The organism is Terrabacter sp. R4-6 (assembly GCF_057529065.1).
Genome location: NZ_CP197224.1, coordinates 1,306,360 through 1,419,841, shown reverse-complemented (window position 1 = coordinate 1,419,841; position 113,482 = coordinate 1,306,360). Strand labels below are relative to the sequence as shown.

The following is a 113,482-nucleotide window of genomic DNA, read 5'->3' as shown; positions in this document are numbered from 1 at the left end:
GCCGGGGCCGGGGTGGTCCCGCTTCTTCGGTGGCCGCGGACGCATCGACCGGGGGAGTTGCCTATCCTCGGCAGCGTGACGACCGCGCAGACGACCGAGCAGACGGCTGACCAGACGGCTGACCAGATAAGGCCCGTGGCCCTCATCACCGGGGGTGGCACCGGCATCGGCGCCGCGATCGCGCGGCGGCTGTCGCGCGACGGCTTCGACGTCGTCGTCGCGGGCCGACGCCGCGGGAAGCTCGACGAGGCCGTGGCGGACATCGAGCGTGCCGGGGGCTCCGCCCGGGCGCTCGTCATGGACGTCACCGACCCGACGTCGGTGACCGAGGGCGTCGCCTCCCTCGGCCGCTGCGACGTCGTCGTCAACAACGCCGGCGGCGCGCTCGGGGTGACGCGCGTCGAGGACGGCGACCCGCAGGAGTGGGAGCGGATGTTCGCGACGAACGTCGTCGGGACCCTTCGCGTCACCCAGGCGGTGCTGCCCCTGCTGCGGCGCTCCTCGCACGCCACGATCGTCGACATCAGCTCGATCGCCGGTGAGCGCGTCTACGAGGGCGGCGCGGGCTACGTCGCGGCCAAGCACGGCACGTCCGTCGTCTCCGAGACCCTGCGGCTCGAGCTCAACGGCGAGAACATCCGCGTCGTCGACATCCGGCCCGGCATGGTGCACACCGAGGAGTTCTCCCTCACCAGGCTCCACGGTGACCGGGCCGCGGCCGACAAGGTGTACGACGGGGTCGACCGTCCGCTCGTGGCCGACGACGTCGCTGAGTGCGTCGGTTTCGTCGTCGGGCTGCCGCAGCACGTCAACATCGACACGATGGTCATCAAGCCGGTGGCGCAGGCCGCCCCGCACAAGATCCACCGCGGCCCGATCGACTGGAAGGACGCCTGATGGCACACCTCCCGCGCGTCGGTGTGGGCGTCGACGTCCACGCCCACGCCCCCGAGGGATCCGAGCGCGAGCTCTGGGTCGCCGGGCTGCACTGGCCGGGGGAGCGCGGTCTCGAGGGCCACTCGGACGCGGACGTCGCGGCCCACGCGGCGTGCGACGCGATCTTCTCGGCCGCCGGCATCGGTGACCTCGGTGCGCACTTCGGCACCTCGCGTCCCGAGCTCGCCGGAGCGTCTGGCGTCACGCTGCTCGCCGAGGCGGCGCGGCTCGTCCGTGAGGCCGGCTTCGAGATCGGCAACATCGCGGTCCAGGTCGTCGGCAACCGGCCCAAGGTCGGCACCCGTCGTGCCGAGGCCGAGGCGGCGCTCTCCGCCGCCGCAGGGGCACCCGTCTCCGTGAGTGGCACGACGACCGACGGGCTCGGCCTCACCGGTCGGGGCGAGGGCGTCGCAGCCGTCGCTACCGCGCTAGTCTGGCCGCTTGAGTCTGGGTCTCGGTGAATTCAAACCGATGCCCTACAAGGTCCTCTCGACGGCCATGAAGGTTCAGCCTCTACCGATCTAGTGAATACCGAGGGAGCGATGGAACATCTTCGAGACTGCAAATGTGGATGCCTGATTCAGGTCCACGCGCGGGTCCTCTGGCGAGCCTGGTCGCATGCCCATCGCACCATCCTTCTCAATGTCCACAGTCAAGAAGCCCGTGCGGTGGAGAACGCGCGCAATTTCCCCTGGATCGACTGACTCGAACCAGGACTCCCGTTTGCCTGGGCTAACTGACTCACCGATTGAAACCTCATACAATATATCGAAGAGCTCGTCGTTCGTTAGTCGTGCCTTTGATTTGCGGAAGGCGTTGAGGACCTGATCCAGATGAGGATACTGATGCTCATACTCAGCCACAATGTCTTGAAATCTTTGAGTTGAGTACTCGAGCTCAGCGCTTAGTATTGCCTCAGAGGTGATTGGTAGCGAGTCCGCATACTCGATTTGCCGTTCAAGCGACATCTTCGCGAAGAAGAGAAGTTCGCGCGGCCTGTACAGCGTTCTATCTATGAGGTACTCGAAGTTGTCTTCAGCGCTAAAGATCGCAGCTATCACGTCCGCGTCAGAACTAGCTTTCAACTCAGGGAGGGAATGCTGGATGCGCTTGATGATCAATTGGCGCAGGCGCGCGTGGTCCCAATGAATGTAATCAAACAGATCGATATGCTTTTGCTGGTCCTGGAAGAGTGCTGGAATATTTTCGTAGAGCTCTTGGCGAAGGGACACGAACACGCGAAGGCGGTCTGGCTTTTGGCGATTGAGGAATGCGGCCGCCTGAAAGAGGCCGGCAACGAACGACTTCGCATCATCAGACGCGTCCCAGCCGTAGTCCAGCTCATCAACAAATATTGATACGCGAGTCCGCTCTGTTAGGTGAAGCATTATTGGAATCTGGGGCTCAAGCTCTTCGACCTTGAAGAGCCGGCGAAGCTCTACCTCCCGGACTCCACCCTCGCCCGGCTGCAAAGATGCGTGTTCGACCCTCTGCAGGTATCCGATGAGTACGTCGATCGGGTGCTCAGCCGCCTCTTCTAGGTACTTCTCTTTCGAGAATCGGATTAGTTTTCGTTCCTCCTTATTGAAGCGCTCCTTCGTCTTGGGCAGAGTTGCGAGCTCCTTAATGACCAGTAGTTGGATCAGATACTTCCAAGCGGCTGCATATGCACCCTGCTTTACCCAGCCAGTGCGGGTATCACTCGACATTATGCTGGTCAGCATTTGGTATGAGTAGTCATCGGGGCGGAGCTCAATGACCACGTTGGTTGCAAGTCGTTCTCTATTTGCGAGGACGCGGAAGATCGCACTCTTTCCCGTTCCTCGGTTTCCGAGCAGGAATCGTTTGGCCCCAGACGTAAGCCTGTCGAAATATGGGCTCTCGATGAAGTAGTCCTGCAGTTTGGTTTGGTCGTCTTCGGCGCTCAATGCGCCAAAGTCCAGATTGCTGGCCTTCAATCGTGACTCCTGGGTTGTAGGTGCGGTATCCTGCACCCTATCGAGGAGCGCGTCCATTTTCAATAGGGGACTTATGGCTGATATAACTTTGGTTGACTATGTAACTGTGAGCGTAGCCGGCATATCGTTGCTGATTAGCTGCGCTGCTCTACGTTACTCGAAATCGCAGGCGGACTCCGCTCGGCGTGTTGCCGAAATTGAGGGCGTCAGGGAATCGCGCGATTCGGCAGCTCAGCGCGAAGCTCGAAAGGCGGAATTAGTGGCCTCCGTGGCAACCAAGGCGCCTGGTATTCGAATCCTTCGTATTCGCAACGATGGCATCCATCGAATTGAAGAAATAGACGGCACGGTGAGTGGCGGCAGTGGGGATTTGGGGCATTTTAACAGGAAGCTTGCGAAACTTACGGAGTTGAATGCCGGAGATGTTCGCGAGTTTGCATTCTCGACGGAGGTGTCGCCGGCCAGCGCCGTATTTTATTGGCGGGACGGGACGGGGATCCGGCGAGAGTCGTTTGACTTGAGATAGGATCGGTTCAAGAATTCACTCAAACTTCAAACTGTGAGGTAAATTTATGCCGCAGACCGTCAAGGGTGTCATCAGCCGCAGCAAGGGGGCCGACGTCGAGGTCGTCGACGTCGTCGTGCCGGACCCCGGGCCGGGTGAGGCGGTCGTCAAGATCGAGACCTGCGGCGTGTGCCACACCGACCTGCACTACCGCGAGGGCGGCATCAACGACGACTACCCGTTCCTCCTCGGGCACGAGGCCGCCGGCTACGTCGAGGCCGTCGGCGAGGGCGTCACCGACGTCGCCACGGGCGACTTCGTCATCCTCAACTGGCGCGCCGTGTGCGGGCAGTGCCGCGCCTGCGCCAAGGGCAAGCCGTGGTACTGCTTCAACACGGCCAACGCGACGCAGAAGATGACCCTGGCCGACGGCACCGAGCTGACGCCCGCCCTCGGCATCGGCGCCTTCATCGAGAAGACGCTCGTCGCCGCGGGCCAGTGCACGAAGGTGCCCGAGGCCGATGCGGCCGCGGTCGGGCTGCTCGGTTGTGGCGTCATGGCCGGCTTCGGTGCGGCCGTCAACACCGGCGGCGTGGGCCGCGGTGACTCGATCGCCGTCATCGGCTGCGGCGGCGTCGGCAATGCCGCCATCGCCGGGGCCAAGGTGGCCGGCGCGACGACGATCATCGCCGTCGACGTCAGCGACGCGAAGCTCGAGCAGGCCAGGCACTTCGGCGCGACGCACACCGTTAACAGCACGGACACGGACGCGGTCGAGGCGATCCGCAGCCTCACGGGCGGCAACGGCGCCGACGTCGTCGTCGAGGCCGTCGGCCGCCCCGAGACCTACGAGCAGGCCTTCTACGCCCGCGACCTCGCCGGCACCGTCGTCCTCGTCGGCGTCCCCACGCCCGACCAGCAGGTCACCCTGCCGATGATCGACATCTTCGGTCGCGGTGGCAGCCTCAAGTCGAGCTGGTACGGCGACTGCCTCCCGAGCCGCGACTTCCCGATGCTCGTCGACCTCTACAAGCAGGGCCGTTTCGACCTCGACGCGTTCGTCACCGAGCGCATCGGCCTCGGCGACATCGAGGCGGCCTTCGACAAGATGCACGCCGGTGAGGTCCTCCGATCGGTGGTCGAGCTGTGAGCGCCGACGCGGCAGCCGACCGGGTCAACCCCTCGCAGGGCGGCGTCCGCATCGACCACGCCACCACCGAGGGCACCTTCAGCCTCGACGGCGGCACGTGGGAGGTCGAGAACAACGTCTGGGTGGTCGGCGACGACACCCAGTGCGTCGTCATCGACGCCCCGCACGACGCCGGACCCATCCTCGAGCTCGTCGGTGACCGCCGTCTGACCCACGTCCTGCTGACGCACGCGCACGACGACCACGTCACCGTCGTGCCGGAGCTGCTCGCGGCGCACCCCGGCGCGAAGATCGCGCTCCACCCCGACGACCGCGTCCTGTGGGAGCAGAGCCACCCCGACCTCGCCCCGACGCTCGACCTCGCCGACGGCGACGTCGTGCAGGTCGGCGACGTCGAGCTCTTCGTGCTGCACACCCCGGGCCACGCCCCCGGCGCGTGCTGCTTCCACGCCCGCGACCTCGGTGTCGTCTTCACCGGCGACACGCTCTTCCAGGGCGGCCCCGGCGCGACCGGCCGGTCCTACTCCGACTTCCCGACCATCGTCGAGTCGATCAGGGACCAGCTGCTCTCGCTCCCGCCCGAGACGACGGTCCTCACCGGTCACGGACGCGCCACGACCATCGGCGACGAGAAGCCGGACGTCGAGGAGTGGATCCGGCGGGGGCACTGACCCCCCGCCGAGCAGCGTGACCACGGCACACGGCATACGCCGTCGTGCGTATGCCGTGTGCCGTGGTCGGCGCACCCCGCCCGCTCAGTCGCGGGGTGCGTCGCGCAGCAGGCTGATCTTCTGCCAGATCTTGCGGCTCATGCCGGTGGTGAGGTTCTCGATCTCGCTCACGGTGTCGAGCACGAGGGCGTCGGTCGACTCCTCGGCGCACAGGGCCGCGGCCTTGGAGGTCATCGAGAGCAGCTCGGAGCAGTACTCGAGGTAGAGCGCGTAGTCGCGCACCGACATCGTGCGGGGGCTCACGACATCGTCACCGGCGACCGTCCCGGGCCGGGTGTCGGGCAGCAGCGCCGCGGGGTCCTTGCTCATCTGGTGCATGTCGATGATGTGCGCGAGCGAGCGCAGGCGGTGCAGCCGGCGGATGAGGTCGTTGCGCACGACCCGGTCGGCGAGCGAGAGCAGGAACCAGATCGCGATGCCGGCGAAGACGAGGTCGTTGATGAGGCTCTCGACGACCGGCAGCCACTCGAAGGCGGCGATCGAGCCGGCCCGGGCCACGGCGTCACGCACCGCGATGCCCACCGCGACGAGCGACACGGCGAGGACGACGATGAGGGCCCGCGACGTCCACAGCAGACCGGCCCGCTGGGCCGGGGCCCGTCGGCGCCGGTCGAGCAGGGCGTCGACGACCTTGCCGAGCTCCTCGGTGGCCGCGCGGAGGCCCGGGTGGCGGGGGAGATAGGTGTCGATGCGCTCGCCGAGGTAGCTGATGACGGCGCGCACCTCGGAACCGTCGAGCCGCTCGTAGCTCGTGAGCCGCGGTTGCGCCATGGGCCGAGCGTAGCCGCGTGGCGCCCGGGGAAGGGCTCCGTCGTGGGCCGGCCGGACGGCATACGTGCTCCTGCGTGCATGGTCGGGTGCGCGGCGACGCGCCGATAGACTTCGGCGGGTGAGCCTACGACTGTTCGACACCGCAACCCGGGAGCTGCGCGACTTCACGCCGCGCGAGGCGGGCAAGGTCGGCATGTACATCTGTGGGCTCACGACGCAGGGCGCGCCGCACATCGGGCACATCCGGTTCGCCGTCGCGTTCGACGTGCTCCGCCGCTGGCTCGAGACGGGCCACGGCTACGACGTCACGCTCGTGCGCAACGTCACCGACATCGACGACAAGGTGCTGCGCAAGGCCGCCGAGGCGAACGAGCCGTGGTTCGCCCTGACCTACCGCAACGAGCGCCTCACCTCGCAGGCGCTCGACGCGCTCGGCGTCATCCCGGCCACCTACGAGCCCCGGGCCACCGGCCACGTGCCCGACATGGTCACGCTCATGGAGACGCTCGTCGAGAAGGGCCACGCGTACGCCGCCCCCGACGGCAGCGGGGACGTCTACTTCGACGTGCGCTCCTGGCCGGAGTACGGCTCGCTGACCGGGCAGTCCCTCGACGACATGGCGAACGCCGACGACGCCGACCCGCGCGGCAAGCGCGACCCCCGTGACTTCGCGCTGTGGAAGGGCCACAAGTCCGACGAGCCCGAGAGCGCCTCGTGGCCGACGCCCTTCGGTGCCGGTCGACCGGGCTGGCACCTCGAGTGCTCGGCGATGGCCCGACGCTGGCTCGGCGACGAGTTCGACATCCACGGCGGCGGCATCGACCTGCGCTTCCCGCACCACGAGAACGAGCAGGCGCAGTCGCGCGCGGCCGGGCTCGGCTTCGCCCGCTACTGGCTCCACAACGCGTGGGTCACGGTCAAGGGCCAGAAGATGGGCAAGTCGCTCGGCAACGCCCTCGAGGTGCGCCACCTGCTCGAGCAGACGCGGCCCCTCGTCCTGCGCTACTACCTCACCGCCGCGCACTACCGCTCGATGATCGAGTACCACCCCGGCTCCCTCGAGGAGGCCGCGGCCGCCGTCGAGCGCATCGAGGGCTTCCTCGAGCGGGCCTCCCGGCGCGGCGCGGTCGTGCCCGTGGAGGCCGGTGCGCTCCCGGCCGCCTTCGTGGCCTCGATGGACGACGACCTCGGCGTCAGCGGGGCGCTCGCCGTCGTGCACGACACGGTGCGCGCCGGCAACAGCGCCCTCGACGAGGACGACGACGAGGCGGCCCTCGAGGCGGCCGGCGCCGTCGTGGCCATGACCGAGGTGCTGGGCGTCAACCCGCTCGCTGCGCACTGGGGCTCCGGCGGGAGCCGCGAGGACGCCGCCTCCGAGCTCGCCCTCGAGGCCCTCGTGCGGGCCCAGCTCGACGCGCGCCAGGTCGCCCGCCAGGAGCGCGACTTCGACCGGGCCGACGAGATCCGCGACACGCTCACGGCGGTCGGCATCGAGATCACCGACACCCCGTCCGGCGCCCAGTGGTCGCTCGCCCGCCCGCCCCGCGGCGACGCCGGCCCCTCCACCGACACCACCACCGACCACCCCACCGCGGCCCTCGGGGCCGAGAAGGCACAGGGCTGACATGCCAGGCAACTCCCAGCGGCGCGGCGCCATCCGCAAGAACAGCAAGGGCGCGACCGTGGGCTCCGGCGGCCAGCGACGCCGCGGGCTCGAGGGCAAGGGCCCGACGCCCAAGGCCTCCGAGCGCGAGTACCACCCCGCGCACAAGCGCGCCAAGGTCGCGGCGAAGCGGGCCGGCTCCGGTGCGCCCGGACCCGGTGGCCGCGGCCAGACCCGGTCCAAGAGCCGCAGCAAGGCCTCGAGTGAGATGGTCTACGGCCGCAACTCCGTCGTCGAGGCGCTGCGCGCCGACGTGCCGGTGGCGACGATGTACATCGCCACCCGCATCGACACCGACGACCGCGTGCGCGAGGCGCTCAAGATCGCGACCGAGCGCGGCCTCGCGATCCTCGAGACGCCGCGCGGCGAGCTCGACCGGCTCACCGACGGTGGCGTGCACCAGGGCATGGCGCTGCAGGTGCCGCCCTACGAGTACGCCCACCCGAACGACCTCATCGACCCCGAGATGCCCGGCATCCCGCTCGTCGTGGCGCTCGACGGCATCACCGACCCGCGCAACCTCGGCGCCATCGTGCGCTCCGTCGCGGCCTTCGGTGGCCACGGCGTCGTCGTGCCCGAGCGCCGTTCGGTCGGCATGACGGCGTCGGCGTGGAAGACGTCCGCCGGTGCGGCGGCCCGCATCCCCGTGGCGCGCGCGAGCAACCTGACGCGCGCCCTCGAGGAGTTCAAGAAGGCCGGCTTCTTCATCCTCGGCCTCGACATGGACGGCGACGTCGAGCTGCCCGACCTCACCCTCGCGACGGAGCCGCTCGTCATCGTCACCGGCTCCGAGGGCAAGGGCCTCTCGCGCCTCGTCCGCGAGACGTGCGACCAGATCGTGTCCATCCCGATGAGCTCGGCCGTCGAGTCGCTCAACGCCGGGCTCGCCACGGGCGTCACGCTCTACGAGATCGCCCGCCAGCGCCGCCGCTGACCGCTGCCGGCCCACGGCGGAGGTCACGATCCGGCCACCGGACACCGTCCGGCACGACTTCCGGGAACTCCGCCGGCCCGCCCGACGCTGGTCAGGTGGTGCTCGGTAGAGTGCTGTCGACCTCAACTACGCCCTGTAGTACGCCGCTGACCGGCGGTGAGGGCGCGCAACCCAGCGCTGCGGCTCCGCAGCGGGACCGACCGAAGGACAGATTCGTGGCGAAGAGCAACCGGGCCGAGACGGCCGCGAGGGCAGCGCAGCTGCGCGCCGAGGCCGCCCGCAAGGACCGTCAGCGCACGCAGGTCATCGCCGCCTCGGTCGCGGTGGTCGTCGTCGTCATCGCCGTCGTCCTCGGGATCGTCATCTCCAACCGTCCCGAGGACGCGCCCGCCGCGACCGGCGGGGCAGCGGCGCTCGCGACGCTCGAGAAGCTGCCCGCGTCCGTCCTCGACTCGGCTCCCGCGCCGACCCCGGAGCAGGCACCCGCGAAGCTCGCGGGTGGCACCGCGCTGACCCAGGACGGCAAGCCGAAGGTCCTCTACATCGGCGCCGAGTACTGCCCTTTCTGCGCCATGGAGCGCTGGGCGCTCATCGGGGCGCTGTCCCGCTTCGGCACCTTCACCGGGGTCACGGAGACGACGAGCTCGAGCACCGACGTCCACCCGAACACCCCGACGTTCTCCTTCAAGGACGCGAAGTACACGAGCGACGTCGTCGCCTTCGAGGCCGTCGAGACGCAGGACCGCGAGGGCAAGCCGCTGCAGACGCTCGACGGTGAGAACCTCGCGCTCTTCCAGAAGTTCAACCCCGGCGGCGGCATCCCGTGGATCACCTACGGCGGCACGCACGCCACCGACGGTGCGACGGTCGACGCCAACGCCTTCGAGGGCAAGACCTACGACCAGATCATCGCCGGCATCCAGGACCCCACGTCCGACATCGGCAAGACCGTGACCCCGGCGATCAACATGATCACGGCCCAGATCTGCGACCAGACCAAGGGCAAGCCCGCCGACGTCTGCACGAGCCAGGGCGTGGCCTCCGCGTCCGTGCTGCTCAAGCGGTGAGGTCGGCGTGAGCCCCCAGCGTGACGACGTGACGACGGCCGACGGTGCACCGGTCCGTGCCGGGCGAGTCCGGCCAGGCTGGCTGCCACCGGTGTCCGTCGGTCTCTCCGTCGTCGGGCTGCTCGTCTCCGTGTACCTGACCTTCGAGCACTTCACGGCCAACGCCACCCTCGCCTGCAGCATCGGCGGTGTCGTCGACTGCGCCAAGGTCACGACGAGCGCCTGGAGCACCTTCATGGGCGTGCCCGTGGCCCTGCTCGGGCTCGTCTTCTTCGTCGTGGCGCTCGGCCTCTGCCTGCCGTCGGTCTGGCGGCGGCCGGAGGCCTGGCTCGACGCGGTCCGTCTCGCCTGGCTCACGATCGGCCTCGGCATGGCGCTCTACCTCGTGTGGGCCGAGCTCTACCGGATCCACGCGATCTGCCTGTGGTGCACGGCCGTCCACGTCGTGACCTTCCTGCTGTGGATCGTCGTGCTCTTCGGCCAGATCCTCTCGCGCCCGGCCGACGAGCTCGCGGTGGGCGCCGACGAGGACGCCCTGACGGGCTGAGGTATGCCGTCGCGCCGCGTCGCGACGAACCACCTCGACCCAGCAGGGCCCGGTCTCAGGACGTCGACGAGCGGGAGCACCGTGCGGCGGGACCGGGCCGTCCACGCGGACGGGCCGGACGGCATACGCCCTCAGTCGAAGCGGCTGATGACCGGCATCTCCTCGGTGTCGACGCCGAGCACGGCCTTCTCCTCCGGCTTGGCCGGCAGGACGGTCGCGACGTAGTCGCGCAGCGCGTCCTCGATGGGGGTGTCGTGCCCGGCACGCTCGCTCATGTACCAGCGGTGCTCGAGCACCTCGTGGAAGATCTCGGCCGGCTCGAGACGACCCGTGAGCTCGCGGGGCACGGCACGCGTCACGGGCTCGTAGATCTTGGCGAGCCAGTCGTGCGCGACGATCTCCTCGTCGTCGCCCTGGCGGTCGGTCGCGGCGGCGTACGCGTCGAGGTCGTTGAGCAGGCGGCGGGCCTGGTTCTCGCCGACGTCGAGGCCGGTGAGGCGCAGCAGGCGGCGGGAGTGGTGGCCGGCGTCGACGACCTTCGGGGTGATGACGATCTCGGTGCCGCCGATGTCGGTCGTCATCGACAGCTCGTCGACGTCGAAGCCGAGCTCGTTGAGACGCCGGATCCGCTCGTCGACCCGCCAGCGGTCACCGAGCTCGAAGCGTTCCGTGCCGGTCAGGGCGTCCCACAGCGTGTGGTAGCGCTCGATGACCGAGGCGGACACGTCGAAGGGGTCGGCGTGCTCCTCGAGGAAGCCGCCGGCCGCGAGGTCCATGAGCTCGCCGGCGATGTTGACGCGCGCGATGTCGAGGTCGTGCTCGCGCTGCCCGTCGGACAGCCGGGCGTGCAGCTCGCCGGTCTCGGCGTCGACGAGGTAGGCGGCGAAGGCGCCGGCGTCGCGCCGGAAGAGGGTGTTGGACAGGGACACGTCGCCCCACCAGAACCCCTCGAGGTGCAGGCGCACGAGCAGCACGGCGAGGGCGTCCATGAGGCGCACCGCGGTGTCGGGCCGGAGGTTCTGGCTGTAGAGCGCGCGGTAGGGCAGCGAGAACTGCAGGTGGCGCGTGATGAGGCAGGCGTCGAGCGGCTCGCCGTCGACGGTCGTGCGGCCGTGGACGACGCCGAACGGCTCGACCGACGGCACGTCGAGGCGGCGCAGGTTGCGCAGCATGGCGTACTCGCGGTCGGCGATGTCGTCCTTGATCTCCTTGACGGCCAGGACACGCGGTCCGAGCTTGACGAAGCGCACGACGTGACGGGAGATGCCGCGGGGGAGCGCGGCGAGGTAGCTCTCGGGCCACTCCTCCAGCGGTGTCGACCACGGCAGGTCGAGCAGGGCGGACTCGGGCCTGGCGGTGGTGATCTCGAGCGTCACGCGTTCATCGTGGCACGGTCGCGCGACAGGCGTCGATCAGCCCAGAGCGCAAGGGCCGCCAGACCCAGGAACAGCACGGCGATGGCGGCGCAGTTGAGCAGCGTGCGACCGACGCCGATCCGGTCGACGTTGAGGAACGGGTAGGGGTACCAGTCGACGAACGGACCGAGCGCGAGCGTCGACGCGAGCCACAGCACCGGCCAGATGAGCGAGGGCAGGAGGTCCTCGCGCGTGACCGTGCCGCGGGGGCCGAAGACGGCCCATCCGACGAACGCGAGGACGGGCACGACGATGTGGAGCAACCGGTCACAGACGAGCGAGCCCGTCGTGTAGTCGGGCGACGGGGGGAGTGCGATCGCCGCGACGATCCCGGTCACGGTGATGCCGACGAGCGACGCGAGACGGACGACACGGAAGACCTGCGACTCGATGCGTCCCCGGACGATGAGGAATGTCGAGACCGCGACGAGGGAGTTCGCCTGGATCGTGAAGTAGGAGAAGTAGCGCCGCACCTGCTCGGGCCGGGTGGTCGTCACCGCGCTCGAGTCGAGGATGTTGTCACCCGTCGCAACGAGGTAGAGCTGGAAGACGAGCGCGAAGACCGCGACCGCGAGCGTCACGACGTGCCAGTACCGCCCGATCGTCGACTTCGTCACACGCGGAGCCTAGGGCTTGCCGTGGTCCCAGTGCCGGATGTTGTCCAGCGTTGCGCCGGAACGCCGCTGGGTCGGCACCCACGAGGGTGCCGACCCAGCGGCATGATGCGGTGGTACGCGTGTGGCTCAGTCGCCGACGCGCAGCCCCGACTCGGCGTTGAAGACGTGGACGTGACCGGCCTTCGGCTTGAGGTAGATCTTGTCGCCCTTCTCCGGGGGGCGACGGCCGTCGACGCGCGCGATGAACGGCACGTGGCCGGCGTTCTCGCCGGTGGCCTCGAGCAGCTTCTGCTCGGTCGAGCCGTAGATGTACGCGTCGGCACCGAGCTCCTCGACGACGTCGACCGTGACGGGGATGCCCGACTGGTCGGACGACAGCTCGAGGTCCTCGGGACGCACGCCGAGCGTGACGTTCTTACCGACGTTGGCGAGGTCCTCACGGGCCACCGGGACCGTGTGACCGTGGAGGTCGACACCGCCGTCGGTGACCGGCACGTCCATGAGGTTCATGGCGGGCGAGCCGATGAAGCCGGCGACGAAGACGTTGGCCGGGTGGTCGTACATCCGGCGCGGGCTGTCGCACTGCTGGAGGATGCCGTCCTTGAGGACCGCGACGCGGTCACCCATCGTCATGGCCTCGACCTGGTCGTGCGTGACGTAGACCGTCGTGACGCCGAGGCGGCGCTGGAGCGAGGCGATCTGCGTGCGGGTCTGGACGCGGAGCTTCGCGTCCAGGTTGGACAGCGGCTCGTCCATGAGGAACACCTGGGGGGAGCGCACGATCGCGCGACCCATCGCGACGCGCTGGCGCTGGCCACCCGAGAGGGCCTTCGGCTTGCGGTCGAGGTACGGCGTCAGGTCGAGGATCTTGGCTGCCTCCTCGACGCGCTTGCGGATCTCCGCCTTGTCGACGCCGGCGATCTTGAGCGCGAAGCCCATGTTGTCGGCGACCGTCATGTGCGGGTAGAGCGCGTAGTTCTGGAAGACCATCGCGACGTCGCGGTCCTTGGGGGACAGGTTCGTCACGTCGCGGTCACCGATGAGGATGCGTCCGCCGTTGACCTCCTCGAGGCCGGCGAGCATGCGCAGGGAGGTGGACTTGCCACACCCGGAGGGGCCGACCAGGACGAGGAACTCCCCGTCCGCGATCTCGATGTTGAGCTTGTCGACGGAGGGGACCGGGTTCCCGGGGTACTGCCTCGTCGCGTTGTCGAACGTCACTGTTGCCATGGCTTCATTGCCTTCCTTCACCGGCAGGAACGTGCCGGACGATCCGTTGTAAAGGTGTGCCTGCCCGGGTGAGCAGGCATCGACATCATGTCCCACTCCGGGCACGATGACCACCCCTCGCCCACGGGCGGGTCGCAGCCGGCACGGGCCGGGCGGCGGCGGTCCGGACGATCCGTCCCAGTGGGACGGATCCGGGATGTGTCCAGAACGTTGCAAAAAATTGCAGCATGCGGGTTCCCGCTCTCTGCAACTTCTTGCTAGATTCCGGGGCACCGGTGGCGGCGTGTGCCACCTGGCTTCAAAGGAGAATCCATGCACAAGCGTGCGCTCGGCGCTGCTGCTGTCACGGGTGTTGCCGCCCTGGCCCTCAGCGCCTGCGGTGGGTCCAGCCCCACCACCCCGTCCGACACCGGCGCCGCCGGCACGAGCAAGGCGGCAACGACCACCGGTGTCCCGGAGACGCCGAGCGGCACCGCTGCTCCCGTCCGTGACGCCAACGTCGACCTCGTCATCTGGACCGACGCCGACCGCTCGAAGGCCGTGCAGAAGTACGCCGACGAGTTCGCCGCCGAGAACGGTGTGACCGTCAAGGTCCAGATCTCGACCGACACCCGCGCCCAGTTCAAGGACGCGACCAAGGTCGGCAAGGGTCCTGACGTCATCGTCGGTGCCCACGACTGGCTCGGTGAGCTCGTCCAGAACTCGACGGTCGCTCCGGTCAACCTCAGCTCCGACGTCGCGGGCAAGTTCCTGCCGAAGGCCATCGAGGCCACGAAGTTCAACGGCCAGTCCTACGGCGTGCCCTACGCCGTCGAGAACATCGGCCTCATGTACAACAAGGACCTCGTCCCGAACCCGCCCAAGACCATGGACGAGCTCGTCGCCACCGGCGAGAAGCTCGTCAAGGAGGGCAAGGCCAAGCAGGTCCTCAGCCAGTTCGTCTCCAAGGTCGGCAACGCGTACTTCGCCTACCCGTACCTCTCGGCCTTCCCCGAGGGCGGCATCTTCGCCATCAAGCCCAACGGCGACTACGACCCGAACAAGGTCATCGTCAACACCCCCGACTCCGTCAAGGGTGGTGAGGTCCTCGCCGAGCTCGGCAAGAAGAAGGTCCTCTCGACCAACGTCGACGACACGAACCAGGACGCGCTCTTCGACACGAAGGCCGCCCCGTTCATGATCTCCGGCCCCTGGAGCGTCGCGAAGGCCAAGGAAGCCGGCATCAACTACGGCATCGCCCCGCTGCCGAGCCTCACCGGTGGCGGCGCCATGCGTCCGTTCCTCGGTGTCCAGATGTTCTACGTCTCGAGCAAGGCCAAGAACGCCGCACTCGCGCAGGAGTTCGTCACGAACTACATCCCGCGCAAGGACGTCCAGCTGGCCCTCTTCGAGGTCGGCAAGCGTCCGCCGGCCCTCAAGGAGGCCTACGCCGAGGTCGCCGCGAGCGACCCCGACGTCAAGGCGTGGTACGAGGCCGGCGTCGACGGCTCGCCGATGCCGAACATCCCCGCGATGAACTCGGTCTGGGGCCCCTTCGGCCAGGCGACCGCCGACATCATCGCCGGCAAGGCCGGCGCCAAGGAGCGTCTCGACGCTGCCGCCAAGGAGATCACGGCGAACATCGCCAAGGGCTGAGCTCCTTAGTCTGACAAGGGTTTCCGGGGTCCGTCCTGAGGGCGGACCCCGGGATCCAGGCCCGGGCACGGGCCATCGGGGAGCTCCGCGAGGGCTCCCCTTCGTGCACCTACGGCAACGGCGCCGGGTCGGCGCAAAAGGACGTGTCACATGACCAAGCCCCTCGCTCTCGCGATCAAGTGGGTTCTCATCGTCGCGACGTTGGCCGGCATCCTGTGGATCGCCACCAAGCTCGCGCAGGCAGGCAACACGATGGCCGTCGTCATCGCGGGACTCGTGGGGATGGGCATCCTCGCGGTCTACTCGACGCGGCGCTCGGTCCCCCTCAAGTACCTCGTCCCGGGTCTGCTGTTCATGATCCTCTTCCAGCTGTGGCCGGTGCTCTACACCGCGAGCCTCTCGACGACGAACTACGGCGACGGGCACCTCTACAGCAAAGAGGAGTCGATCACCGACATCATCGCCCAGTCGGTCCGTGAGGTGCCCGACACGCCCCGCTACAAGATGTCGGTCGCGATCGTCGAGGGCGGCGACCCCGTGACCTCGGACCTCGTCCTGCTGCTCACCAAGCCCGACGGCAGCACCTACGTCGGCGACACGACCGGCCTCAAGCCCCTGCCCCCGACCGGCGTCGAGAAGACTCCCGTCGGCAAGATCACCAAGGCTCCCGGCTACACCGTCCTCACCGCCAAGCAGGCCAACGCCCGCAGCAAGGACCTGTCGGCCATCGCCGTGCCGACGAGCGACGGGGGCGGCATCAAACCGGTCGGTCTCTCCGAGGCCTTCGAGGGCAAGGCGACGGTCACCTACGACGCGGCGGCCGACAAGCTGACCGACGCGGGCACGACGCCACCGACGGTCTACGCGCCGAAGGATGCCAAGTGGGTCAACGTCGCCGACCAGACCCAGTCCTTCCCGCAGGGCTGGAAGGAGAACATCGGGCTCGCGAACTACTCCCGGATCTTCACCGACAGCACGATCCGCAGCGGCTTCCTCAGCATCTTCATCTGGAACATCGCCTTCGCCATCCTGTCGGTGCTGACGACGTTCCTGCTGGGCATGCTCATCGCGCTGCTCTTCAACGACCCGAGGCTGCGCGGCAAGGCGATCTACCGGTCGCTGCTGATCCTGCCCTACGCCTTGCCGGGCTTCGTGACGGCGCTGGTGTGGAAGGGCATGTTCAACCAGGACTACGGCATCATCAACCAGACGCTGGGCCTCTCGGTCGACTGGCTGGGCACGCCCGCCGGGGCCAAGGCCGCGATCCTCATCACCAACCTCTGGCTGGGCTTCCCGTACATGTTCATCGTCTGCACGGGCGCGCTCCAGTCGATCCCGCAGGACGTGCGTGAGGCGGCGACGATCGACGGCGCCAACGCCTTCCGGACGCTCCGCTCGATCATCATGCCGCTGCTGCTCGTGGCCGTCGGCCCGCTGCTGCTCGCGTCGTTCGCGTTCAACTTCAACAACTTCGGACTCATCTACCTGCTCACCAAGGGTGGTCCGTTCAACGGCGCCGACACGAGCATCGGCTCCAGCGACCTGCTCATCACGTACGCGTTCCGCCTGGCCTTCTCCGGCAGCGCGCCCAACTACGGCTTCGCTGCGGCGGTGTCCGTGATCATCTTCCTGCTCGTGGCGCTGATGAGCATCCCGGGCTTCCGTCGCACCAAGGCCCTCGAGGAGGTCAACTGATGGCGACCGTCAACGCTCCCGTCCCCGCCGACCCGCGCATGGACTCCCGCATCGCGGAGGAGACCGGCGCCGGCACGCCGGCCTCGCCCAAGCGCGGGGGTCTCGGCGGCTCGGTGTGGTGGCGCCACGCCCTGGGCATCCTCGCCCTGATGTGGGCGCTCTTCCCGATCCTCTTCATCTACTCGGCCGCGACGAACCCCAGCGGCACGCTCAACACGGCGAGCCTGTGGCCCTCGGGCTTCTCGACGAAGAACTTCACCGACCTCTTCAACGACAGCTCGCGCCCGTTCTGGACCTGGTACAAGAACTCGATGATCATCTCGTTCGTCGGGGCGCTCGGGGCGGTCTTCCTCGGCGCGTGCGCGGCGTTCGCCTTCTCGCGCCTGCGGTTCAAGGGCCGTCGCGGCGGGATGATGTTCCTGCTGCTGACGACGTTCTTCCCGGCGCTGCTCGCCATCGTCGCGACGTACATCATCTTCGCGGCCATCGGTGACGTGCTGCCGGCTCTCGGCCTCAACACCGTCACCGGCCTGATCCTCGCCTACCTCGGTGGGGCGCTCGGGGCCAACGTGTGGCTGCTCAAGGGCTACTTCGACACGGTCCCGCGCGAGCTCGACGAGGCGGCGATCGTCGACGGCGCGAGCCATGCCCGGATCTTCTTCACGATGACGCTGCGACTGGTCATGCCGATCCTCGTGACGGTCTTCATGCTCGTCTTCGTCGGCCTCTACGGCGAGTTCATGCTGGCGAGCGTCTTCCTCACCGACGTCGACAACCAGACGCTCGGTGTCGGGCTCTACGGGATGACGCTCGGCAACGACGCGAACACCCTCTTCGGGCGCTTCACGGCCGGTGCGCTGCTCGGCTCGATCCCCGTCATGCTGCTCTACCTCGCCTTCCAGCGTCAGCTGGTCGGTGGCCTGACCACGGGGTCCGTGAAGTGACGCCTGCCCCGACCCGCCAGCAGACGTGGCTGAGCCAGCCGCACCACGACGGGTCGGGGCGGTACGTCTCCAACCAGGCTCCGCGCCTCGGCGACCGCGTCGACGTGCTCGTGCGCGTCCCGCTCGACGCCGGGGTCGAGGCGGTCCACGTGCGGACCTCGCCCGACGGCGAGGCCACCTTCACGGTGGCCCGCAAGGTCCGCACGACGGGCGTCGACGACTGGTGGCGTGCCACCCTGACCTGCCACAACCCGGTGACGAGCTACCGTTTCCTGCTCACCGGCGGCCCGACGAGGTATGCGTGGCTCAACGGCACCGGCGTCCACGAGCGGGACGTGCCCGACGCGAGCGACTTCCGGCTCGTGGCGCACGCGAGCCCGCCGCCCGAGTGGGCGCTGGGGTCGGTCGTCTACCAGATCTTCCCCGACCGCTTCGCGCGCTCGAAGGGAGCCGACCGGCACGAGACGCCCGACTGGGCCGTCCCCGCCGCGTGGTCCGACCCGGTCGACATCAGCCCCAAGGGCGTCGCCCACCAGCTCTACGGCGGTGACCTCGACGGCATCACCGAGCACCTCGACCACCTCGAGTCCCTCGGCGTCGACGTCGTCTACATGACGCCCTTCTTCCCGGCGCGCTCCAACCACCGCTACGACGCGTCGTCGTTCGAGCAGATCGACCCGCTCCTCGGCGGCGCCCCGGCGCTGCGCCGGCTCACCAAGGCCGCCCACGAGCGAGGCATGAAGGTCATGGGCGACTTCACGACGAACCACACGGGCAACGCCCACGAGTGGTTCCTCAAGGCGGCCGGTCCCGGTGGGAAGAACACGCCCGAGCGGGACTACTACATCTGGGAGGACGGCACGTACGTCGCCTGGCTCGGCGTCCCGTCCCTGCCGAAGCTCAACCACCTCAACGCCGCACTGCGCCACCGCATCTTCGAGGACCCCCAGGGGGTCGTACGCAAGTGGCTCGGCCGGTCGGGCGGGCTCGACGGGTGGCGCGTGGACGTCGCGAACATGACGGGCCGGTGGCGCGACACCGACGTCAACCACGACGTGGCCCGGCAGATGCGTGACGTCATGGGCCGGGTGGCCCCGGACGCCCTGCTCGTCGGGGAGCACTTCCACGACTACACGCCCGACATGCCCGGCGACGGCTGGCACGGCGTCATGAACTACGCCGGCTTCTGCAAGCCGGCGTGGACGTGGCTGCGCGAGGAGCCGAAGGATCCGCGCTTCCTCGGCGCCCCCGTGCCGCTGCCCCTGCTCGATGCCGGCGCTGTCGTCGAGACCATGCGTGACTTCACGTCGCGGATCGCCTGGCAGTCGCTCGTCCACTCCTTCAACCTCGTCGGGTCGCACGACGTGCCGCGAATCCGGACGCTCGTCGGCCCCGACTCCGTCGAGACGGCGGTCGGCCTGCTCATGACCTTCCCGTCGATGCCGATGATGACCTACGGCGACGAGATCGGCATGGAGGGCACCTTCGGCGAGGACGGACGCCGTCCGATGCCGTGGGACGAGAATGCCTGGGACGCAGAGACGCTCGCGGTCTATCGAGGGCTCATCCAGGCGCGCCAGCGCTCGGTCGCACTCCGGCGCGGTGGCTTGCGCTGGGTGCACGCCGAGGGCGACGTCATGGTCTACCTGCGCGAGACGCTCGACGAGGTGGCCCTCGTCCACGTGGCCCGGGCCGCGCACGAGCCGGTCGTCCTCGACCCGCGACACCTCGCCGGCATCGAGTCCGGCGCACCGCTATACGGACCCGCTCCGAAGGTCGGCAAGCGGGCTGTCACACTGAGCGCCTCGGGACCGGGCGTCAGCATCTGGACGTGGCGCCCCACCGACGACGGTCCACGGCACGTGCGACGAAGGGGGAGGTGAGATGAAGGCACGACTGCGCGACATCGCCGACCAGGCGAGCGTGTCCGAGGCCACCGTCTCGCGCGTCCTCAACGGCAAGCCCGGGGTGGCCGAGTCCACCCGTCAGGCCGTGCTGACGGCGCTCGACGTCCTCGGCTACGACCGGCCGAGCCGCCTGCGCCGCAAGAGCGCCGGGCTCGTCGGCCTCATCGTGCCCGAGCTGACCAACCCGATCTTCCCGGCCTTCGCGCAGATCATCGAGAACTCCCTCGCGCAGAACGGCTACACCCCGGTGCTCTGCACGCAGGTCGCCGGGGGAGTGCACGAGGACGACTACGTCCAGATGCTCCTCGAACGCGGCGTGGCCGGGATCATCTTCATCTCCGGGCTGCACGCCGACACGACGACCGACTCGGCCCGCTACGTCGCGCTGCGCGACCGCAACCTGCCGCTCGTCCTCGTCAACGGCTACATCGAGGGCGTCGATGCGCCCTTCATCAGCAACGACGACGTCGCGTCGATGGGGCTCGCGCTCGAGCACCTCGTGAGCCTCGGGCACCGAGAGATCGGTCTCGCGGTCGGGCCCGACCGCTACGTGCCGGTCATCCGCAAGATCGCCGGGTTCCGCCACTCGATGCAGGAGCTGACCGGTCGCTCCGACGTCGACGACCTCATCGAGCGCTCGCTGTTCAGCGTCGAGGGCGGTGCCACCGCGGCCGGACGGCTCCTCGACCGCGGCGCTACGGCCGTCGTGTGCGGCTCGGACCTCATGGCGCTCGGCGCGATCCGCGAGGCCCGCAAACGCGGCCTCCACGTGCCGCGCGACTTCTCGGTCGTCGGCTACGACGACTCGACGCTCATCGCCTTCACCGACCCGCCGCTGACGACCGTGCGCCAGAGCGTCAACGCGATGAGTGCGGCGACGGTGCGTGCCCTGCTCGACGAGATCGCCGGGCAGCCCTCTCCCCGAGCGGAGTACGTCTTCCGGCCCGAGCTCGTGGTCCGCGGCTCGACGGGCGCCGTCCGGCGCCACTGAGCGGCGTCACCCGAGCCGGACGGCATACCTGCTCTGATCGCCGGACACCGGCGAAACCCTGCCCCGGCGGAGTTGTCGAGGGGATGAGCCTCGCGGGGCCGCCACACATCCGCCCGGGCGGAGTTGTGGAGGCGGGCGTATGCCGGGTGGGACGGTCGCGTGCGTCAGCCCGGGACGTGGGCGGCCGAGCAGAGCTGCTCGAGACGCGTCAGCAGCGCGGCCACGGCCTGCTCGTCGTCCACGCGGTAGCGAGCGGCGGTGGAGCCGGTCCCGACCTTGACGGTGACGTCCTCGGGACGACGCATGCGCATGAACGCGTCCTCGTCGGTGACGTCGTCGCCGAGATAGACGCGCGCCACCGCACCGACGTGGCGGCCGAGCGCCGTGACGGCGGATCCCTTGTCGGCGTGGGAGACCGAGAGCTCGAGCACCGACTTGCCCTTGAGCACCTTGACGCCGGGGTGGTCGAGGGCGACCCGTCGGGCGTCGGCGATCGCGGCGTCGCCGGTCTCACGCGGGAGGCCGCGGACGTGGACGACGACGGCGGCCGACTTGTACTCGATGCCGGCCTCGGGGTGGTGCTCCTTGACGAGGGCCTCGATGTCGGTGCGGAGCTCGGCGAGGGTCACCTCGTCGTCGGGCGTGACGGCGGCCGCCTCCATGGCCTCGCGCACGGCCTGGCTCGACGACTCGGCGCCGTGGCTGCCGATGAGGACGATCGGCTCGTCCTCGGTGATGCCGGTCAGCTCGCGCAGGGTGCCGAGGTCACGCCCCGAGACGACGGCGACGTGCACGCCCGGAAGGCTCGCGAGGGACCGCAGCGTCTCGATGGTGCCCTCGACGGGGGTGGCCCGCATCGGGTCGGCGTCGAACGGGGCGAGCACCCCGTCGAAGTCGGTGGCGACGAGCAGGACCTCGGCCGAGGCCGCGGCCTCCAGCGTCTCCGTGGTCGGGGCGGCGGCGCTCACGACCGGGTCCCGTCCGGCGCGCCGAGCGAGCGGTCGCCCGACCCCGCGCCCGACCCCGCGCCCGTCTCGGCTGGCGACTCGGCTGACGACTCGGTGGGGGCCGGCATGAGCGGTGTCTCCTCGGCGTGCGGGGTGGGCCGCTGGCGCGACTCGGCGCTCGGCAGCTCGGGCGCCGCGGCGAGCGCGGCGAGGTAGCGGGCCGCCCAGCGCTGGACGTCGTGGTCGGACACGCGGCGGCGCAGCGCCTTCATGATCCTCTGCTTGTCCTTGGCCGGGGTGTTGATGGCGCGCAGGATCGTCTGCTTGAGCCCCTCGATGTCGTGCGGGTTGCACGCGAAGGCCTGGTGCAGCTCGTGCCACGCCCCGGTGAACTCCGAGAGCACGAGGGCGCCGCCGAGGTCGTGGCGACACGTGACGTACTCCTTGGCGACGAGGTTCATGCCGTCGCGCAGCGGGGTCACGAGCATGACGTCGGCGGCCTGGAAGAGGGCCGCCATCTCCTCGCGCGGGTAGGAGTGGTGCAGGTAGTGGACGGCCGGGGCGCCGATCTTGCCGAGCTCGCCGTTGATGCGACCGACGGTCTGCTCGATCTCGCTCTTGAGCTTGCGGTAGGCGTCGACGCGCTCCCGGCTCGGGGTCGCGACCTGCACGAGCGTGACGTCGGGCGGTCCGATGCGCCGCTCGCCCAGCAGCTCCTCGTAGGCCTTGAGCCGGTGCCGGATGCCCTTGGTGTAATCGAGACGGTCGACGCCGAGCATGAGGACCTTGGGGTTGCCGAGGCTCTCGCGGATCTCGCGGGCACGCTCCATGACGTCGGGTCGCTTCGCCAGCGCCTCGAGACCCTGGAAGTCGACGGAGATCGGGACGGCGGCCGCCCGCACCTGGCGGTGCGCCCCCTCGACGGTGACGCGGTCTCGCTTCGTCTGCGCGCCGAGCAGCTGGCGGCAGGCGCGCACGAAGTTGCGGGCGTCGGCCTGGCGCTGGAAGCCGAGGAAGTCGGCCCCGAGCAGGCCGTCGAGCAGCTGGGCGCGCCACGGCAGCTGCGCGAACAGCTCGACGGGCGGGAAGGGGATGTGGTTGAACCAGCCGATGCGCACGTCGGGACGCAGCGTGCGCACGATCGCCGGGACGAGCTGGAGCTGGTAGTCCTGCACCCACACGGTGGCGCCCTCGGCCGCGACCTCGGCGACGGCCTCGGCGAAACGCTGGTTGACCGCCTGGTAGCTCGACCACCACTCACGATGGAAGGTCGCCGGCACGATGACGTCGTGGTAGATCGGCCACAGGGTGTCGTTGGAGAAGCCCTCGTAGTAGTCGCGGATCTCGTCGGTCGACAGCGGCACGGGGTGCAGGTGGATGCCGTCCTCGTCGAAGGGCTCGGGCGCCTCACCGGCGTCGCCGGCCCAGCCGACCCAGGCGCCCGGCTGCGTGCGCATCACGGACTCCATCGCGGTCACCAGACCACCGGGGCTGCGTCGCCACTCGACCTCGCCGTCGTCGGTGACGACCTTGTCGACGGGCAGTCGGTTGGCGGCGATGACGAGGTCGTAGGTCGGCCGAGGGGTCGACACGCAATCAGCTCCTGCTGCTCGAGGGGAGGGTACGGCCCTCGACGTACCCAGACCCGGGGGGAGGGGCGCCGTGGGGCGCGGTCGGTCTCACTCTAACGAGCGAACGGTGGCGCCCGGTGCGGTCCCGCTCTAGGGTCGAGACAGGGCATCTCTGGTGGAGCGGGTGGCCGCCTGAGGGCATCGCGCCGAGGTGAAGGAGTCGCCGTGAAGATTTCCGACGTGCTGCGCAAGAAGGGCAGCGAGGTCATCACCGTCAAGCCCGACGAGACGGTCGCCGGCCTGCTCGGCCTGCTGGCCGAGCACCGCATCGGTGCCGTGGTCGTGAGCACCGACGGCTCGAGCGTCGACGGGATCGTGAGTGAGCGCGACATCGTCCGGCACCTCCACAGCACCGGTACGAGCGTGCTCGAGGCGCCGGTCTCGCAGATCATGACGAGCGAGGTCACCACGGGCTCGGCCGACGACAACATCGCCGACCTCGCCGGGACGATGACCGAGATGCGGGTGCGGCACGTGCCCATCGTCGACGCCGACGGCAAGCTGGCGGCGATCGTCAGCATCGGCGACATCGTCAAGCACCGGCTCTCCGAGCTCCAGTCCGAGCGCGACCAGCTGCGCGACTACATCAGCAGCTGATACCTCCGGTACACCGGACCAAACCGACGAGACGGGACACACGCGACACCCGGCGGCGCGTTGCCGCAGGGTTCCAGTCGTGGCGCCCCGGTCGCATACCGTAGGGGCATGACTGCGTACGACCGGACCGAGCGGGTGCCCACCCCGCGGCCCGGCGCGCGCACCGGTGGGGTGCCCGTGGCCCCGCGCCCCGGCATCCCCGGCTCCCCGCAGCGGATCGGCCCGTACCGCCTCGTCGAGGAGATCGGCGAGGGCGGCATGGGCGTCGTCCACCTCGCCCTCGACCCGCGTGGCCGGGCCGTCGCGATCAAGGTCCTGCGCGCCCACGTCGCGCACGACGCCGACGCCCGGCAGCGCCTCTCCCGAGAGGTCGACACGCTCTCACGCATCCGCGACGCGCGGGTCGCGAGCGTCATCGACGCCGACGTCATGGCGCCCCGCCCCTACATCGTGACGCGCTACGTGCCCGGGCCGGCGCTCGACGAGGTCGTCGAGGAGCACGGCCCGCTGGCGCCCGCAGACCTGCTGCGCCTGGCCCGCGGCATCGCCGAGGCGATCCGCGCCATCCACGCGTGCGGTGTCGTCCACCGCGACATCAAGCCGGGCAACGTCCTCATCGAGGACGGCGACCCGGTGCTCATCGACTTCGGCATCGCACACCTGCAGGACGACGTGCGCCACACCGTCGGCGGGCTCGTCATGGGCACGCCGGGCTACCTCTCGCCCGAGCTCGTCGAGGGTGCCGCGATCACCGACGCCACCGACTGGTGGGGCTGGGCCGCCACGATCACGTATGCCGCGTCGGGTCGTCCGCCGTTCGGCCGAGCCCGCATGGACGCCGTGCTCACCCGCGTGCGTGCCGGTGACGTCGACCTCGAGGGCGTCGACCCGCGCCTCGTGCCGCTCCTGCGCGCGTCCCTCTCACCCGACCCACGGCTGCGCCCGCACGCCGACGAGGTCATCGGGGCACTCGAGCTCTACGCCGCGGGACGCGCGGCGACCGTGCCGACCCCGAGCGGCAACCCGTGGGACGACGACCGCCCCACTGCGGCGCCCGGTGACACCCAGGTCGTCCAGCACGGCGGCACCGCCGTCATGCCGCCCGTCGGGGCAGCCGGCGCCCTCGTCGAGGCCTCGACCACAGGAAGTCCGGTGCGGTGGGCCCCACCCCCGACCGGCCCCAGGGCACCCGATCCCGACCCGGCGGCATACGACCACGGCTGGGACGACGAGCCCGCCTCGCCGGACGACTGGGGCGGCGCGCAGGCCTACGACGCCCGGCACGGGCGCGGTGGGCAGGACGTCGAGCAGGGGCCGCAGGGCTACTGGCCCGAGGAGGAGTGGGACGAGGAGGACGAGCCCGTCCAGCGCGAGGGCGACCCCCGCATCGGCCTGCCGATGCGCACCGGTCTGCTCGCCGCGGTCGGGATCGCCTGGGTCGGTGCGCTCATGGCGTGGCCGGGCATCGCCCTCGTCGTGCTCGTCGTGCTCTCGGCCCTCGCCCGGGCCACCGACCGCTCGGTCACGGCGCTCGTCCTGCGCCGCTACGACTTCGGCCGACGGCGCAGCGACGTGCCCTTCGCCGTCGTCTCGAGCCCGTGGCACCTCGTCGTCGGCATCATCGCGACGGGGGTCGGCCTGCTCCTGCCCGTGGCGGTGGCGCTCGCCGGGATCTTCGCCGCCGCCCTGCTCCTCGCCGGCACGCAGGGCACCGACCTCGGGCCCGGTGCGCCGATCACGCTCGCCGTCGGCGGCGTCCTCGGCCTGCTCATGCTCTGGTGGGGCCCCGGTGGGGCCTCGCTTCGACGAGGGTCCCGCTCGATGGCGCGGCGGCTCGTGCCGGCCGGCCTCACCACCCAGATCGTCTCCGTGCTGCTCGCCGTCTTCGGAGTCGTGGCCGCGCTCGTGGCCCTGCAGCACGGCTCGAGCCTGACGTGGGACCCCTTCACGACCAACCCGTTCGCGCCGTGAGCGCCGGGTCTCGGTGATCCGAGGTCCCGTTCGCGGGTCCGTGGGGCCTTCGTGCGGTCTCCGTGCGGTCTCTGTGCGGGACCTGTGGCCCTAGCGCATCAACCCCTGCAAACGGCTGGGAAAAAGATCACGGAAGTATCTCGACGTGTCTTGTGCGCTGCAGGAACGTCCCGTACCGTCAGTGCTCGGCGGCCTCGACTCTCGGGTCGAACGGGAGCATCACCACTCGGCTCCCGGGTCGCTTCGTCGCGTCCGGCTCCACACGAACGCTCCCACAACTTCACATGGACACCCATCAATCCGTTTCCCTGAGCGCGCCGAGCCTCGCCAGCCAGGGATGTAGCCCACATCCGTGGGCCGGGCGAGGACGGGGGACCCAGTGTGACCAGTGAGTGCATGTGTGTTCGAGCGCATGGCAAGAGGACGAGATCTGGTCTCGGGGTGAAGTCGCATCCGCGACGGGGCACCTGACGCCCCAACCCGACAGCTAACCCCGCAGGCGCGCGTCAGGAAGGATCACCCATGCAGTACATGTCCAAGCATGCTGCGGCCAAGAAGGTCTCGGCCAAGCAGCGCATCGCGGGAGTCGGAATCGCTGGAGCCGCCACCATCGTCGGTGGCATCGCCACGGGCGGGTCGGCCAAGGCCGCGTCGGTCTGGGACCGCGTCGCCGCGTGCGAGTCGAGCGGCAACTGGCACATCAACACCGGCAACGGCTACTACGGCGGCCTCCAGTTCGTGCAGAGCACGTGGCGCGGCTACGGCGGCACCGCTTTCGCACCGCGAGCCGACCTCGCCAGCCGGGCCGAGCAGATCGCCGTGGCGCAGCGCGTGCTCGCCTCCCAGGGCCCCGGCGCCTGGCCGGTGTGTTCGAAGCGTGCGGGCCTGACGCGCGCCAACGGCGGCGCCACGACGACCCCGGTCTCGCGGTCGACCGTCCGCAAGCCGGTGACGACGAAGAAGGTCGTCAAGAAGAAGACGTACGCCACCAAGCCGGCGGTCACGAACACCGCCAAGGGCGCCAAGATCACCGTGCACCGCGGCGACACGCTCGGCAAGATCGCCGCGCGCTACCATGTGTCCGGCGGCTGGAAGGCGCTCTGGAAGGCGAACGGCGCCCGCGTCACCAACCCGAACCTCATCTTCGTGGGCCAGACTCTGCGACTCCCGTGAGTTCCTGATAGAACTGTGCCGGACGGCCTCGCGCGACCAACCCCTGGGTTTGCGCGGGGCCGTCCTTGTCGTTCCGCGGCCGGGTCGTGCTCGCGGTTTGGGCGTATGCCGTCCGGCTCGGTTACGCTTTCGCCCGTCCGCGGCGCTCGCGCCCAGACGTGCTGGCGTGGCGCAATTGGTAGCGCACCTGTCTTGTAAACAGGCGGTTAGGGGTTCGAGTCCCCTCGCCAGCTCTCTGACCTGTATGACTTCGCCTGATGCCTGACGTTCGGGCTTCGCCTGATGCTTGTCAGTGTTTCGGGTGATGCTTGACAGCTACTTCGGCTGATCCTTGACGCTCTCTTCATGAAGGAGATGAGCGTGGCTGAGCAGCGGTACAAGGCGGTGCTGGCCGTGATCGGTGACGGCCGACAGGTGTCCGAGGTCGCCGCGGCGTGGGGTGTCTCGAGGCAGACCCTGCACGCGTGGCTGGCCCGGTACGAACACGATGGCCTCGAGGGGCTGGTCGACCGGTCCCATCGCCCGGCGGTTGTCCGCACCAGATGGACCCGGCCGTGGAGGTCGCGGTCCTTGAAACGCGACGCCGGCATCCCGGGTGGGGTCCTCGCCGGATCGTGTACGAGCTGAAACGCCGGGGCCTGTCGGCGAGTGAGTCGGGGGTGTACCGGGCGCTGCGCCGGGCCAACCTGATCGATCCCTCGGGTCGGCGCGGGCGTCAGCGGCAGTGGCGTCGGTGGGAACGCTCGCGCCCGCACGAGCTGTGGCAGATGGACGTCGTCGGCGGGATCCTGCTGCGCGACGGCACCACCCTGAAGTGCCTGACCGGTGTCGATGACCATTCCCGGTTCTGTGTCAGTGCCCGGTTGATGCCGCGGGAGCGGACCCAGCCGGTCTGTGACGCGTTCACCTTGGCGCTGGACACCCACGGGGTCCCGGAACAGGTCCTGACCGACAACGGGAAGGTGTTCACCGGCCGGTTCAACACCCCACCGGTCGAGGTGCTGTTCGACGCGATCTGCCGACGCAACGGCATCGAGCACCTGCTGACCAAGCCCCGCTCGCCCACCACGACCGGCAAGATCTGTGAAGACTTGGTGTGGCGCGGCACCGGCCCGGTCTGACTCAGGTCAAGGTGTGACCGAGGTGTCCTGCGTTCGATTTGTCGACCGGGTCGCGGTGTCGCGTCTGACAAACCGGCCCGACGGAAACTGACCTGATAGGAGCCTGGCTTAGGAGCCCCGTCACAGACGTGTCGCTCCGCCAGGCCGGTTTGCCCTCCCCAACGACGATCTATCGGAGGAGCAACACCAGCACGACCACATCAACGACTGCTGTCATCGGTGGCATCGGTGTTCGGCGACGGTCGGGAGCTTCTCGTACAGGCCCTCGAGGACCCGGTCGAACTGGCCGTTCACGCTGTCGGCAGCGGGCTGGTCGTACACGCTGTGCAGCAGCGCCCGCACCCAGCCCCACTGCGACTTCGGGGTGACGGACATGAGGTTTGCGGCGTAGTGGGTGCGGCAGCGCTGCCACGAGGCCGCGGGCAGGGTCGCCCCGATCGCCTCGACCAGGCCGGCGTGCGCGTCGCTCGTGACGAGTGCGACATCGGACAGCCCGCGGGCGGTCAAGTCCCGGAAGAAGCCGAGCCGCCCGGCACCGGATTCGGTTGTCGCTGTGTGGGTCCCGAGGACCTCCCGGTAGCCGTCAGCGTTGACGCCGGTGGCGACCATCACCGCGACCTTCACCACCCGGCCGGCCTCGCGGACCTTCATCGTGAGCGCATCGGCCGCGACGAACGTGTACGGCCCCCCGGACAGCGGACGGGTGCGGAACGCGGCGACCTGCTCGTCGAGGTCGCGCGCCATCACCGACACCTGGGACTTGGACAGACCGGCAATGCCAAGCGTCCGTACGAGCTTGTCCATCCGGCGGGTGGACACCCCGAGCAGGTAGCAGGTCGCGACGACCGTCGTCAGGGCCGCCTCCGCGCGGCGGTGCCGCTCGAGGAGCCACTCGGGGAAGAAGGACCCTTCGCGCAGCTTCGGGATGGCCACCTCGAGGGTCCCGGCCCTGGTGTCGAGGTCATGGCGGCGGTAGCCGTCGCGGGAGTTGACGCGATCCGCCGAGCGGACGCCGTACTCGGCGCCGCACACGCTGTCGGCCTGCGCGCTCAGCAGGGCGTTGATGAAGGTGCCGAGGAGCTCCCGCATCAGGTCGGGACTGGCCGGGGCCAGCTGCTCGTGAAGGAAGACGGCAGGGTCGATACTGGTGTTCGCGGTCATCGCGACGCTCCATTCGAGGGTGCTGTGAGAGGTTCACTCGAAGGATCACGCGGTGACCGCACCTGCATCCAGCAGGGACACGCTCACCGGTGTCGTCGTACACCAACGCTATGGACTCAACTTGACCGGGCCCGTCATGGGCCGGGGACTCTACTGCTCGGACGCAGGACTGCTCTCTAAGGTTGTCACGGCCCCAGCTTGAAGGTTCACCCTGAGGTGAAGGCAAACGCGCGAGCGCGACCAAATCCTCAGGGCCGTATGCCGTCCGCCGCTCCCAGGTGGACCGTGGCCGCCGGGCAGGTCGGGCTCAGCGGACGCTGGGCGACGAGAGCCGGACGAGGCACGCGGCCTCGCGGGCGAAGGGCACGAGCCGCACCTCCGTGTCGGCGGCGCCCGACCGCTCCAGGGTCGCGCGCAACATCTCCTCGTGCATCGTGCACACGACACCGGGATGGGCGCGAGCCGACGAGAGCACCGGGCACGTGCGCAGTGCGACCTCGCCGTCCGGCTCCACGTGCGGCGAGAAGCCCGCTGTCGTCAGGAGCCCGACGACGAGCTCGAAGGGCGGTGTCGCGCGCGTGCCGGTAGACCGCGGCGCGCTCAGCTGGTCGGCCCAGCGGCGTCCGATCGCGCGGGCATGGAGCTCGGGGTCATCGGTGGCAGCGAGGTGCTCAGCCATGGCCGTGACGAGCTCGTCGGTCGAGACAGGCCGTGACACGCGCAGCGCCTCGACGACGAGCCGTCCGCGGTCGGTCAAGCGGTGGCCGAGTGAGGGGCGTCCTCGCGTCCCGGCCCCGACGGGCGTGCGCGCGACAAGGCCGTCGTCGACCAGCCGGGCGAGGTGAGCGCGGGTCGTGTTGGGGTGCCCGCCGAGGACCTCGACGAGCGCACCGATCGTCGCCGGTCGCTCCGGCTCGTAGCCCGCCAGTGCCTCGAGCACGCGCTGACGCGCCGCCGGAACCTCGGGCAGGGCCTCCGGGCCACGCTGTCGGCCGGACTCCGGGCCAGGCTGCCCGACCTGCTCCGGACCGGACCGCCGCACCTGCCCTGAAGCCGGGTGGAGGGCTCGGGTTGGCGCGGCGCGGTTAGTTGGGCTATTTTTCACATGGGCAGTGTAATAAACAGTTGCCCCCGCCGCATCCCCAGGAGCCACCGTGAGCACCCACGAGTCCCTTCCCGTGTACGACGTCAGCTCGACCGGCTGCACCTGTGGGTGCTCGGACGAGGGTGAGCCGGAGCTCGACGTGCGCGCCATCCCGCACGCGATCCGCCACGCGACCGTCTTCGGCGCACTGAGAGCCGTGCCGGCCGGTGGGTCGCTGCGGCTCGTCGCACCGCATGACCCGAAGCCGCTGCTCGCCCAGATCGAGGATTGCGAAGGCGGCACCATCGAGGTCGACTACCTCGTGCGTGGCCCGCAGGCCTGGACTCTGCGGCTCACCCGTCAGGCCTGACCTCAGCTCCGACGCCACCTTCTGACAGACGCCGCGATGAGCATGCGCCAGCTCGAGCGCTCCTCCGCCGCAGCCCTGCCGGGGCGAGGGGTGTGGCCGCTGCGCGACCACCCGACGACGTTGTGGCTGACCGCGGCCCTCGTCGTGGCGGCGCTCGGCCGAGGCATTCCGGCAGCCGATTGGCTCGTCGTGCACCTCGTGCTCCTCGGTGCGGTCAGCCACGCGGTGATGGTGTGGAGCACGCACTTCGCGCAGGCGCTGCTCAAGACGCCACCGACGCTCGACGGTCGTCGGCAGCAAGGGCGCCGCCTCGCCCTGCTGCTCGTCGGCTCCACGCTCGTCTTCGTCGGCGTACCGACCGGTTGGTGGCCGATGACCGTGGCCGGCGCCTCGTGCGCGGCCGGGGCCGTCGTGTGGCACGGCGTCCAGCTCTGGCGCCGCCTCCGCGCAGCCCTGCCGGGTCGCTTCCGGATCACCATCCGCTACTACCTCGCCGCAGCGACGGCCATGCCGGTGGGCGCCTTCTTCGGCGTGCTCCTCGCGCAGCAGCCGCCCGACCCGTGGCACGCCCGCCTCCTCGTGGCCCACTCGATGACGATGGCGCTCGGCTGGCTCGGCCTGACCGTGACCGGCACCCTCGTGACCTTCTGGCCGACACTCCTGCGCGCACGCATGGACGACCGCGCCGAATCCCTCGCGCGACAGGCTCTTCCGGTGCTTCTGGCCGGCGTTGCCCTCGCGGTCGCCGGGGCTCTCGCGGGCTGGCACCTGCCCACGTCGCTCGGCCTGGTCACGTATGCCGCCGGCCTCGTCTGGTGGGCCCGCGCACTCGTCGCCCCGGCCCGTCGCAGCGTGCCGCGCCGCTTCGCCACCGTCTCTGCCGCCTGCGCCCTCGCGTGGTTCGTCATCACCGTCGTGGCCGTCGCCGGGCTCGTCCTGGTGACGCCGGACTGGACCGAGGTGGGCGCCCACTACGAGCTCGTCGCCGCCGCGCTGGCCGTCGGTTTCGCTCTGCAGCTCGTCCTCGCGGCCCTTAGCCATCTCGTGCCGAGCGTCCTGGGTGGGGGCCCGGCCGCCCTCCGCGCCGGGCTCGACTGGTTCGAGCGCGGCGCGCCCTTCCGGGTCGTCGTTCTCAACCTCGGGCTCGCGCTGTGGCTGCTGCCGCTGCCCAGCCCGACCCGGATCGCGCTAGCTGTGCTCGTGGCCCTCGCGGTGGCAAGCTTCCTGCCGCTCGCCGCCATGTCGGTGCGAGAGTCGATCCGGGCACGCCGGGCCGCAGGGACCGACACCGTCGAAACGACCCGAGCTGCGGCCACCTCGCGAGTCCCCCAAGGCGAGAGGGCCTTCTGGACGTCCGTTCAGCTCGCCGCTGCCGTGTCGGTCATCGGCCTCGTCGTCGCTGCCAGCCTTGCCCTCCCGTCAGCCGCCGGCGGAGGCGGCGCTGAGGTCCCGCCCACCGGGCACACGACGACCGTCGAGGTGGCCGCGGGGGACATGCGCTTCACGCCCACCTCGATCACCGTGCCGGTCGGTGACCGCCTCGTCATCCGCGTGACCAACCGCGACGAGACGACGACCCACGACCTCGTCCTCGACACGGGCGGACGCACGGCTCGCCTCGCGCCGGGAGCCATCGGCGAGGTGGATGCAGGTGTGGTGGTTGGGCCGGTCGAGGGCTGGTGCTCGGTCGTCGGCCACCGCCAGATGGGAATGGTGCTGCACGTCGTCGTCGCCGGCGCAGCGTCAGGGGACGCCGCCGCCAAAGCCCCGCTCGGCTCGGTGGCCGTTGGTGCACCGGGGGCTGGCCACGCCGGGTCGGGCACGACGATCCACGACGCCCGCGTCCACGCTGGTGACGGCGCGCTGGGAGCCGGCTTCACGGCATACGACCCCGTGCTGGCGCCGCTCACATCCGAGCGGGTCCACCGGACGACGCTCACCGTCGAGGAGCTCGAGCTGCAGGTCGCGCCGGGGGTCTGGCAGCGGCGGTGGACCTACAACGGCACCTCGCCCGGGCCCACCCTGCACGGGCGCGTCGGCGACGTCTTCGAGGTCACCCTCGTCAACCACGGCACGATGGGCCACTCCATCGACTTCCACGCCGGGTCGCGGGCGCCCGACGAGGTGATGCGCACGGTGCCGCCGGGTGGCAGCCTCACCTACCGCTTCACCGCGACGCGGGCCGGCGTCTGGATGTACCACTGCTCCACCATGCCGATGTCGGCGCACATCGCGGCGGGGCTCGTCGGGGCCGTGGTCATCGAGCCGCCCGACCTGCCGGCCGTGGGCCGCAGCTTCCTGCTCGTGCAGTCGGAGCTCTACCTCGGGGGGAGCACGGCCCATGGCTCAGCCGCCGAGGTCGACGCGGCCAAGGCGCAGGCGGACACGCCGGACGGCGTCGTCTTCAACGGCACCGCTTTCCAGTACGACTCGGCACCGCTGCAGGCGCGGGCGGGTGAGCGAGTTCGCCTCTGGGTGCTCGACGCCGGGCCCAACCGGGCGACGAGCTTCCACGTCGTCGGCGTGCAGTTCGACGCGGTCTGGGCGGAGGGAGTATGGCTGCTGAGGCCGGGTGCGTCGAGCGGCGGGAGCCAGACCCTGGCGCTCGGCGCCGCCCAGGGCGGCTTCGTCGAGACGACCTTCCCCGAGGTCGGCCACTACCCCTTCGTCAGCCATGTCATGGCCGACGCCGAGCGGGGGGCTCACGGCGTCGTGCTGGTGCAGCCATGACCGGCGCGGCGCCCACTCCGCTGCCCGCAACCACGTCCAAGACCACGTCCAGGACCACGTCCAGGACCACGACCACGACCACCACCGACGACGGGAACCGATGATGTGCAGCTACTGCGGATGTGCCGACCTGGAGGTGGTCGGCCGGTTCATGGCCGAGCACGAGCACATCATCAACCACGTCAGCGCCCTGCGGAGCTCGCTCGACGACGAGCCCCGCCGGCGAGCGGCGGCCCGCGAGCTCGAGGCCCACCTGACGCCGCACGTCGTGGCCGAGGAGACGGGGCTCTTCACCGTCATGGCGCGCGACGAGCTCTTCACCGACCACATCGCCCGGCTCTGCGCCGAGCACCAGGAGCTCGACGAGCTGCTCGCGGCGGTCGCGGACGGTGAGGTGGCCCTCTTCTCCCGCTTCGAGGACGCCCTGCGCGACCACATCGACCGCGAGGACAACGGACTCTTCCCGGCCGCCGCCATCCACCTCGGCGGCCCCGAGTGGGACGAGGTCGAGCTGCTCACCCCGACGGCAGCAGGAGCACACCCATGACGGCGAGCCCGGCACCGGAGACACGAACTACAGGGGTCGTAGGTCTGGTCACTCAGGCCCCACCCGTGACAGGGTGCTGGGCATGGCAACCTTCGAGGTGACCCGGCCGCGCAACGAAGCACGGAAGGCGGTGCGTCGTGGCTGAACGGTCATCGACGACATCGGCTGGCCGAGTCGGCACGGACGGAGCTCCCGGCCTCGACGGATCGGCGTCGGCGGCGCTGCTCAAGGCGGGCCGGTTCTTCACGCGGTGGGAGGAGTCCGACGACGGGCGTGCCGTCTTCCGTGAGGGCGGGCGGGCCGGCGACGTCTTCTACCGCGACCGGTGGAGCCACGACAAGGTGGTCCGCTCGACCCATGGCGTCAACTGCACCGGCTCCTGCTCGTGGAAGGTCTACGTCAAGGACGGGATCATCACCTGGGAGACGCAGCAGACCGACTACCCGTCCGTCGGCCCCGACCGCCCGGAGTACGAGCCCCGCGGCTGTCCGCGCGGAGCCGCCTTCTCCTGGTACACCTACTCGCCCACGCGGGTGCGCTATCCCTACGTCCGCGGTGTCCTCCTCGAGATGTACCGCGAGGCCAAGGCCCGCCTCGGGGACCCGGTCGCCGCCTGGCACGAGATCACGACCGACCCGGAGAAGCGCCGCCGCTACCAGAGCGCTCGCGGCAAGGGCGGCCTCGTGCGTGCGTCGTGGGGCGAGGCCGTCGAGATCGCCGCCGCCGCGCACGTCCACACGATCAAGGAGTACGGCCCCGACCGCGTCGCCGGCTTCTCGCCGATCCCCGCGATGTCGATGGTGTCGCACTGCGTCGGCACCCGCTTCATCCAGCTCATCGGCGGCGTCATGACGAGCTTCTACGACTGGTACGCCGACCTGCCCGTCGCGAGCCCGCAGGTCTTCGGCGACCAGACCGACGTGCCCGAGTCGGGCGACTGGTGGGACGCGACGTACCTCATGATGTGGGGCTCCAACGTCCCGGTGACCCGGACGCCCGACGCGCACTGGATGGCCGAGGTCCGCTACCGCGGCACGAAGGTCGTCACCGTCAGCCCCGACTATGCCGACAACACGAAGTTCGCCGACGAGTGGATGCCCGCCCAGGCCGGCACCGACGCCGCGCTCGCGATGGCGATGGGTCACGTGCTCCTCAAGGAGTTCTTCGTCGACCGCGAGGTCTCCTTCTTCACCGACTACGTGCGCACCTACAGCGACCTCCCCTTCCTCATCCGTCTCGAGGCCCCCGAGGAGGCGTATGCCGCCGCGTCGGGTGCCGGTGCCACCGCTCCCCTCGTGCCCGGCAAGTTCCTCACCGCCGCCGACCTCGCCGCCGAAGGGAGCACGGCCCCGGACGAGGACGCCTGGAAGACCGTGCTGCTCGACGACGTGACCGGTCAGCCGGTCGTGCCGAACGGCTCGATGGGCTTCCGCTACGCGGACTCCGGCAAGGGGCGCTGGAACCTCGACCTCGACGGGGTCAGCCCAGCGCTCACGATGGCCGGCGACGCCGCCGAGGCCGTCGAGGTGCTGCTGCCGGCCTTCGTCGAGCCCGACGGCACCGGCTCGGTCCTGCGCCGAGGGGTGCCTGCTCGCCGCGTCGCGGGTCACCTCGTGACGACCGTCTACGACCTCATGCTCGCGCAGTACGGCGTCGAGCGAGAAGGGCTGCCGGGTAGCTGGCCGACGGGCTACGACGACGTGACCGCGCCCTACACGCCGGCGTGGCAGGCCGAGATCACCGGCGTGCCCGCCGAGCAGTGCATCCGCATCGTGCGCGAGTTCGCGACGAACTCCGAGCAGTCACAAGGGCGCTCGATGATCATCATGGGTGCGGGCATCTGCCAGTGGTTCCACGGCGACGCGACCTACCGCGCGATCCTCTCGCTGCTCGTCCTCACCGGCTGCATGGGTCGCAACGGTGGCGGCTGGGCGCACTACGTCGGCCAGGAGAAGTGCCGACCGATCACCGGCTGGATCTCCCTCGCCAACGCCCTCGACTGGGGCCGGCCGCCGCGCACCATGACGGGCACGTCGTACTGGTACATGCACACCGACCAGTGGCGCAACGACGGCTACTCCGCGGACTCGCTCAACTCGCCCCTCGCCAGAGGGCATCTGGCCGGCAAGCACACCGCCGACACCATCGCGCAGTCCGCCCGGATGGGGTGGATGCCGTTCTACCCGCAGTTCGGCGCCAACCCGCTCCAGGTGGCGCAGGACGCCCAGGCCGCGGTCGACGCGGGCACCGCCGTCAGCCCGGCGGCATACGTGGCCGGTGCTCTCCACGACGGCACGCTGACCTCGGCCATCGAGGACGTCGACGCCCCCGAGAACTGGCCGCGCACCCTCGTGCTGTGGCGGAGCAACCTCATGGGCTCCTCGGCCAAGGGCAACGAGTACTTCCTGCGCAACCTGCTGGGCACGCACCACAACGTCCTCGGCAGCGAGAACCCTCTGGCACCAAGGCCTTCCGAGGTGAAGTGGCACGACGAGGCGCCGGAGGGCAAGCTCGACCTGCTGCTCTCGGCCGACTTCCGCATGACGTCGACGACCCTGCTGTCGGACATCGTGCTGCCCGCCGCGACGTGGTACGAGAAGCACGACCTCAGCTCGACCGACATGCACCCGTTCGTGCACGCCTTCACCCCGGCCATCGACCCGCCCTGGGAGGCCAAGAGCGACTTCGAGCTGTTCCACCTCCTCGCCGAGAAGCTCTCGGACCTCGCGCGCACCCACCTCGGCGTGCGCCAGGACCTCGTCAGCGTGCCGCTCATGCACGACACCCCCGGCGAGACGGCGCAGCCCGGCGGGCGGGCCGTCGACTGGCGGGCCACGGGACAGCCGGGTGTGCCGGGCAAGACGATGCCGGTCTTCCAGCTCGTCGAGCGCGACTACACCGCGATCAGCGAGAAGCTCGCCACCGTGGGGCCGCTCGCCGACAGCCTCGGCTTCACCGTCAAGAACGTCACCTACCGGGTCGAGGAGGAGGTGGCCCGCCTTGCCGCCACGAACGGCGTCATGCTCGGCGGCGCCGGTGACGGCCGTCCCGCGATCGACACCGACGCGAAGATGGCCGAGGCCATCCTCACCTTCTCGGGCACGACGAACGGCCACCTCGCCGTGCAGGGCTTCCGCACCCTCGAGGAGCGGGTCGGCAAGAAGCTCGCCGACCTCGCCGAGGGGTCCGAGGAGAAGCACGTCACCTTCGCCGACACGCAGAGCGCACCGGTCGCCGTCATCACCTCGCCCGAGTGGTCGGGCTCCGAGACCGGCGGGCGACGCTATGCGCCTTTCACCGTCAACATCGAGCGTCTCAAGCCCTTCCACACCCTCACCGGTCGGATGCACTTCTACCTCGACCACGACTGGATGCAGGATCTCGGCGAGGCGCTGCCCATCTATCGGCCGCCCCTCGACATGCACCGCCTCTTCGGCGAGCCGAAGCTCGGCTCCGACGGCGCGAAGCAGGTGACCGTCCGCTACCTGACGCCGCACTCCAAGTGGTCGATCCACTCGGAGTACCAGGACAACCTGCTCATGCTCTCGCTGTCGCGCGGCGGCCCGACGGTGTGGATGAGCCCGCAGGACGCCGACTCGATCGACGTCAGGGACAACGACTGGGTCGAGTGCGTCAACACCAACGGCGTGCTCGTCGGCCGGGCGATCGTCAGCCCCCGTATGCCGGAGGGCGTCGTCTACGTGCACCACGCCCAGGAGCGCACCATCGACGTGCCGAAGTCGGAGGCGACCGGTCGCCGCGGCGGCATCCACAACTCGGTGACGCGGCTGCTCGTCAAGCCGACCCACCTCATCGGCGGCTACGCCCAGCTGTCCTACACGTTCAACTACTTCGGGCCGACGGGCAACCAACGCGACATGGTCTCGACGGTGCGCAAGCGCTCGCAGGAGGTGACGTACTGATGCGTGTCATGGCCCAGATGGGCATGGTGATGAACCTCGACAAGTGCATCGGGTGCCACACGTGCTCGGTCACGTGCAAGCAGGCGTGGACCAATCGCGCGGGCACGGAGTACGTCTGGTTCAACAACGTGGAGACGCGCCCGGGACAAGGGTATCCGCGCCGCTACGAGGACCAGGAGACGTGGAAGGGCGGCTGGACGCTCACCCACCGCGGCAACCTCAAGCTCAAGGGCGGCGGTCGGGTGCAGAAGCTCCTCGGCATCTTCGCGAGCCCCGTGCAGCCCAAGCTCGCCGACTACTACGAGCCGTGGACCTACGACTACCAGACCCTCATCGAGGCACCGCTCGGCGACGACTTCCCCGTCGCCCGGCCGAAGTCGCTCATCACCGGCGAGAACACGAAGATCACGTGGTCGGCCAACTGGGACGACAACCTCGGCGGCGCGAGCGAGATGGGCCACCTCGACCCCATCGTCGCCAAGCTCAACGCCTCGGTGCGGCGCGAGTCCGAGGAGAAGGTCCGCCTCGATCTCGAGAAGACCTTCATGTTCTACCTCCCCCGGATCTGCGAGCACTGCCTCAACCCCTCGTGCATGGCCTCGTGCCCGTCCGGCGCGATCTACAAGCGCGAGGAGGACGGCATCGTCCTCGTCGACCAGGACCGGTGCCGCGGCTGGCGGCAGTGCATCACCGGCTGCCCGTACAAGAAGATCTACTTCAACCACAAGAGCGGCAAGGCCGAGAAGTGCACCTTCTGCTACCCCCGCGTCGAGGTGGGCCTGCCGACCGTGTGCTCCGAGACGTGCGTCGGACGGCTGCGCTACCTCGGGCTCTTCCTCTACGACGCCGACCGGGTCACGGCCGCGGCCGCGACCCCGGACGAGGGCGACCTCTACGAGGCCCAGCTCGACCTCATGCTCGACCCGAGCGACCCCGAGGTCATCGCGGCGGCCCGGCGCGACGGCATACCGGACGACTGGATGGACGCGGCGCGCCGGTCTCCCGTCTACGCGCTCGCCAAGACCTACCGGGTGGCCCTGCCGTTGCACCCGGAGTACCGCACGATGCCGATGGTCTGGTACGTCCCGCCACTGTCGCCGATCGTCGACGTCCTGTCGTCGCAGGGGCACGACGCCGAGGACCGCACCGTGCTCTTCGGGGCCATCGAGGCGCTGCGCATCCCCGTCGACTACCTCGCCGAGCTCTTCACCGCGGGGCGCACCGACATCATCACGGGCGTGCTGCAGAAGCTCGCCGCGATGCGTGCGTACATGCGCGACGTGTCGCTGGGCCGCGACGGTGACCCCGCGATCCCGGAGGCCGTCGGCATGAGCGAGGAGACGCTCTACGAGATGTACCGCCTCATGGCGATCGCGAAGTACGCCGACCGCTACGTCATCCCGACCGCCCACGTCGAGCGCGCCCACGAGCTCGAGGAGATCGGCTGCTCGCTCGACTTCGACGAGGGTCCGGGGATGTACGAGTCCGGACCTTTCGGCGAGGCGAGCGGCCGGCCCGCGCCGGTGGCCGTCGAGACCTTCAACGCGCTCAAGCAGCGGCAGACGTCCGACACGGCCATGACGACGACCGAGTCCGGCTCCCTGACCGGTCGGGTCAACCTGCTCAACTGGGACGGCAACGGCGCTCCCCCGGGACTCTTCCCGGGCCGCTCGGACGGGGACGCACCGTGATCGGGCTGCGCCGGCGGGCGACACCCCGGGACCACCGCGTCGTGCACCTCGTGGCCGGTCGCTGCCTCGACTACCCCTCGGCCGAGCTCGTCACCACCCTCCCCTCGATGCGCGATGCCCTTGCGGAGCAAGGCGACTCGGCCGCCGCCACCCGACTGACGAGTCTCGTCGCCCACCTCGGCGGAGCCGACCTGCCGGACCTCCAGCAGGCGTACGTCGACACCTTCGACCTCAGCCGCAAGCACGCGCTCTACCTGTCGTACTGGACCGATGGCGACACCCGCCGACGCGGGGAGGTGCTGGGACGGTTCAAGACGGCATACCGCAGCAGTGGTGCGGTCGTCGACACGCACGGGGAGCTCCCCGACTACCTCCCGATGGTGCTCGAGTTCGCGGCGCGCGTCGATCCGGAGGCGGGTGTCTCGCTCCTCCAGGAGTACCGCGCAAGTCTCGAGCTGCTGCGGATCGCCTTGCAGGAGAGGAAGAGCCCGTATGCCGCCGCAGTCGTCGCCGTGTGCGCGACCCTTCCCGGTGAGTCGCCTCCCGACCGCGCGGCGGTCATGGAGATGGTCGGCCTGAGCGGGCCGCACCCGACCGAGTCGGTCGGGCTCGAGCCCTACGACCCGAGACTCCTTCCCCTGCAGACGGTCTCGTCCGGCGCACCGACGGGGGCCCGCTCGTGAGCACCTTCCTCTGGGGCGTCCTGCCCTACCTCTGCATCGCGAGCCTGGTCGGGGGCACGGTCTGGCGCTACCGCTACGACAAGTTCGGCTGGACGACCCGCTCGTCCCAGCTCTACGAGTCTCGCCTGCTGCGCATCGGGTCCCCGCTCTTCCACTTCGGCATCCTGCTCGTCTTCGTCGGCCACGTCGGCGGGCTCGTCATCCCCGAGTCGTGGACCGAGGCCGTCGGCGTCAGCGAGGGCCTCTACCACTTCAACGCGCTGCTCTTCGGCGGCCTCGCCGGGGTCTGCACCCTCGCCGGCATCCTCATCCTCGTCTACCGGCGCCGCACGACCGGGCCCGTCTTCATGGCGACGACGAAGAACGACAAGCTGATGTACGTCCTGCTCGTCGCGGCCATCGTCCTCGGCCTCTGGACGACGCTCGTCAGCGTCGGGGCGGGCAGCGAGGCGCACAACTACCGCGAGACGGTGTCCCCGTGGTTCCGGTCGGTGCTGCTGCTGAGCCCCGACGTCGCGTCGATGGCGGCAGCACCGGTGCAGTTCCACGTCCACGCGATCGTCGGGATGCTGCTCTTCGCGCTGTGGCCCTTCACCCGGCTCGTCCACGCCTTCACGGCCCCCCTGCACTACCTCTTCCGGCCCTACATCGTCTACCGGTCCCGCGACGGCCGGACCTCCGGCAACCGCTCGAGCCGTCCGGGCTGGAGCGGCGTCGGCACCTCCGACCGCGACCGCAGACACTGACCCGACCTTGCCTCGAGGAGAGCCATGAGTACGAGCGCACCGAGCGCATCGACGCCGTCCACGCCGCACGTCGAGCTGAGCGGCCAGGGCCGGAACCTCGCCCTCGCGACGTTCGCCTTCGCCGTGACCTTCTGGGCGTGGAACCTCATCGGGCCGCTGGGGGTGAGGTACACCGAGCAGATGCACCTGAGCAGCAGCCAGAAGGCGCTGCTCGTCGCGACGCCGGTGCTCGTCGGCTCGCTCGGGCGAATCCCGGTCGGTGCGCTAACCGACCGCTACGGCGGCCGGGTCATGTTCCCGATCCTCACACTGGTGACCGTCCCCTTCGTGCTCCTCGTGGCGCTGGCCGGCAACCTGAAGTCCTTCCCGCTGATGCTGCTCTTCGGCTTCTTCCTCGGCATCGCCGGCACGACCTTCGCGGTCGGCGTGCCCTTCGTCAACGCGTGGTACCACGCCGACCGGCGCGGCTTCGCCACCGGCGTCTTCGGCGCCGGCATGGGCGGCACCGCCCTGTCGGCCGCCCTGACGCCACGGATGGTGACGTGGTTCGGCTACACGATGACCCACATCATCATCGCGCTGATGCTCGTCGCGACTGCCGCCCTGTGCTGGACCGCGATGCGCAACTCACCGGTCTGGAAGCCCAACACCGACCCGGTCCTGCCCAAGCTCGCGGCGGCCCTCAAGCTGCCCGTCACGTGGCAGATGTCGCTGCTCTACGCCGTGGCGTTCGGCGGCTTCGTCGCCTTCTCGACCTACCTGCCCACCCTGCTGAAGGACGTCTACTCCTTCGACCTGACCGCGGCCGGCACGCGCACGGCCGGCTTCGCGATCGCCGCCGTCATCGCCCGTCCCATCGGTGGTGTGCTGTCCGACCGCATCGGCCCGCGCGCCGTGGTCGGCATCTCGATGGCCGGCACCGCGGTGCTTGCGGCCGTCCTGGCGTTCGAGCCGCCGCTCGAGGTGCCTGCCGGCGCGGCGTTCGTCGCCATCGCCTTCTTCCTCGGCCTCGGCACGGGCGGTGTCTTCGCCTGGGTCGCCCGCCTCGCGCCGCCGGAGCGGGTCGGCAGCGTCACGGGACTCGTCGGTGCGGCCGGCGGCCTCGGCGGCTACTTCCCGCCGCTCGTGCTCGGGGCGACCTTCGGCAAGGTCTTCGACCACTACGGCTTCGGTTTGATGCTGCTCTGCCTCGTCGCAGTTGCCGCCCTGGTCTTCGCGCTGGTCGGCATCAAGGACGCCCGCGGCCAGCAGGCTCGGACGGCGGCCACCACGGTGTGAGACTGCGCGGACGGGCGCTCTCCAGCAAGGTCGCAGCCGGCTCCCCGGCAGCTCCCACCTCGCCGCGACCGCACCGCACCGTTTGTGCTCTCACCTCGTCAGCAACACACGAGGGCCCGTGCGCAGCTGGACCTTCGACCACAGCCGGGTTGCGTTGTTGAACATCGGCCAAGGTCGTCGTCGTGCCAGACCCCGCGCGATGCAACCTGTGGTTTGGCGCACCACCGGCGACGCTCAGAGTGACCGCGTGCGCGCGAGGGTTTGGGCAAGACAGGCGTACCCGGCGAGTTGATGCTCGCGTCATGCCGGCGCGTCAGTGCAGGGCAGTGATGAGCGCTAGCGGCTACTAGCCAAGGTGCCCCTGTCGGGGCGCCCGTTCCGGGCTGAAAATGGGCTTGTGACCGTCTGGTGACGCCGTGTTTCTATGCTCCGTTGAGGGCGTCTACTAGCCGGGCGCGGGGGTCACGCTGTGGGCGCCTTCACTGTTCCGCGATGGTCGAGCACGAGGACTAGATTCCGTTTCCTGCCTCGTGATCTCCCCGGACGGTCACGCCTCGAGGACGAGATCGCGTGGAGGTGGGAGATCAGCAACGATATTCGCCGAATCGACCGATGACGAGCAGATCATCGAGCGGGTGGCTGCCTTTGACATCGGCAAAGCTGAGCTGGTCTGCTGTGTGCGAGTGCCCTCGCCGACCGGCTCGAAGCGGAGGGTGCACGAGGTGACGACGCACACGACGATGACCCGGTCGGAGGCGGAGCTGGCCAACCGGTTGGTCGACCTGGGCATGCAGCGGGTCGTGATGGAGGCGGCCAGCGACTACTGGAAGCCGGTGTTCTACCTGCTGGAGGCCCGCGGCCTGAACCCCTGGCAGTTCAACGCCCGTGACGTGAAGCATCTCCCGGGCCGGCCCAAGACCGACGTGCTTGACGCGGTGTGGCTGTGCAAGATTGCCAAGCGTCAGATGCTGCGAGCGAGTTTCGTGCCACCACACCCGATCCGGGTGCTGCGCGATCTGACCCGCTACCGCATCGACCTGGTCGCGGCCCGCACCGCGGAGAAGAACCGGATGGAGAAGCTCCTGGAGTGAGCCTGCATCAAGCTGTCGGTGGTCGCCAGCGACATCTTCGGGATTTCGGGCCGGGCGATGATGGCTGCACTGATCGCCGGGGAGCGTGATCCCAAGCGACTCGCGGATCTGGCCGAGGCACGGATGCGAGCCAAGATCGGGCTCCTGCAGGAGGCGTTCGCCGGGCTGCCGGCGGGCGGCTTCGATGACCACCGCCGGCTCCTGCTGGGACGGATGCTGGGCCGCGTCGACGCCATCGATGCCGACATCGCGGTGTTGGACGCCGGGATCGGGGCTCACCTAGCCCCTTTCGAGGCGGCCTACCTAACCGCTCCAACCCAAAGCCCAGAGGTCGTGTGCGGCGAGGTCACCTGAAGCCAGGGTGAACTCGCGCAGTGCAGTGACGAGGCTGCGGCGGTCGAGCGTGTCCATTCGCGCCAGGATCGGCCGGATCTGCTCTGCTCGCTCGTGCATGACCTCGTCGACGACCTCCCTGCCGGCCGGGGTGAGGCGCAGGAGGAGCTGGCGACGGTTCTGGGGGTCGTCCGCGCGGTCGATGAATCCACGCGCCACCAGCCGATCGCACAACCGGCTCGCGCGGGTGAGGTGGATGCCGACCGCCTGCGCCAGGGCGCCGAGCGAGAGCGGCGGGCCGCTCGACAGGATGACGAGCGCGCGCAGGTGGAGCAGGTCCGTGACGTCGCTCGTGGCGGCCATCGACCTCGCGGTGATGGCGACGAGCACCCGGCAGGCGTCAAGGACTGCCTCGACATCCTGGTCTCGCGGTTGGCGACTGTCAGCAGCCTCGCTGGGGTCCGGTTCAGGCACGGCTCAAGTCTCCGCGCAACTCTTGCAATCCGCAACTGTTGCGCGTAGAAAGAAATACGTGGCCTTCCGGTCAGGCGGCGCTGGCGGGGGGGCTGGCACGAGGTGAGCCACGGGATCTGACGCGACCCGCCGCGCTCGCCCACGACGACGTCGAAGGAGATCGAGATGGCCCAGCAGGTTGCCGACGTGGTTCTCTCCCGCCTGCGGGATTGGGGCGTTCGTCAGGTGTTCGGCTTCCCCGGTGACGGCATCAACGGCCTGCTCGCCGCGTGGGGGCGCGCCGAGAACGACCCGCAGTTCGTCCAGGCGCGCCACGAGGAGATGGCAGCGTTCGAGGCGGTCGGCTACGCGAAGTTCTCCGGTGAGGTCGGTGTCTGTGTCGCCACCAGCGGCCCGGGCGCGATCCACCTGCTGAACGGGCTCTACGACGCCAAGCTCGACCACGTGCCGGTCGTGGCCATCGTCGGGCAGACCGCGCGCAGCGCGATGGGCGGCTCCTACCAGCAGGAGGTCGACCTCATCACCCTGTTCAAGGACGTCTGCTCCGACTACGTGCAGATGTGCACCGTGCCCGAGCAGCTGCCCAACCTCATCGACCGCGCCATCCGGACCGCCCGGTCGGCCAGTGCCCCGACGTGCATCATCTTCCCCGCCGACGTACTCGAACTCGAGTACACCCCGCCCGGGCACGCGTTCAAGATGGTGCCCTCGAGCATCGGCACCGCGCAGGCCACCGTGTGCCCCGACGACGACGCCGTGCGCCGCGCCTCCGACCTGCTCAACGCTGGGCAGAAGGTCGCCATGCTCGTGGGCCAGGGTGCGCGCGGCTGCGAAGCCGAGCTGACCGAGGTGGCCGACCTCCTCGGGGCAGGAGCGGCCAAGGCGCTGCTCGGCAAGGACGTACTGCCCGACACCCTGCCCTGGGTCACCGGCTCCATCGGCCTGCTCGGCACGACCGCGTCCTACGACCTGATGATGGACTGCGACACGCTGCTCACCGTCGGCTCCAACTTCCCCTACACCCAGTTCATGCCGCCCCTCGACCAGGCCCGAGCCGTCCAGATCGACCGCTCCGAGGCCTGGATCGGCATGCGCTACCCCTACGAGCTCAACCTCGTCGGCGACGCCGCGGCCACGCTGCGGGCCCTCATCCCGCTGCTGCACCGCAAGGAGGACCGCTCCTGGCGCGAGGAGATCGAGGGCAACGTCGTCGACTGGTGGCAGACCGTCGACACGTGGGCGATGAACGACGCGGAGCCGGTCAACCCCATGCGCATCTTCTCCGAGCTGTCCAGCAGGCTGCCGCCCGACGCCATGGTCGCCTCCGACTCGGGCAGCGCGGCGAACTGGTACGCCCGCAACCTGCGCTTCCACGGCGACATCCGCGGCTCGCTCTCGGGGACGCTGGCTACGATGGGCCCCGGCGTGCCCTACGTCATCGGCGCCAAGTGGGCGCACCCCGACCGCCCGGCCATCGCCCTCGTCGGGGACGGCGCGATGCAGATGAACGGCATGGCCGAGCTCATCACCGTCGCGCACTACTGGCAGCAGTGGGCCGACCCGCGGCTCGTCGTGGCGGTCCTGCACAACAACGACCTCAACCAGGTGACGTGGGAGATGCGCGCCATGGAGGGGTCACCGAAGTTCGTCGAGTCCCAGACGCTCCCCGACGTCGACTACGCCGGCTTCGCCCGCAGTCTCGGCCTGGTCGGGGTGAACATCGACGACCCGGACCAGCTCGGACCGGCCTGGGACGCGGCTCTGTCCGCCGACCGGCCGACGGTCCTCGACGTGCGCTGCGACCCCGACGTGCCACCCATCCCGCCGCACGCCACGATGGCGCAGGCCAAGGCCACCGCGGCCGCCGTGCTGCACGGCGACGAGGACCGCTGGGGCTTCATCAAGCAGGGCGTCAAGATGAAGGCCCAGCAGGTCGTCCCCGGCCTCAAGGGCGGTGAGTGATGGTGGCCGGCACCACCACCTGGCTCGAGCGCGCGTTGTCCGACGTGCGGACCGGGCGCTTCGAGCAGACGCTCGCGGGGCTGACCGCCGCGGGGGCCGGGATCACGACGGCCGAGATCTACCTCGCCCACGACGGCGCCAGCTTCGGCAACAAGCTGATGTGGTGGCCGGTCGCGATCCTCCCGGCGGCGGTTCCGGCCGGGGTGGCGGGCGTCTTCTCCAAGCGTGCCGCGCACACCGTGCTGCCCGTCGCGTCGGCGCTCATCGTCGCCAACGGCCTGCAGGGCACCTGGCTGCACTGGCGCGGCGTCAAGCAGCGCCCCGGTGGCGTCACCCGCTACAACCTCGAGGCCGGTCCTCCGCTCTTCGCCCCGCTGCTGGCCACCGTCGTCGGTGGCATGGGCCTGCTGGCGGCCGTGCTGCGACGGGAGGACGAGACCCCGCGCCGTCGTGGCAGGGTCCGCGCCGCCCGTGCCGCCCGCGCTCACGGGCGGGGGAGGCGTGGCTGATGCCCTACCGTCCGCCGCACCGACGCGGCACCACACCGCAGCACCGCGGCCGCTTCGCCGGCTTCGACGTGCTCGACTCGGTCGACGACTGGGACGACGTGACGGCCGGGGTGGTCCTCGGCCGCCTCGCGCACCCGTCCGACCTCGCGTTCTTCACGCCGCACGAGGTCTCCGTCGCCGCACCGCTGCTCGACCTCCTCCTCGCCCAGGACGGCGAGCCACGCGTGCCGGTGCTCGAGCTGCTCGACGCCCGCTTGGCCGTGGGGGAGACCGACGGCTGGCACCACGACGACCTGCCCGAGGACGGCGACGCGTGGCGGCACACGCTCGCCTGGCTCGACGAGGACGCGCGGGCCGAGTTCGAGGGGAGCGGCGTCGCCGACCTCGACACGGGCCGGCAGGCCGCACTCGTCCAGGCGGTTCAGGAGCACTCGTCCGCCGGGGAGAGCTGGCACGGGGTGTCGGCAGAGCACGTCTGGAGCCTCTGGACGAGGTATGCGTGCACGGCCTTCTACTCCCACCCCTGGGCCTGGAACGAGATCGGCTTCCCGGGCCCCGCCTACCCGCGTGGCTACGTCAACTTCGTGGTGGGCGGCCGCGAGCACTGGGAGGTGGCCGACGCCGTCGAGCGGCGCCCCACACCCTTCGCCGGGCGCGTCGAGGCGGCCCGTCAGCGGCACAGCGCCCTCGTCGAGGCCCCCGCGTCCCAAGGAGGCGAGCAGTGACCGGGCTGCCCAACCCCCTCCGGGTTCCGCGAGCGGAGCGGGAGCTTCGCGCTCGCAACGACTCCGCGTGGCTCCTCCCCACCGACGGCAGCCGCACGAACCACCGACTGCGCGACGACATGCGCCGCTTCGACGACGACGACGAGGTCGACCTCGTCGTCGTGGGTGCCGGCGCCGGCGGCAGCGTGCTGACCCAGCGCCTCACCCGCGCCGGCTGGCGGGTCGTGTGCCTCGACGCCGGACCGTTCTGGGACCCGGACGCCGACTGGGTCTCCGACGAGCGCGGCTCGCACACCCTCTACTGGACCGACCCTCGCCAGATCGGCGGCAGCGACCCGGTGCCGATGGGCTCCAACAACTCGGGTCGTGGCGTCGGCGGGTCGATGGTGCACTACGCCGGCTACACCCCGCGCTTCCACCCCAGCGACTTCTCGGTTCTGACCGACGACGGCGTCGGCGCGGACTGGCCCATCTCCTATGCCGACCTGCGCCCCTACTACGAGCAGATCGAGCAGGAGCTGCCCGTGGCCGGCCAGGACTGGCCTTGGGGCGACCCGCACGGCTACCCCCACTCGCCGCACCCGGTCAGCGGCAACGGGTCGATCTTCCAGCGCGGCGCGCTTGCCGCAGGGATAGGCACCCGCGTCGGTCCGGTCGGCATCGCCAACGGCCGTTTCGGCCACCGCCTGCACTGCATCTACCGTGGCTTCTGCCTGCAGGGCTGCAAGGTCAACGCCAAGGCCAGCCCGCTCATCACGCACGTTCCCGACGCCCTCGCCCACGGCGCCGAGTTCCGCTCGGACAGCATGGTCACGCGCGTCGTCGTCGACGACGAGACGGGCCGCGCGACGGGCGTCACCTACCTGCGCCGAGGACGCGAGCACTTCCAGAGGGCCCGCGCGGTCGCCGTCGCGGGCTACTCCATCGAGACCCCGCGCCTGCTCCTGCTCTCGGCCACCCGGAGGTATGCCGCTGGGCTGGGCAACGACGCCGACCAGCTGGGACGCTACCTCATGGTCCAAGGCGCCCCGCAGACCTCCGGTCGTTTCGAGGAGGAGATCCGCGCCTACAAGGCCCCGCCGCCGGAGGTCTCCTCGGAGCAGTTCTACGAGACCGACCCGACCAAGCCGTACCGGCGCGGCTGGTCCATCCAGAACGTCAGCCCGCTGCCCATCACCTGGGCCGAGCACGTCGTGGCGCAGGGCCACTGGGGCGCGCCACTGCGGGAGTACCTCAGGGACTTTGTGCACTGGGCCACCATCGGCGCCCTCTGCGAGTTCCTCCCGCAACCCGACAACCGGGTCACCCTGGCCGACGAGAAGGACCGGCACGGCCTGCCCGTCGCGCACTTCTCCTACTCCCAGTGCGACAACGACCGGCGGCTGACCAAGGCGGCGACGGAGTCGATGGAGACGATCCTGCGGGCCGCGGGTGCCAGCGAGGTCATGACGATCGACCGCTACGCCCACCTCGTCGGGGGCGCCCGGATGGCGGCGCGCCCCGAGGACGGCGTCGTGGACGCCGACCACCGCGTCTTCGGGATGCCCAACCTCTACGTCGTCGACGGCAGCGTGATGCCGACGCAGGGCTCGGCCAACCCGGCCCTGACCATCATGGCGCTGGCTGCCCGCGTCGCGGACCGCCTTGCTGACCAAGCGCGTCGGGGTCTCACCGAGCACCAGGAGGTGCGTTCGTGACAGCGGAAGCCCGGCACACGGCATACGCGAGGGACGACAGTGCGATCACGGGCATCCGGGCCGCGGTCTACCGGTTCCCGACGCCGCAGCCGGAGGCCGACGGCACGTTCGAGTGGCACGCGACGACGGCCGTCACGGTGATGCTCGAGGCGGACGGCTGCACCGGGCTCGGCTGGACCTACTCCAGCCGGGCTGCGGCGGCGGTCGTCGACGACGAGCTGCTGCCGCACGTCTTGGGCCGCAGCGCCCTCGACGTGACCGACGGCTGGTCGGCCATGCGCCGTGCCGTGCGCAACCTCGGCAGTGGCGGGCTCGCCATGCAGGCCGTCAGCGCGGTCGACGTGGCGTGGTGGGACCTCAAGGCGCGCCTGCTCGGGGTCCCCGTCGGTGATCTGCTCGGGCGCTGTCGCGATGCCGTACCGATCTACGGCTCAGGCGGATTCACGACGCTCGACGACGTCGCGCTCGGCGAGCAGGTGGAGGAGTGGGCGCAGGCCGGCTGCACGTCGATGAAGATCAAGATCGGTGAGAGCTGGGGGCGCGAGCCGGGCCGGGACCTCCGGCGCACCCGCCAGCTACGGCGTCTCGCCCCCGAGGGCACGCAGCTCATGGTCGACGCCAACGGCGGCTACACCGCGGGTGAGGCCGTCCGCGTCGGTGACCGGCTCGACGACCTCGGAGTCGTGTGGTTCGAGGAGCCGGTCTCGAGCGACGACACCGCGGGACTCGCCGCCGTGCGAGAGGCCCTCGCGTGCGACGTCGCCGCGGGGGAGTACGCCGCGACCCCCGACGACGTCACAGCACTGCTGCCCGTGGTGGACTGCCTGCAGCTCGACGCGACCCGCTGCGGCGGCTACACCGGCTGGCTGCGCGCGGCCTCGGTCGCCGAGGCGACGCACCTCGAGGTGTCGGCCCACTGCGCGCCATCGCTGCACGCCGCCGTCGCTGCAGCAGCGCCCAACCTGCGGCACGTCGAGTGGTTCGTCGACCACGCGCGCCTGGAGCCGCAGCTGCTCGACGGTGTGCCCGAGGTGCACCACGGAGCGCTCCACCCGGCGGGCGACGGGGTGGGGCACGGCATGACGCTGAGCGGAGAGGCACCGCAGTGGCGAGTCGCCTGAAGCTGCCGGCGGGACTGCCGCTGCACGTCCTCCGGGAGTATGCCGTCCTCGCCGACGGCGAGCGCGCCGCACTCGTCGGGCCACGCGGCGAGATCGCCTGGCTGTGCGCGCCGCAGTGGCACGACGACCCGGTCTTCGGTGCGCTCGTCGGAGGGCACGGCACCTACGCGGTCACGCCGCTCGACGAGCGCTACGTGTGGGGTGGCTACTACGAGCCGGGCAGTCTGGTCTGGCGGGGGCGCTGGACCGCGGACGACCGCGTCATGGAGTGCCGCCAGGCGCTCGCCTTCCCCGGCGACAAGGACCACCTCGTCCTGCTGCACCGGATGGAGGCGTTGACGGGTGATGCCCACTTCGCTGCCGTGCTCTCGCTCGCGGCCGGCTTCGGCGCCGACCCCATGGCCGACGTGCACCGCTCCGGAGGGGTGTGGACCGCCCGCGCAGGCCACCACGTCGCGCGGTGGAGCGGCGCCGGCGAGGCGCACTGGCGGCACTCCGACGGCCGCCTCGAGCTGGCGATCGAGCTGCGCGAGGGCGAGACCCACGACCTCGTCCTCGAGATCAGCCGCGACCACCTTCCCGACCGTCCGCCGGACCCCGACGTCACGTGGTCGGCCACCCTCAGCTCGTGGGCCGACGCGGTGCCGGACTTCGGGCAGACCATCGCGCCCACCGACGCCAAGCAGTCGTATGCCGTCCTGCGCGGCCTGACGAGCGCCAGCGGTGGCATGGTGGCGGCCGCCACGATGTCGCTGCCGGAGCACGGCGGCCGCAGCCGGAACTACGACTACCGCTACGCTTGGATCCGAGACCAGTGCTACGCCGGCCAGGCGGTCGCCACGTGCGGCCCACACCCGCTTCTCGGTTCCGCGGCCACCTTCATGTCCGGCGCCCTGCTCGAGCACGGCAACGACCTGCGGCCGGCGTACACCGTCGACGGCGGCCTGGTGCCCGACGAGCGGCAGCTGGACCTGCCCGGCTACCCCGGCGGCAAGGACGTCGTCGGCAACTGGGTCAACCAGCAGTTCCAGCTCGACACGCTGGGCGAGTCGCTGCTCCTCTTCGCCGCCGCCGAGCGCCACGACATGCTCGACCTCGACGGCTGGCGGGCCGTGGAGACCTGCATCGACGTCATGCGCAAGCGCTGGAAGAAGCCGGACGCCGGCATCTGGGAACTGGACGACCGCCGCTGGGCGCATTCGCGGCTCATCTGCGCTGCGGGCCTGCGGGCGATCGCCGCCGTCGCGCCGACCGCGCAGGCGGCGGAGTGGGCCGGCTTCGCCGACACCATCGTCGCCGACGCGACCTCCGACTGCCTCCACCCCTCGGGACGCTGGCAGCAGAGCCCGCAGGACGAGCGGGTCGACGCCTCCCTGCTGCTCGCTGCCGTGCGCGGTGCGGTACCGCCGGAGGACCCACGCAGCGTCGCCACGCTGGAGGCGGTCCGCGAGGAGCTGAGCGAGGAGGGCTACCTCTACCGGTTCCGGCACGACGAGCGTCCCCTCGCCGAGGCCGAGGGGGTCTTCCTGCTCTGCGGCTTCCACATGGCGCTCGCCACCCACCAGCAGTGGCACCATGCCGAGGCGCTGCGCTGGTTCGAGCGCGGACGGGCGGCGTGTACGACGCCGGGCCTGTTCACCGAGGAGTTCGACGTCCGCCAGCGCCAGCTTCGCGGCAACCTCCCGCAGGCCTTCGTCCACGCCGGGCTGCTCGAGGCGAGCGCGCGACTCGCCGACGGACCCGGCACCCACCTGCACACCTGATCCCAGGCGGTCCCACAGACGGTCCCGCCGACCCGAGTCCGCCCGACGAGAGGAAACCCATGAACGACGCACGCAACCACCGCAACCAGGTCGTCGCAGTGACCGGTGCCAGCGGCGGCATCGGCCGCGCCACCGCCGTTGCCTTCGGTGCGCGCGGTGCCAAGGTGGCGCTGCTGGCCCGCGGCTCCGCGGGGCTGGAGGCGGCCGCCGACGAGGTGCGCGCGGCCGGGGGCAACCCGCTGGTCGTCGAGGTCGATGTGGCGGACGCCGATGCCGTGACCGCCGCCGTCGACACCGTCGAGCGTGAGCTCGGACCGGTCGACGTCTGGGTCAACGTGGCCTTCGCCTCGGTCTTCGCACCGTTCGACGAGATCGACCCCGCGGAGTACCGGCGGGTCACAGAGGTCTCCTACCTCGGCTACGTCTACGCGACGATGGCGATCCTGCCGCGGATGAAGCGGCGCGGCCACGGCACCATCGTGCAGGTCGGCTCCGCGCTGGCCTACCGGGGCATCCCGCTGCAGACCGCGTACTGCGGGGCCAAGCACGCCATCCAGGGCTTCCACGAGTCGCTGCGCTGTGAGCTGCTCCACGACAAAAGTCCGGTGCGCGTCACCATGGTGCAGATGCCTGCCGTCAACACCCCTCAGTTCCAGTGGGTGCGGTCACGGCTTCCCCGCAAGCCGCAGCCCGTGCCGCCCATCTACGAGCCCCACGTGGCAGCGAGTGCCGTGGTCCATGCGGCCGACCACCCGCAGCGGCGCGAGTACTGGGTGGGGGGCAGCACCGTCGGCACCCTCGTCGCCAACGCCGTGGCCCCAGGACTGCTCGACCGCTACCTCGGCCGGACCGGTTTCGACTCCCAGCAGACCCACCAGCCGACGGACCCGGACCGGCCCGACAACCTCCAACGGCCCGCCGACGAGCACCACGACTACGGCACGCGTGGGCCCTTCGACGCCAGGTCGACCGACCGGTCACCGCAGCTCTGGGCCTCCCAGCACCACGGGCTCCTCGGTGTGGTCGGCGGGATCGCCGTGGCCGCGGTGGCCGCGGCCGTGACGACGCGGCGCTCGCGGTGAGGGGAGCGAACGCGGCTCGCGTCGCGCTGGAGCTCGGTAGGGCGGCATACGGGATCAGCGGCCTGGCCGCTCCGGCACGACTGGCGAGTCACGAGCTCCAGGGCGTCCCGGACTGCGCCACAGTGCGCGTCGCCCGGGTGCTCGGGGCCCGACACCTGGCACAGGCCGTGGCCGTGGTCGTCGCGGGCGCGCCGGCGGCGCACCGCGCGGGCGCCGCAGTCGACGGACTCCATGCGGTGGGCATGGTGCCCTGGGCTGCGGCGACCCGCCGCGACCGCCGCTACTACGTCACGAGCGCCGTGCTGGCCGCCTCCCTCGCCGCGCTCGAGTGGCAGGCGGTCGTCGACACACGGGGCGGGTCAACCGGTGTAGCCCTCAACGGTGATACGCCGCTTCCCTCAGCGAGTTCCGTTCGAGGAGGCCCCACAGTTTTCGCGCCGTTCGTGAGTACAGGAACAGCACTCGGCCGACGCCGAACTCGTGGAGCCCGCCGGCGCGGTGGCGGTCAACCGCCTGCGCGCCGTGCTCCACCAGTCCGGCAAGCTGGGCTTGGTGGAACATCGCAACCACTTCTCGGAGCGCCCGCTGCTCGGACTTCGTCGACACAGTTCGAGGCTAGTACCGCTCGGACCCCAGCTCGGTCCCGCCGCGCTGGCAGAGCGTCGCTCATCGATCGTCAGCCACCGCTTCAGACACGACGGCGAGATGCCGAAGTCCTGCGCGACCTGGGCGACCGAGGCATCCGACTCCTTGAAGACCCGGATCACGTCCTCACGGAACTCGTTAGGGAACGCCTTGGGCATGGTGCACATCCTTCCAGCACCGACACACATCGACGCAGATCAGATGTCACCGCCGGAGTACACGATGCCTTGGCGCAGCAGCAGCTTCGACAGGCGGTGCGCCGATACGAGGTGCCCGCATCAGGTCCCCGCGGCAGTCCTCCCTGGCCCGGACCAGGTCTCTGGCCGCCTCCGTCGCTGGTGTGGGCACCGTCACCGCGGCAACCTCATCCAGGCGCAGCAGACGGGCCAGGTGGACCGCGTCCCGCGCGTCGGTCTTGATCCGATCCCCAGATGGTCGTTGCAGCACGAGTACTACGCGTGGCGGGCCCGAGTCAGCCGACAGCTCATCGAGGATGGCGACTTCACCTGGGTAGGAGTCGAGGGGGACTGGCCGGACTGTTGGCTCGTGAACCAGTGGGTGCGCGGCCAGACGGATCGAGAGCTGGACGCCGCGCAGGTCCTGGTGGAGTTCGAGCGGTGGCCGACCTGGATGTGGGCAAACCGCGAAGTGGCCGACTTCCCGGACTGGCTCAGGGCCCACAACGACCGGCTCGAGCCGGCGGCACGCGTCGGGTTCTACGGGCTCGACGTGTACTCCCTCTGGGGGAGCCTGCGTGAGGTGATCCGCTGGGTCGAGGTCGAGGCTCCCGAGTCGATGGACGCAGCGATGCGGGCGTGGCAGTGCTTCATCCCGTGCCGCGAGGACCCGCACCGTTACGCCTTCCGCACCCGACTCGTGCCTCGGACGTGCGAGGCCGACGTCGTCGCGCTGCTCGTCGCGCTGCGGCAAGGAGCCCTTCGACACGGGGGCGACTCCGCGGCCTTCGATGCGGTCCAGAACGCCGAGGTGGTCGCGGGTGCCGCGGAGTACTACCGGGCGATGGTCCGCGGGGACCGTAGCTCGTGGAACGTGCGGGACCGGCACATGGCCGACACGGTCGACCGGCTCAGCAGGCACCTCGGTCCCGCCTCGCAGGGACTCATCTGGGAGCACAACACCCATGTCGGCGACGCACGCGCGACGGACATGGCCAGTGAGGGAATGGTCAATCTCGGTCAGCTGCTGCGGGAGCGCCACCACGACGAGGGCGTCGCTCTCGTCGGCTTCGCGGGTCATCGCGGCCACGTGCTGACAGGCGCGGGATGGGGCGAGCCCGAGGCGGTCATGAACGTTCCGCCGGCCAGGGCCGGGTCACACGAGGACCTGCTGCACCTGGCCTTGGGTGAGCCGTCCGTCCTGGTGTTCGGCGAGGACCGGTCCAGCCCGTGGCTTTCCGGCTGGGCCGGCCACCGGGCCATCGGCGTCGTCTACGAACCCAGCCGTGAGGGCGGCAACTACGTCCCGACCCGGATGGGCAGACGCTGGGACGCCTTGCTGTGGTTCGAGGACACCCGAGCCATCACTCCGTTGCGCCACGAGCCGCGACCGGTGGAACCTGAGTACGAGACCGAGCCGAGCGGGTATTAGCAGCCGGAACCCGGCTGCGAGAGACCGTGACGGTCCGTCTCGGCGCCCTCAGACCACACGAAGGCGTTGTCGACCCTCGTCACGCGGGCACGGACCATGCGGCGTGGCAGGCCTGGTTCACCTCGGCGAACGAACGAACGGTGCCGGTGAGGACGATCTCGGTGCCGTCCGTCTCGACGTGGATGGTGTCCGCGTCGGCGAGGCCGTCCATGGCCAAGGCCTCCCGCAGGCGCTCCTTCGCCTCGAACCCGCTCGGCGATGGGATGCGCTTCCGGCCAGGAACCCGGGGTGAGGACTCGTGCCTGACCGCGCGCGGCCGTGGGCCCTCGTCGCTCTCGTGAGACTGCTTCATGCTCCCATGCTCACGACCGTCACCGACGTCAACCAGAGTCGAAGGTCCCTCGGACGGTAGGTGCGCCACGGCGCGTGCCGCCCGGCTGACGTGCCGCTGCTCGCGTGGCCACGACGCCCGATGGGCTCGGTGACGTCGCGCCACGCGGTGGAGTTCGCTCCCTCTACTGTGCGCTCGACGGCCGCTATGCCCTTGTCGGCTCAGGCTGGAACGAGGTGACCAGAAGGTGCAGGCTGAGGAGCAGGACCCAGAGCGGGAAGAGCAGGACGGCCCAGACCGTCCGCGGGGGTGCGAGGAGCAGGACCAGCGCGACGACGAACCCCACGGCCACCAGCCACCGCGGCACGATGCCGGTGCGCCGTCCGAGGTTCGTGACGACCATGGTGAAGACCGCTGCCATGCGGATGCCGAACGTCGTCAGGAGTGCGGTGCTCACCGCCCCCACCTGCCGGACGTACTCCGGCGAGACGCTGTCCGGCCCGTCGTACAGGGCGAGCAGGGCCCCGACGTCTGCAGAGGCGGCGAACAGCATGGCGACGAAGAGCAGCCCGGACCCGAGGAAGGCTGTCGAGAACAGCTTGTCCTCACGGTGCCCGAGACGGGATCGGATCACCCCGATGAACCAGAGAAAGGCGATGCCGGCGTAGGGGGTCAGCTGCATCGCGAGCGCGACCCTGCCTCGTCGCTCCGCATCGGTGATCCACGTCGACCGGCTGCCGGTGCCCGGGAGCGCCAGGTACATGAGGATGACGACCGCCCCCAGGAGCACGGCGAATACGATCCCGGCGACGGCCGCCGCCCGCGGCGTCCGGATCTCCTCGAGCACACGCCCCCGGGGTCCGAGGTCGGCAGGTGACTCGGCCCGACCACGCTCGTCCTCATGCATGCTCATGCTCCAGCCGTGGGCCCGTGCGGCTCATGATCGACATCACTCGAGCGTGACACTGAGCGGGAAGATGCGGATCATCCGAAGGGGGTGAGCCGACCGCGGACGGTGGCGCACTCACGGGCTGCGCTGCGATCCGCCGAGCCACGCACGCCACGACTCTGGACAGGGCCGAGCGTCCGGTGCCACGGTGAGCTGCGCAGGCCGCCGGGACCGGCGGCCTGCTGCGCGGGCTCGCGCGGAGTCCGGGATCCGACCAAGGGAGACACACGTCGTGAGCGACAGCGTGTTCGTGCTTCACACCGGCGGGACCATCGGGATGGTCGACACCCCGGACGGCTACGCGCCCGTGGCGGGTGCGCTCGCTCCCTACGTCGAGTGGATCGTGGAGAACTCGAGGGGCGAGCTGCCGCCGATCGTCTTCGAGGAGCTCGACCCTCCCATCGACTCCGCCAACGCGACGCCCGACGACTGGTGCGCCATCGCTCGAGTCCTCCACGAGCGCCGCCGTCAGCACCGCGGGTTCGTCGTCCTGCACGGGACGGACACGATGGCCTACACGGCGTCCGCGCTCTCGTTCCTCCTCCCGTCGTTCGGCAAGCCCGTCATCGTCACCGGCTCCCAGATCCCCATCGCGCGCACCCGGAGCGACGGGCGGCAGAACCTCATCGGGGCGCTCCAGGTCGCGGCGCGGCCCGACGTCCCCGAGACGACGCTGCTCTTCGGGGAGGTGCTGCTCAGGGGGAACCGGTCGACCAAGGTCGACGCCTCGGGCCTCGACGCCTTCGACTCGCCGCGCTTCCCGCCGCTCGCCGCCATCGGCATCGACATCGACGTCCGGGACTCCCTGGTGCGCCCCGCCGACGGAGAACCGGAGCTCAGGGCCGGTCTGCTGGGGGAGGTCGCGGCCGTGCGGCTCTTTCCGGGATTCTCGGCCTCCATCCTCGCGAACCTCTGCCGACCGCCGTTGCAGGGCCTCGTCGTCGAGGCCTACGGGGCCGGCAACGGGCCGTCGAGGGACCGGGAGTTCATGGCTGTCGTCGAGGCCGCCACGGCCCAGGACATCGTCGTGGTCGTCGTCACCCAGTGCGTCCGCGGGTCGGTGCAGCCAGGGGCGTATGCCACGGGGTCGGCCCTGATGCGCGCCGGGGCCGTGCCGGGCTACGACATGACGTGCGAGGCGGCCCTCACCAAGCTCGCCGTCCTGCTCGGCCAGGGCCTCGACACCGCTGTCGTGGCCGAGCTGATGCAACGCGACGTCGCCGGTGAGCTGACGAGGAAGGACGACGTCGGGGCTCAGACGTAGGCGGGGAAACCCGGCGGCCGGCGGGCGCGTCCTGTCCGCCCGGTCGGGCCCACGGTCATCGCTCTACGGACGGTTCCGAGGCCGCGCCGGCCCGCGGCGTGGGAGACGCCTCGCCGTCCACCTCGTGGTCCCCCTCCGCCGGGCCGGGCGTCCTGGGTCGGCGCAGGCCGACCGGCCACCAGATCCGGTCGCCGAGGTCGTAGGAGACGGCCGGGACGAGCAGGCTGCGCACGACGAGCGTGTCGAGCAGGACGCCGAAGGCGACGATGAAGGCGATCTGCACGAGGAAGAGGATCGGGAGCACCGCGAGCGCCGAGAAGGTCGACGCGAGCACGATCCCGGCACTCGTGATGACCCCGCCCGTCACAGCGAGCCCCACGAGGATGCCGGGTCGGGTGCCCCGGCTCTTGGACTCCTCGCGGACGCGCGTCATGAGGAAGATCGAGTAGTCGATCCCGAGGGCGACGAGGAAGACGAAGCCGTAGAGCGGTGTCGACGGGTCGGAGCCCGGGAAGTCGAACACGTGGTTGAACGCGATGGCGGAGACGCCCATCGTCGCGGCGAAGGACAGGACGTTCGCGGCGACGAGGACGAGCGGGGCCACGATCGAGCGCAGCAGCAGCATGAGCACGATGAAGATGACGCCGAGGATCGTCGGGATGATGACCTTGAGGTCGCGCTCGCTGGCGAGGCGGACGTCGAGGTTCGTCGCCGTGGTCCCACCGACGAGGACGTCGGCGCCCACTTGGTCGAGGGAGGACCGGAGCGTCTCGATGGTGTCCTCCGCCTCCACGCTGTCGGCGGCGGCGTCGAGCGTGGCCTGCACGACGACCTTGCCGTCGACGACCTTGGGCGGCTGGCCGGGGACGAGGCCCACCTGCGGGCTGCTCACGCCGTCCGTCGACTCGAGCACCTGGACCACGGCGTCGGCCTTGGCCTCCGGGGCCGCGATCTGCACCGGTGAGCCCGACCCCGCGGGGAAGTGGCGCGCCAGCACCTCCTGCCCGGTGACGGAGTCGACCTGGGTGAGGAAGAGGTCGGACTGGGCGATGCCGCGGGCGTTGAGCGTCGGCAGGAACGCCGCGCAGGTCGCGAGGGCGAGGAACGTGACCACCCACACGCGCCTCGGGTGGAGTCCGACGAGGCCCGCCACGCGTCCCCAGATGCCCCGGGTGCCGACGGCGTCCGCCCCGTGCACGTGGTCGACGCGGGGCACCTGCGGCCAGAAGATTCGCCGGCCGATGAGGAGCAGCACGGCGGGCAGGAAGGTCAGCGACGCGACGAAGGCGCCGACGATGCCCAGCGCCCCGACGGGCCCGAGGCCCTTGGTGCTGCCGAGGTCCGAGAGGCGCAGGCACAGCAGGCCGAGCACGACGGTGGCGGCGCTCGCCGCGATCGGCTCGAGGGAGGCCCGCCACGCGATCTTCATCGCCGTCCACGTCGACTCCTCGTCGTGCAGCTCCTCCTTGAAGCGCGCGACGAGGAGCAGGGCGTAGTCGGTGGCGGCGCCGACGACGAGGATCGAGAGGATGCCCTGGCTCTGGCCGCTCAGGCTGATCGAGCCGTTCTTGGCGAGCGGGAAGACGACGAGGGCCGCCAGGGAGAGGCCGAACATCGCCGTGATGAGCACGGCGAAGGGCAGGATCGGGCTGCGGTAGACGATGAGCAGGATGACGAAGACGACGCCGAGCGCGACGAGCAGCAGGATGCCGTCGATGCCGCTGAAGGCGATGATGAAGTCGGCGAAGAAGCCGCCGGCCCCCGTGACGTGCACCGTCAGGCCGGACGCGCCCAACGTCGACGCCGCGGACTCCCGCAGGGCCTGCGCGACGGCATACAACGCGGTGTCACCGGCGACGGTGACCTCCGCCTGGTCGGCGAGGAAGGCCACGGGGATGAGCACGGCCTGCTTGTCCTGGCTGGGGATGGCGGCGGTCGGCGGCGCCTGGAGGAACTCGCCCACCGTGCGACCCTCGGCGAGCGTGAGCCCGGGGATGGCGTCGACGTAGCGCTGGACGGCCGCGAGGTCGGCAGGGGTCAGGCCGCCCGTGCGCTCGACGACGACGAGGTAGGGCAGCGTCTGGGTGTCGGTCGTGCGACCCACGAGCTTGCTCACCGACGTCGACTCCGCCGACGGGGGGAGGAAGTTCGCGTTGTCGTTGGTCGCGACCTCGGAGAGCCGCCCCACGAGGGGCCCGCCGACACCTCCGATCGCGAGCCAGGCCAGCACGGCGAGGGCGGCGACCCACCGTACGGCGGCGCGACCCTTCGGCCTGCTCGACCCGCGCCTGCCCCCGGATGCGTCGCTCATGGACTCATCATGGGGCAGGCGCGCGTCTCAACGTTGGACAGTCGGCAAAGCCGGGTCAGGCCGGGACGTCGGCGCCCGTCGGGTCCGTGTCGGTCTTCGAGGTGGCCGTCTCGAAGAACGGTGCGGCCAAAGCTGCGATCGCGCCGCCGACGAGCGGCGCCACGATGAACATCCACACATGGGCGAGCGGCTCGCCGCCGTAGAGCAGGGCCGGGCCGATCGACCGTGCCGGGTTGACCGAGGTGCCGTCGAGCGGGATGCCGACGATGTGGATCACGGTGAGCACGAGGCCGATCGCGAGCCCGGCGAAGCCCGGGGCCGCGGCCCGGCTGGTCACGAGGAGGACGACGAAGACGAGCAGGAAGGTGAGGACCACCTCGAGCACGAAGGTGCCACCCGCCGTGATCGTCGTGCCCCGGTTGTTGGTCCCGAGGGCGCCGGTCTCGTCCTTGACGCCGCCGAAGCTCGAGACCATGAGCTTGAGCAGGGCCGCGCCGAGGATGGCACCGACGAGCTGGGCGATCCAGTAGCAGATCGCCTCGGTCGTCGTGATGCCCTTGCGCATGAGGACACCGAGGGTCACGGCCGGGTTGACGTGGCAGCCCGAGACGGCGCCGACGGCGTAGGCGAGGGCGAGCAGGACGAAGCCGAAGGCGAGGGCGACGGCGAGCCTGCTCATCGTCTCGAGGCCGACGACGGCGGCGCCGACGGCGAAGAAGACGAGGATGAACGTCCCGACGCCCTCGGCCACGGCTTTGCGCGTGAGGTCGGGAGTCGGGCCGGCAACGGTGCTGGAGTCGGGCATGAGAGTCCTTCCGTGGCAGGGCGAGCGGGCCCCACCCCCCAAGGCGCTCATGCTCAGAGCAGGGGTGAGGTGGTCTCGCGCACCGTCATCTGTGCGTCGTTTCGCTGTGCGGCCGTGCGGCGACCCGACATCATGGGCGGCGTGAACCGATACCTGCTGGTGGCCCGGTCGACGCTGACGGGCCTGCGGGTCAGGCGCCGCGCGGCGTCCTCACCACGGCTGCGCCCGCTGGACCTGTCCCCGTTCGAGGACGCCCTCCGTGGCTTCGACGGGGACCGTGCCGAACGCGTGGGCGCGCTCGTCCACGACGCGTCGATCGTCCAGCTCGGCCGGCTCATGGACTCCGGGCGGCTGTCGTCCACCGACCTGACCCTTCTGTGCCTCAGTCGGATTCGCGCGCAGGACGAGACGCTCCGCTCGCTCGTGGAGCTCAACCCGCACGCGCTCGTCGAGGCCGCATCGGCCGACGAGCAGCGCCGGTCGGGTGCGGTGACGTCCTCCCTGTGCGGCATACCCCTGACCCTCAAGGACAACGTCGAGACCGCGCCGCCCCTGCACACGACGGCGGGCTCCGCGCTGCTCGCCGACCACCAGGCCGACCACGACGCACCTCTCGTGGTGCGGCTCCGCGACGCGGGCGCCGTCATCCTCGGCAAGGCCAACCTGTCCGAGCTCGCGGGCGCGCTCTCGTCGAAGGCAGGCTTCAGCGCTGTGGGTGGACAGTCCGTGAATCCCTTTGGGGCGCAGTTCTCCCCGGCTGGTTCGAGCAGCGGGTCGGCGATCGGGGTCGCGGCCGGACTCTGCGTCGCCAGCATCGGCACGGAGACGTCCGGCTCGCTCGTCGCCCCGGCTGCGTTCAGCGGGGTCGTGGCGATGAAGCCGAGCCGCGGTGTCGTCGCGACCGACGGCATCGTGCCCCTCGTGCACACCCAGGACTCGGCCGGCCCCGTCGCCCGCTCGGTCGCCGACGCCGCGGCCGTGCTCGAGGTCATCGCGAAGCACCCGGTGCCCACCGACCTCTCCGACGACGCGCTCGAAGGAGTGCGCGTCGGTGTCCTCAGGGCCGACGTCCTCTCCCAGACGTCACCCTTCGAGGACACCTCGGAGAACGCCACCGTGCTCGCGCGCGTCGTCGAGGGCCTGACCCGCGCCGGGGCGAGCGCAGCCGACGTCCTGCTCGGCCTGCGCGCCGACTCGCTCGACGAGTACGAGAAGGGCTTCGTGGAGGTCGTGCTCGGCGGCCTGCGCCACGAGACGCTGCCCTACCTCGCGGCTGCCACGGCAGCCGCCACGGCAGCCACGTCGGCGGCGGACGGCGACCGGCCACGCGTCACGACGGCAGCCGACCTCGCTGCCTGGAACCTCGCCGACCCCCGACGGCGTATGCCGTCCGGCCAGGCCTTCCTCGACCTCGCCGTCCTCCGGGGCGGGGACGCCGACGCGCACGCCGAGGCCGCGCGCGCCTACCGCGACCGGGCCGCCGCCATCCTCGCCGAGACCTTCGACGGCACGCGTACGGAGATGCTCGTGAGCCTGTCGAACCGGCACTCCGCGGTCTACGCCACGGCGGGCTTCCCAGCGGTGACCGTGCCCGCCGGGATGCGAAGCAACAGGATGCCTGTCGGCGCCACCTTCATCGGCCGCATCGGAGAGGACGGACGGCTGCTGGCGATGGCCTATGCCTTCGAGCGCGTCACCCGCCTGCGCCGTGCGCCCATCGGAGCCGGCCGCCGCTAGACCGGCACGGCGACCCGGGGTGCCGGGTGCCGGGCTCCCGATTTCGATGGTGCGCCGCGGGTTCGGGGAGGACACTCGTGTGGGGGACCACAGGGACTCACAGCGCGATGGGGGACTCGCATGAGCGGGTTCGAAGAGGCGGGCGGCGTGCCGGTCGAGGACGCCCAGGAGCTCGCCGACCGGCTGGCGACGACGCAGGAGCAGCTGCGGGCGACGAGCGACATCCTCAAGGTGCTCACCGCCTCGACGACCGGTGGCGCGGCCAGTCGTGACGAGGTCTTCGACGCGGTCGTCGACAGCGCCCGGAGGCTCCTCGGCGCGCAGGTGGCGCAGATCTACCTCGTGCAGGGCGACTCCTACGTGCTCGCGCGGTCGAGCGGGCTGACGCCGGAGTTCGTCGACTTCGTCTCGCAGCACCCGATCACCCGCGACCGGGCGACGCTGGTCGGACGGGTCACCATCGACCGGAGGGTGCACCAGATCGAGGACGTCCTCGCGGACCCCGACTACCGCCGCACCGACTTCCAGCGGGTCGGCGGCTACCGGACGATGATGGGCGCGCCGATGGTGGTCGGTGACCAGGTCGTCGGGGCCCTCAACGTCTGGCGCACGAAGGTCGCGCCCTTCGACCGGTCCGCCGAGGAGCTCCTGTCGACGTTCGCCGAGCAGGCGGCGCTCGCGCTCCGGCACGTCGAGCTCTTCTCCGCGCTCGAGAGCCGGTCGGCCGAGCTCGCCCGCAAGGTCGACCAGCTCGAGGCCCTCGCCGAGGTGGGGGAGGCGATCAGCTCGACGCTCGTCGCGGACGAGGTGCTGACGACGATCGTCAGCCACGCCGTCGAGCTGTCGGACACCGACGGCGGGTCGCTCATGGAGTTCGACGAGGCGACCGGGCTCTTCCGGGTGCGTACGGCCTACGGCACGAGCGAGGACGTCATCGGCGCGCTGAGGAGCGCGGAGATCCACATCGACCGCACGTGGGTGGGCCGGGCCGCGCGCAGCCGCGAGGTGCTCCAGATCCCCGACCTCGACGCGGAGCCCGAGCCCCTCGACCCGCACCTCGCCGTGCTCCGCGGGTCGGGCTGGCGCTCGCTCGTGGCCATCCCGCTCGTGCGCCCCGACCGGGTCGTCGGCGCGCTCGTCGTGCGACGCAAGTCGACCGGGGCGTTCAGCGAGGAGACGTGCGAGCTGCTCGCGGCCTTCGCGAGCCAGTCGGCCGTCGCGCTGACCAACGCCCGCCTCTACCAGCAGCTCGAGCGGCAGAGCGTCGCCCTCGCGGAGGCCAGCCGCCACAAGTCGGAGTTCCTCGCGAGCATGTCGCACGAGCTGCGGACACCGCTCAACGCCGTCATCGGCTTCTCCGAGGTGCTCCTCGAGCGGATGTTCGGTGACCTCAACGAGCGGCAGGAGGACTACCTCGAGGACATCCACTCCGCCGGCCGCCACCTGCTCGCCCTCCTCGGCGACATCCTCGACCTGTCGAAGATCGAGGCCGGGCGCATGGAGCTCGACCTCACGACCTTCCCCATCGACGACATCCTCGTCCAGGCACTCTCGCTCGTGCGCGAGCGCGCCGCGCTGCACGGCATACGCCTGACGCTGGAGGCGGCCGACGGGCTCGGCCTCGTCACGGCCGACGAGCTGCGGCTCAAGCAGGTGCTGCTCAACCTGCTGAGCAACGCCGTGAAGTTCACGCCGGACGGCGGCAGCATCGTCGTCCGGGCCTGGCGCGACGGCGAAGACGTCGACGTCACCGTCACCGACACGGGCATCGGGATCGCGCCCGAGGACCAGGAGCGCATCTTCGACTCGTTCCAGCAGGGCGAGCGGTCGGCGTCGTCGAGCGAGGGCACGGGCCTCGGGCTCACCCTGAGCCGCCGCATCGTCGAACTGCACGGCGGGCGGCTCTGGCTCACGAGCACCCCTGGTGAGGGGAGCACCTTCGGGATCTCGGTCCCGCAGCCCGACGCCGACCGCTCGGCCGGCGGCGACGTGTGGATGCTCGACGAGGGCCCCGCCGACGGCCCGACCGTCGTCGTCATCGAGGACGACCCCCGCTCGGCCGAGCTCGTCGAGCTGCACCTGCGCGCGGCCGGGCTCCGGGCCGTCGGTGCGTCGACGGGCGAGCAGGGACTCGACCTCGTGCGGGCCCAGGACCCGGTGGCGGTCGTCCTCGACATCCACCTGCCGGGGATGGACGGCTGGGAGGTCCTCACCGAGCTCAAGAGCGACCCGGCCACGGCCGACGTGCCCGTGGTCGTCGTCAGCGTCGAGCCGGAGCGCGGTCGCGGCTTCGCCCTCGGGGCCACGGAGTACCTCGTGAAGCCCGTGAGCGGCGAGCACCTCCTGGCGGCCGTGACCCGGCTCCTGCCACCGCCACGCGCGGACGAGCAGAGCCCCCGGCTGCGCGTCGTCGTCGTCGACGACGACCCCCTCGCGCTCAAGCTCGTGCGCAGCACCCTCGAGCCGCTCGGCTGGGAGGTGCACACGTGCGCCGGCGGCCAGCAGGCGGCGGACCTCGTGCGGGCGGTCGAACCGTCCGTCGTCGTCATCGACCTGCTCATGCCCCACGTGGACGGCTTCGCCGTCATCGACGAGCTGCGGCCGCACCGCGACTCCGACGGGCCGCCCATCGTCGTGCTGACCGCGAAGTCGCTGACGCCACAGGACCGCTCGCGGCTCGAGGGGCGCATCGCGTTCGTCGCGGAGAAGGCCGGCATCGACCTCCCGGGGCTCGCGCGGCGTCTCGCGACGGTCGCGGCCGAGCACGTGCGGGAGGGGGAGGGTCCGTGAACGAACTGCCGGTCGTGCTCATCGTCGAGGACAACCCGCGCAACCTCAAGCTGGCGCGGGACGTGCTGGAGTATGCCGGCTTCTGCGTCGTCGTGGCCACCAGCGGTGAGGAGGCGGTCGAGCAGGCGAGGACGAGCCTGCCGGACGTCATCCTCATGGACCTTCAGCTGCCCGGCATCGACGGCTTCGCCGCGCTCGAGCTGATCCGTGACCACGAACCGACGGCGCACATCCCGGTCGTCGCCCTGACGGCGTTCGCGATGCACCGCGACCGCGAGCGGGCCCTCGTCTCGGGGTTCGCGGGCTACCTCGAGAAGCCGATCAGCGTCCGTGAGTTCCCGGCGCAGGTGCGCCGCCACCTGCCCCGACGCGAGGCTCGGGACCCGTGACCTCGGTCCACGACGACGCGATGGTCCTGCCGCTCACGGGCGTGCGGGTCCTCGTCGTCGACGACCTCGAGCAGAACCGCAAGCTCATGCACGCCGTCCTCGAGCCCCGGGGCTTCGTCGTGCGCTCGGAGTCGTCGGGGCCCGCTGCGCTCCGGGCGCTCGCCGAGTGCGAGGTCGACGTCGTCCTGCTCGACGTGCTCATGCCCGTCATGGACGGCTACGAGACGTGTGCGCGCATCAAGGCGGACCCCCGCACCGCGATGCTCCCGGTCGTCATGGTCACGGCGAGCGGGACCCAGCAGCGGCTTCGGGCCCTCGAGGTCGGCGCCGACGACTTCATCACCAAGCCGTTCGACCAGGCCGAGCTCATGGCGCGGGTGCGGTCGCTGGCGCGGGTCAAGCGCCTGCACGACACGGTGCTCGAGCAGACCGTCGCGCTCGAGCGCTGGAACGCCGAGCTCGAGTCGCGGGTCGCCGAGCAGGTGGACGACCTCGACCGGCTGGGCCGGCTGCGCCGGTTCCTGTCGCCGCAGATCGCGGGACTCATCGTTGAGTCCGGCGACGAGTCCTTCCTCGAGAGCCACCGCCGCGACATCACGACCGTCTTCACCGACCTCCGGGGCTTCACCGCCTTCGCCGAGACCGCCGAGCCCGAGGAGACGATGTCGGTGCTGCGCGAGTACCACGGCGTGCTCGGAGAGCTCGTCTTCGCCTACGAGGGCACGCTGGAGCACTTCGCCGGCGACGGGCTCATGGTGTTCTTCAACGACCCCCCGCCCTGCCCCGACGCCCCCGAGCGGGCCGTGCGGATGGCGCTCGACATGCGCGACCGCGTCGACGACCTCGCCTCCGGGTGGTCGCGGCAGGGGCACCACCTCGGCTTCGGGGTCGGCATCGCGCAGGGCTACGCGACGCTGGGTCGCGTCGGCTTCGAGGGTCGCTGGGACTACGCGGCCATCGGCACGGTCACCAACGTCGCGGCCCGCCTCTGCGCGGCCGCCGCTGCCCGGCAGATCCTCATCAGCCCCCGCGTGCGCGCCGGGCTCGACGAGCGCTTCGAGACGCGCTCGCTCGGGCCGGTGGAGCTGCGCGGCATCTCGCGGCCCCTCGAGGTCCACGAGGTCATCGGCACCGTCGACCAGGAGGACGTCCCATGAACCCGCCGACACAGGTCCCCGCCGTCCCCGCCCCGATGTCCGCGGCCGGCCTCGCCGGCCTCGACGAGAAGGCGCGGGGTCGCCTGTTCGACGACCTCCAGCAGCACCTTCCCGAGGTCTATCGCCTGTGGGGGCAGAACGACCCGCGGGAGTCGGTGGTGGTCGTGCCCTCGATGAGCGCCGACGGGCTCGCGCCGTCGGCCGGGGCGATGAACCAGGCGCTGGAGGAGCGGCTCCTGTTCCTCCTGCTGCTCCTGCGTCAGCCGCGTCTGCGGATGGTCTACGTCAGCTCGATGCCGATCAGCGAGAAGATCATCGAGTACTACCTGTCGCTGCTGCCCGGCGTGATCCCGAGTCACGCCCGTGCCCGACTCCAGCTCGTGTCCGTGGGCGACTCGTCGCCGAGGCCGCTCATCGACAAGCTCCTGGACCGCCCGCGCGTCGTCGCGCGCATCGCATCACTCGTGCCCGACGCCGCCCGCTCGCACCTCATCCCCTACACGAGCACGACCCGTGAGCGTGACCTCTCCCTGCTGCTCGGCATCCCGATGTATGCCGCAGACCCGCGCCTCTACCCGCTCGGTACCAAGACCGGCTGCCGCAGGGTCTTCGCCGAGGCAGGCGTCGAGCATCCCTTCGGTGCCGAGGACCTTCACTCGGTCGACGACGTCGTCGATGCCGTGCTCGAGCTGCACGCGTCGCGGCCCGACGCGCAGTGGGCGATGGTCAAGCTGAACGAAGGCGTGTCGGGCTCGGGGAACGCCCTCGTCGACCTTGCGGGCCTGCCTGTGGGACAGAAAGACCCGGATGACGGTGGTGGTGCAGCGACACTCCGCGCTGCCGTCACTGAGCGGGTCGGGGCGATGCAGCTCGAGGACTCGAGGATCGAGATCGAGGCCTACCTGCGCCGGCTCGCCGAGCGCGGCGGCATCGTCGAGGAACGTGTCGTCGGTGACGAGGTGCGCAGCCCCAGCGTGCAGCTGAGGGTCACCCCCCTCGGGGAGCTCGAGATCCTGTCGACGCACGACCAGGTCCTCGGCGGGCCCACGGGGCAGATGTACCTCGGCGCGCGCTTCCCGGCCGACCCCGCGTACGCGCTGGCGATCACGCGGGAGGCGGAGGCGGTCGGTCGCGTCCTGGCCGAGAAGGGTGTCATGGGTCGCTTCGCCCTCGACTTCGTCGTCGTGCGCCACGGTGACCGGTGGGAGGCTCACGCCATCGAGATCAACCTGCGCAAGGGCGGCACGACGCACCCGTTCCTCACCCTGCAGTTCCTGACGGACGGTTCGTACGTCCACGAGGAGGGCTGCTTCCGCACCCCGTCCGGGGCAGAGCGCCACCTCGTGGCGACCGACCACCTCGAGGACGAGTCGCTCCGAGGGCTACGCGTCGACGACCTCTTCGACCTCGTGGCGTGCGCCGGCCTGCACTTCGACCAGTCTCGACAGGTGGGTGTCGTCTTCCACATGATCAGCTCGATCACCGAGTGCGGCCGCGTCGGCCTGACCGCCATCGGGGACACGCCAGACTCCGCCCAGGATGTGTTCGACCGGGCGGAGTCGGCGTTGCTCGCCGAGGCGCGTGCGTCGCTGGCGCCGCTCCCCGTGCCCCTGCGGGGGCGCCTCGGCGAGGGTCTGCGGTGAGCGTTCAGGGAGCGATCGAGGCCGAGTGGATGAGGGCACCGACGAACGCCTGGTGCCACGTCAGCCGGGCCACGACGGAGCGGGCCGAGGCGCCGCCGCAGTCGCACTCCCACGTCCACCCGCCACGGGGCAGCCGCGTCACCCGTGGGTGGTGGTGCGCCAGGTCGGGGTGGACCCGTCTTTGTGCCGTCGTCGTCGTCATGGAAGTGCCTTCCCTCGGTGAGGGGTTCGCTGCCCCTCGTCCTGCGGATGTCGCCGTGCGGTCACGTTCTGGTGTCGTCACCCACGACGGTGCCGCTGAAGCGGGCAGGTGTCTGTGCGCGTGGCGACACCCGGAGCGTGCCCGTCGGCACCCGGCGCGGACGGCGTGCGGGCCGTGACCCCCGACCTCGGGCTGCTGTCCGAGCTCGCGCCGGCAGAGCGCCGCGCGGTCGTCGCGACGATGCACCGGCACACCTATGACGCGGGCGAGGTGGTCTTCCACGAGGGTGACGCCGCCGACACCGTGCACTTCGTCGTCGAGGGACGTGTCGTCGCGCGTCGGTCGTCGGAGCAGGGGGACCGGCTGGCCTATGCCGTCATGGGTCCGGGACAGGCCTTCGGCGAGCTCGCGATGATCGTGCGGGCCGGCCGGCGGACGGCGACGATCGAGGCGGTGGAGCCGACCGTGACCCTGTCCCTGTCCTTCGCGGACTTCGAGCGGCTCTGTGACCGGCACCCCGAGGTCCGTCGTCTCCTCGTGCGGTTGCTCGCAGCCCGGGTCAACCGCCTCACCGACGCGCTCATGGAGGCCCTGCACACACCGGCCGAGCTTCGAGTCCTACGCAGTCTCGTGTCCCTGTGCGGGGTGTATGCCGTTGCCGCACAGTCGCGTTCGCCGGTGACGGTGCACCTCAACCAGTCCGAGCTGGCCGAGCTCGCCGGGGTGACCCGACCGACGGCCAACCGTGTCCTGCGGCGTCTCGAGTCGGGTGGTGTCGTCGCCCTCGACCGTGGGCGCGTCACGGTCGTGGACCCGGCGGCCCTGCGCCGGTCGGCGACCGGCGAGAGCGGGCCCGCCTGACGGCATACGACCGGGGACGCGTGCGACCCGCCCGCTCCGGGTCGGAGGGGGCGGGTCCGCCGAGCCGTTCAGTCCTGGCATCGGTCGGCGGAGACGCGTCGACGAGCTGCGTGGACGCACCCGTGAGTTGCCGGTGTGCACCTGCGCGGACCTCCTGACCGCGAGCACGTATGCCGCCCGCCCGGGTGGGCGGACGGCATACGTCGGTGGTGGGTCGGCGCGACGGCCGGTCAGCGCGGGACGGTGTAGCGCGGGTCGGTGGACCCGCCCGCGTCGCGTGTCGGGAGCTCGGCCCCGACGTCGTTGCAGGAGAGCGCGATCGAGCACTGCTGGAGCGTGTTCCGGGTGGCCGGCGACAGCGGCTGGGAGGTGTTGCGCGAGATGCGGAAGGTCGACTCGTCGTCGTCGAGGTGCCACGTCCAGCCCGAGACGACGCGGTCGCCGGTGCCGCCGAGCACGGTCGTGCCGTCGCTGACGCGGACCACGCCGGCGCTGAACCAGAAGCCGCCGTCGACGTAGTGCGAGCCGACGAGGTAGGTGCCCCGGCTCGAGAAGGCGGTCGGCATGAACATGGCGGGGTTCTCGCCGGCACCGCACCGCTCGACGGTCCTGGGGAACGACGGCTTCGTCAGGTCGACGACGGCCCAGCACGCCTCGTCCATCGCGTCGGTCGCGACGAACCACTGGAGAGCGGCCCGCGTGCGGTCCGGGGAGACGGCCACGACGTGCGCGGGCAGCGTGCGGGTCTCGCCGGTGGCGACGTTCCACTCGACGGACCCGCTGGTGGCTCCCGCGTCGAGGTAGGCCCGGTCGCCGACGACCGCGGCGACCTGCCGGACCACGGCCGGAGTGGTGCCGTCGCTCACCGGGTCCCGGAGCCTCGCGACCACACCACCCGCTGCGGTGTAGACCACCACGGTGTCCTCGCTGCCGCCCTTCGCCAGGACGCGAGACCCGTCGGGGGAGACGACGTACATGCCGGAGGCGCCGAGGCTGCGCACGGTGCGTCCCGTCGGGGACAGGATCTCCATCTCGCTCTGCGAAGAGCCGGTCGACAGGTGCGACTGGAGCACGAACCCCCCGTTGGACAGCACGGCGAGGCTCTCGACGACGGTCCCTTTCTCGAGCTGGACCACGGTGTCGCCGAAGCGGATCGTGTCGTCGACGGCGTATGCCGTGTCGCGCGTCGCGCTCGACCGCACCGTCTCCGGGGCGTTCGGTGTGCCGGCGGTCGGGGGAGCCGTCGTGTCCGAGGGGGCGGGGGCGGTCGTCGTGGACGGCACCCCCTCGGTCGGCACCGAGCTGCTCGGCGACGGGACCGAGCTGGTCGAGGTCGTGAGGGCAGGGACCGGCGCCGTGCCGCGGCCGGCCGACCACCCGGTCGGCACGGCCACAGCGATGACGGCGACGGCTGCCGCGGCGCCGAGCACGGCCCGGGTGCGCTGGTCACGGCGGCGGCGCGCGATGGCGCCGGGAGCGAAGTCCCCGGACACCTCGACGCCGTCGGCGTGCTGTCGGAGCAGGGCGTGGAGCTCGTTCTCCTGGTCTGGCGTCGTCACGACGTGATCTCCTTCATGCGGCTGCGCAGCGAGCTGATCGCTCGGCTCGTGTGGCTCTTGACGGTGCCGACGGAGACCCCGAGGATCTCCGCCGTCTGGGCCTCCGTGAGGTCCTCGTAGTAGCGCAGGACGACGGCGGCCCGCTGCTGCGGCGCGAGCGAGCGGACGTGCGCCCACAGCTCGGAGTCGTGCGCGGTAGCCGGCGCGGCCGCCGGGTCCATGACGCGGATCAGCTCGCTGTCGGTGCGCTCCCGGTGGCGCCAGGCGCGGCGCCACCACGTCATGTGCTCGTTGACCATGACCTTGCGCACGTAGGCGTCGGGCGACTCGACCGTGCTGATGTGGTCCCACTTGGCGTAGACCTTGGCCAGCGACGACTGGACGAGGTCCTCGGCGCTGTGCGGGTCCCCGGTGAGCAGGTACGCGAAGCGTGCGAGCGACGTCTGCCGCGCCCGCACGTAGGCCGAGAAGTCGACCTCGCGCTCGGTGTTGCCCACTGACGTCCCCTGTCTGGAGTGGCCGGACGCACCCTCAACGCGGTGGGGTCACCCGCAGGTTGTCGTCCGGCACGATCTTCCCCGAGAACGGCACGGGGCTGCAGCGGGACCACACGGCATTCCGGTGCCGGGCGCCGGCGTCGGCGTCAGCCGTGGATGAACCGCTCGAGGACGCTCGCGAAGCGGTCCGGCTGCTCGAGGTGCGGGAAGTGGCCGGCGCCCTCGAAGAGCACGACCTCGGCGCCCGGGAAGATCTCGGGCGCCCTCTCGGCGTGGCCGACGGGGATCATCCGGTCCCGCGTGCCCCAGATGACGAGCGTGCGGATGTGGTCGGCGGTCGTCAGCTGCCCGTGCGCGTTGACCGTCTGGCCGCCGGGGTCGATGACGCCGCGGGTCGTGGCGAGGAAGGCCCGACGGCTCTCGGCGTCCGAGAGGGACGTGAAGCCCTTCCACGCGGCGGAGACGTCGGCACTCGGTCGCCAGCCCAGGCCGCGGACGGCCCGACCGACGGTCTCGACGCGTTCGCGCACCCAGGCCGAGGCGATGACCGGCAGCACGAGCTCGGCCCCGGGGAGGGTGGCCGAGCGCAGCAGCGGGCTGACGGAGCGCCCGAGGCCACCGCTGGAGACGAGCACGAGAGCCTCGACACGCTCCGGGAAGAGGTAGCAGAACTGCATGGCGATGCCGCCGCCGAGGGAGTGGCCGACGAGCGTCACCTTCTCGATGCCGAGACGGTCGATGAGGTCACGCAGGATGGCGGCGTGGGAGCCGAGCGAGTAGTCGCCGACGGGCTTGGCGGAGGCGCCGTGCCCGAAGAGGTCGGGGATGACGACCCGGTGCTCGGTGTCGAGCCGGTCGACGAGGTGGGTCCAGTTCTCGTGCGAGCCGAGCAGGCCGTGGATGAAGAGGATGGCGGAACCGTGGCCGGTGTCGACGTAGGAGAGGTCGTGACCGCCGAGGTTCGCCACGCTCGGCGGGAACCTCAGCTCGGCCTCGTCGCGCGGTTCCTGCGTCCTGGTCATGCTGCGCCGTCCTCCCAGCAGGTGCGTGCGGCCGGGGACTGCGGTCGACCGCGATCCACACCACCAGCCTCTCTCTCCTCAGGGGCGGTGGGTGCTCGCTGAGATACACGTCACCGCCCCGAGGCTTCCTTGGTAGCGTCGCGCGGCATGATCTACCACCTCGCCGAGCAGGCCCACTGGCAGCAGGCACTGAGGGACGGCCGCTACGTACGCTCGACGCGCGGCCGCTCGCTCGCCGAGGAGGGCTTCGTCCACGCCTCGTCGGAGCAGCAGTGGCCGGTCGTGCGGTCGCGCTTCTACGCCGACGTCACCGAGCCGCTCGTGCTGCTCCACGTCGACGAGTCGAGGCTGTCCTCGCGCGTCGTCCACGAGGTCGGCGACCCGGCGACGGGTGAGCTGTTCCCGCACGTCTACGGCCCCATCGAGGTGGACGCCGTCGTCGACACGACGATCCTCGCTCCACCCCACGCCTGACCGTCGAGAGGCCGGGCCCGGCCGCTCCTCGACGGTCGAGGGTCATGCGCGGCCGCCGGCCTCACTCGGGCTGAACGCGGCCCCGACCCGACTTGACCTGCGACCGGCGCTTCTTGCCCTCGATCCGTCGGCGCTGCGAGCCCCGCGTCGGCTTCGTCGCTCGGCGGGCCGGCGGCGGGGGAGCGAGCCCCTCGCGCAGCAGGTCGACGAGCCGCTCGCGGGCGGCGGCCCGGTTGCGCAGTTGGGACCGCTGCTCGGACGCCACGATCGTGACCCGGCCGGCGACGAGACGACCGCCGAGGGCGGCGACCAGGCGCTCGCGCTGGGCCGGTGTCAGGGCGGTCGAGGACCCCGGGTCGAAGACGAGCTCGACCCGGCTGTCCGTCGTGTTGACGCCCTGACCGCCGGGGCCGGACGACCGGCTGAAGCGCTCGACGAGCTCGGCCGCGGGGATGACGAGTCCGCGCCGCAGGCCGGGACCGGCCGCGATCACGAGGTCACCGCCTGGCTCGTTCACTCCACCATTCTGCCCGCGCACAGAGGGTGCGCGGCCATGTCGCGCACGGAAGCGACCACTCGACGGGTGGGGGCTGACCCATGAACTGTCGAGTGGTCACTTCCGCACGGCGGCGGGAACGCCGGATGCCGTCCCTCCGTGACGCGGGGGACGGCATCCGGTCGAGCGGCGTCGGTGACTCAGCGGGGCGGCATGCGCAGGGCGCCGTCGAGGCGGATGACCTCGCCGTTGAGCATCGGGTTGTCGACGATGTGGCGCACGAGGTTGGCGTACTCCTCGGGGCGGCCGAGGCGCGACGGGTGCGGCACCTGCTTCTCGAGGACCTCCTTGACCTCGCCCGGGAGGCCGGCCAGCATCGGCGTCTCGAAGGTGCCTGGCGCGACCGTCATGACACGGATCGCCTTGTCCGCGAGGTCGCGAGCCGCCGACAGCGTGAGCCCGACGATGCCGCCCTTGCTCGCGGCGTAGGCGGCCTGGCCGATCTGGCCGTCGAAGGCGGCGATGCTCGCCGTGTTGACGATGACGCCGCGGTCGCCGTCGACGGGGTCGTTGCCGAGCATCGCGGCTGCTGCGAGGCGCAGGACGTTGAACGAGCCGACGAGGTTGATGTCGATGACCGTCTTGAACGTCTCGAGCGAGAGCGGGCCGCCGCGGCCGATGACCCGACCGGGGGTGGCGACACCGGCGCAGTTGACGGCGATGCGCAGCTCACCGAGCTCGGTGGCCCGGTCGATCGCGGCCTGCACCTGGGCCTCGTCGCGCACGTCGGCCGCGACGAAGACGGCGCTGCCCTCACGCTGCGCGTTGAGCTCGTCGACGAGGGCCGGAGCGGTCGATCCGTCGAGGTCGATGATGACGACGGTGGCGCCGTCGGCGACGAGACGGCGCGCCGTGGCGCCCCCGAGGCCGGAGCCGCCACCGGTGACGACGGCGACGGTGGACGAGTTCAGCTGCATGACAAGCCTTTCGGGCGTCGGTGGGTCAGCGGGATCAGGCGAGAGGCCGGCGTCAGCGGGCGAGGAGCTGGCGCGAGATGACGAGGCGCTGGATCTGGTTGGTGCCCTCGAAGATCTGGGTCACCTTCGCCTCACGCATGTAGCGCTCCAGGGGAAAGTCCTCGGTGTAGCCGGCCCCGCCGAGCACCTGCACGGCGTCGGTGGTCACCTTCATAGCGGCGTCGGTCGCGACGAGCTTGGCGACGGCGGCCTCCTTGCCGAAGCCGCGGCCGGCGTCCTTGAGCCGGGCCGCGTGCAGGTAGGTGGCGCGCGCCGAGGTGACGGCGGCCTCCATGTCGGCGATGAGAAAGGCGAGGCCCTGGAAGTCGGCGATGCGCCGTCCGAACTGCTGCCGCTCGGTCGCGTAGTCGGCGGCGGCGTCGAGGGCCGCCTGGGCCAGACCGGTGGCGGCGGCGGCGATGCCGAGGCGGCCGGCGTCGAGGGCAGACAGCGCCATCTTCATGCCGTCGCCCTCGCGGCCGATGAGGCGGGCGCCGTCGACGGGCACGCCGTCGAACATGACCTGCGCGACGGGGTCGCAGTGCAGACCCATCTTGCGCTCGGGCTCGGCGAACGTGAGGCCGGCGGCGTCACCGGGGACGATGAAGGTCGACAGGCCCTTGCCGCCGTCGTCGGACGTGCGCGCGAAGGTCGTGTAGTAGTCGGCGTGGCCGGCGTGCGAGATCCACGCCTTGGTGCCCTTGAGCGACCAGCCCTCGTCGATGCGGGTGGCCCGCGTCGTCATCGAGGCGATGTCGGAGCCGGCGAGCGGCTCGGAGAGGCAGTAGGCGCCGAGCTGCTCGCCCGAGAGCATCTCGGGCAGCAGGGCCTCCTGCTGCTCGCGGGTGCCGAACGTCGCCACGGGGTATGCCGTGAGGCCGTGGACGCTGACCCCGACCGCCACGCTCATCCAGGCGGACGCGATCTCCTCGACGACCTGGAGGTAGACCTCGTAGGGCTGGTCGGCCCCACCGAACTCCTCGGGGTAGGGCAGCGACAGCAGGCCCGCCCGACCCAGGGTGCGGAAGGTCTCCTCGGGGAAGGTGCGGGCGCGTTCGGCGTCGTCGACCTTCGGCGCGAGGTCCTTGCGGCAGATCTCTCGCGTCAGCTCGATCAGGTCGGCGGCTTCGTCGGTCGGCATCAGCCTCGTCGCTGGCATGGCTCGATACTAGGACGTCCGAGCATTTCGTCCAAAGTGTGAGACGAGCCCCGCGGGCGTGGGTTAGGCGCGTGTTAGGCGACGTCGGTTCAGTGGGCAGCACAGGCCACCACCACACCGCTCGGGAAGGACACGAGATGTTCAGGAGACTTGTCGTAGGGCTGGTCGCCGTGCTCGGCGTCGCAGCCGCTCTCGTCGGCACCGCGCCGACCGCCGGCGCCACGGCCCGCAACGGGGTGTGCGAGTCCGGCGAGTTCTGCCTCTACTACAACAGCGGCAACGCCGGGTCGCGCGTCGACCTCGTCAACTCCCAGCGCGACTACGGCACCGGCTCGGGGTGCATCGAGTTCGTGAGCAGCGGTTCGGGCCAGGGCCAGTGCGTCAAGAACAACACCGCCTCCGTCTGGAACCGCACCGGCACGTCCGTGTTCGTCTTCTACAACAGTGACTTCGGTGGCGTCTACGACGAGGTGCCCAACGGCGCCCAGGTCGACCTCGACGCCAACGTCAAGAACGACAACGCCTCGCAGATCATCGGTGACGCCTCGCTGCGCTTCCCGCTCGCCGTCAACCAGGCCGACATCACGAACCGCACGCCGCACTGGTGCTGGGACAGCAAGGTCAACTGCCACCACGACTACAACGCCTCCGACATCTTCGCCGCGACCGGCACCTCGGTCCTCTCGCCCGTGGCCGGCACGGTCATGACGAAGACCCTCCGCGCCGGCAGCACGGGCTGTGACAGCGTCGGCAGCACCGTCACCGTCAGGGACGGCTTCGGGCGGCTCTGGTACTTCGCCCACATGGACGACAGCCCAGCGCCGGTCGTCTCGGTCGGTCAGTCGGTGACCAAGGGCCAGCGTCTCGGCTACGTCGGCATGAAGTACCACGCCCTCTGCACGGACTCCCACCTTCACATCGACATGCGGGTCGGCGTCGACTCGCGCGTCTCGTGCACCGGCGCGGCCTGCACCGGCTACGGCTTCGTCAACGACCAGCCGCTCCTGCGCAACGCCTTCCTCGCTCTTCCCTGAGCCGGGTGTCGAGACCGACGTATGCCGTCCGGCCGGCCGGCCGGACGGCATACGCCCTCGGAAACCCCGCGACGCCGGCACTCCGCGAGCCCTACCGTCGGAGCGTGCTCACGCTCCCGCGGCGTCCGCCGCGCGAGGCGGACGCGACGTCCACCTTCTACGTGCTGACCGCCGTCGCGGCCTTCGCGTATGCCGCGTGCTTCACCCTCAACCTCGTCTTCCAGTACCGCGTCGTCGGCCTCGACCCCTTCCAGATGGTCCTCGTCGGCACGGTGCTCGAGGCGACGTGCTTCGTCTTCGAGGTGCCGACCGGGATCGTCGCCGACCTGCACAGCCGTCGCGTCTCGGTCATCGTCGGCTTCTTCCTCGTCGGGGTCGGCTTCGCCGTCGAGGGAGTCGTCGCGACCTTCGCCGCCGCGCTCGTCGGCAACGTCATCTGGGGCATCGGCTACACCTTCACGTCCGGTGCGCTGCAGGCCTGGATCACCGACGAGGTGGGGGAGGAGCACGTCGCGCGGGTCTTCACCCGGGAGACGCAGCTCGACCTCGCCTTCGGCTTCCTCGGCACGCTGGCCGCCGGAGGGCTCGGCCTCATCGCCCTCCGGGTGCCGATCGTCGTGGCCGGCGTGACCCTCGTGCTCCTGGCCGCCGGCCTGGCGGTGACGATGCCGGAACGGCACTTCCACCCGACACCGCGCGGCGACCGCGAGACGTTCGGGCACCTCAAGGACCAGTTCGTCGCCGGGCTGCGCGTCGCTCGCGGGCGGCAGGTCGTGCGCGTCTTCCTCCTCGTCAGCGTGCTCGTCGGGCTCTCGAGCGAGGTCTTCGACCGGCTCTGGCAGGTGCGGGTGCTCGACACCTTCGCGATGCCGTCGTTCCTCGGCGGCGACCCGGCCGTGGCGTTCACGGCATTCGCCCTCGTCGGGTCGGTCATCTCCCTCATCGCGTCCGGGGCGAGCAGCCGCTGGCTGCCGGCTCGGGTCGTCGACGAGAACCCCGGTCTGCCGGTGGCGCTCGCTGCCGCGGCCCAGGTGCTCGCCGTCGTCGGGGTCGCCCTGCTCGGCAACCTCTGGCTCGTCCTCGCGGCCCTGTGGCTCCACAACGCGAGCAGCGCCTTCAGCGCTCCGATCCAGGCGACGTGGCTCAACCGGAACCTCGAGTCGTCCTCGCGAGCGACGGTGCTGTCGATGAACAGCCAGGCCAACGCGATCGGCCAGGTCGCGGGTGGGCCGCCGCTCGGGGCGCTCGCGACCCGGACGTCGATTCCGCTGGCTCTGCTCGTCTCCGCGGCGGTGCAGCTGCCCTCCGTCCTGGCCTTCCTCCGCGTCCGCCACTCCACCACGTCGAGTGAGCGCCCCGTCACCATCGAGTGAGCGCCCCGTCACATGGACGTGGGGCGGGGCGCTCCCTCGAGTGGGAGGGGCCGGGGAGGGGCGGAGGCTCAGCGGGGGTAGGTGCGCACCTCGGTGGCCTTGACGGCCGCCCACACGTCCTGACCGACCTGGAGCCCGAGCGCCGTGACCGACTCGAGCGTCACCTCGGCCGTGAGCGGCACGTCGCCGACGAGACCGACGCGGGCCGACTGGCCCTGCATCGTCACGGACGCGATGCGCAGCCGCCACGCGTTGCGGGGTGACCCCTCCGGCTCGTGCCGGTGCAGCGACACCGCGCTCGGCGGGACCGTCGCCCACACCGACCCCTCGGTCGGGCTCGTCGTGACGATGAGCCCGCCGTCGGCGGTGTGGACGTGCCCGTGCGAGTCGCCTTGTGCGGCATAGAGGTTGAGCCCGACGACGGTGGCGACGTAGGGGCTGCGTGGCTCGCTCAGCACCTCGGCGGGCGTGCCCGCCTGGGTCACCCGTCCGTCCTCGACGAAGACGAGGTGGTCGGCGAGGGTCAGCGCGTCGAGCGAGTCGTGGGTGACGAGCACCGTCACGCCGTCGTATGCCGTCAGGCGGGCTGCGAGGTCGCTCCGTGTCCGTGCGCGCGTGTCGGGATCGAGCGCCGCGAGCGGCTCGTCGAGGAGGAGGAGCGCCGGGTCGGTGGCCAGGGCGCGGGCGAGGGCCACGCGCGCCTGCTGTCCCGACGAGAGCTCACGGGGGCGCGAGGCGGCTCGGTCGGAGAGTCCGACGCGGGCGAGCTCGGTGCGCGCGCGGTCTCGCGCCTCGTGTCGCCCGATGCCGCGGCTGCGCGGGCCGTAGGCGACGTTGTCGAGGGCGCGCAGGTGGGGGAAGAGCAGGCTGTCGGCGAGCATGAGCCCGACGGCACGCTGCTCCGGCTGGAGGCGGCGCCGACCGTCGTCCCACACCTGGCCTCCGACGCGGACGTGGCCCTCGGCGAGGGGCAGCACGCCGGCGAGCGCGAGGACGGTGGTCGTCTTGCCGCCGCCGTTCGGGCCGAGGACGCCGATGACCTGGCCGGGCTCGGCTGTCAGGGCCACGTCCACCTCGATCTCACCGCGGGACAGGCGGATCCGCGCGTCGAGCCCGGCGCCGGCGCGGCTCGGAGCGCTCATCGGAGCCACCGCCCGCGCAGCACGCCGAGCACGAGCACGCTCACCGCGAGCAGCATGATGCTGATCGAGATCGCGACCTGCGGGTCGCGCTCGAGCTCGACGTAGACGAGGAGCGGCAGCGTCTGGGTGCGACCCTGGAAGTTGCCGGCGAAGGTGATCGTCGCGCCGAACTCACCGAGCGCGCGCGCCCACGCGAGGGCAAGGCCGCTCGCGATGCCGGGCAGCACGAGGGGGATCCCGACGGTGCGCAGGTAGCGCAGGTCGCTCGCCCCGAGCGTTCGGGCCACCGACTCGAGCCGGGGGTCGAGCCCGCGCATCGCGCCCTCGACGGCGAGGACGTAGTACGGCATGGCGACGAAGGTCTCGGCGAGCACGACGGCCACCGTCGTGAAGGGGATCTGGATGCCGAACGGCGTGAGGTACTGGCCGATGAGCCCGTTGCGGCCCCACGTCATGAGCAGGGCGACACCACCGACGACCGGCGGCAGCACGAGGGGCACGGTGAGCAGCGCCCGCACCCAGCTCGTGGCCCGGCGGTCGGAGCGGGCGAGGAACCAGGCGAGGGGAGTGCCGAGCAGCAGGCACAGCAGGGCCGTGACCGACGTCGTCGTCAGCGAGAGCCGAAGGGCCGGCAGGACGGTGGGGGTCGCGAGGTCGGACGGGATGCGCGCCCAGTCGGCCCGCAGCAGCAGCGCGACGAGCGGCACGACGAGCAGCAGCAGCGCGAGCGCCGCGGGGACGCCGAGCGTGACCCGCGAGCGCCATCGGGCGGCATGCCTCATGTCACGTCACCCTGCCGGTGGCCGGGCGGCCCGCCGCTCAGGGCGCACCGAACCCGAAGGACTGCAGGGTCGCCAGCCCCTCGGCGCTCAGCAGGTAGGCGACGAACGCCTTCGTGGCCGCGTCGTCGGAGAGCCTGATGACGGGGTAGGACAGGCTCGTGTTGAGCTGCGCGGGGATCTCGACGCCCGTGACGGCGTCCTTCGCCGCGACGACGTCGGAGTGGTAGACGACGGCGGCGTCGGCCTCGGCGAGCCTGACCTTGGAGAGGGTCGCCTTGACGTCGACCTCCTTGCTCACGACGTTGGGCACGACGCGGGCCTTCGCGAAGGTGGCCTGAGCCGCCTTGCCGCACGGGACGCTGTCGGCGCAGAGCACGACCTTGACGCTCGGCTTCGCGAGGTCGTCGATCGACGTGACCGCGCCGGGGTTGCTCGGCGGCACGGCGATCTCGAGGACGTTGGTCGCGAAGGTCTGCGTGTCCTTGACCATGGCCCGGTCGAGCGGCTCGGCAGCCGCCGTGCCGGCGAGGGCGACGACCGAGGCGGGCGCCCCGTTGTCGACCTGCTGCACGAGCGTCGCGCTGGAGCCGTAGGAGGTCTCGACCGTGACTCCGGGGTGGGCCGCCTCGAAGTCCTTCTTCACCTGGTCGAAGGACTCGGTGAGCGACGCGGCGGCGAGGACCGTGACCGTGCCCTCGAGGGAGGCCGCCGACGCACCGGACCTCCCCGGCTGTCCGGTGCCGTCGGCGGCGGACGGGGTGGAGCTGCCGCAGCCGGCGAGCAGCAGGGTGACGGCGGTGGCGGCGAGGGCGGAAGCAATGGGCGCGAGAGCGCGGCGAGGGGCCCGGCTGAGCGGGCGAGGCGTGCTCATGCGGGGACCTCCACGACGACGTGGGTCGACTTGACGCTGGCGACGGCGACGGAACCGACCTCGAGGGCGAGGTCGTCGACGGACTCGCTCGAGAGCAGCGAGACGATGCGGAAGGGCCCGCACTGCAGCTCGACCTTGGCCATGACGGTGTCCTTGGTGATCGCGGTGACGATGCCGCGCATCCGGTTGCGGGCGGACGCACCCCCGATGGCGCCGACCGCAGCCGGATGCGCGAGCTCCTGGGCCACGGCTGCGAGCTGGGCGCCGTCGACGGTGCGACGGCCGGCGTCGTCGGTCGACCCGTCGAGGCGGCCGGAGTCGACCATCCGCCGGACGGTGTCGTCGGAGACGCCGAGGAGGGCGGCTGCCTCGGTGATACGCAGGTGCGGCATAAGCGCGACCTTACACCCGCAGGTGCGGAGCCGACGAGCGTGCGTATGCCGCATGCGCTCCTGGATGCATCGCGCCCGGTGGCTGGGTCGCCGGGCTCGCAGGCGGCGGGGGGTTGACGGGCGGGGAGGAGGAGGTCTTTAATCAACTCATCAGTTGATCAAGGAGTTAGTTGACCATGATTCTCTCGCCCGTCTCGGACGCCGACCTCGACCGCGCCTTCGCGGCCCTGGCCGACCCCGTCCGGCGCGCCATCATCGCCCGCCTCAGCCGGGGCGCCGCGACCGTCAACGAGCTCGCCGAACCGTTCGAGATCAGCAAGCAGGCCGTCAGCAAGCACATCCAGGTGCTCGAGCTGGCCGGTCTCGTGAGCCGGACCCGCGACGCCCAGCGCCGCCCGGTCCACCTCGAGGCCGCCCGGCTCGAGGCGATGACGGCCTGGATCGACCGCTACCGGCTCGCCGCCGAGCAGCGCTTCCGGTCGCTCGACGCCGTCCTCGAACGCACCACCTCACCCGCAGCACCAGCAGTACCCACACCGAACACCGACAAGGAGCAGCAGCCATGACCAACCCACTGAACCTCGACATCCCCGCCGGCGTGCCGTGGATCGACTTCACGCGCGAGTTCGACGCCCCCGTCGAGGCCGTGTTCAACGCCCACCGCGACCCCGAGCTCGTCCGCCAGTGGCTCGGCCCGCGAGGCTACGAGATGCAGATCGAGCGCTGGGACTTCACGTCCGGTGGCGGCTACCGCTACACCCACCGCGACGGCGACACCGTCTATGCCTTCCACGGCACGTTCCACACCGTGCGCGACAACGATCTCGCCATCCAGACCTTCGAGTTCGAGGGCGCTCCCGACGAGGTCGCCATCGAGTTCATGCACTTCGTCGACCTCGGCGACGGCCGCTGCCGGCTCGAGGGCCGCAGCGTCGGCCGCACGGTCGAGGGGCGCGACATGATGGTCGAGAGCGGCATGGAGCAGGGCATGGCCCAGGGCTACGAGCGGCTCGACGAGCTCGTCGCCGGCAGCGCTCAGGCCGTTTCGGCATCCTCGTCCGCCGGCGCCCAGGGCTGAGCGCCGTGGACTGGACGCTCGAGGTCGTCATCGTCCCCGTCAGCGACCTCGGGGCCGCGATCGCCTTCTACCGTGACCAGGTCGGCTTCGACCTCGACCACGACACGCAGAACGAGCACATGCACGTCGCGCAGCTGACGCCGCGCGGCTCCGGGTGCTCGATCGTCGTCGGCGACCTCCCGTCGCAGATGGCCATGGCGCCCGGCTCGCTCCACGGCATACAGCTCGTCGTCGCGGACGCCGAGGCGGCCCGGGCCGAGCTCGTCGGCCGAGGCGTCGAGTGCTCCGAGGTTCAGGTCATCGACCCCCGCGACGGCGGCACGTTCTTCGGCTTCTCCGACCCCGACGGCAACTCGTGGGCCGTCCAGCAGCTCAAGGTCCGGGCCGAGAAGCCCCTCATCCCACACGAGGCCCGCGGCCGGTTCGGCGAGGGCGTCGAGCTCTGACCCCCCGGCCGACGGCACGACGACAGGGTGTGCCGCCGGCCGGTGGTCACGCGGTCCAGGAGGAACCATGAGCAGGACCGTCTTCGACATCAGCCTCTCGCTCGACGGTTTCGTCACCGCCGCGCCCCAGACCGCCGAGGAGCCGCTCGGGCCGGGCGGCATGCAGCTGCACGACTGGCTCGTCGACCGCGACTACCTCGAGCGCGCCGTCGCCGGGCTCGGCGCCGTCGTGGCAGGTCGCACGACCTACGACCACTCGATCCCGGGCTGGGGCGCCGACGGCCCGTCGGGCAGTGCCCGGCGCCCCGTCTTCGTCGTCACCCACGAGGCGCCGGACGAGGCCACCGTCCCGGAGGGTGGCGTGTACACCTTCGTCACCGACGGGGTGGAGTCCGCGCTCGACCAGGCCCGCGCGGTGGCCGACGGCCGCACCGTGACCGTCATGGGCGGCGCCGACCTCGGACGGCAGTGCCTCGCTGCCGGACTCGTCGACGAGATCTCGCTGCACGTCGCCCCGGCCCTCTTCGGCAGTGGCACCGCGATGTTCGCGGGCCTCGACGTCGGGCACGTCCAGCTCGAGCTGCTCGAGGCGGTCGGCACCCCGGAGACCGTGCACCTGCGCTACCGGGTCGTCCGCCCCGTCGCCTGACCGACGCCGCCGGACCGTCTCATCACCGCTCCACGCCGAACGACGCGTTCGGTCGCGAACTCAGTGTTCTGCCGGTGAGTTCGCAACCGAACGCGGCGATCGGGTGCGGAATGCGAAGGCGGGCGGCCTCTCGCCCGGGTTCCGCTGGGAGGTCGGCGGACGGCATACTGGCTCGCATGAGCAACGTCCCCCAGCAGCGGCTCCTGCAGACCGCGATCCCCGGCCCGAAGTCGACTGCGCTCCAGGCCCGCAAGACGGCCGCCGTGTCGGCCGGCGTCTCCACCGGCCTGCCCGTCTACGTCGAGCGCGCCGGCGGGGGCATCCTCGTCGACGTCGACGGCAACCAGCTCATCGACTTCGGCTCGGGCATCGCCGTGACGACCGTCGGCAACGCCGCCCCGCGCGTCGTCGACCGCGTCACCGCGCAGGTGCAGGACTTCACCCACACGTGCTTCATGGTGACCCCCTACGAGGAGTACCTCGAGGTCGCCGAGGCCCTCAACGACCTGACGCCGGGCGACCACGACAAGCGCACCGCGCTCTTCAACTCCGGCGCCGAGGCCGTCGAGAACGCCGTCAAGGTCGCGCGCCACTTCACCGGCCGCAACGCCGTGGTCGCCTTCGACCACGCCTACCACGGGCGCACCAACCTGACGATGGCGCTCACGGCGAAGAACATGCCCTACAAGCACAAGTTCGGGCCCTTCGCCGGCGAGGTCTACCGCGCGCCGATGAGCTACCCCTACCGCTGGCCCGGTGGCGCCGCCGACTGCGCCAAGGAGTCCTTCGACGCCTTCGTCACGCAGGTGCACGCGCAGGTGGGGGAGGACAACCTCGCCGCCGTCATCCTCGAGCCGATCCAGGGCGAGGGCGGATTCATCGTCCCCGCACCGGGATTCGTCAAGCAGGTCGCCGACTGGTGCGCCGACAACGGCATCCTCTTCATCGCCGACGAGGTGCAGACCGGCTTCTGCCGCACCGGTGACTGGTTCGCGAGCGAGCACGAGGGCGTCGTGCCCGACCTCATCACGACGGCCAAGGGCATGGCCGGCGGGCTCCCGCTCGCCGGCGTCACCGGCCGTGCCGACGTCATGGACTCGATCCACGGGGGCGGCCTCGGTGGCACCTACGGCGGCAACCCCGTCGCGTGCGCGTCCGCGCTCGGCGCCATCGAGACGATGAAGGAGGAGGACCTCTGCGGCCGCGCCAAGCAGGTCGAGGCCCTCTTCGTCCCGCGCCTGCAGGCGCTCGCCTCGACCTACCCCCAGATCGGCGACATCCGCGGCCGCGGCGCCATGCTCGCCGTCGAGCTCGTCAACGGTCCCGGCGACCTCACGCCCAACGCCGCGCTGACCGGCGCCGTCAACAAGGCCTGCCACGCCGAGGGCCTCGTGACCCTGACGTGCGGCACCTACGGCAACGTCTTCCGCTTCCTCCCGCCACTCGCCGCCAGCGACGAGCTGCTCTCCGAGGGGCTCGACATCTTCGAGAAGGCGTTCGCCGCGTCCGTCTGAGGCGCACCGACCCGAGGACGTATGCCGTCCGGCTGCCTTCCAGCGCAACCGAAGCGGACGGCATACCCCCTCGACGACAGTGAGGCCCGCCCCCGTCGGGGGCGGGCCTCACTGCGTCACAAGGGGATCCGCGTCAGCGGAGCCACACCTTGACCTGCATCGAGGTGCCGAACTGGTTCTCGATGCCGATGTTGACGCCGTTGTTCGGGACCTTGACGCCGGTGTACTGCGTCGCCGGGTACCAGAACTGCTTGGAGTCGTTGAAGACCGGCTTGGCCGCAGCACCGGCGACCGGGAAGGCCACCCCGTTCTTGTGGAACGTGAACGAGTCCGACTGCTGCGTCGAGAACGGCGCGTCGTAGCCGGCGATGCGCGCCCGCAGGAGCGTCCCGTCGGACAGCAGGCGCGGCTCGGGGTTGGCGTCGACCGGGAGGATCAGGCCCTCGCCGGGGTGGGCGCCCGTGTTGTTGTCGGCCTGCGAGGTGTCCCAGTAGCTGACGAGCAGGCCGTCCTGGTAGGGGAAGTGCTCCACCTTGTCGCCGTTGGTGTTGAGCCAGCCGAAGTTGTACGGCCCGCTCTTGAGGTACGAGTCGAACGACAGGTAGTTGCGGTACGAGGCGATGTAGTAGTTGTCGTACGCCGTGGAGACGCTCGCCCCGACCGACGACCAACCGCTGGCCGTCCAGCCCTCGAGGCCACCCTCGGCCCCGCTGTCGACGACGGTCGCGCCGTTGCTCACGACCTTGACGTCGTCGACGAACCAGCCGAGCTCGGTGTAGGCCGGGTCCGTGTGGTAGCGGAAGCGCAGCTGCACCGTCTTGCCCGCGTAGGCGGACAGGTCGAAGGACGCGTCCTTCCAGCCCATCTGGCCCTCGGCGCCGCCGCTCCAGCCGGTGATGCCGTTGCCCTCGGCGGCTCGGGTGTCGGTGCCGGGGATGGCCGTCCAGCCGGAGCCGTCGTTGACCTCGACGAAGCCGTAGTCGCAGCCGCAGTCCTCGATCGCGTAGTTCGTCGCGAAGGACAGCGTCGACGTGCCCGGGGCGAGGGCCACCGACCGGGTCAGGGTCGCCTCGGTCGCGTTGGCGCGACCGCCGTAGAAGTCCTTCGAGCCCGTCTTCGGGGTGACGAGGGGCGAGACGACGTTCTTCTTGGGCAGCGGGACGATGACCGCCTGCTTCTTGTCGGTGTTGTACTCGTGCGGTCCGACCATGACCTTGGTGCCCTTGGCCGTCGGCGTCACGACCTGGTAGTCGAGCCAGCCGAGGAAGAGCTTCTCCCAGGCGCCGAAGTCCGAGCCGCGCGAGCCGATGGACTGGTCGTTCGGACCGGCCTGGCGGCTCTGGCTCATCATCGACCACCAGTTGACGCCGTTATCGGCGCCGGTGGCGGAGTCGTAGAGGTCGGGCAGACCGAGGTCGTGGCCGTACTCGTGCGTGAAGACGGACATGCCGCCGTTCTCGGGCTGGATCGTGTAGTCACCGACCCACATGCCGGTGTCGGCGATCGGGGTGCCCGTCGCCCCACCGGGGCCACCACCCGCGGTGGAGGCGTACCAGCGGTGCGACCAGATGGCGTCCTCGCCCTGGTAGGGGTCGCCGTCGGCCTGGTCGCCGCCGGAGTGGACGATCTGGAAGTGGTCGATGAAGCCGTCGGGCTCGTTGAAGTTGCCGTCGCCGTCGACGTCGTAGCGGTCCCACTGGTCGTAGAGCGCGAGGTCGGCCTTGATCTGGTCGAGCGTGCGGCCGGCGGCCTTCTGGTCGGCGACCCACTGGTTGACCGCGTCACGGACGAGGGCCCACGTGTTGTTGCAGACGTTGCCGGCGCACGGGTAGCCGTTCGAGCGGCCGTAGCGGGCCTCGTTGTAGCGCACCTTGACCCAGTCGGAGACCTCGCCGTCGATGCTGTAGCGGCCCGAGCTCTGGCGCTCGTACCACTGCTTGACGGTCTCCTGGGCGCCGCCGGCGCCGATGGTGCCGCCGTTGCCGAAGTAGAGGTTCTGGAAGTACGCGCGGCTGTAGTCCGCGTTCCAGTTCGTCGAGTTGTCGACCGCGCGGTCCGGCTCGGGGATCGCGTTGTGGAGCGGACCGTCGAAGGTCGTCGGACCGGGGGTCAGCGGGTCCGTGTCCCGGTCGGGGTAGCTCGCGCTCCGCTCGTTGCCGAACTCGGCGAGGATCACGAAGATCTTGTCGGTGCCCTCGCGGCTCAGCTCGACGTACTCGTCGGTCGGGCCCTGACCGTTGCTCGCGCCCTTGAGCTTGACGACGGTGCTCTTGCCCTTCTTCACGGGCGTGGCGGTGCCGTTGAGCACCTGCTTGATCGCCGTCTCCTTGAGAGCGCGGCGCTTGTCCTCCTTCGGGTTGGGGAGCTCGTCCGACCCCTTCTGGGCGGCTGCGTCGGCCGGCTGGTTCGCGACCCGGTCGACGGCGGGTTGGGCGCCGACCATGGGCGCGCCGAGCGCGACCCCCATGCCGGCAGCGAGAGCGAGGCTGAGGAGCCCCCTGGACGTCCTGCGCACTGATCCTCCTCGACTGGCAGCCGTCCTCGGCCGCCGGTCCGCGCGATGCGTGTGGCCCGGTCCGGGTCACACGCATCAGTGGTGTCGGGTTGGGACTCCCCCGAGCAACCCGAGAAGGAGAATGGCAGTGCGGACCGCTTCGCGCCAGAGGGTGGGGCCGGTAATTTTCAGAAGATCCTCACGCGCCGGGCAGGGTGCTCCGAAGAAGCGGCGGTGTGCCGGGCGGCCGGCAGGGTGTGGGCGCCGCCGAGCGGCACCGGGCGGTGTGCGGGCAGTGAGTCGTTCGGCCCGGTGGGATCAGTCGAGCGGAGCCACGTCGGGACGCTTGGCCTGCCGGTGGTCGCCCGAGGAGCGGCCCGTGAGGCGACGGTGCACCCAGGGACCGACGTACTCCTTGGCCCACTGCGCGTTGGCCTGCAGGGCCTCGCGGCGACCGATCGGTGGCGCGGGCTCGAGCGGCGTCGCCCAGTCGGTCTCGGCCGGCGTGTGCCCGAGCGCCTCGAGGGCGGCGAGGGCGACGCGGCGGTGGCCCTCGGTCGTCATGTGGATGCGGTCCTCGCTCCACATCCGCCAGTCGCGGAGCGCGTGCAGGCCCCACTGGTCGATGACGTGGGCGCCGTTGCGGCGGGCGATGCTCCAGATGTTGGCCGTGTGGATCGCCGCGCGACCGCGGGTGGCCTTGACGAGCGGGGCGTCCGCCGGGTCGACGGGCGTCGCCATGAGCACGTCGGCGCCGGTCGCCCGGATGCGCGCGACGGCGGCCTCGAGCCGGGCGGCGAGCCCGTCGAGGTCGGCCTTGGGGCGCAGGATGTCGTTGCCGCCGCCGACGATGCTGACGAGGTCGGGCTGGAGCGAGAGGGCGTCCTCGAGCTGGGGGCCGACGACGTCGGCGAGCTTGCGGCCGCGCACCGCGAGGTTGGCGTAGCCGAAGTCGAGCCCCTCGGTGCGGGCGATCTCCGAGAGGTGGGACGCGAGCCGGTCGGCCCAGCCGGCGAACTCGCCGTCGTGGCCGAAGGTCGGGTCGTCGTCGCACATGCCCTCGGTGAAGGAGTCGCCGATCGCGACGAAGCGGGTCCAGACCGTCGGTGCGGAGCCGTCGGGGGCGGGCTGGGTCATGTCAGCATCCAGTCGATGGGTGCCGCGCCCTGCTGGGCGAGGAGGTCGTTGGTGCGGCTGAAGGGCCGCGAGCCGAAGAAGCCGGAGCGCGCCGAGAGCGGCGACGGGTGGGCCGACTCGATGCGCGGCACGTCGCCGAGCATCGGCGCGAGCGACTGCGCCTGACGACCCCAGAGGATCGCCACGAGGGGGCCGCCGCGCACGACAAGGGCCGAGATCGCCTGTGCCGTAACGGTTTCCCAGCCCTTGCCCTGGTGGCTGGCGCTCGCCCCCGGGCGCACCGTCAGGACTCTGTTGAGCAGCATGACCCCGCGCTCGAACCACGGGGTCAGGTCGCCGGTGCCGGGCGTCGGCAGCCCGAGGTCGGTGCCGAGCTCCTGGTAGATGTTCTGCAGCGACCGCGGGACGGGCCGCACGTCGGGCGCGACGCTGAAGCTGAGCCCGACCGGGTGACCGGGCGTCGGGTAGGGGTCCTGACCCACGACGAGCACGCGCACGTCGGGCAGCGGCAGCGAGAAGGCCCGCAGCACGCGGTCGCCCGCGGGCAGGTAGCCGCGGCCCGCCGCGACCTCGGCGCGCAGGAACTCTCCCATCGCGCTGATCGTGTCGGCCACCGGCTCGAGCGCCGGGACCCACGTCGGGTGGACGAGGTCACTGAGGGGGCGGGCTGGCACGGCCTCACGCTACCCCCGCGTCGCGTGCGACAGAATCGACCCCGATGAACCTCACACTGCGCGGACCCGCCCTCGTCGACGACACGGTGCTGCCCGACGTCCTCGTCCACGTCGACGGCGCGCGCATCACGTCGGTCACCCCCGTCACCCCGGGTGCCGAGCCCCCACCCGGCGCCGCCGCGGCCGAGCGGGTGAGCGGGACGATGGTGCCGGGATACGTCGACATCCACTGCCACGGCGGGGGCGGCACCGCGTTCACCGACCTGCGTGACGACGCGGCCGCCGCGGCGGCCGAGCACCACCACGCGCACGGGTCGACGAGCCTGCTCGCGAGCCTCGTCACGATGAGCCCGCGCGACCTCGAGCGGGGCGTCGCGATGCTCGCCGAGCTCGCCGACGACGGTGTCGTCGACGGCATCCACCTCGAGGGCCCGTGGCTCGCGGAGGCGCGGTGCGGGGCCCATGACCCGACGCTGCTGCGCGACCCGTCGCTCGCCGAGGTGGAGCGGCTCATCGAGCTCGGGCGCGGCCACCTCCGCCAGGTGACGCTCGCCCCCGAGCGCGACCACGGCCTCGACCTCGTCCGCTGGCTGACCTCGGCCGGCATCCACGCGGCGATCGGCCACACGACCGCCAGCTTCGCGCAGGTCGAGCAGGCCGTCGCGGCCGGCGCCGACCTCGCCACGCACCTCTTCAACGGCATGGACCCGTGGCACCACCGCAAGCCGGGCGCCGTCCCGGCACTGATGCGCTCGGCCGCCCGGGGTCACGTCACGGTCGAGCTCATCGCCGACGGCGCACACCTCTCCGACGACACCGTGCGCACCGTCCTCGACCTCGTGGGAGTCGATCACGTCGCCTTCGTCTCCGACGCCATGGCCGCGGCCGGGGTGGGGGACGGCGCCTACGTCCTCGGTGGGCTCTCGGTCGTCGTCGACCGCGGCATCGCCCGCCTGACCCACGACCCCGACGGCACGACCCCCGGCTCCATCGCCGGCGGCACGAGCCACGTCGCCGACATCGTCGCCCGCGCGGTCGCCTCCGGCCTCCCCATGGCGTATGCCGTCCGCCCCGCCACGCGCACCCCTGCCCGCGCGCTCGGGCTGGCCGACCGCGGCTCGCTGGCGGTGGGGTCCCGCGCCGACGTCGTCGTCGTCGACGAGGCCGCGCGGCCCACCCGGGTCATGAGACGAGGGCGGTGGCTCGAGCCGTCGCTGCCCTAGGCTCGGCCGGTGACTTCTCCCCGCTGGTCCACCGCCGTCTTCGACCTCGACGGCACGCTGGCCGACACGATCAACCTCATCGTCGAGTCCTACCAGCACGCGTTCCGCACCGTCATCGGTCGCGAGGAGGACCCGGACGTCATCCGCTCGTGGATCGGCCGGCCGCTCATCGGGGCCTTCCGCGACCACTCGCCCGAGCACGCCGACGAGCTCTACGCGACGTACCTCCAGTGGAACGCCGACAACACCGAGCGCCTGATCCGCGGCTACGACGGCGTCGTCGACGTGCTCGGCGACCTGCGCGCGGCCGGAGTCCACGTCGGGGTCGCCACCTCGAAGCGGCGCGAGTCGGCGCAGCAGGCCATGGACATCCTCGGGATCAGCGAGCACGTCGACGTCCTCGTCGCGATGGAGGACACCGAGCGGCACAAGCCCGACCCGACGCCGCTGCTGCTCGCACTCGACCGGATGGGTCGCGGTTCCAACGACGCCGTCTACGTCGGGGACGCCGTCGTCGACGTGCTCGCCGGCAAGGCCGCAGGCATGGACACCGTCGCCGTGACGTGGGGCGCGGGTCTCCCCGACGCGCTGCACGGCGTGCGGCCCACGGCTGTCGTCGCGACCGCCGACGAGCTGCGCACCACCCTCCTCGGCTGAGGCGCCGGCCCCGTCACACGGCCCCCGACGGTGCGGAGGCACGGGGTCGCAGGGCCTAGCATCTGTGCGTGCACAGCTTCGACAAGGATGCCGACCACGTCGCCGTCGACAAGGTCCTCAGCTACGCCCGCGAGCGCCTGCTCATGGACCCGATCCCGCTCGACGGCGCGCAGCCCGAGGACTACCTCCGGGCCGCGGCCGGCCAGACCATCACCCCCGAGGGGCTCGGCTCGACGCGGGCGATGGAGCTCTTCGAGCACACCCTCGCGCCGGCCTGCCTCTCGACCGACCACCCGCGCTACCTCTCCTTCATCCCGTGCGCCCCGACGCGCGAGGCCGCGGCCTTCGACGTCGTCGTCGGCGCCTCGTCGATCTACGGCGGGTCGTGGATGGAGGGCGCGGGCGCGGTCTACGCCGAGAACCAGGCCCTGCGCTGGATCAGTGACCTCGCCGGCCTGCCCGACTCGGCGGGCGGCGTCTTCGTGCCCGGTGGCACGGTGGGCAACCTGTCGGCGCTCGTCGTGGCACGGCATACGGCCAGGGTTCGCGCGACGCAGGCCGGCACCGGCGCGCGCGCCTACCGGATCGCGGCCACGGACAACGCGCACTCGTCGGTCGTCTCGATGGCTGCGGTCATGGACGCCGAGGTCTGCGGCGTCCACGTGGACGACAAGCTGCGCCTGACCGGCGCCGAGCTGCGCAAGACGCTCGAGGAGCACGGTCCCGAGACCTTCTTCGCCGTCGTCGCGACGAGCGGCACGACGAACTTCGGCGTCGTCGACGACCTCGCCTCGGTCGCCGAGGTGTGCCGCGAGTACGGCCTGTGGCTGCACGTCGACGGGGCCTACGGCGGTGCCGGCCTCGCCGCGCCCTCGGTGCGCCACCTCTTCGACGGCATCGAGCACGCGGACTCGTTCATCGTCGACCCGCACAAGTGGCTCTTCGCGCCGTTCGACTGCTGCGCGCTCATCTACCGCGAGCCCGAGCTGGCGCGGGTCGCGCACACGCAGGAGGCCGGCTACCTCGACGTCATCACGAAGTCGGCCGAGTGGAACCCGACCGACTACTCGATCGGGCTGACGCGGCGCGCCCGCGGCCTGCCCCTCTGGTACTCCCTCGCGGTGCACGGCACCGACGCCTACGTCGACGCCATCGAGAGCACCCTCGAGGTGACCCGCTTCGCCGCCGACGAGATCGGGCGCCGCGACTACCTCGAGGCGGTGCGCGAGCCCGACCTGTCGGTCGTCGTCTTCCGCCGTCTCGGCTGGGGCCCCGAGGACTACCAGGCGTGGACCGACCGGCTCCTCGCGGAGGAGCTCGCCTTCGTCGTGCCGACGACCTTCCGCGGGGAGACGCTGACGCGCTTCGCCATCGTCAACCCGCACACCACCAAGGAGGACGTCAACGCCATCCTCGATACGATGACCTGACCGGGCGGGCCGGAGACGGCTCTCGGACGACACGGGCCGACACCGGCCCACACCGGCACGAAACCGGACGACGCGATGGGGCGTCACGGGTGGGGCGCACGAGGCTCGTGGGACGCATGTTGCGGGCGGTGCGACTGCCCCGCCGACGACATGCCGCGCCACGCCTCGGCTGAATGACACCCATGTCATTTCGGTCTAGGGTGTGACCGGAGCCAACGCACGACGCGACACGCAGCACGACCGCAGCGAGACGGGGACATGAGCACAGAACACGCCACGGCGCAGCCGCAGCGCCCCGAGTCCGGGGACGGGCTCAGCGCGCGCGACCTCGAGATCCTGGCGTTCGAGCGCCAGTGGTGGAAGTACGCCGGCTCCAAGGAGCAGGCCATCAAGGAGCTCTTCGACATGAGCTCCACGCGCTACTACCAGGTGCTCAACGCGCTCCTCGACAGCCCCGAGGCTCTCGAGGCCGACCCGATGCTCATCAAGCGACTGCGCCGGATGCGCGCGAGCCGTCAGCGGGCGCGCACGAGCCGCCGCCTCGGCATCAACGTCTGACCTGCTCCGTCCGGCCCGCTCCGTCTGAGCGGGCACACGGCTGACGCGTCCCAACCCCTGGGCGCCGTGCCCCGACCGGGCCGGGGTTGCGCGCCCTCACGGCACGCGCATGGTTCACTTCCCTCATGGCCGAGGTGACGATCCGCCGCGCGTCCGCCGACGACGCCCTCATCGTCGCCGCGCTGCACCTCCAGTTCGCCCGCGAGCTGGGTATGCCGTCCGAGACCGGCTACCTCGACCGTTTCGTCGACGCGTGGCTGGCCGAGCGGCCCGACCGCCCGACGTGGATCGCCGAGAGCCGGGGCGACCACGCCGGCATCCTCGAGACGCGGCGCATCCGGGCGCTGCCGTGGCCCGGCCGCAAGGATGTCTCGTGGCTGCACGTCGGAGGCCTCTTCGTCGCGCCGGGCTGCCGTGACCGCGGGGTCGGTCGGGCCCTGACCGAGGCGATGATCGAGTGGTCGCGCACGACCGACGTCAAGTGGATCCGGCTCAACGCCCCCGACGACCGCGCGCAGGAGTTCTACGAACGGCTCGGCTTCAGCTCCCCGGGCCGCCTCATGGAGTTCGACCTCCGGGACCCGCAGTGAGCGGCGCCCCCTTCGTCGCGGCCCCCGGCCCGACGAACTCCCTCGTCGACGTCGCCGGCCTCCGCGTCGGACACTGCACCCGCGACGAGCCGGGCTGGCTCACGGGCGTCACCGTCGTGCTCGCCCCGGACGGCGGTGCGGTCGCCGGTGTCGACGTGCGCGGCGGCGGACCCGGCACGCGCGAGACCGACCTGCTCGACCCGCGCAACCTCGTCGACCGCGCCAACGCGATCGTCCTGGGCGGCGGGTCCGCGCTCGGCCTCGCCGCCGTCGACGGAGTCATGGGCGCCCTGCTCGACGACGGGATCGGCTGGCCGATGGGCGAGCCCGGCCACGTCGTGCCGATCGTGCCGTCCGCGATCCTCTTCGACCTGGGACGTGCCGGCACGTGGGGCCACCACCCGCGCGCCGAGGACGGGAGGGCGGCATACGCAGTCGCGTCGGCCTCGGCCGTCGCCCAGGGCTGCGTCGGGGCCGGGACGGGAGCCAAGGCGGGTGGCTTCAAGGGCGGGATCGGCTCCGCGAGCGTCGTGCTCGAGTCGGGCACGACCGTCGCCGCGCTCATCGCCGTCAACGCCGTGGGCTCGGCCGTCGACCCGGCCACCGGGCTGCCGTATGCCGTGGGGCTCGGGCTCGGCGACGAGCTGGCCCACGTGGGTCGGCCGAGTGCCGCCGAGCTCGAGGCGTCCCGGGCCCGGGCAGAGGCGCTGCCCGCGAGCGCCGGTCGACCGGGACTCGCCACGACGATCGGCGTCATCGCGACCGACGCCACCCTGGAAAAGGCCCAGTGCCAGAAGATGTCCGGGATCGGCCACGACGGCTACGCGCGGGCCCTCAAGCCGGTGCACACCCTCTTCGACGGCGACACCCTCTTCACGCTCGCGACGGGTGCGCGGCCGGCGCCCGACCCTGTCGAGCAGACCCTGCTCATGGAGGCCGGCGCCGACTGCGTCGCCCGGGCCATCGTCCACGCGCTGCTCGCGGCGACGTCGGTCGACCGCACGTCCGACGGCGGCGTCGCGCTGCGCTCCTGGTCCGACGCCTTCCCGTCCGCGCTGCAGAGGTGAGCCCGGCGTGCCGCAGGTGACTGCAGATGCGTGGGTGCCGGTCCCGCCGGAGGTGGCTTTCGCCGTGTCGCAGACGACGGGAGAGGTGCGTCTGCGCTGGGACCCGTTCATCCGGAGCCAGCACCTTGTCGACGCCGTGCGTCCCGCCAAGGGCGTGCGCACGGTGACGCGGGCGCGCATCGGGCCGCGGATGGTGAGCGAGTACGCGTCGTACCGGCCACCGACGAGCGTCGGGATGACGATGGTCGAAGGGCCGTGGTTCTTCGAGCGGTTCGGTGGTGGGTGGCGCTTCACGCCGGAGGAGCGGGGCGGGGTCGCGGGCACTCTCGCCGTCTGGAAGTACACGTATGCCGTCCGCCCGGCCTGGCTCCGGATCGTGGCCGAGCCGATCGGGCAGTGGCTGCTCGGGCGCGAGATCCGGGCTCGCATCGCGGCTTTCGCCCGAGCCTGCTCCGACGACATGGTCCTCGCCGCCGCCACGACAGGCACTGCCGGCTGACCCGGTGCCGGCGCTCGTCGGCGCCGACGTCGGAACCCTCTGCCTGCCTCTCTCAGGTCGTGGAGCTCCTCCGGCACCAGGTGCCGGAAGAGCTCCACGACCCTTCGGCCGGACCATCCACACCCGCCTGGCCCGATCCGACACTGCCCACAGGCCCCTCCGCTCCTGGGCGCGTCACTCGGCCTCGCCGCAGGCTCGAGCCATGGACCTGACGAGTGCACACACCGTGCTCCGGTCGCAGGACGGCGTGCTCTCGAGGGCCCAAGCACTCGACTCCGGTCTCGACGACAACGACCTGGAGAGGTTGCTGCGACGTCGAGAGCTCGCGCGGATCCATCCGGGCGTCTACGTCGACCACACGGGGCCTGCGACGTGGTCGCAGCGGGCGTGGGCGGCGGTGCTCTTCCACTGGCCCGCGGCGCTCGCCGGTCCTTCCGCGTTGCGCGCGCACGGCCTCAGGTCGACTGCGGGTGACGGGGCCTTAGCCTCGTGGCCGGACCGTGGCGTGCAGCCGGGGCGGGCGGCTGCCGTCGAACCGGTGCACGTCGTCGTGGACGCGAGTCGACGGGTCACCCCACCCGCCGGGGTGGTCGTGTCTCGGCGGGCTGACTTCGAGAGCCGGGTCCAGCTGCACCTGTCTCCGCCACGGCTGCGTCTGGACGAGGCCCTGCTCGACGTCGCCGCTGCCTGCAGCGACGAGGCGGCGGCCGTCGCGGTCCTCGCCGATGCCTGCCAACAGGGAGCGACGACGGCCGCCCGGCTGCACGCCTCGTTGGCCGCACGTGGTCGCCTGCCTCGTCGGCGCGTGCTGCTCGCGATCCTCGACGACGTGGCGGCCGGGACGATGTCGGCCTTCGAGCGGCGCTACCTGCGTGAGGTCGAGCGACCGCACGGGCTGCCGACCGCGCACCGGCAGGTCCGGGTCGTCACCAGGGGAGGCGTGACCTACCGCGACGTCGACTACCGCGACTTCGGGCTCGTGGTGGAGCTCGATGGTCGGTTCGTCCACACCGGACCCGGGCGGGAGTGGGCCGATCTCGAGCGTGACGTCGATGCCATGGCCCGCGGCGAGGTGACGCTGAGACTCGGCTGGTCCCACGTCCTCGAGCCTTGTCGCGCGGGCCTGGTCGTCGGTCGGCTCCTGCGATCGCGTGGCTGGGACGGCCAGCTCAGGTCATGTGGGCGCGACTGTGGCGCTGCTCAGTGGCTGCGCCGAGCGGCCTGAGTCCCGCGCCGAACACGCGCCGCGCGCGGAGGCCTCAGGTCGTGGAGCTCCTCCGGCACCAGGTGCCGATGGAACTCCACGACCCTGAGCGCACCGTGTCCGTGCACGCGACGATCAAGTAGGGCTGTCGAGGTCGCGATGACGGTGCTGGGGTCAGGGGGCGGGTGGGGCGAGGTGGTCCCAGCCGCGGCGGATCGCGGAGCCCAGGTGGTCGAGGGGATAGGGCAGGCGAGGGTCCGGCTCGCGGAGCGCCTCCGTCAGCGAGACCGAACCGAGGCGGCGCTCGCGGATGACGGCCGCGACCGCCGCGATCTCGTCGCGCTGGCGAGCCACGAAGGCGCCGTCCACCGGGTGCCCGTGTCCCGGCACGACGACCGTGCGGTCCTCGGCCTGGACCAGGTGCGAGGTCAGGGTGTCGGCCCACTCGAGCGGCCAGCAGTCGTCCCCGAACGACGGGTGCGCGCTCTCCTCGACGAGGTCGCCGAGGAACATCGCGTCGGTGTCGGGGACGAGCACGGCCACGTCGCCGTCGGTGTGTCCGCGGCCGGCATACGTCATCGTGACGACGCGGTCACCGAGGTCGATCGTGGCGTTCGAGCCGAAGGTGCGGTCGGGCCCCCGCACCACGGTCGCCATGACCTCGGCGGCGTCGCGCGCGGTGTAGCCGTACTCCGGACCGTCGCCGGGGTCGGCCCGGAAGGCGGCCTTGATGCGCTCGGCGTCGGCCTCGATGGTGCGCCCGACGTTGTCGTGGGCGTGCACGATGGCGGTCTCGAAGGCGATGTTGCCGAAGCTGTGGTCGAAGTGGACGTGCGTGTTGACGACGTGGCGGACCTCGATGTCCCGGCCGAGGCGGCGCACGTCGTCGAGGACCTGGCTGCCCTGGACGCCGCTCGCCCGGGTGTCGATGACGACGGCGCCGTGGCGGCCGAGCACGAGTCCGACGTTGACGTCCCACTGCCGGTAGCGCGCGACGAAGACGCGGTCGGCGACCTCGACGAAGCCGCTGCTCGTCGTCGCGAGCGGGTCCCCGGCGAGCGGCGCGCTCACCCCGCGCCCCTCGGTGTGATCCACGTCTCGCCGAGCATGGGTCCACCGTAGCGGGCAGGCGCTGAGGAGGCGCCCCACGCCCGGTTCCTCTACGTTGGTGGACCATGTCGACCGAGATCCCCACCTCCACTCCCGGCTCGAAGTCCCGACGCACGATCCTCATCGCGGCCGTCCTTGCCTCCATCGCCCTGCTCTCGACCGGCGCCGTCGCCTACTGGTCGGGCGACAGCTGGAGCGACGAGGCGATGTCGTCCAGCGGCTTTCCCGGGCTGCCCGGCGGTGAGTGGACGAGCACGACCTCGGACGACGGCTGGGGCTCGGCCGACACCTCCACCGCGGCGACCAGCTCGACCGCCGCGGCGACCGGGGCCACCCGCCCCGGGACGACGCGGCCCCCGGCAACCGCCGTCGTCGAGCCGGCCTCCGACCCGACGTCGTCCGTGCCGACGACGTCGGCCCCTGCCCCGTCGTCGAGCCAGGCCACCACGGCCCCCGCGCCGAGCTCGACCGTGGGCCCGAGCCCGTCGTCGCGGCCCACGAAGGGCAACCCCAAGCCGAAGCCGACCTCGACGAAGAAGCCCACGCCGACGCCGAGCCCCTCGCCCACCTCGAGCGACGGCGGCTGCTTCCTGCTCGTCATCTGCTGATCCCCTGCTGACGGGCGCTCGGCCCGGACCGGCACGACGTGGCGTGGGAGCCTGTCGCCATGGACTGCGTCTTCTGCTCGATCGTGGCGGGGGAGGTGCCGGCCGACGTCGTGCTCGACGAGCCGGACCTCGTCGCCTTCCTCGACCGCCGGCCCGTCTTCAAGGGCCACGTCCTGCTCGTGCCGCGCCGGCACGTCGACACCCTGCTCGACCTGCCCGCAGACCTGCACGCCACCGTCCTCGGCGCCACCCAGCGCCTCGCCGCGGCGGTCGTCGAGTCGCTCGGCGCCCAGGGCACGTTCGTGGCGATGAACAACGTCGTGAGCCAGTCCGTGCCGCACCTGCACGTCCACGTCGTCCCGCGCACCAAGGGCGACGGCCTGCGCGGCTTCTTCTGGCCGCGGACGACCTACGCGTCGGGGCAGGAGTCCGCCGAGCACGCCGCCCGGATCGCCGCCGCGCTGGTGCCGGCCGCGGACGCCTGAGCCGAGCGGACGGCATACGCCCTCACTCGAGGGGGGTCAGACGTTTGCACTCTCACCCCGAGAGTGCCAATAATGGCGTTAGCACTCTCCCTAGGGGAGTGACAGAAATGGGCCGTATGCCGAGGGGCTGGGTTCGCAGCTACATGAAGCTGGGGAGACCGGTCCCGTCCGTCGCGGGCGTCATGCGGGCCACCACCAACGATTCGCGTGGGAGGAACCACCCGAATGGCCAAGACCATTGCGTTTGACGAAGAGGCGCGTCGCGGGCTCGAGCGAGGAATGAACATCCTCGCCGACGCCGTCCGCGTGACCCTCGGCCCCAAGGGCCGCAACGTCGTCCTGGAGAAGAAGTGGGGCGCCCCCACGATCACCAACGACGGCGTCTCGATCGCCAAGGAGATCGAGCTCGACGACCCGTACGAGAAGATCGGCGCGGAGCTCGTCAAGGAAGTTGCCAAGAAGACCGACGACGTCGCCGGTGACGGCACGACGACGGCGACCGTGCTCGCCCAGGCGATGGTGAAGGAAGGCCTGCGCAACGTGGCCGCCGGCGCCAACCCGATGGCGCTCAAGCGCGGCATCGAGAAGGCCGTCGACGCCGTCACCGCGCGCCTGCTCGAGCAGGCCAAGGAGATCGAGACCAAGGAGCAGATCGCCTCGACCGCCAGCATCTCGGCGGCCGACGAGGAGATCGGTGGTCTCATCGCCGAGGCGATGGACAAGGTCGGCAAGGAAGGTGTCATCACCGTCGAGGACTCCAACACCATGGGCCTCGAGCTGGAGATGACGGAGGGGATGCGCTTCGACAAGGGCTACATCTCCGCCTACTTCGTCACCGACACCGAGCGCATGGAGGCCGTCCTCGACGACGCCTACGTGCTCGTCGCGAACTCCAAGATCGGCAACATCAAGGACCTCATCCCGCTCCTCGAGAAGGTCATGCAGTCGGGCAAGCCGCTGCTGATCATCGCCGAGGACATCGAGGGTGAGGCCCTCGCGACGCTCGTCGTGAACAAGATCAAGGGCACGTTCAAGTCGGTCGCCGTCAAGGCTCCCGGCTTCGGCGACCGCCGCAAGGCCATGCTCACCGACATCGCCATCCTCACCGGTGGCCAGGTCATCTCCGAGGAGGTCGGTCTCAAGCTCGAGAACGCCACCCTCGACCTGCTCGGCCGCGCTCGCAAGGTCGTCGTCACCAAGGACGAGACGACCATCGTCGAGGACGCCGAGGACCGCTCGCAGATCGAGGGCCGCATCGCCCAGATCAAGGCCGAGATCGAGAAGTCGGACTCCGACTACGACCGCGAGAAGCTCCAGGAGCGCCTCGCCAAGCTCGCCGGCGGCGTCGCCGTCATCAAGGCGGGCGCGGCCACCGAGGTCGAGCTCAAGGAGCGCAAGCACCGCATCGAGGACGCCGTCCGCAACGCGAAGGCGGCCGTCGAGGAGGGCATCGTCGCCGGTGGTGGCGTGGCCCTCATCCAGGCCGCCAAGGCGCTCGACGAGCTCGTGCTCGAGGGTGACGAGGCGACCGGCGCCAACATCGTGCGCGTCGCGACCGAGGCCCCGCTCAAGCAGATCGCGATCAACGCCGGTCTCGAGGGTGGAGTCGTCGCGGAGAAGGTGCGCGGCCTCGAGGCCGGTCACGGTCTCAACGCCGCCACGGGTGAGTACGTCGACCTGCTCGCCGCCGGCATCATCGACCCGGTCAAGGTGACGCGCTCGGCGCTGCAGAACGCAGCCTCGATCGCGGCCCTCTTCCTCACGACCGAGGCCGTCATCGCCGACAAGCCCGAGAAGAACGCGCCGGCCATGCCCGGTGGCGACGACATGGGTGGCATGGGCGGCATGGGCTTCTGAGCCCTTCCGTCTGAGCAGTACCGCAGCACGTCGCAAGGGCGGCTCCTCCTCACGGGGGAGCCGCCCTTCGTCGTCCCCCGACCGACGCCCGCGGCGCTGAGGGCGTATGCCGTCCGGCCGGGACGGCGTCAGCGCGCGAAGAGCGCGCGGGTCGCGTTCTCGTGCTCGGCGTAGGCCGTCGACGCCTTGAGGGTGAGCCGGCCGACGTCCGCCAGGGCCTGCGTCATCTGGGCCTGGATGCGCTGGTAGTCCTGCATGACGCGCTCGAACTCGACCTTGGCCGGACCCTGCCAGTCCGCGCCCATACCGGCGAGCCGCCCGCGCAGCTCGGCGGTGCTCGACGTGATGGTGTCGGCGAGCCGGTTGATGTCGCCGGCCGCGGCGGCGATGCGTTCGGTGTCAACGACGGAACGGGACATGGGTGCTCTCCTCGATCGGTGGGCCGACCGGACGGTGGCCGCGTTCGTCCGAGGCTAGGTCGGGCGGGGGAGCGGTGGCCGGCGTCATCCACAGGGACCGGACGGCGTGCGCCGCCGGGCTGGCCTAGGCTTCGAGGCATGACCGTGTGGATCGACCAGCCGATCTGGCCCGCCCACGGTCGGCTCTTCGCGCATCTCGTCAGCGACGCCTCCTACGACGAGCTGCACGAGGTCGCGCGGGCCGCCGCGCTGCACCCGCGGTCGTTCGACGGCGACCACTACGACGTGCCGCAGGGGCGCTGGCAGGACGCCGTCGACGCCGGGGCGACGCCGACGACGGGGGTCGACCTCGCGCGCCGGCTCAACGCCTCGGGTCTGCGGCTGCGCAAGCGCAAGCGGGACCGCGGGGTCCGTCGCATCCTCGCCGTGCCGTTCCCCAACGGCGTGAGCGACGTCGACCTCGTGGCCTCGGACGACCCGCTCGATCCCGCCCGCGTGCTGGCGGCGATGGTCTTCGTCCGCGACCGGCGGGGGGACTTCGTCGTCGTGCACAGCATCCGTCGCGGTGAGTGGGGATCTCCCGGTGGGTGGCGCGAGGACGACGAGACCCCGGTCGAGAACGCCGTGCGCGAGACCTTCGAGGAGACCGGCCTGAGGCTGCGCCACCACGACGTCCTGCCCTGCGGCTACGAGCGGTTCACGCCCCTGACCGACGACAACCTCTTCGGTCGCGACAAGCCCTTCCTGCAGGTCTTCCGCACCCGGCTCGACGACGTGCGGCCGGAGCTGACCGACGGCGACGACGGCATCCACGAGACCCGCTGGGTCACCCCGGAGGAGTACGCCGAGCTCTGCGGCCACCTCTTCTGGTGGGCCCTCGCGGTCGAGGTCTTCCCCGACCTGCGCGGTCTCGCCCGCCCGGTCTAGAACGCACGTATGCCGCCCACTGGGGTGGGCGGCATACGTGGTCTGTCGTGGTGGGTTCGCCTGTGGCGCAGGCGAACCCGCGCGCTCAACGCTGGTTGGTGAAGTTCAGCGCGACGTCGAGGTCGGCCTCGCGCAGCATCCGCTGGACGGCCTGGAGGTCGTCGCGGGACTTGCTCGACACCCGAAGCTCGTCGCCCTGGATCTGGCTCTTGACGCCCTTGGGTCCCTCGTCGCGGATCAGCTTGTTGATCTTCTTCGCGTTCTCCTGGGAGATGCCCTCCTTGAGGGGGGCGTCGAGGTGGTACTCCTTGCCGGAGATGCGCGGGCCGGCCTCGGGGACGTCGAGGTGCTTGAGGCTCACCTTGCGCTTGACGAGGTGCGTCTGCACGACGTCGAGCACTGCGAGGCAGCGCTCCTCGGTGTTCGCCTTCATCTTGATGACGTCGCCGGCGAGGTCGACGGAGGCGCCGACGTTCTTGAAGTCGTAGCGCGTCGCGATCTCCTTGCTGGCGCTGTTGACCGCGTTCGCGATCTCCTGCTTGTCGAACTTGCTGACGATGTCGAACGAGGAGTCGGCCATCGGTGGGTCCTTCCGGATGCTGTTGTCTGGTCCGTCGGGCGGGTGCGCGGAGGGGCCGCGGACACGACGAAGGCGTCGCCGCAGTCCCGATTTCGGACCGCGCCCGATCTCTTGCTATCCTTCCAGACGCACCAAGGCAGGTTGTCCGAGCGGCCAATGGAAACGGACTGTAAATCCGTCGCGAGAGCTACGAAGGTTCGAATCCTTCACCTGCCACCCAGTGCTCTGAAGGGCCCCTGACCAGCGGAAACGCCGGTCAGGGGCCCTTCTGCTGCGAAGGTGCTCCGCCATCCGGCGACGGGGGGAGCGAAGGCCTGACGGGGTCCGTGCGGAACCGACGACGTCGGCGCGCAGCTGCGACGTCCCTGTGCGTCGACTGCCTATAGTGGCCGCACTGGACAGGTCCGAGGTCGAAGCCGTTGGTGCACGTATGAAGAGTCTTGGTGGCGGGCGCGCAGGCCCATGGCGAACGCGCGGCGCATGACGATGCCCCGGCAGACGGCGACCGGGATGCATCGCCGAGATGTCCCGGCCCCGCGGCACCTCGCGAGAGACGGCTCCACACCGCGAGCGCAGACGGCTCGGGTGGTGACGGCGGCTGCACCCGACGAGGCCGAGGCGGCTGTCGCCGAGGCCTACCTGCCGAACCGCGTCGAAGCCTTGGAACCGGGCGCACTGACCATGCGCTTGGCCACCGCGCACATCGGGACGACCACGGTCGGTCAGCTGGAGTACGGACGCCGAATCCGCCTCGTGACCGAGGAGGCTCGTCATATCCACGTCAACACCCCTCTGGCGGGGACGGTCGTCTCCTGCGTGGGGCGCTCCGCGCCGGTGGCAACGACGAGCGGGCAGGCGGCAGTCTTTCCGGTCGGCGCACCCGCTGCCATCGAATGGAGCTCCGACGCCGTCCAGCTCTGCCTCATGGTCCCTGAGTCGACACTCGAGAGCGAGCTCGAGGAGCTCCTGGGGCATCCCGTCGAACGACCGCTGAACCTGCCGTTCCAGATGAGCCTCGCCACGTCCGAGGGGCGTGCCTGGCGGAGCATGGTGCAGCTGATCGCCGGAGAGCTCGCCTGCCGGGGACGTCTGCTGTCCCACCCGGCCGCTGGGCGTCAGCTGGAGAGGACCCTGCTGGACGCCCTTCTCCTCGGGCACGCGCACAGCCACATCGAAGAGCTCGACCGTCCCGACGTGCCGGCCGTTCCTCGCGCGGTGGCGCGCGCCGTCGACCTGCTGCACGAGCGCCCGGCAGAGGCCTGGTCGAGCACGGTGCTGGCCGGAGCCGTCCACGTGAGCGTGCGCTCACTCCAGGGCGGGTTCCGCCAGCACATCGGGAAACCGCCCATGACCTACCTGCGCGACCTGCGGCTCAAAGGCATCCACGAGGAGCTGAAGCGGGCGACCCCTGGGGCGACGACCGTGGAGACCGTGGCGTACAGCTGGGGAATGCTGCACCCGGGCCGCTTTGCTGCGGCCTATCGCCAGGCGTTCACGGAGATGCCGTCCCAGACCCTCAGGCGGCCACCGAGATAGGAACGTGCACGTGTGGGCGGTGCCACCGCACCGCGTTGCGTGATTCGGACGTAAGCGTGCGCGAGCTGGCTAGGCCGGGGGACCGCAGCCCGCTTGCATGGTGGTGGATGTTCCGCAGCTGTGCGGGACAGTGCGGTCGGCGCTCCCCACCCACCGACCGGGCTGATCCACTGAGGCGCGGGCGTGCGACATCCGAGGGTTGTGGCCGGTGAGAGACGCAGTCTCGAGCAAGCCGCAGATGGGTTGCGTGCTCCTCCGCGGGTGAGCGCTGCAGCTCAGGGAGTGGTCCCGGGACGCCCCCCGCCTACTCGGGACCGCTCACCCTGTTCCGCTCCACTGCGCACGACCCGGTGACCGGCCAGTGACCTGGCAACCGCCCTTCCCAGAGCAGAGGGAGTTCTGTGTGCACCACCACGCGTGACGTGCCGGTCCCTGGCACGGCGAGGCCCTTACCGACGCGGCGGCGGCCCGTGAGCCTTGGGGAGGTCGCGGCCCGGTTGGAGCACCGTCTCTACGCTGCGGAGCAGACCCAGCAAGCGCTCCGCGACGGCTGTGCGTTCGCCGTGCGCCAGGGCCTGTCCAGCGTGATTGCGCTACCCGAGGTCGTGCCGACGGTGGCCGGGCACCTGACCGGGACGTCGGTCGGAGTGGTCACGATCCCCGGCTGGCGCCACGGGGATGTGGAGCCGCTCGCCACTGCGGCCTTGGTGGCGGAGGCGCGACGACTGGCGGCCGACGGCGCCACGGACCTCGGGATGCTGGCCGGCGTCGACCGCCTGAGCGCCGACGCCGGGCACGGTTTCGCTGACGACGTCAGCGCGCTGGTCGAGGCCATGACGGCCTAGGACGTGCGGGTGCGAGTGGTGCTGGACACTGATGGGCTCACTCCGCAGGCCACCTTCGCGGCGTGCGAGCTGTTGGGCGCCACGGGTGTCTGGCTCGTCCAGGGCGGCTCGTGGCGGGGCGCGCGGACAGGCCTCACCCGCATACAGCTCATGAGGGACGCCTTGCCCGATGGAGTCGGACTGAAATGGACCTTTCCGCTCAGGTCGCTCGACTCGATGCTCATCTGCATGGCCGAGGGTGTCGACCTGTTCAACGGTGACCCGCAGTCGCTGCTGAAGGATGCGGCACGACGTATCGCGACCGGCCCGCTGGTCGTCCCGGTCAGCGGGGTCGACTACTGACCGAGAGCGTCCGCGGCCGGCCGAGCCGCCAGGCGGCACAGCTCGACCTCGAGCCGAGCGGTGAGGTCGTCCTGGTCGGGCACGACCGCGGGATCCGCGACGAGCGTCACGACGAGCCGGCCGGCATACGACAGGACGTCGAAGCTCACTCCGACGTTGCCCGGCGTGATCGCCATCGGGACGACGCCGCTGACCCGGCGCCCGGCGAGGTGCCAGGGGGCGGTCGGGCCCCTCACGTTGGTCACGAACGTGTGCACGAGACGCTGGTGGTCGACGAAGGTCTGGAAGGCACCGACGCGCGCGAGCATCCGGAAGGCCAGACCGAGTGGGCCTGACGAGGCTCCGCGCACGGGCCCCTTGCGCTGCGTCGTCAGCGCCGCGACCCTCCGCAGGCGCTCGTCGGCGTCGTCCACCAGGGGGAGGGGCAGCGACATGACGCCGGTGTGGTTGCCGAGCCGGTCCGCGACGGTCGAGCGGCGGTCCGACACCGGCACCGACGCGACGAGCTCGGACACGCTCTCCCCGCGCGACCGCAGCAGGCCCCCGACGGCACCGGCGACGGACGAGAGCACGAGGTCGTTGACGGTGCAGCCCCGGGCGTGGGCGCACTCGACGAGCCCCTCCACGGACACCGCGGCGGTGGTCATCCGGCGCCCCGGCCCGGTGGGTCGGTTGAGCGAGGTGCGTGCGGCCAGCCGGGGGTGCCGACCGGGCCCGGCGAGCTCGCGTATGCCGGTGACCGCCACCCCGAGCCGTGCCGGGGCGCGCTTCACGGCGGCCGCACGGGCCCGCCACGCGTCGCGGGCCAGCTCGGCGGTCGTCGGCGCCGGTCTCGGGAAGGGCGGTGGTCCCGACGCGCGAGCTGGGCCGGCGGGTGCGGGCGCGCGATCGTCGCAGAGGGCGGCGAGCACCGCGAGCCCGCCGAGACCGTCGGCGAGACAGTGGTGGGCGCTCAGCACGAGGGCGGCCTCGTCGTCGCCGGGGCGGGTGACCCAGCGGGCGGCCCACAGGGGGCGGTCGCGCGGGAGCGGGGTGCAGACGAAGGCGGCGGCCTCGGCGAGCAGCGTCGGGTCGACGGTCGCGGAACCGGTCGCCGCCCCGTCCGGCGAGCCGAGGTGTGGGTCGAGCACGACGTGGCTCAGGTGGCGGTCCACGTCGAAGTCCTCGGAGTCGACCCAGATCGACCGACCACACCCGATCGGCGTCGAGCGGAGCCGCTGACGAAGTCTGGGGACCAAGGGGATCCGGGCACTCAGGAGGGTGCGCACCTCGTCGAGGGCCAGTGTGCCGCCGTGCTCGACGACGAGGACGACCCCGATGTTCATGGGAGCGGGTCCTCGGTCGGTCGCCAACGTCGTCGCGTCGTTCGAGGTGACACGGTCGACGGACGTGGGGCGCGCGGACGTCTTCGACGGGTCCGGTCCGGGGCGGCGCTGCACCGGTGGTCCCTCAGCCCACCGGGTCCGACTCCGTATGGCGGTACTGGCCCCACAGGTAGTCGCGGTTCGGTGCCGACGTGAAGCGGCCCGGGTCCGACCCGCCGGCGCTGAGGTGACCGAGCGCGGAGACGGTGGCGGGACTCAGCGTCCGAGTGACCTGACCGCTCGGGGGTGCGGACCGACCCTCGCTGGGCGCCGCGGGAGCCGTCGTGCTCTCGGCGGCGGCGGTCTCACGCGTCAGGAAGGTGCCGAGCTCCGCGATCGTCGACATGAGCGGCGCCGGGAAGACGACGGTCGAGTTCTTGTCGACGCCCAGCTCGACAAGGGTCTGGAGGTTGCGCAGCTGGAGGGCCAGCGGGTGCTCCATCATGATGTCGGAGGCCTCACCGAGCGCCGTCGCGGCGAGGGACTCGCCCTCGGCGTTGATGATCTTGGAGCGCTTCTCGCGCTCGGCCTCGGCCTGTCGGGCCATGGCGCGCTTCATGCTCTCCGGGAGCTGGATGTCCTTGAGCTCGACGAGGGTGACCTCGACGCCCCAGTCGGCGGTCGTGACGTCGAGGATCCCGCGGATGTCGAGGTTGATCTTGTCCGTCTCCGAGAGCGTCTGGTCGAGGGTGTGCTGGCCGACCACCTTGCGCAGCGTGGTCTGGGCGATCTGGTCGATCGCGGCCCGGACGTTCTCGATGGCGACGACGGACTTCACCGGGTCGACGACCTTGAAGTAGGCGACGGCGGACACGTCGACGCTGACGTTGTCCTTGGTGATGATGCCCTGGGACTGGATGGGCATCGTGACGATCCGCAACGAGACCCGGTGCAGCGAGTCGACGACGGGGATGATCAGGTGCAGGCCGGGCGCTCGCTCGCCGATGACGACGCCGAGGCGGAAGAGCACGCCGGTCTCGTACTGCTGGACGACGCGGACCGACAGGGCGAGGAGCAGCAGCACGACCGCGACCACGATGGTGACGATGATCCAGGTCATGACGGGCGACCTTTCAGGCGAGGGGAACCGGGGACGGTCGCGAGCCCGCGAGCGGCGAGGTGGGTGCGTGACAGAGGCGTCCGCGCGGCCGAGCGGCACGGGATCGGTCGAGAGCGGGGGACGGTCGTGGGTGCAGGCATCGTGCGATCCCGGTGGGTCGGTGAACACGAGGCGCCCGGCGCGGAGCGGAGTACTCACGACCCCCGCGGCGTACGGTCGGGGCTCTCGGGCTGGCTGACTTCCCAGCACCTCCCACTGTACGTCCGGCCGCCGGAAGCCAGTAGGGACCAAGGACCCGGGCCTGCCGTTCGGCGGTGGTCAGTCCTGAAGTGCGCGGCGAGCCCCGGCTCGGCGAGGACCTAGCGGGGGTCGTTCTCGCTCACGCCGAGGCGGACCTTGCCCTTGCTCGGGCACTCGTCGGCGTGGGCGAGCGCGTCCTTACGGGCCTTGTCCCGGGCCCGACGGGCCGGGCCCGTCCAGTCGCAGCTCTTGCAGTAGCCCAGGACGAACGAACCGTCCTCCTGCGTCGAGTCGGCGTCGACGCGCTCGAGCGTCGCGTGGTGCTTGTTGCCCTCGCCGTCCTTGACCGTGAGCTCGTCACCGCGGCGCTTGAAGAACCGCGGGCCACCCCCAGACTTCGCCATGGCGTCATCGTCGCCTGCTTGGGCGCCGAGGGCCAGTCACTGCCCAGCGCGCGGATACCGTCCGCTGACGAGGTGCGGGTCCCGGTCAGGGGGCTCCCGGTCGAGAGAGAACATCCTGAGAGCCTGGGGAGATGGCCAGATTTTCTCGAATCATGCTCTTGCACAGACGAACTCGGCGGTGCTACAAAATTCTTACAGCGCATGCCACGGACCGTGAGATGCGGTCGTGGTCACCATGGAGCATCTGGACTTGATGGAGGTGACAACGATGCTGATGCGCACCGACCCCTTCCGCGACCCCTTCCGCGACCTCGACCGGGTGGCCCAGCTGGCCCTCGGGACCAGCGGCACCCTGGCCCGGCCCTCGGCGATGCCGATGGACGCCTGGCGTGACGGTGACACCTTCCACGTCGAGCTGGACCTGCCGGGCGTCGACCCGCAGTCCATCGACCTCGATGTCGAACGCAACGTCGTGACGGTCAAGGCCGAGCGTCCCACCCGTGCGAGCGATGCCGACCTCATCGCGGCCGAGCGGCCGCGGGGCGTCTTCAGCCGCCAGCTCGTGCTCGGCGACAGCCTCGACACCGAGCACATCCGTGCGAGCTACGACGCGGGCGTCCTGCGGCTCGCGATCCCCGTGGCGGAGCGCGCCAAGCCGCGCAAGATCGAGATCTCGCACGACGCGGACGACCGGAAGACGATCACCGCCTGAGGGAGGTGACGCTCATGGTCGTGCCCGTCGAGTCGGCCGCCGACGTCGACGAGGCCTTCATGGCCCTCGTCTGCGACGACGACGAGCTGCTGCGCGCCGAGTTCGACGCGATCATCGGCGCGGGCTGGCCGCCGGTGCGCCCACCCGACCACCCCGACCGGCCCGACGGAGGACCGCCCCGGCGCGCTCGTCGCGAGGCCGGCCGCCGGAGTGCGACGCACCGGGCGGTGCGGCGGGAGGTCGGTCCCGTCGCTCGGGGCCGGGAGCGCTCCCCGCCTGCCGGTCGCCGTCCGTCGTGATGGCGGGCCCTGGCCCGGACGCCGGGCCGGGGCACGCCGCACGGCACCGCTGCCGGCTCCCCGGGTGACCACTCACCCGGGGAGCCTGTCGTGTCACGCGGCTCACGCGGCCGGACTGCTCACCGAGGTCGCGGACGCGGTGCGGATCTGGAGCAGGGGCCGACGACGGGCTGCGTGCAGCGCGGACGCGCCAACGGTCCGGGCGCGACCGCCACTGACGGGGACGGGCAGTAGCCTGAGCCCATCGCCTGACCGTCCACCAGCAGATCCGGAGACCCCAGCACCGTGACGTCGCAGCCCGAATGGAGAAGCGGAACCCGCCACCCCACCGGCGGCTACGACAAGGTCATCGTCGCCCGCGGTGACACCCTCTACTTCACGGCGGCGCGGCTGCACCGCCTCGACGGCCCGGCCGTCGAGGCCGAGGACGGGTCGGTGCAGTACTGGGTGCACGGCAAGCAGGTGTCGGAGCAGGAGCACCGCGAGGGGCCGCGGGCCTAGCCCACGGCGACGAGGAGGGGCCACGGCCGCCGAGCGGGCGAGCGGACGAGCGGCTACCTGTGGGCGTCGTCGTACGCCGTGACGACGGCCTGCGGGATGCGGCCGCGCGCAGGTGCGTGGTGTCCTGTCTCGGCCGCCCAGGCGCGGATCAGCGCGTTGCGTGACTCGCCCACGGCGGGCAGCACCGTCGTCGACCGCGTGGGCGCCGTGTGCGTCCGGCGGTCGGCACCGGCGCGCCTGGCCCGGGACACCCAGCCCTCGAGCGCCGAGCGGAGCGCGTCGGCGTTCGCCTCGGAGAGGTCGATCTCGAAGGAGTTCCCGTCGATGCCGAAGGTGACGGTCTCGGCCGCCTCGGTGCCGTCGAGGTCGTCGACGAGGGAGACGATGGTCCGGCGCATGGGACGAGCCTAGTGGGCGCCCTCGGGGGTGGACGGAGGCACTCGCCACGCTGTGTAAGGTAAGGCTTACCTACTAGGCGCGCCGTCCGACGGGACCGGCGCGCCCCTCCGGATCCACGAAGGCAGCTCACATGACCTCCCGCCCCCGCACCACCATCGGCGTCGCCCTCGCGGCCGTCGGCGCCCTCGCCCTGACGGCCTGCGGCTCCGGCTCGTCCTCCGGCGACGGGTCGACCGACGGATCGGGCAGCATCACCGTCTACAACGCGCAGCACGAGAGCCTCACCCAGGAGTGGGTGGACGCGTTCACGAAGCAGACCGGCATCAAGGTCACCGTCCGCAACGGCGACGACTCCGAGATGTCCAACCAGATCGTCCAGGAGGGCGCGGCATCGCCGGCCGACGTCTTCCTCACCGAGAACAGCCCCGCCATGACGCAGGTCGAGAACGCCGGGCTGTTCGCCGACGTCGACAAGGCCACGCTCGACCAGGTGCCCGCCGCGTTCCGGCCCTCGACGGGCAAGTGGACCGGCATCGCGGCCCGCTCGACGGTCCTCGTCTACGACAAGCGCACGCTGCAGGAGAACCAGCTCCCCGCCTCGATGCTCGACCTCGCGAAGCCGGAGTGGAAGGGCCGCTGGGCCGCCTCACCGTCCGGTGCCGACTTCCAGGCCATCGTGTCCGCGCTGCTCGAGCTCAAGGGCGCGGCCGTGGCCAACGACTGGCTGACCGCGATGAAGACCAACGCCAAGGTCTACAAGGGCAACAGCACCGCGATGAAGGCGGTCAACTCCGGCGAGGTCGAGACCGCGCTGATCTACCACTACTACTACTACGGCGACCAGGCGAAGACCGGCGAGAACTCGGCCAACGTCGGCACCCACTACTTCAAGAACGAGGACCCGGGCGCCTTCGTCTCGGTCTCCGGTGGCGGCGTGCTGAACTCGTCGAAGAACGCCGCGGCCGCCCAGTCGTTCCTGAAGTTCGTCACCGGCAGGGCCGGCCAGGAGGTGCTGCAGAAGGGCACGTCCTTCGAGTACGCCGTCGGCTCCGACGTGCCGTCGAACCCGGCGCTCGTGCCGCTGAAGGACCTCCGGGCCCCGACGGTCGACCCCGCCAAGCTCAACTCCGCCACGGTCACCGATCTGATGACCAAGGCGGGTCTGCTGTAGTTCTCGGGTGACCACCGACCTCACCGCTCCGGGCGCACACCGCGCGACCGGCACCGGCACGGCCCGCACGCCGGGCCCGGGCACCCGCCCGGGCCCGGCGTCCGGGCGTCGGCGACCGTCGGCCCTGGCGGTCATCGCCGTGCTCATCGCGCTCTTCTCGCTCGTGCCCCTCGGCTACGTCATCGCGATGACGGTCGCCACCGGCTGGGACACCGCGGTCGGGCTGATCTTCCGCGCCCGCGTCGGTGAGCTGCTGATCAACACCATCCTGCTCATGGCGGTGTCGGTGCCGCTGTGCCTCGTCCTCGGCGTCGGTGGCGCCTGGCTCGTCGAGCGGACCGCCTTGCGCGGCAACAGGTTCTGGGCCCTCGCGCTCGCCGCGCCGCTCGCCATCCCTGCGTTCGTCAACAGCTACGGCTGGGTGTCGGCCGTGCCGTCCCTCGCGGGTCTCTGGTCGGGGGTGCTCATCTCGGTGCTGTCGTACTTCCCGCTCGTCTACATCCCGGCCGCGGCGACCCTGAGCCGCCTCGACCCGGCGCTCGAGGAGTCGGCAGCCGCGCTCGGGCTCGGCCCGTGGCAGGTCTTCCGCAGGGTCGTGCTGCCGCAGCTGCGGCTCGCGATGACCGGGGGCGCGCTGCTCGTCGGCCTGCACCTGCTCGCCGAGTACGGCGCCTTCGCGATGATCCGCTTCGACACCTTCACGACGGCGATCATGGTGCAGTACCAGTCCACCTTCAACGGCGCGGCCGGCAACATGCTCGCCAGCGTCCTCGTCGTCCTGTGCCTCCTGCTGCTCGTCGCCGAGGTCCGCACCCGCGGCACCGCGCGCTACGCCCGCGTCGGCTCCGGTGGGCAGGCTGCCCCGGGGCGTATGCCGCTCCGCCGGCTCCACGTGCCGGCCCAGCTCGCGCTCCTGCTGCTCGTCGTGCTCGCCGTCGGAGTGCCGATGTGGTTCGTCCTCCGGTGGGTCGTGCTCGGCGGCTCGGAGATCTGGGCCCCCGACGAGATCGTCCCGGCCCTGCTCCAGACGCTGGTCTACGGCGCGGCCGGGGCGGCGGCGACGACGCTCGTCGCCTTCCCGATGGCCTTCCTCGCCGTGCGGCGGCCCAGCTGGTTCACCCGCTCGCTCGAGCTGTCCAACTACATCACGAGCTCGATGCCGGGCATCGTCGTCGGCCTCGCCTTCGTCACCGTGAGCATCCGCTTCCTGCCGGCCTTCTACCAGACGGCCGTCGTCCTCGTCGCGGCCTACGTCCTGCTCTTCCTGCCGCGCAGCCTCGTCAGCCTCCGCTCGGGGCTCGCGCAGGCACCGCGGGAGCTCGAGGAGGCCGCGCAGGCCCTCGGCGTACGGCCCTTCGCGGCCTTCGTCCGGGTCACGCTTCGGCTCACGGCACCGGCCGCGGCCGGGGGAGCGGCCCTGGTCTTCCTCGCCATCGTCAACGAGCTGACGGCGACCCTGCTGCTCGCCCCGAACGGCACCACCACCCTCGCGACGGAGTTCTGGGCCAAGAGCAGCGAGATCGACTACGCCGGGGCCGCGCCGTACGCCCTGCTCATGGTCGTGCTCTCGGCGCCGATGACCTACCTGCTCTTCCAGCAGTCGAAGAAAGCGGCCGGACAATGACCACGACACCTCCGTCGACCGCCGTGCACCCGCCGGTCGACTACCACGACCCGTCGGCCCGGGGCCGCCTCGAGGTCGGTGGACTGACGAAGAGCTTCGGCCCGCAGCAGGTGCTCCGCGGCGTCACCCTGTCGGTCGACCCGGGGAGCACGACGGCCATCGTC

Annotated in this window: 104 protein-coding genes, 2 tRNA genes, 5 pseudogenes and 1 riboswitch (1 of these 112 cut by a window edge); of the genes and pseudogenes, 73 read left to right on the top strand and 38 right to left on the bottom strand. The window is 71.0% G+C overall.

What is annotated here, in order from left to right:
- Positions 1-75: 75 nt before the first annotated feature.
- Entirely contained in the window at positions 76-897 is an 822-nt protein-coding gene (locus tag ACSSS0_RS06680; protein WP_487230501.1) for an SDR family oxidoreductase, read from the top strand.
- Positions 897-1,397: a 2-C-methyl-D-erythritol 2,4-cyclodiphosphate synthase gene (ispF, locus tag ACSSS0_RS06675; protein WP_487230500.1), complete on the top strand. Its 501-nt coding sequence runs from the start codon at positions 897-899 to the stop codon at positions 1,395-1,397. Before ACSSS0_RS06680 ends, ispF begins: the two co-directional genes overlap by 1 nt.
- Before the next feature lie 60 nt (positions 1,398-1,457).
- Here the strand turns inward: ispF and ACSSS0_RS06670 are convergent, their stop codons facing one another.
- Positions 1,458-2,951, bottom strand: a complete 1,494-nt coding sequence (locus ACSSS0_RS06670) for an ATP-binding protein (RefSeq protein WP_487230499.1) — start codon at positions 2,949-2,951, stop codon at positions 1,458-1,460.
- Between the two features lie 515 nt (positions 2,952-3,466).
- Here ACSSS0_RS06670 and ACSSS0_RS06665 point away from each other — a divergent pair.
- Together ACSSS0_RS06665 and ACSSS0_RS06660 are read left to right on the top strand one after the other, a co-directional pair.
- Positions 3,467-4,549 carry an S-(hydroxymethyl)mycothiol dehydrogenase gene (locus ACSSS0_RS06665; RefSeq protein WP_487230498.1) on the top strand — a complete coding sequence of 361 codons (1,083 nt, stop codon included), beginning with the start codon at positions 3,467-3,469 and terminating at the stop codon, positions 4,547-4,549.
- Positions 4,546-5,220 carry an MBL fold metallo-hydrolase gene (locus ACSSS0_RS06660; protein WP_487230497.1) on the top strand — a complete coding sequence of 225 codons (675 nt, stop codon included), beginning with the start codon at positions 4,546-4,548 and terminating at the stop codon, positions 5,218-5,220. Before ACSSS0_RS06665 ends, ACSSS0_RS06660 begins: the two co-directional genes overlap by 4 nt.
- Before the next feature lie 84 nt (positions 5,221-5,304).
- Here ACSSS0_RS06660 and ACSSS0_RS06655 read toward each other — a convergent pair whose 3' ends face one another.
- Positions 5,305-6,051, bottom strand: coding sequence for a hypothetical protein (locus ACSSS0_RS06655; RefSeq protein WP_487230496.1), 747 nt, complete (start codon positions 6,049-6,051; stop codon positions 5,305-5,307).
- A 118-nt stretch (positions 6,052-6,169) separates the two neighbouring features.
- Here ACSSS0_RS06655 and cysS point away from each other — a divergent pair, with 118 nt between their 5' ends.
- The 4 genes from cysS to ACSSS0_RS06635 all read left to right on the top strand — a co-directional run bounded on the left by cysS (position 6,170) and on the right by ACSSS0_RS06635 (position 10,262).
- Positions 6,170-7,675: a cysteine--tRNA ligase gene (cysS, locus tag ACSSS0_RS06650; protein WP_487230495.1), complete on the top strand. Its 1,506-nt coding sequence runs from the start codon at positions 6,170-6,172 to the stop codon at positions 7,673-7,675.
- A gap of 1 nt (position 7,676) precedes the next feature.
- Positions 7,677-8,648, top strand: coding sequence for a 23S rRNA (guanosine(2251)-2'-O)-methyltransferase RlmB (gene rlmB, locus ACSSS0_RS06645; RefSeq protein WP_487230494.1), 972 nt, complete (start codon positions 7,677-7,679; stop codon positions 8,646-8,648).
- 215 nt (positions 8,649-8,863) lie between these two features.
- On the top strand, positions 8,864-9,715 hold the full coding sequence (locus ACSSS0_RS06640) for a DUF929 family protein (protein WP_487230493.1): 852 nt from the start codon (positions 8,864-8,866) through the stop codon (positions 9,713-9,715).
- A 7-nt stretch (positions 9,716-9,722) separates the two neighbouring features.
- Positions 9,723-10,262 (top strand): vitamin K epoxide reductase family protein, encoded by a 540-nt coding sequence (locus ACSSS0_RS06635; RefSeq protein ID WP_487230492.1) that lies wholly within the window; start codon positions 9,723-9,725, stop codon positions 10,260-10,262.
- Between the two features lie 131 nt (positions 10,263-10,393).
- Here the strand turns inward: ACSSS0_RS06635 and ACSSS0_RS06630 are convergent, their stop codons facing one another.
- The 3 genes from ACSSS0_RS06630 to ACSSS0_RS06620 form a co-directional block, all read right to left on the bottom strand.
- Positions 10,394-11,638 carry a DUF4032 domain-containing protein gene (locus tag ACSSS0_RS06630; RefSeq protein ID WP_435984769.1) on the bottom strand — a complete coding sequence of 415 codons (1,245 nt, stop codon included), beginning with the start codon at positions 11,636-11,638 and terminating at the stop codon, positions 10,394-10,396.
- The gene (locus ACSSS0_RS06625) at positions 11,635-12,294 is read right to left on the bottom strand and encodes a Pr6Pr family membrane protein (RefSeq protein WP_487230491.1); all 660 of its coding nucleotides are present in this window, start codon (positions 12,292-12,294) and stop codon (positions 11,635-11,637) included. Before ACSSS0_RS06625 ends, ACSSS0_RS06630 begins: the two co-directional genes overlap by 4 nt.
- Before the next feature lie 126 nt (positions 12,295-12,420).
- Entirely contained in the window at positions 12,421-13,524 is a 1,104-nt protein-coding gene (locus ACSSS0_RS06620; RefSeq protein ID WP_435984771.1) for an ABC transporter ATP-binding protein, read from the bottom strand.
- Positions 13,525-13,836: 312 nt separating this feature from the next.
- Between ACSSS0_RS06620 and ACSSS0_RS06615 the strand changes: the two genes are divergently transcribed.
- The 5 genes from ACSSS0_RS06615 (at position 13,837) to ACSSS0_RS06595 (ending at position 20,696) form a co-directional block, all read left to right on the top strand.
- Positions 13,837-15,159: a sugar ABC transporter substrate-binding protein gene (locus ACSSS0_RS06615; protein WP_487230490.1), complete on the top strand. Its 1,323-nt coding sequence runs from the start codon at positions 13,837-13,839 to the stop codon at positions 15,157-15,159.
- A 150-nt stretch (positions 15,160-15,309) separates the two neighbouring features.
- The gene (locus tag ACSSS0_RS06610; protein ID WP_487230489.1) at positions 15,310-16,854 is read left to right on the top strand and encodes an ABC transporter permease subunit; all 1,545 of its coding nucleotides are present in this window, start codon (positions 15,310-15,312) and stop codon (positions 16,852-16,854) included.
- Positions 16,854-17,798 (top strand): sugar ABC transporter permease, encoded by a 945-nt coding sequence (locus ACSSS0_RS06605; protein ID WP_435984774.1) that lies wholly within the window; start codon positions 16,854-16,856, stop codon positions 17,796-17,798. Before ACSSS0_RS06610 ends, ACSSS0_RS06605 begins: the two co-directional genes overlap by 1 nt.
- On the top strand, positions 17,795-19,681 hold the full coding sequence (locus ACSSS0_RS06600) for a glycoside hydrolase family 13 protein (protein WP_487230488.1): 1,887 nt from the start codon (positions 17,795-17,797) through the stop codon (positions 19,679-19,681). The genes ACSSS0_RS06605 and ACSSS0_RS06600 overlap by 4 nt, the downstream gene beginning before the upstream one ends.
- 1 nt (position 19,682) lies before the next feature.
- Positions 19,683-20,696 (top strand): LacI family DNA-binding transcriptional regulator, encoded by a 1,014-nt coding sequence (locus ACSSS0_RS06595; protein ID WP_435984776.1) that lies wholly within the window; start codon positions 19,683-19,685, stop codon positions 20,694-20,696.
- A gap of 164 nt (positions 20,697-20,860) precedes the next feature.
- On the opposite strand, the gene otsB is transcribed toward ACSSS0_RS06595, so the two are convergent.
- Together otsB and ACSSS0_RS06585 are read right to left on the bottom strand one after the other, a co-directional pair.
- Complete coding sequence (gene otsB / locus ACSSS0_RS06590) at positions 20,861-21,664, bottom strand: trehalose-phosphatase (RefSeq protein ID WP_487230487.1); 804 nt, start codon at positions 21,662-21,664, stop codon at positions 20,861-20,863.
- Positions 21,661-23,235 (bottom strand): alpha,alpha-trehalose-phosphate synthase (UDP-forming), encoded by a 1,575-nt coding sequence (locus ACSSS0_RS06585; protein ID WP_487230486.1) that lies wholly within the window; start codon positions 23,233-23,235, stop codon positions 21,661-21,663. The genes otsB and ACSSS0_RS06585 overlap by 4 nt, the downstream gene beginning before the upstream one ends.
- A 204-nt stretch (positions 23,236-23,439) precedes the next feature.
- Between ACSSS0_RS06585 and ACSSS0_RS06580 the strand changes: the two genes are divergently transcribed.
- From ACSSS0_RS06580 to ACSSS0_RS06560, 5 genes and pseudogenes are all read left to right on the top strand, one after another.
- Positions 23,440-23,871, top strand: a complete 432-nt coding sequence (locus ACSSS0_RS06580) for a CBS domain-containing protein (RefSeq protein ID WP_435984779.1) — start codon at positions 23,440-23,442, stop codon at positions 23,869-23,871.
- Between the two features lie 108 nt (positions 23,872-23,979).
- Positions 23,980-25,842 carry a serine/threonine-protein kinase gene (locus tag ACSSS0_RS06575; RefSeq protein WP_487230485.1) on the top strand — a complete coding sequence of 621 codons (1,863 nt, stop codon included), beginning with the start codon at positions 23,980-23,982 and terminating at the stop codon, positions 25,840-25,842.
- Positions 25,843-26,187: 345 nt separating this feature from the next.
- Positions 26,188-26,361, top strand: a riboswitch (cyclic di-AMP (ydaO/yuaA leader).
- Positions 26,362-26,364: 3 nt separating this feature from the next.
- A complete protein-coding gene (locus ACSSS0_RS06570; RefSeq protein ID WP_487230484.1) occupies positions 26,365-27,015 on the top strand; it encodes a transglycosylase family protein in 651 nt (216 codons plus the stop codon).
- A gap of 160 nt (positions 27,016-27,175) precedes the next feature.
- Positions 27,176-27,248, top strand: a tRNA-Thr gene (locus tag ACSSS0_RS06565).
- 112 nt (positions 27,249-27,360) lie between these two features.
- A pseudogene (locus tag ACSSS0_RS06560) lies at positions 27,361-28,097 on the top strand (IS481 family transposase); the annotation flags it as partial.
- Positions 28,098-28,364: 267 nt separating this feature from the next.
- Here ACSSS0_RS06560 and ACSSS0_RS06555 read toward each other — a convergent pair.
- Positions 28,365-29,297 (bottom strand): annotated as a pseudogene (locus ACSSS0_RS06555) (IS256 family transposase); the annotation flags it as partial.
- A gap of 307 nt (positions 29,298-29,604) precedes the next feature.
- Positions 29,605-30,237 (bottom strand): helix-turn-helix transcriptional regulator, encoded by a 633-nt coding sequence (locus ACSSS0_RS06550; RefSeq protein WP_487230483.1) that lies wholly within the window; start codon positions 30,235-30,237, stop codon positions 29,605-29,607.
- A 214-nt stretch (positions 30,238-30,451) separates the two neighbouring features.
- Between ACSSS0_RS06550 and ACSSS0_RS06545 the strand changes: the two genes are divergently transcribed.
- The 10 genes from ACSSS0_RS06545 to ACSSS0_RS06500 all read left to right on the top strand — a co-directional run bounded on the left by ACSSS0_RS06545 (position 30,452) and on the right by ACSSS0_RS06500 (position 43,794).
- Positions 30,452-30,751: a DUF2249 domain-containing protein gene (locus tag ACSSS0_RS06545; RefSeq protein WP_487230482.1), complete on the top strand. Its 300-nt coding sequence runs from the start codon at positions 30,452-30,454 to the stop codon at positions 30,749-30,751.
- A gap of 36 nt (positions 30,752-30,787) precedes the next feature.
- The gene (locus ACSSS0_RS06540) at positions 30,788-33,481 is read left to right on the top strand and encodes a multicopper oxidase domain-containing protein (protein ID WP_487230481.1); all 2,694 of its coding nucleotides are present in this window, start codon (positions 30,788-30,790) and stop codon (positions 33,479-33,481) included.
- A 151-nt stretch (positions 33,482-33,632) separates the two neighbouring features.
- The gene (locus tag ACSSS0_RS06535) at positions 33,633-34,028 is read left to right on the top strand and encodes a hemerythrin domain-containing protein (protein ID WP_487230480.1); all 396 of its coding nucleotides are present in this window, start codon (positions 33,633-33,635) and stop codon (positions 34,026-34,028) included.
- 137 nt (positions 34,029-34,165) lie between these two features.
- Positions 34,166-37,951 carry a nitrate reductase subunit alpha gene (locus ACSSS0_RS06530; protein ID WP_487230479.1) on the top strand — a complete coding sequence of 1,262 codons (3,786 nt, stop codon included), beginning with the start codon at positions 34,166-34,168 and terminating at the stop codon, positions 37,949-37,951.
- Positions 37,951-39,642 carry a nitrate reductase subunit beta gene (gene narH / locus ACSSS0_RS06525; RefSeq protein ID WP_435985673.1) on the top strand — a complete coding sequence of 564 codons (1,692 nt, stop codon included), beginning with the start codon at positions 37,951-37,953 and terminating at the stop codon, positions 39,640-39,642. The genes ACSSS0_RS06530 and narH overlap by 1 nt, the downstream gene beginning before the upstream one ends.
- The gene (gene narJ, locus ACSSS0_RS06520; protein WP_435985672.1) at positions 39,639-40,325 is read left to right on the top strand and encodes a nitrate reductase molybdenum cofactor assembly chaperone; all 687 of its coding nucleotides are present in this window, start codon (positions 39,639-39,641) and stop codon (positions 40,323-40,325) included. Before narH ends, narJ begins: the two co-directional genes overlap by 4 nt.
- Entirely contained in the window at positions 40,322-41,071 is a 750-nt protein-coding gene (gene narI, locus ACSSS0_RS06515) for a respiratory nitrate reductase subunit gamma (protein WP_435985671.1), read from the top strand. Before narJ ends, narI begins: the two co-directional genes overlap by 4 nt.
- A 24-nt stretch (positions 41,072-41,095) precedes the next feature.
- The gene (locus ACSSS0_RS06510) at positions 41,096-42,349 is read left to right on the top strand and encodes a nitrate/nitrite transporter (protein ID WP_487230478.1); all 1,254 of its coding nucleotides are present in this window, start codon (positions 41,096-41,098) and stop codon (positions 42,347-42,349) included.
- Positions 42,350-42,984: 635 nt separating this feature from the next.
- Positions 42,985-43,440, top strand: coding sequence for an IS110 family transposase (locus ACSSS0_RS06505; RefSeq protein ID WP_487230477.1), 456 nt, complete (start codon positions 42,985-42,987; stop codon positions 43,438-43,440).
- Positions 43,441-43,458: 18 nt separating this feature from the next.
- A complete protein-coding gene (locus ACSSS0_RS06500) occupies positions 43,459-43,794 on the top strand; it encodes a hypothetical protein (protein ID WP_487230476.1) in 336 nt (111 codons plus the stop codon).
- On the opposite strand, the gene ACSSS0_RS06495 is transcribed toward ACSSS0_RS06500, so the two are convergent.
- Positions 43,744-44,163, bottom strand: a complete 420-nt coding sequence (locus ACSSS0_RS06495) for a MarR family winged helix-turn-helix transcriptional regulator (protein ID WP_487230475.1) — start codon at positions 44,161-44,163, stop codon at positions 43,744-43,746. The two genes, ACSSS0_RS06500 and ACSSS0_RS06495, sit on opposite strands and share 51 nt — an antisense overlap.
- Positions 44,164-44,412: 249 nt before the next feature.
- On the opposite strand from ACSSS0_RS06495, the gene ACSSS0_RS06490 reads away from it, so the two are divergent.
- Genes ACSSS0_RS06490 through ACSSS0_RS06460 form a run of 7 tightly spaced genes read left to right on the top strand, consistent with a single transcriptional unit; the run spans position 44,413 to position 53,106 of the window.
- Positions 44,413-46,209, top strand: coding sequence for a thiamine pyrophosphate-requiring protein (locus ACSSS0_RS06490; RefSeq protein WP_487230474.1), 1,797 nt, complete (start codon positions 44,413-44,415; stop codon positions 46,207-46,209).
- Entirely contained in the window at positions 46,209-46,718 is a 510-nt protein-coding gene (locus tag ACSSS0_RS06485) for a hypothetical protein (protein WP_487230473.1), read from the top strand. The genes ACSSS0_RS06490 and ACSSS0_RS06485 overlap by 1 nt, the downstream gene beginning before the upstream one ends.
- Positions 46,718-47,443: a gluconate 2-dehydrogenase subunit 3 family protein gene (locus ACSSS0_RS06480; RefSeq protein WP_487230472.1), complete on the top strand. Its 726-nt coding sequence runs from the start codon at positions 46,718-46,720 to the stop codon at positions 47,441-47,443. The genes ACSSS0_RS06485 and ACSSS0_RS06480 overlap by 1 nt, the downstream gene beginning before the upstream one ends.
- Positions 47,440-49,140: a GMC family oxidoreductase gene (locus ACSSS0_RS06475; RefSeq protein WP_487230471.1), complete on the top strand. Its 1,701-nt coding sequence runs from the start codon at positions 47,440-47,442 to the stop codon at positions 49,138-49,140. The genes ACSSS0_RS06480 and ACSSS0_RS06475 overlap by 4 nt, the downstream gene beginning before the upstream one ends.
- Complete coding sequence (locus ACSSS0_RS06470) at positions 49,137-50,261, top strand: enolase C-terminal domain-like protein (protein ID WP_487230470.1); 1,125 nt, start codon at positions 49,137-49,139, stop codon at positions 50,259-50,261. Before ACSSS0_RS06475 ends, ACSSS0_RS06470 begins: the two co-directional genes overlap by 4 nt.
- Positions 50,246-52,024 (top strand): glycoside hydrolase family 15 protein, encoded by a 1,779-nt coding sequence (locus tag ACSSS0_RS06465; RefSeq protein WP_487230469.1) that lies wholly within the window; start codon positions 50,246-50,248, stop codon positions 52,022-52,024. The genes ACSSS0_RS06470 and ACSSS0_RS06465 overlap by 16 nt, the downstream gene beginning before the upstream one ends.
- Before the next feature lie 59 nt (positions 52,025-52,083).
- Positions 52,084-53,106, top strand: coding sequence for an SDR family oxidoreductase (locus ACSSS0_RS06460; RefSeq protein WP_487230468.1), 1,023 nt, complete (start codon positions 52,084-52,086; stop codon positions 53,104-53,106).
- A 375-nt stretch (positions 53,107-53,481) separates the two neighbouring features.
- Here ACSSS0_RS06460 and ACSSS0_RS06455 read toward each other — a convergent pair whose 3' ends face one another.
- The 3 genes and pseudogenes from ACSSS0_RS06455 to ACSSS0_RS06445 form a co-directional block, all read right to left on the bottom strand.
- Positions 53,482-53,712, bottom strand: a complete 231-nt coding sequence (locus tag ACSSS0_RS06455; protein ID WP_487231234.1) for a hypothetical protein — start codon at positions 53,710-53,712, stop codon at positions 53,482-53,484.
- 68 nt (positions 53,713-53,780) lie between these two features.
- Positions 53,781-53,909, bottom strand: a pseudogene (locus ACSSS0_RS06450) (transposase); the annotation flags it as partial.
- Between the two features lie 48 nt (positions 53,910-53,957).
- Positions 53,958-54,195 (bottom strand): annotated as a pseudogene (locus ACSSS0_RS06445) (IS110 family transposase); the annotation flags it as partial.
- Between ACSSS0_RS06445 and ACSSS0_RS06440 the strand changes: the two are divergent.
- Positions 54,142-55,359 (top strand): erythromycin esterase family protein, encoded by a 1,218-nt coding sequence (locus tag ACSSS0_RS06440; RefSeq protein ID WP_487230467.1) that lies wholly within the window; start codon positions 54,142-54,144, stop codon positions 55,357-55,359. The pseudogene ACSSS0_RS06445 and the gene ACSSS0_RS06440 overlap by 54 nt on opposite strands.
- Positions 55,360-55,438: 79 nt before the next feature.
- Here ACSSS0_RS06440 and ACSSS0_RS06435 read toward each other — a convergent pair whose 3' ends face one another.
- On the bottom strand, positions 55,439-55,711 hold the full coding sequence (locus ACSSS0_RS06435) for a BON domain-containing protein (RefSeq protein ID WP_487230466.1): 273 nt from the start codon (positions 55,709-55,711) through the stop codon (positions 55,439-55,441).
- Between the two features lie 184 nt (positions 55,712-55,895).
- Positions 55,896-56,603 (bottom strand): hypothetical protein, encoded by a 708-nt coding sequence (locus ACSSS0_RS06430; protein WP_487230465.1) that lies wholly within the window; start codon positions 56,601-56,603, stop codon positions 55,896-55,898.
- Between the two features lie 268 nt (positions 56,604-56,871).
- Here ACSSS0_RS06430 and ACSSS0_RS06425 point away from each other — a divergent pair, with 268 nt between their 5' ends.
- Positions 56,872-57,903 carry a type I asparaginase gene (locus ACSSS0_RS06425; protein ID WP_487230464.1) on the top strand — a complete coding sequence of 344 codons (1,032 nt, stop codon included), beginning with the start codon at positions 56,872-56,874 and terminating at the stop codon, positions 57,901-57,903.
- Between the two features lie 55 nt (positions 57,904-57,958).
- On the opposite strand, the gene ACSSS0_RS06420 is transcribed toward ACSSS0_RS06425, so the two are convergent.
- Entirely contained in the window at positions 57,959-60,214 is a 2,256-nt protein-coding gene (locus ACSSS0_RS06420) for an MMPL family transporter (RefSeq protein ID WP_487230463.1), read from the bottom strand.
- Positions 60,215-60,269: 55 nt separating this feature from the next.
- Positions 60,270-61,019, bottom strand: a complete 750-nt coding sequence (locus ACSSS0_RS06415) for an MIP/aquaporin family protein (protein WP_487230462.1) — start codon at positions 61,017-61,019, stop codon at positions 60,270-60,272.
- Between the two features lie 141 nt (positions 61,020-61,160).
- On the opposite strand from ACSSS0_RS06415, the gene ACSSS0_RS06410 reads away from it, so the two are divergent.
- The 5 genes from ACSSS0_RS06410 (at position 61,161) to ACSSS0_RS06390 (ending at position 68,735) form a co-directional block, all read left to right on the top strand.
- On the top strand, positions 61,161-62,756 hold the full coding sequence (locus ACSSS0_RS06410) for an amidase family protein (RefSeq protein WP_487230461.1): 1,596 nt from the start codon (positions 61,161-61,163) through the stop codon (positions 62,754-62,756).
- A gap of 120 nt (positions 62,757-62,876) precedes the next feature.
- On the top strand, positions 62,877-65,546 hold the full coding sequence (locus ACSSS0_RS06405; RefSeq protein WP_487230460.1) for a GAF domain-containing protein: 2,670 nt from the start codon (positions 62,877-62,879) through the stop codon (positions 65,544-65,546).
- The gene (locus ACSSS0_RS06400; RefSeq protein WP_435984793.1) at positions 65,543-65,935 is read left to right on the top strand and encodes a response regulator; all 393 of its coding nucleotides are present in this window, start codon (positions 65,543-65,545) and stop codon (positions 65,933-65,935) included. Before ACSSS0_RS06405 ends, ACSSS0_RS06400 begins: the two co-directional genes overlap by 4 nt.
- Positions 65,932-67,092 (top strand): adenylate/guanylate cyclase domain-containing protein, encoded by a 1,161-nt coding sequence (locus ACSSS0_RS06395; protein WP_487230459.1) that lies wholly within the window; start codon positions 65,932-65,934, stop codon positions 67,090-67,092. Before ACSSS0_RS06400 ends, ACSSS0_RS06395 begins: the two co-directional genes overlap by 4 nt.
- Positions 67,089-68,735: a peptide ligase PGM1-related protein gene (locus ACSSS0_RS06390; RefSeq protein ID WP_487230458.1), complete on the top strand. Its 1,647-nt coding sequence runs from the start codon at positions 67,089-67,091 to the stop codon at positions 68,733-68,735. The genes ACSSS0_RS06395 and ACSSS0_RS06390 overlap by 4 nt, the downstream gene beginning before the upstream one ends.
- Before the next feature lie 4 nt (positions 68,736-68,739).
- Here ACSSS0_RS06390 and ACSSS0_RS06385 read toward each other — a convergent pair whose 3' ends face one another.
- Complete coding sequence (locus ACSSS0_RS06385; protein WP_487230457.1) at positions 68,740-68,937, bottom strand: hypothetical protein; 198 nt, start codon at positions 68,935-68,937, stop codon at positions 68,740-68,742.
- A gap of 120 nt (positions 68,938-69,057) precedes the next feature.
- On the opposite strand from ACSSS0_RS06385, the gene ACSSS0_RS06380 reads away from it, so the two are divergent.
- Positions 69,058-69,798: a Crp/Fnr family transcriptional regulator gene (locus ACSSS0_RS06380; RefSeq protein WP_487230456.1), complete on the top strand. Its 741-nt coding sequence runs from the start codon at positions 69,058-69,060 to the stop codon at positions 69,796-69,798.
- A 230-nt stretch (positions 69,799-70,028) separates the two neighbouring features.
- On the opposite strand, the gene ACSSS0_RS06375 is transcribed toward ACSSS0_RS06380, so the two are convergent.
- From ACSSS0_RS06375 to ACSSS0_RS06365, 3 genes are all read right to left on the bottom strand, one after another.
- The gene (locus ACSSS0_RS06375; RefSeq protein WP_487230455.1) at positions 70,029-71,357 is read right to left on the bottom strand and encodes a hypothetical protein; all 1,329 of its coding nucleotides are present in this window, start codon (positions 71,355-71,357) and stop codon (positions 70,029-70,031) included.
- Positions 71,354-71,854, bottom strand: coding sequence for a SigE family RNA polymerase sigma factor (locus tag ACSSS0_RS06370; protein WP_487230454.1), 501 nt, complete (start codon positions 71,852-71,854; stop codon positions 71,354-71,356). The genes ACSSS0_RS06375 and ACSSS0_RS06370 overlap by 4 nt, the downstream gene beginning before the upstream one ends.
- 146 nt (positions 71,855-72,000) lie before the next feature.
- Entirely contained in the window at positions 72,001-72,876 is an 876-nt protein-coding gene (locus ACSSS0_RS06365; protein ID WP_435984800.1) for an alpha/beta fold hydrolase, read from the bottom strand.
- 147 nt (positions 72,877-73,023) lie between these two features.
- On the opposite strand from ACSSS0_RS06365, the gene ACSSS0_RS06360 reads away from it, so the two are divergent.
- Positions 73,024-73,350, top strand: coding sequence for a DUF952 domain-containing protein (locus ACSSS0_RS06360; RefSeq protein WP_435984801.1), 327 nt, complete (start codon positions 73,024-73,026; stop codon positions 73,348-73,350).
- Positions 73,351-73,411: 61 nt separating this feature from the next.
- On the opposite strand, the gene arfB is transcribed toward ACSSS0_RS06360, so the two are convergent.
- The 3 genes from arfB to ACSSS0_RS06345 form a co-directional block, all read right to left on the bottom strand.
- Entirely contained in the window at positions 73,412-73,867 is a 456-nt protein-coding gene (gene arfB / locus ACSSS0_RS06355) for an alternative ribosome rescue aminoacyl-tRNA hydrolase ArfB (protein ID WP_487230453.1), read from the bottom strand.
- 179 nt (positions 73,868-74,046) lie between these two features.
- A complete protein-coding gene (locus tag ACSSS0_RS06350) occupies positions 74,047-74,823 on the bottom strand; it encodes an SDR family NAD(P)-dependent oxidoreductase (RefSeq protein WP_487230452.1) in 777 nt (258 codons plus the stop codon).
- A gap of 52 nt (positions 74,824-74,875) precedes the next feature.
- On the bottom strand, positions 74,876-76,021 hold the full coding sequence (locus tag ACSSS0_RS06345; RefSeq protein WP_487230451.1) for an acyl-CoA dehydrogenase family protein: 1,146 nt from the start codon (positions 76,019-76,021) through the stop codon (positions 74,876-74,878).
- 137 nt (positions 76,022-76,158) lie between these two features.
- Here ACSSS0_RS06345 and ACSSS0_RS06340 point away from each other — a divergent pair, with 137 nt between their 5' ends.
- Positions 76,159-77,055, top strand: a complete 897-nt coding sequence (locus ACSSS0_RS06340; RefSeq protein ID WP_487230450.1) for a peptidoglycan DD-metalloendopeptidase family protein — start codon at positions 76,159-76,161, stop codon at positions 77,053-77,055.
- A 5-nt stretch (positions 77,056-77,060) separates the two neighbouring features.
- The gene (locus ACSSS0_RS06335) at positions 77,061-78,428 is read left to right on the top strand and encodes an MFS transporter (protein ID WP_487230449.1); all 1,368 of its coding nucleotides are present in this window, start codon (positions 77,061-77,063) and stop codon (positions 78,426-78,428) included.
- A 68-nt stretch (positions 78,429-78,496) separates the two neighbouring features.
- On the opposite strand, the gene ACSSS0_RS06330 is transcribed toward ACSSS0_RS06335, so the two are convergent.
- From ACSSS0_RS06330 to ACSSS0_RS06315, 4 genes are read right to left on the bottom strand one after another with little or no spacing between them, the layout of a single operon-like run.
- Positions 78,497-79,570: an ABC transporter ATP-binding protein gene (locus ACSSS0_RS06330; RefSeq protein ID WP_487230448.1), complete on the bottom strand. Its 1,074-nt coding sequence runs from the start codon at positions 79,568-79,570 to the stop codon at positions 78,497-78,499.
- Positions 79,567-80,352 (bottom strand): ABC transporter permease, encoded by a 786-nt coding sequence (locus ACSSS0_RS06325; protein ID WP_487230447.1) that lies wholly within the window; start codon positions 80,350-80,352, stop codon positions 79,567-79,569. Before ACSSS0_RS06325 ends, ACSSS0_RS06330 begins: the two co-directional genes overlap by 4 nt.
- A gap of 37 nt (positions 80,353-80,389) precedes the next feature.
- On the bottom strand, positions 80,390-81,223 hold the full coding sequence (gene modA, locus ACSSS0_RS06320; protein ID WP_487230446.1) for a molybdate ABC transporter substrate-binding protein: 834 nt from the start codon (positions 81,221-81,223) through the stop codon (positions 80,390-80,392).
- Complete coding sequence (locus ACSSS0_RS06315) at positions 81,220-81,615, bottom strand: TOBE domain-containing protein (protein ID WP_435984810.1); 396 nt, start codon at positions 81,613-81,615, stop codon at positions 81,220-81,222. Before ACSSS0_RS06315 ends, modA begins: the two co-directional genes overlap by 4 nt.
- A gap of 176 nt (positions 81,616-81,791) precedes the next feature.
- On the opposite strand from ACSSS0_RS06315, the gene ACSSS0_RS06310 reads away from it, so the two are divergent.
- The 5 genes from ACSSS0_RS06310 (at position 81,792) to gabT (ending at position 85,302) form a co-directional block, all read left to right on the top strand.
- The gene (locus tag ACSSS0_RS06310) at positions 81,792-82,181 is read left to right on the top strand and encodes an ArsR/SmtB family transcription factor (protein WP_435984811.1); all 390 of its coding nucleotides are present in this window, start codon (positions 81,792-81,794) and stop codon (positions 82,179-82,181) included.
- On the top strand, positions 82,178-82,693 hold the full coding sequence (locus ACSSS0_RS06305; RefSeq protein ID WP_487230445.1) for an SRPBCC family protein: 516 nt from the start codon (positions 82,178-82,180) through the stop codon (positions 82,691-82,693). Before ACSSS0_RS06310 ends, ACSSS0_RS06305 begins: the two co-directional genes overlap by 4 nt.
- A 5-nt stretch (positions 82,694-82,698) precedes the next feature.
- Positions 82,699-83,139 (top strand): VOC family protein, encoded by a 441-nt coding sequence (locus ACSSS0_RS06300; protein WP_487230444.1) that lies wholly within the window; start codon positions 82,699-82,701, stop codon positions 83,137-83,139.
- Positions 83,140-83,206: 67 nt separating this feature from the next.
- On the top strand, positions 83,207-83,788 hold the full coding sequence (locus ACSSS0_RS06295; protein WP_487230443.1) for a dihydrofolate reductase family protein: 582 nt from the start codon (positions 83,207-83,209) through the stop codon (positions 83,786-83,788).
- A 176-nt stretch (positions 83,789-83,964) separates the two neighbouring features.
- Positions 83,965-85,302, top strand: coding sequence for a 4-aminobutyrate--2-oxoglutarate transaminase (gene gabT, locus ACSSS0_RS06290; RefSeq protein ID WP_435984815.1), 1,338 nt, complete (start codon positions 83,965-83,967; stop codon positions 85,300-85,302).
- A gap of 133 nt (positions 85,303-85,435) precedes the next feature.
- On the opposite strand, the gene ACSSS0_RS06285 is transcribed toward gabT, so the two are convergent.
- The 3 genes from ACSSS0_RS06285 to ACSSS0_RS06275 form a co-directional block, all read right to left on the bottom strand.
- Entirely contained in the window at positions 85,436-87,817 is a 2,382-nt protein-coding gene (locus ACSSS0_RS06285) for an immune inhibitor A domain-containing protein (RefSeq protein WP_487230442.1), read from the bottom strand.
- A gap of 297 nt (positions 87,818-88,114) precedes the next feature.
- Complete coding sequence (locus tag ACSSS0_RS06280) at positions 88,115-88,933, bottom strand: SGNH/GDSL hydrolase family protein (protein WP_487230441.1); 819 nt, start codon at positions 88,931-88,933, stop codon at positions 88,115-88,117.
- Positions 88,930-89,607 (bottom strand): uracil-DNA glycosylase, encoded by a 678-nt coding sequence (locus ACSSS0_RS06275; RefSeq protein ID WP_487230440.1) that lies wholly within the window; start codon positions 89,605-89,607, stop codon positions 88,930-88,932. The genes ACSSS0_RS06280 and ACSSS0_RS06275 overlap by 4 nt, the downstream gene beginning before the upstream one ends.
- Before the next feature lie 44 nt (positions 89,608-89,651).
- Between ACSSS0_RS06275 and ACSSS0_RS06270 the strand changes: the two genes are divergently transcribed.
- The 8 genes and pseudogenes from ACSSS0_RS06270 (at position 89,652) to ACSSS0_RS06235 (ending at position 96,856) form a co-directional block, all read left to right on the top strand.
- The gene (locus ACSSS0_RS06270) at positions 89,652-90,830 is read left to right on the top strand and encodes an N-acetylglucosamine-6-phosphate deacetylase (RefSeq protein ID WP_487230439.1); all 1,179 of its coding nucleotides are present in this window, start codon (positions 89,652-89,654) and stop codon (positions 90,828-90,830) included.
- A gap of 9 nt (positions 90,831-90,839) precedes the next feature.
- The gene (locus ACSSS0_RS06265) at positions 90,840-91,487 is read left to right on the top strand and encodes an HAD family hydrolase (protein WP_435984820.1); all 648 of its coding nucleotides are present in this window, start codon (positions 90,840-90,842) and stop codon (positions 91,485-91,487) included.
- Between the two features lie 68 nt (positions 91,488-91,555).
- Positions 91,556-92,917 carry a pyridoxal phosphate-dependent decarboxylase family protein gene (locus ACSSS0_RS06260; protein WP_487230438.1) on the top strand — a complete coding sequence of 454 codons (1,362 nt, stop codon included), beginning with the start codon at positions 91,556-91,558 and terminating at the stop codon, positions 92,915-92,917.
- Positions 92,918-93,157: 240 nt separating this feature from the next.
- A pseudogene (gene napA, locus ACSSS0_RS06255) lies at positions 93,158-93,475 on the top strand (nucleoid-associated protein NapA); the annotation flags it as partial.
- A gap of 125 nt (positions 93,476-93,600) precedes the next feature.
- A complete protein-coding gene (locus ACSSS0_RS06250; protein ID WP_020143393.1) occupies positions 93,601-94,065 on the top strand; it encodes a GNAT family N-acetyltransferase in 465 nt (154 codons plus the stop codon).
- Positions 94,062-95,132 (top strand): P1 family peptidase, encoded by a 1,071-nt coding sequence (locus tag ACSSS0_RS06245; RefSeq protein WP_487230437.1) that lies wholly within the window; start codon positions 94,062-94,064, stop codon positions 95,130-95,132. The genes ACSSS0_RS06250 and ACSSS0_RS06245 overlap by 4 nt, the downstream gene beginning before the upstream one ends.
- Positions 95,133-95,139: 7 nt before the next feature.
- Positions 95,140-95,631, top strand: coding sequence for an SRPBCC family protein (locus tag ACSSS0_RS06240; protein ID WP_435984824.1), 492 nt, complete (start codon positions 95,140-95,142; stop codon positions 95,629-95,631).
- A 202-nt stretch (positions 95,632-95,833) separates the two neighbouring features.
- A complete protein-coding gene (locus ACSSS0_RS06235) occupies positions 95,834-96,856 on the top strand; it encodes a type IV toxin-antitoxin system AbiEi family antitoxin domain-containing protein (protein ID WP_487230436.1) in 1,023 nt (340 codons plus the stop codon).
- 153 nt (positions 96,857-97,009) lie between these two features.
- On the opposite strand, the gene ACSSS0_RS06230 is transcribed toward ACSSS0_RS06235, so the two are convergent.
- On the bottom strand, positions 97,010-97,906 hold the full coding sequence (locus ACSSS0_RS06230; protein ID WP_487230435.1) for an MBL fold metallo-hydrolase: 897 nt from the start codon (positions 97,904-97,906) through the stop codon (positions 97,010-97,012).
- A gap of 104 nt (positions 97,907-98,010) precedes the next feature.
- Between ACSSS0_RS06230 and ACSSS0_RS06225 the strand changes: the two genes are divergently transcribed.
- The 3 genes from ACSSS0_RS06225 (at position 98,011) to groL (ending at position 100,895) form a co-directional block, all read left to right on the top strand.
- Positions 98,011-98,553, top strand: coding sequence for a hypothetical protein (locus tag ACSSS0_RS06225; RefSeq protein WP_487230434.1), 543 nt, complete (start codon positions 98,011-98,013; stop codon positions 98,551-98,553).
- Between the two features lie 59 nt (positions 98,554-98,612).
- Positions 98,613-99,038: an HIT family protein gene (locus tag ACSSS0_RS06220; RefSeq protein ID WP_487230433.1), complete on the top strand. Its 426-nt coding sequence runs from the start codon at positions 98,613-98,615 to the stop codon at positions 99,036-99,038.
- Positions 99,039-99,263: 225 nt separating this feature from the next.
- Positions 99,264-100,895, top strand: coding sequence for a chaperonin GroEL (gene groL, locus ACSSS0_RS06215; RefSeq protein WP_435984829.1), 1,632 nt, complete (start codon positions 99,264-99,266; stop codon positions 100,893-100,895).
- Between the two features lie 128 nt (positions 100,896-101,023).
- Here groL and ACSSS0_RS06210 read toward each other — a convergent pair whose 3' ends face one another.
- The gene (locus ACSSS0_RS06210) at positions 101,024-101,314 is read right to left on the bottom strand and encodes a WXG100 family type VII secretion target (RefSeq protein ID WP_487230432.1); all 291 of its coding nucleotides are present in this window, start codon (positions 101,312-101,314) and stop codon (positions 101,024-101,026) included.
- 138 nt (positions 101,315-101,452) lie between these two features.
- On the opposite strand from ACSSS0_RS06210, the gene ACSSS0_RS06205 reads away from it, so the two are divergent.
- Entirely contained in the window at positions 101,453-102,241 is a 789-nt protein-coding gene (locus ACSSS0_RS06205) for a DUF4031 domain-containing protein (RefSeq protein ID WP_435984832.1), read from the top strand.
- A gap of 85 nt (positions 102,242-102,326) precedes the next feature.
- Here ACSSS0_RS06205 and ACSSS0_RS06200 read toward each other — a convergent pair whose 3' ends face one another.
- The gene (locus ACSSS0_RS06200; RefSeq protein WP_435984833.1) at positions 102,327-102,821 is read right to left on the bottom strand and encodes a YajQ family cyclic di-GMP-binding protein; all 495 of its coding nucleotides are present in this window, start codon (positions 102,819-102,821) and stop codon (positions 102,327-102,329) included.
- A 135-nt stretch (positions 102,822-102,956) separates the two neighbouring features.
- Between ACSSS0_RS06200 and ACSSS0_RS06195 the strand changes: the two genes are divergently transcribed.
- The 4 genes from ACSSS0_RS06195 to ACSSS0_RS06180 all read left to right on the top strand — a co-directional run bounded on the left by ACSSS0_RS06195 (position 102,957) and on the right by ACSSS0_RS06180 (position 105,544).
- Positions 102,957-103,037 (top strand) — tRNA-Tyr (locus ACSSS0_RS06195).
- Between the two features lie 372 nt (positions 103,038-103,409).
- Entirely contained in the window at positions 103,410-104,357 is a 948-nt protein-coding gene (locus ACSSS0_RS06190; RefSeq protein ID WP_487230431.1) for an AraC family transcriptional regulator, read from the top strand.
- A gap of 470 nt (positions 104,358-104,827) precedes the next feature.
- The gene (locus tag ACSSS0_RS06185; RefSeq protein ID WP_487230430.1) at positions 104,828-105,202 is read left to right on the top strand and encodes a hypothetical protein; all 375 of its coding nucleotides are present in this window, start codon (positions 104,828-104,830) and stop codon (positions 105,200-105,202) included.
- Between the two features lie 9 nt (positions 105,203-105,211).
- Positions 105,212-105,544, top strand: coding sequence for a hypothetical protein (locus tag ACSSS0_RS06180; protein WP_487230429.1), 333 nt, complete (start codon positions 105,212-105,214; stop codon positions 105,542-105,544).
- On the opposite strand, the gene ACSSS0_RS06175 is transcribed toward ACSSS0_RS06180, so the two are convergent.
- The 3 genes from ACSSS0_RS06175 to ACSSS0_RS06165 all read right to left on the bottom strand — a co-directional run bounded on the left by ACSSS0_RS06175 (position 105,538) and on the right by ACSSS0_RS06165 (position 108,612).
- On the bottom strand, positions 105,538-106,983 hold the full coding sequence (locus tag ACSSS0_RS06175) for a wax ester/triacylglycerol synthase domain-containing protein (protein ID WP_487230428.1): 1,446 nt from the start codon (positions 106,981-106,983) through the stop codon (positions 105,538-105,540). The genes ACSSS0_RS06180 and ACSSS0_RS06175 overlap by 7 nt on opposite strands.
- A gap of 10 nt (positions 106,984-106,993) precedes the next feature.
- Positions 106,994-107,968, bottom strand: coding sequence for a slipin family protein (locus tag ACSSS0_RS06170; RefSeq protein WP_487230427.1), 975 nt, complete (start codon positions 107,966-107,968; stop codon positions 106,994-106,996).
- A gap of 359 nt (positions 107,969-108,327) precedes the next feature.
- On the bottom strand, positions 108,328-108,612 hold the full coding sequence (locus tag ACSSS0_RS06165; protein ID WP_435984838.1) for a hypothetical protein: 285 nt from the start codon (positions 108,610-108,612) through the stop codon (positions 108,328-108,330).
- A 268-nt stretch (positions 108,613-108,880) separates the two neighbouring features.
- Between ACSSS0_RS06165 and ACSSS0_RS06160 the strand changes: the two genes are divergently transcribed.
- From ACSSS0_RS06160 to ACSSS0_RS06150, 3 genes are all read left to right on the top strand, one after another.
- The gene (locus ACSSS0_RS06160; protein ID WP_487230426.1) at positions 108,881-109,324 is read left to right on the top strand and encodes an Hsp20/alpha crystallin family protein; all 444 of its coding nucleotides are present in this window, start codon (positions 108,881-108,883) and stop codon (positions 109,322-109,324) included.
- Between the two features lie 14 nt (positions 109,325-109,338).
- Positions 109,339-109,623 carry a hypothetical protein gene (locus tag ACSSS0_RS06155; RefSeq protein ID WP_487230425.1) on the top strand — a complete coding sequence of 95 codons (285 nt, stop codon included), beginning with the start codon at positions 109,339-109,341 and terminating at the stop codon, positions 109,621-109,623.
- A 285-nt stretch (positions 109,624-109,908) separates the two neighbouring features.
- Positions 109,909-110,124 carry a hypothetical protein gene (locus tag ACSSS0_RS06150; protein ID WP_487230424.1) on the top strand — a complete coding sequence of 72 codons (216 nt, stop codon included), beginning with the start codon at positions 109,909-109,911 and terminating at the stop codon, positions 110,122-110,124.
- A gap of 53 nt (positions 110,125-110,177) precedes the next feature.
- Here ACSSS0_RS06150 and ACSSS0_RS06145 read toward each other — a convergent pair whose 3' ends face one another.
- Positions 110,178-110,522 carry a histone-like nucleoid-structuring protein Lsr2 gene (locus ACSSS0_RS06145; RefSeq protein ID WP_487230423.1) on the bottom strand — a complete coding sequence of 115 codons (345 nt, stop codon included), beginning with the start codon at positions 110,520-110,522 and terminating at the stop codon, positions 110,178-110,180.
- Positions 110,523-110,653: 131 nt separating this feature from the next.
- Here ACSSS0_RS06145 and ACSSS0_RS06140 point away from each other — a divergent pair, with 131 nt between their 5' ends.
- The 3 genes in view from ACSSS0_RS06140 to ACSSS0_RS06130 are tightly spaced (at most 7 nt apart) and all read left to right on the top strand, a layout consistent with a single transcriptional unit that may run on beyond the window.
- On the top strand, positions 110,654-111,694 hold the full coding sequence (locus ACSSS0_RS06140) for an iron ABC transporter substrate-binding protein (protein ID WP_487230422.1): 1,041 nt from the start codon (positions 110,654-110,656) through the stop codon (positions 111,692-111,694).
- A 7-nt stretch (positions 111,695-111,701) separates the two neighbouring features.
- Positions 111,702-113,318: an ABC transporter permease gene (locus tag ACSSS0_RS06135; protein ID WP_487230421.1), complete on the top strand. Its 1,617-nt coding sequence runs from the start codon at positions 111,702-111,704 to the stop codon at positions 113,316-113,318.
- Positions 113,315-113,482, top strand: partial view of an ABC transporter ATP-binding protein gene (locus ACSSS0_RS06130; protein ID WP_487230420.1) — the beginning only. 984 nt of this gene lie beyond the right edge of the window; 168 of the gene's 1,152 nt are visible here — the first part of the coding sequence; it begins with the start codon at positions 113,315-113,317; its stop codon lies off the right edge, out of view. The genes ACSSS0_RS06135 and ACSSS0_RS06130 overlap by 4 nt, the downstream gene beginning before the upstream one ends.

Excerpts from the sequence above, each read along its gene's own strand:
- ACSSS0_RS06205 (WP_435984832.1), top strand. The coding sequence starts at position 101,453 with ATGACCGTGTGGATCGACCAGCCGATCTGGCCCGCCCACGGTCGGCTC.
- ACSSS0_RS06310 (WP_435984811.1), top strand. The coding sequence starts at position 81,792 with ATGATTCTCTCGCCCGTCTCGGACGCCGACCTCGACCGCGCCTTCGCG.
- ACSSS0_RS06670 (WP_487230499.1), bottom strand. The coding sequence starts at position 2,951 with ATGGACGCGCTCCTCGATAGGGTGCAGGATACCGCACCTACAACCCAG.
- ACSSS0_RS06235 (WP_487230436.1), top strand. The coding sequence starts at position 95,834 with ATGGACCTGACGAGTGCACACACCGTGCTCCGGTCGCAGGACGGCGTG.
- ACSSS0_RS06165 (WP_435984838.1), bottom strand. The coding sequence starts at position 108,612 with ATGGCGAAGTCTGGGGGTGGCCCGCGGTTCTTCAAGCGCCGCGGTGAC.
- ACSSS0_RS06220 (WP_487230433.1), top strand. The coding sequence starts at position 98,613 with ATGGACTGCGTCTTCTGCTCGATCGTGGCGGGGGAGGTGCCGGCCGAC.
- ACSSS0_RS06605 (WP_435984774.1), top strand. The coding sequence starts at position 16,854 with ATGGCGACCGTCAACGCTCCCGTCCCCGCCGACCCGCGCATGGACTCC.
- ACSSS0_RS06330 (WP_487230448.1), bottom strand. The coding sequence starts at position 79,570 with ATGAGCGCTCCGAGCCGCGCCGGCGCCGGGCTCGACGCGCGGATCCGC.
- narH (WP_435985673.1), top strand. The coding sequence starts at position 37,951 with ATGCGTGTCATGGCCCAGATGGGCATGGTGATGAACCTCGACAAGTGC.
- ACSSS0_RS06365 (WP_435984800.1), bottom strand. The coding sequence starts at position 72,876 with ATGACCAGGACGCAGGAACCGCGCGACGAGGCCGAGCTGAGGTTCCCG.
- ACSSS0_RS06435 (WP_487230466.1), bottom strand. The coding sequence starts at position 55,711 with ATGAAGCAGTCTCACGAGAGCGACGAGGGCCCACGGCCGCGCGCGGTC.
- ACSSS0_RS06385 (WP_487230457.1), bottom strand. The coding sequence starts at position 68,937 with ATGACGACGACGACGGCACAAAGACGGGTCCACCCCGACCTGGCGCAC.
- ACSSS0_RS06390 (WP_487230458.1), top strand. The coding sequence starts at position 67,089 with ATGAACCCGCCGACACAGGTCCCCGCCGTCCCCGCCCCGATGTCCGCG.
- ACSSS0_RS06595 (WP_435984776.1), top strand. The coding sequence starts at position 19,683 with ATGAAGGCACGACTGCGCGACATCGCCGACCAGGCGAGCGTGTCCGAG.
- ACSSS0_RS06510 (WP_487230478.1), top strand. The coding sequence starts at position 41,096 with ATGAGTACGAGCGCACCGAGCGCATCGACGCCGTCCACGCCGCACGTC.
- ACSSS0_RS06460 (WP_487230468.1), top strand. The coding sequence starts at position 52,084 with ATGAACGACGCACGCAACCACCGCAACCAGGTCGTCGCAGTGACCGGT.
- ACSSS0_RS06140 (WP_487230422.1), top strand. The coding sequence starts at position 110,654 with ATGACCTCCCGCCCCCGCACCACCATCGGCGTCGCCCTCGCGGCCGTC.
- ACSSS0_RS06200 (WP_435984833.1), bottom strand. The coding sequence starts at position 102,821 with ATGGCCGACTCCTCGTTCGACATCGTCAGCAAGTTCGACAAGCAGGAG.
- ispF (WP_487230500.1), top strand. The coding sequence starts at position 897 with ATGGCACACCTCCCGCGCGTCGGTGTGGGCGTCGACGTCCACGCCCAC.
- ACSSS0_RS06350 (WP_487230452.1), bottom strand. The coding sequence starts at position 74,823 with ATGCAGCTGAACTCGTCCACCGTCGCCGTCGTCACCGGTGGCGGCTCC.
- ACSSS0_RS06225 (WP_487230434.1), top strand. The coding sequence starts at position 98,011 with ATGTCGACCGAGATCCCCACCTCCACTCCCGGCTCGAAGTCCCGACGC.
- modA (WP_487230446.1), bottom strand. The coding sequence starts at position 81,223 with ATGAGCACGCCTCGCCCGCTCAGCCGGGCCCCTCGCCGCGCTCTCGCG.
- ACSSS0_RS06535 (WP_487230480.1), top strand. The coding sequence starts at position 33,633 with ATGGCCGAGCACGAGCACATCATCAACCACGTCAGCGCCCTGCGGAGC.
- ACSSS0_RS06405 (WP_487230460.1), top strand. The coding sequence starts at position 62,877 with ATGAGCGGGTTCGAAGAGGCGGGCGGCGTGCCGGTCGAGGACGCCCAG.
- ACSSS0_RS06170 (WP_487230427.1), bottom strand. The coding sequence starts at position 107,968 with ATGACCTGGATCATCGTCACCATCGTGGTCGCGGTCGTGCTGCTGCTC.
- gabT (WP_435984815.1), top strand. The coding sequence starts at position 83,965 with ATGAGCAACGTCCCCCAGCAGCGGCTCCTGCAGACCGCGATCCCCGGC.
- groL (WP_435984829.1), top strand. The coding sequence starts at position 99,264 with ATGGCCAAGACCATTGCGTTTGACGAAGAGGCGCGTCGCGGGCTCGAG.
- ACSSS0_RS06480 (WP_487230472.1), top strand. The coding sequence starts at position 46,718 with ATGCCCTACCGTCCGCCGCACCGACGCGGCACCACACCGCAGCACCGC.
- rlmB (WP_487230494.1), top strand. The coding sequence starts at position 7,677 with ATGCCAGGCAACTCCCAGCGGCGCGGCGCCATCCGCAAGAACAGCAAG.
- ACSSS0_RS06610 (WP_487230489.1), top strand. The coding sequence starts at position 15,310 with ATGACCAAGCCCCTCGCTCTCGCGATCAAGTGGGTTCTCATCGTCGCG.
- ACSSS0_RS06250 (WP_020143393.1), top strand. The coding sequence starts at position 93,601 with ATGGCCGAGGTGACGATCCGCCGCGCGTCCGCCGACGACGCCCTCATC.
- ACSSS0_RS06415 (WP_487230462.1), bottom strand. The coding sequence starts at position 61,019 with ATGCCCGACTCCAGCACCGTTGCCGGCCCGACTCCCGACCTCACGCGC.
- ACSSS0_RS06340 (WP_487230450.1), top strand. The coding sequence starts at position 76,159 with ATGTTCAGGAGACTTGTCGTAGGGCTGGTCGCCGTGCTCGGCGTCGCA.
- ACSSS0_RS06325 (WP_487230447.1), bottom strand. The coding sequence starts at position 80,352 with ATGAGGCATGCCGCCCGATGGCGCTCGCGGGTCACGCTCGGCGTCCCC.
- ACSSS0_RS06145 (WP_487230423.1), bottom strand. The coding sequence starts at position 110,522 with ATGCGCCGGACCATCGTCTCCCTCGTCGACGACCTCGACGGCACCGAG.
- ACSSS0_RS06160 (WP_487230426.1), top strand. The coding sequence starts at position 108,881 with ATGCTGATGCGCACCGACCCCTTCCGCGACCCCTTCCGCGACCTCGAC.
- ACSSS0_RS06420 (WP_487230463.1), bottom strand. The coding sequence starts at position 60,214 with ATGAGCGACGCATCCGGGGGCAGGCGCGGGTCGAGCAGGCCGAAGGGT.
- ACSSS0_RS06540 (WP_487230481.1), top strand. The coding sequence starts at position 30,788 with ATGAGCATGCGCCAGCTCGAGCGCTCCTCCGCCGCAGCCCTGCCGGGG.
- ACSSS0_RS06490 (WP_487230474.1), top strand. The coding sequence starts at position 44,413 with ATGGCCCAGCAGGTTGCCGACGTGGTTCTCTCCCGCCTGCGGGATTGG.
- ACSSS0_RS06655 (WP_487230496.1), bottom strand. The coding sequence starts at position 6,051 with ATGGCGCAACCGCGGCTCACGAGCTACGAGCGGCTCGACGGTTCCGAG.
- ACSSS0_RS06305 (WP_487230445.1), top strand. The coding sequence starts at position 82,178 with ATGACCAACCCACTGAACCTCGACATCCCCGCCGGCGTGCCGTGGATC.
- ACSSS0_RS06315 (WP_435984810.1), bottom strand. The coding sequence starts at position 81,615 with ATGCCGCACCTGCGTATCACCGAGGCAGCCGCCCTCCTCGGCGTCTCC.
- ACSSS0_RS06620 (WP_435984771.1), bottom strand. The coding sequence starts at position 13,524 with ATGGCAACAGTGACGTTCGACAACGCGACGAGGCAGTACCCCGGGAAC.
- ACSSS0_RS06430 (WP_487230465.1), bottom strand. The coding sequence starts at position 56,603 with ATGAGCATGCATGAGGACGAGCGTGGTCGGGCCGAGTCACCTGCCGAC.
- ACSSS0_RS06155 (WP_487230425.1), top strand. The coding sequence starts at position 109,339 with ATGGTCGTGCCCGTCGAGTCGGCCGCCGACGTCGACGAGGCCTTCATG.
- ACSSS0_RS06270 (WP_487230439.1), top strand. The coding sequence starts at position 89,652 with ATGAACCTCACACTGCGCGGACCCGCCCTCGTCGACGACACGGTGCTG.
- ACSSS0_RS06575 (WP_487230485.1), top strand. The coding sequence starts at position 23,980 with ATGACTGCGTACGACCGGACCGAGCGGGTGCCCACCCCGCGGCCCGGC.
- ACSSS0_RS06210 (WP_487230432.1), bottom strand. The coding sequence starts at position 101,314 with ATGTCCCGTTCCGTCGTTGACACCGAACGCATCGCCGCCGCGGCCGGC.
- ACSSS0_RS06485 (WP_487230473.1), top strand. The coding sequence starts at position 46,209 with ATGGTGGCCGGCACCACCACCTGGCTCGAGCGCGCGTTGTCCGACGTG.
- ACSSS0_RS06280 (WP_487230441.1), bottom strand. The coding sequence starts at position 88,933 with ATGACCCAGCCCGCCCCCGACGGCTCCGCACCGACGGTCTGGACCCGC.
- ACSSS0_RS06295 (WP_487230443.1), top strand. The coding sequence starts at position 83,207 with ATGAGCAGGACCGTCTTCGACATCAGCCTCTCGCTCGACGGTTTCGTC.
- ACSSS0_RS06570 (WP_487230484.1), top strand. The coding sequence starts at position 26,365 with ATGCAGTACATGTCCAAGCATGCTGCGGCCAAGAAGGTCTCGGCCAAG.
- ACSSS0_RS06665 (WP_487230498.1), top strand. The coding sequence starts at position 3,467 with ATGCCGCAGACCGTCAAGGGTGTCATCAGCCGCAGCAAGGGGGCCGAC.
- ACSSS0_RS06615 (WP_487230490.1), top strand. The coding sequence starts at position 13,837 with ATGCACAAGCGTGCGCTCGGCGCTGCTGCTGTCACGGGTGTTGCCGCC.
- ACSSS0_RS06345 (WP_487230451.1), bottom strand. The coding sequence starts at position 76,021 with ATGCCAGCGACGAGGCTGATGCCGACCGACGAAGCCGCCGACCTGATC.
- ACSSS0_RS06360 (WP_435984801.1), top strand. The coding sequence starts at position 73,024 with ATGATCTACCACCTCGCCGAGCAGGCCCACTGGCAGCAGGCACTGAGG.